Annotated in this window: 80 protein-coding genes, 1 tRNA gene, 2 pseudogenes and 1 riboswitch; of the genes and pseudogenes, 26 read left to right on the forward strand and 57 right to left on the reverse strand. The window is 57.3% G+C overall.

The genetic code is table 11. From position 1 onward, the window contains the following. Positions 1 to 180 precede the first annotated feature (180 nt). The 3 genes from TQ39_RS10975 to TQ39_RS10985 all read right to left on the reverse strand — a co-directional run bounded on the left by TQ39_RS10975 (position 181) and on the right by TQ39_RS10985 (position 2,452). Positions 181 to 1,050, reverse strand: a complete 870-nt coding sequence (locus TQ39_RS10975; RefSeq protein ID WP_050005544.1) for an aldo/keto reductase — start codon at positions 1,048 to 1,050, stop codon at positions 181 to 183. Positions 1,051 to 1,065: 15 nt separating this feature from the next. Beyond that, complete coding sequence (locus tag TQ39_RS10980; protein WP_306555361.1) at positions 1,066 to 1,761, reverse strand: carboxymuconolactone decarboxylase family protein; 696 nt, start codon at positions 1,759 to 1,761, stop codon at positions 1,066 to 1,068. Positions 1,762 to 1,834: 73 nt separating this feature from the next. Continuing rightward, positions 1,835 to 2,452 (reverse strand): flavodoxin family protein, encoded by a 618-nt coding sequence (locus TQ39_RS10985; RefSeq protein WP_050005546.1) that lies wholly within the window; start codon positions 2,450 to 2,452, stop codon positions 1,835 to 1,837. Between the two features lie 174 nt (positions 2,453 to 2,626). Between TQ39_RS10985 and TQ39_RS10990 the strand changes: the two genes are divergently transcribed. Beyond that, on the forward strand, positions 2,627 to 3,049 hold the full coding sequence (locus TQ39_RS10990) for a MerR family transcriptional regulator (RefSeq protein WP_050005603.1): 423 nt from the start codon (positions 2,627 to 2,629) through the stop codon (positions 3,047 to 3,049). Between the two features lie 676 nt (positions 3,050 to 3,725). On the opposite strand, the gene TQ39_RS10995 is transcribed toward TQ39_RS10990, so the two are convergent. Beyond that, positions 3,726 to 4,235 carry a ferritin gene (locus TQ39_RS10995; protein WP_009326114.1) on the reverse strand — a complete coding sequence of 170 codons (510 nt, stop codon included), beginning with the start codon at positions 4,233 to 4,235 and terminating at the stop codon, positions 3,726 to 3,728. Between the two features lie 192 nt (positions 4,236 to 4,427). Then, on the reverse strand, positions 4,428 to 5,078 hold the full coding sequence (locus TQ39_RS11000; RefSeq protein ID WP_050005547.1) for a TetR/AcrR family transcriptional regulator: 651 nt from the start codon (positions 5,076 to 5,078) through the stop codon (positions 4,428 to 4,430). 299 nt (positions 5,079 to 5,377) lie between these two features. Between TQ39_RS11000 and TQ39_RS11005 the strand changes: the two genes are divergently transcribed. The 7 genes from TQ39_RS11005 (at position 5,378) to TQ39_RS11035 (ending at position 11,673) form a co-directional block, all read left to right on the forward strand. Next, on the forward strand, positions 5,378 to 5,851 hold the full coding sequence (locus TQ39_RS11005) for a DUF6669 family protein (protein WP_050005548.1): 474 nt from the start codon (positions 5,378 to 5,380) through the stop codon (positions 5,849 to 5,851). Next, the gene (locus TQ39_RS11010) at positions 5,848 to 6,831 is read left to right on the forward strand and encodes a CehA/McbA family metallohydrolase (RefSeq protein WP_050005549.1); all 984 of its coding nucleotides are present in this window, start codon (positions 5,848 to 5,850) and stop codon (positions 6,829 to 6,831) included. The genes TQ39_RS11005 and TQ39_RS11010 overlap by 4 nt, the downstream gene beginning before the upstream one ends. Further along, the gene (locus TQ39_RS11015; RefSeq protein WP_009326118.1) at positions 6,828 to 7,649 is read left to right on the forward strand and encodes an ABC transporter permease; all 822 of its coding nucleotides are present in this window, start codon (positions 6,828 to 6,830) and stop codon (positions 7,647 to 7,649) included. Before TQ39_RS11010 ends, TQ39_RS11015 begins: the two co-directional genes overlap by 4 nt. Before the next feature lie 24 nt (positions 7,650 to 7,673). Next, entirely contained in the window at positions 7,674 to 8,666 is a 993-nt protein-coding gene (locus TQ39_RS11020; protein ID WP_009326119.1) for an ABC transporter ATP-binding protein, read from the forward strand. A gap of 114 nt (positions 8,667 to 8,780) precedes the next feature. Then, positions 8,781 to 9,971: an extracellular solute-binding protein gene (locus tag TQ39_RS11025; protein WP_050005550.1), complete on the forward strand. Its 1,191-nt coding sequence runs from the start codon at positions 8,781 to 8,783 to the stop codon at positions 9,969 to 9,971. Positions 9,972 to 9,981: 10 nt separating this feature from the next. Next, positions 9,982 to 10,830, forward strand: a complete 849-nt coding sequence (locus TQ39_RS11030) for an ABC transporter permease (protein WP_050005551.1) — start codon at positions 9,982 to 9,984, stop codon at positions 10,828 to 10,830. An 87-nt stretch (positions 10,831 to 10,917) separates the two neighbouring features. Next, entirely contained in the window at positions 10,918 to 11,673 is a 756-nt protein-coding gene (locus tag TQ39_RS11035; protein WP_050005552.1) for a tyrosine-protein phosphatase, read from the forward strand. 91 nt (positions 11,674 to 11,764) lie between these two features. Here the strand turns inward: TQ39_RS11035 and TQ39_RS11040 are convergent, their stop codons facing one another. The 10 genes from TQ39_RS11040 to TQ39_RS11090 all read right to left on the reverse strand — a co-directional run bounded on the left by TQ39_RS11040 (position 11,765) and on the right by TQ39_RS11090 (position 26,243). Next, a complete protein-coding gene (locus tag TQ39_RS11040) occupies positions 11,765 to 12,235 on the reverse strand; it encodes a low molecular weight protein-tyrosine-phosphatase (protein WP_050005553.1) in 471 nt (156 codons plus the stop codon). A 15-nt stretch (positions 12,236 to 12,250) separates the two neighbouring features. Continuing rightward, entirely contained in the window at positions 12,251 to 13,672 is a 1,422-nt protein-coding gene (locus TQ39_RS11045; RefSeq protein WP_050005554.1) for a serine hydrolase domain-containing protein, read from the reverse strand. Between the two features lie 73 nt (positions 13,673 to 13,745). Beyond that, positions 13,746 to 14,666: an AraC family transcriptional regulator gene (locus TQ39_RS11050; protein WP_009326128.1), complete on the reverse strand. Its 921-nt coding sequence runs from the start codon at positions 14,664 to 14,666 to the stop codon at positions 13,746 to 13,748. Between the two features lie 235 nt (positions 14,667 to 14,901). Next, the gene (locus tag TQ39_RS11055; protein WP_156146279.1) at positions 14,902 to 18,885 is read right to left on the reverse strand and encodes a DUF4855 domain-containing protein; all 3,984 of its coding nucleotides are present in this window, start codon (positions 18,883 to 18,885) and stop codon (positions 14,902 to 14,904) included. 187 nt (positions 18,886 to 19,072) lie between these two features. Beyond that, the gene (locus TQ39_RS11065) at positions 19,073 to 19,924 is read right to left on the reverse strand and encodes a carbohydrate ABC transporter permease (RefSeq protein WP_050005557.1); all 852 of its coding nucleotides are present in this window, start codon (positions 19,922 to 19,924) and stop codon (positions 19,073 to 19,075) included. 13 nt (positions 19,925 to 19,937) lie between these two features. Further along, positions 19,938 to 20,897: a carbohydrate ABC transporter permease gene (locus TQ39_RS11070; protein WP_009326134.1), complete on the reverse strand. Its 960-nt coding sequence runs from the start codon at positions 20,895 to 20,897 to the stop codon at positions 19,938 to 19,940. A gap of 142 nt (positions 20,898 to 21,039) precedes the next feature. Continuing rightward, positions 21,040 to 22,413, reverse strand: coding sequence for an extracellular solute-binding protein (locus TQ39_RS11075; protein ID WP_009326135.1), 1,374 nt, complete (start codon positions 22,411 to 22,413; stop codon positions 21,040 to 21,042). A gap of 474 nt (positions 22,414 to 22,887) precedes the next feature. After that, positions 22,888 to 23,919, reverse strand: a complete 1,032-nt coding sequence (locus TQ39_RS11080) for a Gfo/Idh/MocA family protein (protein WP_009326136.1) — start codon at positions 23,917 to 23,919, stop codon at positions 22,888 to 22,890. A 36-nt stretch (positions 23,920 to 23,955) separates the two neighbouring features. Beyond that, positions 23,956 to 25,248 carry an enolase-like domain-containing protein gene (locus tag TQ39_RS11085; protein ID WP_050005558.1) on the reverse strand — a complete coding sequence of 431 codons (1,293 nt, stop codon included), beginning with the start codon at positions 25,246 to 25,248 and terminating at the stop codon, positions 23,956 to 23,958. Positions 25,249 to 25,253: 5 nt separating this feature from the next. Next, positions 25,254 to 26,243 (reverse strand): hydroxyacid dehydrogenase, encoded by a 990-nt coding sequence (locus TQ39_RS11090; RefSeq protein WP_050005559.1) that lies wholly within the window; start codon positions 26,241 to 26,243, stop codon positions 25,254 to 25,256. A 192-nt stretch (positions 26,244 to 26,435) separates the two neighbouring features. Here TQ39_RS11090 and TQ39_RS11095 point away from each other — a divergent pair, with 192 nt between their 5' ends. From TQ39_RS11095 to TQ39_RS11140, 10 genes are all read left to right on the forward strand, one after another. After that, positions 26,436 to 27,287 (forward strand): helix-turn-helix transcriptional regulator, encoded by an 852-nt coding sequence (locus TQ39_RS11095; protein ID WP_009326139.1) that lies wholly within the window; start codon positions 26,436 to 26,438, stop codon positions 27,285 to 27,287. Between the two features lie 192 nt (positions 27,288 to 27,479). After that, positions 27,480 to 28,415 (forward strand): Gfo/Idh/MocA family oxidoreductase, encoded by a 936-nt coding sequence (locus TQ39_RS11100; protein ID WP_050005560.1) that lies wholly within the window; start codon positions 27,480 to 27,482, stop codon positions 28,413 to 28,415. Between the two features lie 180 nt (positions 28,416 to 28,595). Next, entirely contained in the window at positions 28,596 to 29,624 is a 1,029-nt protein-coding gene (locus TQ39_RS11105; RefSeq protein ID WP_009326141.1) for a Gfo/Idh/MocA family protein, read from the forward strand. Between the two features lie 84 nt (positions 29,625 to 29,708). Continuing rightward, positions 29,709 to 30,572: a sugar phosphate isomerase/epimerase family protein gene (locus TQ39_RS11110; protein ID WP_050005561.1), complete on the forward strand. Its 864-nt coding sequence runs from the start codon at positions 29,709 to 29,711 to the stop codon at positions 30,570 to 30,572. After that, positions 30,569 to 31,765, forward strand: coding sequence for an N-acetylglucosamine-6-phosphate deacetylase (gene nagA / locus TQ39_RS11115; RefSeq protein WP_050005562.1), 1,197 nt, complete (start codon positions 30,569 to 30,571; stop codon positions 31,763 to 31,765). The genes TQ39_RS11110 and nagA overlap by 4 nt, the downstream gene beginning before the upstream one ends. Beyond that, the gene (locus tag TQ39_RS11120) at positions 31,762 to 32,529 is read left to right on the forward strand and encodes a glucosamine-6-phosphate deaminase (RefSeq protein WP_050005563.1); all 768 of its coding nucleotides are present in this window, start codon (positions 31,762 to 31,764) and stop codon (positions 32,527 to 32,529) included. The genes nagA and TQ39_RS11120 overlap by 4 nt, the downstream gene beginning before the upstream one ends. A 30-nt stretch (positions 32,530 to 32,559) precedes the next feature. Next, a complete protein-coding gene (locus TQ39_RS11125; protein WP_050005564.1) occupies positions 32,560 to 34,440 on the forward strand; it encodes a beta-N-acetylhexosaminidase in 1,881 nt (626 codons plus the stop codon). Between the two features lie 220 nt (positions 34,441 to 34,660). Continuing rightward, positions 34,661 to 35,944, forward strand: coding sequence for a Gfo/Idh/MocA family protein (locus tag TQ39_RS11130; RefSeq protein ID WP_050005565.1), 1,284 nt, complete (start codon positions 34,661 to 34,663; stop codon positions 35,942 to 35,944). A gap of 119 nt (positions 35,945 to 36,063) precedes the next feature. Beyond that, positions 36,064 to 36,915 carry an acyltransferase domain-containing protein gene (locus tag TQ39_RS11135; protein WP_050005566.1) on the forward strand — a complete coding sequence of 284 codons (852 nt, stop codon included), beginning with the start codon at positions 36,064 to 36,066 and terminating at the stop codon, positions 36,913 to 36,915. A gap of 39 nt (positions 36,916 to 36,954) precedes the next feature. Beyond that, a complete protein-coding gene (locus TQ39_RS11140; RefSeq protein ID WP_050005567.1) occupies positions 36,955 to 37,746 on the forward strand; it encodes a M55 family metallopeptidase in 792 nt (263 codons plus the stop codon). Positions 37,747 to 37,861: 115 nt separating this feature from the next. Here the strand turns inward: TQ39_RS11140 and TQ39_RS11145 are convergent, their stop codons facing one another. The 8 genes and pseudogenes from TQ39_RS11145 to prmA all read right to left on the reverse strand — a co-directional run bounded on the left by TQ39_RS11145 (position 37,862) and on the right by prmA (position 45,705). Beyond that, positions 37,862 to 38,848 carry an alpha/beta hydrolase gene (locus TQ39_RS11145; RefSeq protein ID WP_009326149.1) on the reverse strand — a complete coding sequence of 329 codons (987 nt, stop codon included), beginning with the start codon at positions 38,846 to 38,848 and terminating at the stop codon, positions 37,862 to 37,864. After that, positions 38,845 to 40,359: an MFS transporter gene (locus TQ39_RS11150; RefSeq protein ID WP_050005568.1), complete on the reverse strand. Its 1,515-nt coding sequence runs from the start codon at positions 40,357 to 40,359 to the stop codon at positions 38,845 to 38,847. The genes TQ39_RS11145 and TQ39_RS11150 overlap by 4 nt, the downstream gene beginning before the upstream one ends. Before the next feature lie 227 nt (positions 40,360 to 40,586). Beyond that, entirely contained in the window at positions 40,587 to 41,462 is an 876-nt protein-coding gene (locus TQ39_RS11155) for a DegV family protein (RefSeq protein WP_050005569.1), read from the reverse strand. Positions 41,463 to 41,533: 71 nt separating this feature from the next. After that, entirely contained in the window at positions 41,534 to 42,253 is a 720-nt protein-coding gene (locus tag TQ39_RS11160; RefSeq protein WP_050005570.1) for a TVP38/TMEM64 family protein, read from the reverse strand. Between the two features lie 28 nt (positions 42,254 to 42,281). Further along, entirely contained in the window at positions 42,282 to 43,193 is a 912-nt protein-coding gene (locus tag TQ39_RS11165; protein ID WP_082670692.1) for a M15 family metallopeptidase, read from the reverse strand. Between the two features lie 52 nt (positions 43,194 to 43,245). Then, on the reverse strand, positions 43,246 to 43,965 hold the full coding sequence (locus TQ39_RS11175) for an RsmE family RNA methyltransferase (RefSeq protein ID WP_050005573.1): 720 nt from the start codon (positions 43,963 to 43,965) through the stop codon (positions 43,246 to 43,248). A gap of 264 nt (positions 43,966 to 44,229) precedes the next feature. Then, positions 44,230 to 44,751 (reverse strand): annotated as a pseudogene (locus TQ39_RS21670) (TraX family protein). A gap of 30 nt (positions 44,752 to 44,781) precedes the next feature. Continuing rightward, positions 44,782 to 45,705, reverse strand: coding sequence for a 50S ribosomal protein L11 methyltransferase (gene prmA, locus TQ39_RS11190; RefSeq protein WP_050005575.1), 924 nt, complete (start codon positions 45,703 to 45,705; stop codon positions 44,782 to 44,784). 332 nt (positions 45,706 to 46,037) lie between these two features. On the opposite strand from prmA, the gene adhE reads away from it, so the two are divergent. The 5 genes from adhE (at position 46,038) to spoVAE (ending at position 52,044) form a co-directional block, all read left to right on the forward strand. Then, positions 46,038 to 48,671, forward strand: coding sequence for a bifunctional acetaldehyde-CoA/alcohol dehydrogenase (gene adhE / locus TQ39_RS11195; RefSeq protein WP_082052219.1), 2,634 nt, complete (start codon positions 46,038 to 46,040; stop codon positions 48,669 to 48,671). Between the two features lie 252 nt (positions 48,672 to 48,923). Then, positions 48,924 to 49,925, forward strand: a complete 1,002-nt coding sequence (locus TQ39_RS11200) for a DUF2804 domain-containing protein (protein ID WP_009326159.1) — start codon at positions 48,924 to 48,926, stop codon at positions 49,923 to 49,925. 275 nt (positions 49,926 to 50,200) lie between these two features. After that, positions 50,201 to 50,653, forward strand: a complete 453-nt coding sequence (spoVAC, locus tag TQ39_RS11205) for a stage V sporulation protein AC (protein ID WP_009326160.1) — start codon at positions 50,201 to 50,203, stop codon at positions 50,651 to 50,653. 3 nt (positions 50,654 to 50,656) lie between these two features. Further along, the gene (locus TQ39_RS11210) at positions 50,657 to 51,691 is read left to right on the forward strand and encodes a stage V sporulation protein AD (protein WP_009326161.1); all 1,035 of its coding nucleotides are present in this window, start codon (positions 50,657 to 50,659) and stop codon (positions 51,689 to 51,691) included. Continuing rightward, on the forward strand, positions 51,688 to 52,044 hold the full coding sequence (spoVAE, locus tag TQ39_RS11215) for a stage V sporulation protein AE (protein ID WP_009326162.1): 357 nt from the start codon (positions 51,688 to 51,690) through the stop codon (positions 52,042 to 52,044). The genes TQ39_RS11210 and spoVAE overlap by 4 nt, the downstream gene beginning before the upstream one ends. Before the next feature lie 87 nt (positions 52,045 to 52,131). Here the strand turns inward: spoVAE and rpsT are convergent, their stop codons facing one another. Further along, positions 52,132 to 52,395, reverse strand: a complete 264-nt coding sequence (gene rpsT, locus TQ39_RS11220; protein WP_009326163.1) for a 30S ribosomal protein S20 — start codon at positions 52,393 to 52,395, stop codon at positions 52,132 to 52,134. A 124-nt stretch (positions 52,396 to 52,519) separates the two neighbouring features. On the opposite strand from rpsT, the gene gpr reads away from it, so the two are divergent. Further along, positions 52,520 to 53,320: a GPR endopeptidase gene (gpr, locus tag TQ39_RS11225; RefSeq protein ID WP_009326164.1), complete on the forward strand. Its 801-nt coding sequence runs from the start codon at positions 52,520 to 52,522 to the stop codon at positions 53,318 to 53,320. Positions 53,321 to 53,335: 15 nt separating this feature from the next. On the opposite strand, the gene TQ39_RS11230 is transcribed toward gpr, so the two are convergent. From TQ39_RS11230 to TQ39_RS11295, 14 genes are all read right to left on the reverse strand, one after another. Then, complete coding sequence (locus TQ39_RS11230; RefSeq protein ID WP_050005576.1) at positions 53,336 to 53,881, reverse strand: hypothetical protein; 546 nt, start codon at positions 53,879 to 53,881, stop codon at positions 53,336 to 53,338. A 45-nt stretch (positions 53,882 to 53,926) separates the two neighbouring features. After that, entirely contained in the window at positions 53,927 to 54,643 is a 717-nt protein-coding gene (locus TQ39_RS11235; RefSeq protein ID WP_050005577.1) for a nucleotidyltransferase domain-containing protein, read from the reverse strand. A gap of 84 nt (positions 54,644 to 54,727) precedes the next feature. Continuing rightward, on the reverse strand, positions 54,728 to 56,704 hold the full coding sequence (locus tag TQ39_RS11240) for an elongation factor G (RefSeq protein WP_050005578.1): 1,977 nt from the start codon (positions 56,702 to 56,704) through the stop codon (positions 54,728 to 54,730). A gap of 138 nt (positions 56,705 to 56,842) precedes the next feature. Further along, a complete protein-coding gene (locus tag TQ39_RS11245) occupies positions 56,843 to 58,750 on the reverse strand; it encodes an ABC transporter ATP-binding protein (RefSeq protein ID WP_050005579.1) in 1,908 nt (635 codons plus the stop codon). After that, a complete protein-coding gene (locus TQ39_RS11250) occupies positions 58,740 to 60,485 on the reverse strand; it encodes an ABC transporter ATP-binding protein (RefSeq protein WP_050005580.1) in 1,746 nt (581 codons plus the stop codon). The genes TQ39_RS11245 and TQ39_RS11250 overlap by 11 nt, the downstream gene beginning before the upstream one ends. Before the next feature lie 295 nt (positions 60,486 to 60,780). Next, complete coding sequence (locus TQ39_RS11255; RefSeq protein ID WP_050005581.1) at positions 60,781 to 62,112, reverse strand: sulfatase; 1,332 nt, start codon at positions 62,110 to 62,112, stop codon at positions 60,781 to 60,783. Continuing rightward, positions 62,109 to 63,143 carry a Gfo/Idh/MocA family protein gene (locus tag TQ39_RS11260; RefSeq protein ID WP_050005582.1) on the reverse strand — a complete coding sequence of 345 codons (1,035 nt, stop codon included), beginning with the start codon at positions 63,141 to 63,143 and terminating at the stop codon, positions 62,109 to 62,111. Before TQ39_RS11260 ends, TQ39_RS11255 begins: the two co-directional genes overlap by 4 nt. Positions 63,144 to 63,270: 127 nt before the next feature. Then, a complete protein-coding gene (locus tag TQ39_RS11265) occupies positions 63,271 to 63,990 on the reverse strand; it encodes a cupin domain-containing protein (RefSeq protein ID WP_009326214.1) in 720 nt (239 codons plus the stop codon). 97 nt (positions 63,991 to 64,087) lie between these two features. After that, on the reverse strand, positions 64,088 to 65,560 hold the full coding sequence (locus tag TQ39_RS11270; protein ID WP_050005583.1) for a PHP domain-containing protein: 1,473 nt from the start codon (positions 65,558 to 65,560) through the stop codon (positions 64,088 to 64,090). A gap of 14 nt (positions 65,561 to 65,574) precedes the next feature. Then, entirely contained in the window at positions 65,575 to 66,390 is an 816-nt protein-coding gene (locus tag TQ39_RS11275; protein WP_050005584.1) for a sugar phosphate isomerase/epimerase family protein, read from the reverse strand. A 14-nt stretch (positions 66,391 to 66,404) separates the two neighbouring features. Beyond that, the gene (locus tag TQ39_RS11280) at positions 66,405 to 67,445 is read right to left on the reverse strand and encodes a Gfo/Idh/MocA family protein (RefSeq protein ID WP_050005585.1); all 1,041 of its coding nucleotides are present in this window, start codon (positions 67,443 to 67,445) and stop codon (positions 66,405 to 66,407) included. A gap of 75 nt (positions 67,446 to 67,520) precedes the next feature. After that, the gene (locus TQ39_RS11285; RefSeq protein WP_050005586.1) at positions 67,521 to 69,158 is read right to left on the reverse strand and encodes an extracellular solute-binding protein; all 1,638 of its coding nucleotides are present in this window, start codon (positions 69,156 to 69,158) and stop codon (positions 67,521 to 67,523) included. Positions 69,159 to 69,212: 54 nt separating this feature from the next. Beyond that, a complete protein-coding gene (locus TQ39_RS11290; protein WP_050005587.1) occupies positions 69,213 to 70,115 on the reverse strand; it encodes a carbohydrate ABC transporter permease in 903 nt (300 codons plus the stop codon). A 25-nt stretch (positions 70,116 to 70,140) separates the two neighbouring features. Next, positions 70,141 to 71,127, reverse strand: coding sequence for an ABC transporter permease (locus tag TQ39_RS11295; protein ID WP_009326220.1), 987 nt, complete (start codon positions 71,125 to 71,127; stop codon positions 70,141 to 70,143). A gap of 196 nt (positions 71,128 to 71,323) precedes the next feature. Here TQ39_RS11295 and TQ39_RS11300 point away from each other — a divergent pair, with 196 nt between their 5' ends. Next, positions 71,324 to 73,573 (forward strand): helix-turn-helix domain-containing protein, encoded by a 2,250-nt coding sequence (locus tag TQ39_RS11300; RefSeq protein WP_050005588.1) that lies wholly within the window; start codon positions 71,324 to 71,326, stop codon positions 73,571 to 73,573. Positions 73,574 to 73,894: 321 nt separating this feature from the next. On the opposite strand, the gene TQ39_RS11310 is transcribed toward TQ39_RS11300, so the two are convergent. The 16 genes and pseudogenes from TQ39_RS11310 to TQ39_RS20305 form a co-directional block, all read right to left on the reverse strand. Then, positions 73,895 to 75,244 carry an MATE family efflux transporter gene (locus TQ39_RS11310; RefSeq protein ID WP_050005589.1) on the reverse strand — a complete coding sequence of 450 codons (1,350 nt, stop codon included), beginning with the start codon at positions 75,242 to 75,244 and terminating at the stop codon, positions 73,895 to 73,897. A gap of 284 nt (positions 75,245 to 75,528) precedes the next feature. After that, positions 75,529 to 76,293: an ABC transporter ATP-binding protein gene (locus tag TQ39_RS11315; protein WP_050005590.1), complete on the reverse strand. Its 765-nt coding sequence runs from the start codon at positions 76,291 to 76,293 to the stop codon at positions 75,529 to 75,531. Continuing rightward, on the reverse strand, positions 76,290 to 77,369 hold the full coding sequence (locus TQ39_RS11320) for a FecCD family ABC transporter permease (protein ID WP_082052222.1): 1,080 nt from the start codon (positions 77,367 to 77,369) through the stop codon (positions 76,290 to 76,292). Before TQ39_RS11320 ends, TQ39_RS11315 begins: the two co-directional genes overlap by 4 nt. 105 nt (positions 77,370 to 77,474) lie before the next feature. After that, positions 77,475 to 78,512: an ABC transporter substrate-binding protein gene (locus TQ39_RS11325; protein ID WP_050005591.1), complete on the reverse strand. Its 1,038-nt coding sequence runs from the start codon at positions 78,510 to 78,512 to the stop codon at positions 77,475 to 77,477. A gap of 58 nt (positions 78,513 to 78,570) precedes the next feature. Further along, positions 78,571 to 78,909: a CGGC domain-containing protein gene (locus tag TQ39_RS11330; protein WP_050005592.1), complete on the reverse strand. Its 339-nt coding sequence runs from the start codon at positions 78,907 to 78,909 to the stop codon at positions 78,571 to 78,573. Positions 78,910 to 79,038: 129 nt separating this feature from the next. Continuing rightward, a riboswitch (cobalamin riboswitch) is annotated at positions 79,039 to 79,219 on the reverse strand. A 273-nt stretch (positions 79,220 to 79,492) separates the two neighbouring features. Continuing rightward, positions 79,493 to 79,568, reverse strand: a tRNA-Asn gene (locus tag TQ39_RS11335). Positions 79,569 to 79,703: 135 nt separating this feature from the next. Next, complete coding sequence (locus tag TQ39_RS11340) at positions 79,704 to 82,403, reverse strand: sensor domain-containing diguanylate cyclase (RefSeq protein ID WP_050005593.1); 2,700 nt, start codon at positions 82,401 to 82,403, stop codon at positions 79,704 to 79,706. A 367-nt stretch (positions 82,404 to 82,770) separates the two neighbouring features. After that, entirely contained in the window at positions 82,771 to 83,484 is a 714-nt protein-coding gene (locus TQ39_RS11345; protein WP_133304446.1) for a hypothetical protein, read from the reverse strand. Between the two features lie 462 nt (positions 83,485 to 83,946). After that, positions 83,947 to 86,433 carry a winged helix-turn-helix domain-containing protein gene (locus tag TQ39_RS11350; RefSeq protein WP_055081589.1) on the reverse strand — a complete coding sequence of 829 codons (2,487 nt, stop codon included), beginning with the start codon at positions 86,431 to 86,433 and terminating at the stop codon, positions 83,947 to 83,949. Positions 86,434 to 86,926: 493 nt separating this feature from the next. Next, positions 86,927 to 87,118, reverse strand: a pseudogene (locus TQ39_RS11355) (ImpB/MucB/SamB domain protein); the annotation flags it as partial. Positions 87,119 to 87,246: 128 nt separating this feature from the next. Beyond that, positions 87,247 to 87,798 carry a hypothetical protein gene (locus TQ39_RS11360; RefSeq protein WP_050005596.1) on the reverse strand — a complete coding sequence of 184 codons (552 nt, stop codon included), beginning with the start codon at positions 87,796 to 87,798 and terminating at the stop codon, positions 87,247 to 87,249. 406 nt (positions 87,799 to 88,204) lie between these two features. Then, positions 88,205 to 88,765: a hypothetical protein gene (locus tag TQ39_RS11365; RefSeq protein WP_050005597.1), complete on the reverse strand. Its 561-nt coding sequence runs from the start codon at positions 88,763 to 88,765 to the stop codon at positions 88,205 to 88,207. A gap of 10 nt (positions 88,766 to 88,775) precedes the next feature. Further along, entirely contained in the window at positions 88,776 to 89,246 is a 471-nt protein-coding gene (locus tag TQ39_RS20880; RefSeq protein ID WP_133304213.1) for a hypothetical protein, read from the reverse strand. Continuing rightward, on the reverse strand, positions 89,243 to 89,398 hold the full coding sequence (locus TQ39_RS20885; protein ID WP_009326235.1) for a hypothetical protein: 156 nt from the start codon (positions 89,396 to 89,398) through the stop codon (positions 89,243 to 89,245). Before TQ39_RS20885 ends, TQ39_RS20880 begins: the two co-directional genes overlap by 4 nt. Before the next feature lie 526 nt (positions 89,399 to 89,924). Next, positions 89,925 to 90,563, reverse strand: coding sequence for a hypothetical protein (locus TQ39_RS11370; RefSeq protein ID WP_050005598.1), 639 nt, complete (start codon positions 90,561 to 90,563; stop codon positions 89,925 to 89,927). After that, complete coding sequence (locus TQ39_RS20305) at positions 90,560 to 91,096, reverse strand: RNA polymerase sigma factor (protein ID WP_082052224.1); 537 nt, start codon at positions 91,094 to 91,096, stop codon at positions 90,560 to 90,562. Before TQ39_RS20305 ends, TQ39_RS11370 begins: the two co-directional genes overlap by 4 nt. Before the next feature lie 165 nt (positions 91,097 to 91,261). Here TQ39_RS20305 and TQ39_RS11380 point away from each other — a divergent pair, with 165 nt between their 5' ends. Next, positions 91,262 to 91,636, forward strand: coding sequence for a hypothetical protein (locus TQ39_RS11380; RefSeq protein WP_156146283.1), 375 nt, complete (start codon positions 91,262 to 91,264; stop codon positions 91,634 to 91,636). Between the two features lie 594 nt (positions 91,637 to 92,230). On the opposite strand, the gene TQ39_RS11390 is transcribed toward TQ39_RS11380, so the two are convergent. The 3 genes from TQ39_RS11390 to TQ39_RS20890 form a co-directional block, all read right to left on the reverse strand. After that, positions 92,231 to 93,961, reverse strand: coding sequence for a recombinase family protein (locus TQ39_RS11390; protein WP_050005601.1), 1,731 nt, complete (start codon positions 93,959 to 93,961; stop codon positions 92,231 to 92,233). 260 nt (positions 93,962 to 94,221) lie between these two features. Continuing rightward, the gene (locus tag TQ39_RS11395) at positions 94,222 to 95,109 is read right to left on the reverse strand and encodes a BRO family protein (RefSeq protein ID WP_050005602.1); all 888 of its coding nucleotides are present in this window, start codon (positions 95,107 to 95,109) and stop codon (positions 94,222 to 94,224) included. A 251-nt stretch (positions 95,110 to 95,360) separates the two neighbouring features. Further along, positions 95,361 to 95,519 carry a hypothetical protein gene (locus tag TQ39_RS20890; RefSeq protein WP_156146285.1) on the reverse strand — a complete coding sequence of 53 codons (159 nt, stop codon included), beginning with the start codon at positions 95,517 to 95,519 and terminating at the stop codon, positions 95,361 to 95,363. Between the last annotated feature and the right edge of the window lie 66 nt (positions 95,520 to 95,585).

Below are 95,585 nucleotides of genomic sequence, written 5' to 3' on the forward strand. Positions count from 1 at the left end.
CAAGCGCTTTTACTTCATCATAGACGCCATTCTTTTTGACGGAGCCGCCGCCGTAGGCAAGCAGCACTGTCTTGCCTTTCTTTCGAAGCTCTGTGCGGAAAGCCTGCGCCGCGCTCCCCTCACCAAAATACACCTTCGTCGGATAAGAAAAAGTGAAACTGTTCATGCTATACTCTTCCTTCAATCGTGAATCTTTCTGTTTGTACACATACGAACGAATTCCGGGTCAAAGTGTTTCACGGCAGTACCTGTATAACCTTGATCCAAAGAACTGATCCTCTGCATTTCATCATCGGTGAGGGTAAAATCCCAGATATTGAAATTCTCCTCGATTCGTTCCGGATGGGTGGATTTGGGGATCACCACTACTCCGCGCTGGATGTTCCATCGAAGCATCACTTGCCCCACTGTCTTTCCGTGTGCCGAAGCAATCTCCAGAAGGAGCCCCTCATGGAACGCGCCATATCGGCCGCCGCCAAGAGGCGCCCATGCTTCCGGAACGATATTGTACTTTTTCATAGTAGCCAATGCGTTCTCTTGCGTGAAATAAGGGTGAAGCTCCACTTGATTCACCATGGGCTGGATCTCGACAGTTTCGCAGAAATTCGTAAGGACGTGAGGATAGAAGTTGGACACGCCGATAGCTTTCAGCTTTCCATCCCTGTACGCGTCCTCCATAGCCCGCCATGCGCTAAAGTAGTCCTTCATCGCCTGATGCAGCAAGTATAAATCCAGATATTCCAGTCCTGTTTTTTCCAGAGAGACTCCAATGGCAGCTTTTGCCATTTCGTAATTCTGCATATCCTGCACCCACATTTTAGAGGTGATAAACAGCTCCTCTCTGGTACAGATGCCTTCAGCAATGGCTTCCCGCACAGCTTCTCCCACGGCGTCCTCGTTGGTGTATGAAGCGGCAGTATCAATCAGGCGGTATCCTGTCCGGATCGCATCCAGCACAGAACGCTTACATTCCTCTTTATCACGAACTTGAAAAACCCCAAAGCCCTCCATAGGCATTTTCAATCCGTTTTGCAGTGTTGCATATTCCATAATAGCAGCTCCTCCTTATTTTTCTTTTGCGGCGATTTCGTCAATGATGCTCATAGCATTCAGGCTGCGGGGATACCCGATATATGGCATGCACTGCTCCACGACACTGTAAAGTTTTTCTTTTCCGTTGCCCACGCCGAAATTTCCTGCCGTATGCCCGCGAAGCTGGTTTTCACAGCCTCCCTGTGCAAGAAAGAAACAAAAAGTGATCATCTCGCGTTCCTGGCCGTTCAGGCCGTTGCGGGTATAATAGTCTCCAAAGCAGTTGTCCGCCAGCCAGCGGTTAATGTTTCTGCGAAGCGCCGGGCCATCCGTTTGGCGCTTCGCCATATCGGGGCCAAACAGCTCCACCTGTTTGGCAAGCCCTCGCTCAAACCGGGCTTCCTCATTTGTGGATGCTTGCGGCGCAAGTGGCAGCCTGACGCCATGCTGCTCCATAATCCCGTTCGCAGCAATGAGAAAATCACAGGTGCGGCCGATCCCAAGATAGGCCGTTGCCTGATAGATGGTCTCCTTGATCGCAACGGGGTCAACCCCTATATTCAGCGCTGCGTGGAGCATGTTCTGAAATTCGCCCATGCCCTGGCAGCCAAGCAGGGCGGCCAGGATACAAAGCATCCGTTCCTTTTCCGTGAGGATATTTGCATTCGCGGTTTCGTCCTGAGAAAAATTTGAGATGATCTCCACAAACTCAGGATCGGTCCGGCTCAAAGAAGAATTTACCCCTGCAAATAATCTTCGCGCTCTGCTCTCCGCGTTTTTGTTCATAAAAGCCATCCTTTTCTTATCTTATAAAGTTCGTCAAAACCTTTTCGTTGTCCGGGTGCGGAAGTCCATTCTCTCTTCCCAGGGCGATGCACTTTAACAGCCACGCCATGTTCTTCCCGATATTATACATGGTCATCAGCCCTTCCTTATCCTTTGCGGCCTCCTCCGGCTGTGCGCCGTATACGTGGTTCCAATAGGTGGCGGAAACTACCGGCATAGAGCAGATGGTAAAATACTTATTGATAACGTCGAAAGAAGCTGTGGTTCCCGCCCGCCGGGCAGAAAGTACTGCCGCCGCGGGTTTAAACTGAAATGCCGCTCCGCCGGAATAAAAAGCCCTGTCCATAAAAGCCAACAGCCTGCCGCTGGGATGGGCGAAATAAACCGGAGAACCAAATACAAAACCATCTGCTGATTTGGCCTTTTCTACAAACTCATTCACACTATCATGGAACACACAACGCCCGGTTTCCCGGCACTTGCGGCAGGCAACGCAATCCGGCAGAGCTTCATTTCCGATAAAGAACTGCTCGGTTCCGATTCCCGCTTCCTGCAAGGCACGTTCCACTTCACACAACGCGGCATTGGTACATCCCTTCTTACGGGAGCTGCCGTTTACAAGCAACACTTTCATTTGAATATCCCTCTTTTTCTCTTGCAATTTTGTTATTTCAATGCTACAATGCGTTTGTTTTAACCGCTTGTTAAGATCGATTATATTATACGGTAGTTACTATCGGTCAATAGCCTTTTAAAATTTTTAATGACTTTTTGTAGACACAACCGGAGGTGTAAGTCTGTGTATACAATGATGCAGGTCTGCCGGGAACTGGATATGACCTACCAGACTTTGAAATTCTACTGCAACGAGGGGTTGGTCCCAAACGTCAAGCGCGACCACAACAACCGCCGGGTTTTCGATGAGAAAGATGTAAAATGGATCAAAGATCTTACTTGCCTGAAAAAATGCGGGATGAGCATTCAGGAGATGAAAAAATATCTGGAACTGTGCCTGCAAGGGGAAGCTACCATTGTTTCCCGAAAAAAAATGCTTGCGAGAAAGCAGGAGGAGCTGCGGGCTTCTATTAAGGAATTGGAGGACAGCATTTCCTATATCGGCTGGAAGCAGAATTTTTATGACGAGGTCCTTTCCGGCAAACGTCCATATGTGAGCAACCTCATCCGGACAGCAGAAAAAAAGCCCTTGGCGAATGAACTGTTTCGGGATTAGAGGACAGTTACAGCCGGGGGCTACAAAAACAGCGTGCAATCCTTGTTAAAAGGATTGCACGCTTCAGACTGTCGAAAAAGGCAAAGAAGCAAAAGAAACGTCCGGGGAAAAGCTTGAAAAAGGAGTGGCGACTGCACCCGCAGATGCGTGTCGGAGCGGTGCGACGCCTCCCTTGCGGATAAGCGCGCAGACGCCCCTTTTTCATTTAAAATAACCCCGCGACGCCCCGCAAGACGAGTACCGAGGCGAGCAAAGCGAAGCGACCGCCGAAAGCCGTCGTTCGGGGCGAACGGGGCCAAAGGCCCTGTTCGTAGGCAACTTAGCGAAAAGGGCGTCGAAAAGCGGCTTTTTTCGAAAGACCGAAGCGCCGAAATAGATCGGCGCGTTATTTTATTTTTGTCCGCCCGTTGCACTGTAAAAAATTATCGCACTGTCCGCACGGAGCGTAACGGCTGCCGTCAAGCGGACCAAGCTGTCGGCTGTCTGCACCTCATTTGTGTGAAGCCTTATATAAACTCAATAAACTTCAGCCGTTCCTCGGCGGCCGAAGCAGCAAGAGAAACGGCGTATTTCCGGTTTTTGAAAAACAAATCGCAGTCTTTCCCGAACACCCTGTGTCCGGAGGCGCCGCTTTTCCCCTGCGTCTGGCGCAGGCCGCCATTTTGTCCCTGTCGTATTACAGCACAAGGGACGGTGCGGTATAGACGCGGGCGGCCAACTCGCTGTTGAGCATGTACAGCCCCTTCGCGTCGCTCCCAAACAGCTCCATCTTGGTGATCAGGTCAGCGGCGTTTTTCTCTTCCTCGCCCTGCTCCTTTACAAACCAGTCCAGAAACTGTACGGTGCGGTAATCCTGCGCCGCTTGTGCCGCTGTGTAAATGGCGTTGATGAGTGCGGTAACATACCGTTCATGCTCCAGCGCTGCAGCCAAAGGGGCCTCCAGCGAAGCAAATGCCCCGTCCGGCTTGCCGACGGCCTCCAGTATCACCGGCTGGCCGTTGTTGTGCAGATACTGGTAAAACAGCATCGCATGGTCCTGCTCCTCCTTTGCCTGGACCTGATACCAGTTTGCAAAGCCGTCCAGACCCTTAGACGCATAAAAATTGGCGATGTCCAGATAAAGATAGGCCGAATAAAACTCCTTGTTGATCTGCTGGTTGAGCAGTGCGGAAACAGTTGCTTCCATGACAATACCCTCCGTTCAGCGGCGGCTCCGCCGCTCCATAATTAGTTTTCGCTAACCACAGTATAGCACGGCAGCGGACGGTGTCAATCTCTTTTCGCCTTTTCGTCCAGCCTTGCTCCTATTCTTTTGGGAGCACAGAAAGCGTGCCGCATCCAGTTTGGGATGCGGCACGCTTTTTCCGTTTCAGGCCTTTCAGCGAGGCGGGGCTCCGTCTGCGCTGATGCCCCGCAGAAATGCATCAAATAAAAACCGCGCCATGGCCGGGGCCTCCATACCGTATTTCAGCGACAGAGGCGCGCGGTCTTTTCCCAGGCCGATGAGTACATACACCGCTGTATACGTGGCGCTGACGGCGGTGAGTTGCGCGTCCAATCCGGCCCGCAGGGAGCCATCGTTAAAATTCTCGCATAAAAATCGTGCAGTGTCGCCGGAGCCGAAATCTCCCGGCCGGAACATCCGCTCGTAAACAGCGCTGCCACGCCGCGCCGTTTCCGCCTGATAGGTTTTTTCAAACAGGTCGAAAAATAAAAGGAAATCCGGGTCCAGTTCAAACCGGCGGGCAAGCTCCTCAAAATACACGGAAAAGCGTTCCAGGGCCGTGAGCGGACGCGCCTCCGCCCGCGCCAGCAGTGCGTTTCCAAATGTACGCAGCGCTTGGCGGTGGATGGCCCACAGCAAAGATTCCTTATCGGGGAAATATTTGTAAAGCGTCGCGCGCGCGATACCGCAGCTGTCCGCCACTGCGCTGAAGCTTACGCGCTCGATCCCTTTTTCCACAAACAACTGCCGCGCCGCACGCAATATCTGCTCATACTGCCGCGCATTGTGCTTTTCATATTTCATCTGTGGCACGGTGTGCCGCCTCCCTCTCTTCCGTTCTTCTCCCAGTATACCGCAGACACCCCGGGCAGAAAAATCATGTATGTAAACCACACGCCCGTTCTTTGTAAAGTTCCGATAAAGCCTCTGAAAACTGTCCATTTTTGACCGGTTTTCCCACGGAATTGCGTTCTTTTTACATGGCTCTTACATGTTCTGCGGAGAAAGCATCGGGGTCTATCTTGTAGAATATGCACAGTGAAAAGAAACAAGATTCAACAAAATGACGGAACAACCCGTCTAAAAGGAAAGGATGGAAATAAGTGCCACAAACGAATGAATGGCTTTTGTACCGGGCGTCCGGGCAGCTGCCACGGGGCTTTCAGGGGCACATCTCTTACACAACGCTTCTGCCGGGGGAGCTGCGCGCCCTGCGCGTGGTGTTCACCTTTGACAAGCGCGAACCGCAGCAGGAGCCGGACACGCTGCGCGCGGGCTGTATGGCCGCTGCCGCACAGAACCTGCCCGAAGGTACGCCCGTGCCGGAGGCGTTGGCGGAACATCTTTGCACGATGCCCAAGGGCGAAATCAACGTCTCGCTGTTTTTGAACGGTGCGTGTGTGGGCAGCGCTCACCGCAACCAATTGACAAAGGAAATGCTGCTCGCACCGCAGGGCTCATCCGAGGGCTTTGTAAACTGTCGTCCCACAGGCGTACTGCGGGTGGTGCTGCACGTGCTCAACGTTCTCAACGACGAGACAAACTACACGCTGCGCCTGGAGGAGGTGGCCGGATGAAATTCATAAGAGCAGAGCTGCACAACCATTCCACAGAATCGGACGGTGCGCTTTCTGTGGAATCGCTGGCTGCATACGCCGCGGAAAAAAACTTCGGCGTGCTGGCCCTGACAGACCATAACACCACTTCCGGCCATGCGAAGGCCTATGACGCCATCCGGCGGGCGGGATACGCGCTTGCGCTTTTGCCGGGCGTGGAGATAACCACATTTTTCGGCCACATTCTGGCGCTTGGGCTTGTACAGATGCCGGACATCACCACACTGGACCCCCGTGCGCCGGAGCCTTTTTTTGCAATGCTGCGCACTGCGGGCGCGCGTGCCGTGGGCATCGCACACCCGTTTTCCGTCGGCAGCCCGCTGTTCATCGGCTGCCGTTTTGACATGGAAATGCACGACTGGAACGCAGTGGACTATATCGAGGTCTTTAACACCTCTGTTTCGGAATCCGGCATGGGTGCGCACCCCATGGCAGAGGCGTTCATCGGCAACAGCCGGGCGCTGGCGCTGTGGGAACGGCTGGTGCTGGATGGACAGCGCATCGCGGCCGTCACCGGAAAAGATCTTCACAGCATGCCCCGGGACGCGGAGGTATTCACCACCTACGCCATCGTGGACGAGGCCTGCACGCTGAACGCGGCGGATGCGGTACTGGGCGCGGTGCTGCGCCGGCAGACCATCGTCACAAAAGGTCCTCTGTTCACAGCACACAGCGAAAAGGGACGCGTAACAGTAATATTCGACAACACCTCCGGCTATCTGGACTGGGCACCGGCGCAGGCCGCTGCCCCGGTGCTGGAGCTGAGGGACAGCACCGGAGCGGTACAGCGTGCCGAAACAGACCTGCGCACGCCGCTCTCTCTGTCCCTGGCTCCGGGCGCGCGCAGCGCCGTGCTGAAGCTGTATGCCGGCGCCTGCGCGCCGGTACACCTGTTGGCCGTGGGGGCGCCGCTTTATCTTGACAAGGAGGGAAACGGATGAGACGCCTTTATTTTTCGCTGGGCAAAAACAAATTCTGGGAATATGTTCTGCTTGCGCTGTTTCTGCTGTTTTTTTACGGACCGCTGATGAATATGCTGCTGCTTTCGTTCGCCGGAGATTACGAGTATCCCGATGTCATCCCCCGGAGCTACGGATTCAAATGGTGGGATTATGTGCTCTCCAAGGCACAGCTTGTACAATCCATCGGCACATCGCTGGTGCTGGCTGTTGTTGTAACGCTGCTCTCGCTGGCCGTATGCCTGCCCGCCGCCTACGCACTGGCACGCTACCCGTTCAGGGGCCGCAGCGCCGTGCGCCTGAGCTTTCTTCTTACCAACGCATTCCCCAAAATGGGCATCTACACAGCCATGGCCGTCATCTTTTATAAGCTGAACCTTATCGGCACATTTGCAGGAGTGGTGCTGGTGCACATCGTAAACACGATGATGTTCATGGTGTGGATTCCTTCCGGCGCGTTCCGCACCGTACATATCCAGCAGGAGGAAAGCGCCCGTGACGTGGGCGCTTCGCCGCTGCGCACGTTCCTTATGGTTACGCTGCCCATGGCCAAGCCCGGCATCATCGTGGCTTCACTGTATACGTTCCTCGGTTCCATGGAAGAGGCGCAGGGTTCGCTGCTCATCGGCCTGCCCAACGTGCACACCATGCCCAGTGAGCTGTATGGCATCATCATGTCCTTCCCGGATACCGCGGGCGCGGTATTCGCGATGATCCTGCTGGTGCCGTCCATCCTGCTGCTCGTCGTCTTCCGCAAATATCTGAGCGCCGACGCCCTGTCCAACGGGCTGAAAATGTGACGCGCCCTTCGCAAAGGAGAAAACATGGAAATGAACCTTCCCGTTATCAAGCTGGAGACCCGCAATCTCACCAAAAAGTTCAGCGCTACCGAGGGTGTAGCCGACATCAGCCTCCAGGTGTATGAACACGAGCTGTTAACGCTGCTCGGACCATCCGGCTGCGGCAAAACCACCATCCTGCGCGCCATCGGCGGCTTTAACAAGATCGATTCCGGCAAGATTTTGCTGGACGGCGCCGAAGTACAGGGCCTGCCGCCCGAAAAGCGTCCCACCGGTATGGTATTCCAGAGCTACAACCTGTGGCCGCATATGACCATCTACGAGAATATGGCATTCGGCCTGAAGCTTCGCAAAACGCCCAAAAAGGAGATGGACGCGCAGATCGCGGAGATGCTGGCACTTGTAAAAATGAGCGGCAGCGAAAAGAAATACCCCACTCAGCTTTCCGGCGGCCAGCAGCAGCGTGTGGCCATTGCACGCGCACTGGTGCTCAGGCCCGCCGTACTTCTGCTGGACGAGCCGTTTTCGGCACTGGACGCCAAGATCCGCGGCCAGATGCGCGAGGAGCTCAAGCGCATCCAGCGCGAGGCCGGGCTGACTGTCATCTTCGTCACGCACGACCAAGAGGAGGCCATGGCCATCTCCGACCGCATTGCCGTCATGAACCAGGGTGCCATTGAACAGCTGGACAGCCCTACCGAAATTTACGACAACCCGCACAGCCGTTTTGTGGCGGGGTTCATCGGCGAGATGAACTTTTTGGACGAAGGCGGCGCGGTGCTCGCCGTGCGCCCGGAGGATATTGCTCTGCGTTCGGCCTCCGGCGCGGGCATGGCGCGTATTGAAAGCGTGATGCCGCTGGGCCATTACACACAGATCATCCTTGTGCGCGCAGACGGCGCACGGCTGAAGGTTTTCATTCCCAAGGAACAGGCACTGGGATATATACCCGGCCAGACAGCGGACTATTCCTTCACGCGCTTCAAGCAGTTCGGCGCGGCACAGGCCAGCGCCTGAAGTACTTCCGGGCAAAACAGCTTCGGCTGTTTTCCGCCGGAGCGGAAAGCCGCCCCGGCAATAAATAAGGATTTTATCGTAATCTCATAGGAGATATGGAAGGGAGAAACATTCATGAATCGATTCATCCAGAAGGCGCTGTGCGCCGTCGCCGCCTGCGCTCTTGCGCTGAGCCTTTCCGCCTGCGGCAGCACTTCCCCGGCCACGGGCGCCGCAAGCGCGGACGTTCCCACCGTCACCATCTGGGGTTATGGCGGCCAGGAGGTGCGCGAAGCGCTGCAGGCCGTTGCCGACGCACACAACGCAGACCCCGCCTATAATACCAAAGCCCGGGTGGAGATCCAGTTCGTCGTCTCCGGCACCAGCGAGCAGAGCCTGCCCGACCGCCTTGCCGCTGCCTATCAGGCAGGCGAGACCGACACCGATTTTGACATCATTGCCCTGGACGACAGCGGGATCTCCGCCATTCTGGCCCAGACGAGCGAAGATTTTTTCATCCCCATCGACACCTCGAAGATCCCCAACTATGAAAATGTCGTATTCAAGGACAATATCGTAGGCGATACCTTCATCCCCTACCGCGGCACAGCCGTGATGCTGGCCTACAATTCCGAAACCGTGGAAAATCCGCCTGCAACGGCGGACGAGCTGTATCAATGGATCAAGGACAATCCCGGCCGTTTCGCCTACTGCGACCCGTCCACCGGCGGCTCCGGCTATACCTTTGTAACGACCGCCATCTACAACCAGCTGCCCGACGAAGCACGCATGTCCCCGGACACCAAATGGGAGACCGAACACACCGCCGAGTGGGACAACGCCTTCGCCCTGATGGCCGAGCTGCACCCTTATCTGTACCAGACGGCGGGCAAGGTACAGTACCCGATGAAGAATGCCGGTTCGCTGGACCTGCTGGCCACAAAGCAGATCGACATGACGCCCGCGTTCGTGAACATGGTGCTCAGCCAGAAGAATATGGGTACGATGCCCGAGTCCATCAAGCTCCAGCCCATCGAGCCCGCCTTTTCCGGTGCGCTGGCCGGCTTCTGCATCCCGAAAATCGCCAAGGATCAGGAGGCCGCGCTCTCCGTCATCGACTACTACCTGAGCTATGAGGCCCAGGCCATCGGCTGGAACACCATGTATGCCTCCCCTGTCGTGGACACTGCCAAATTGGAAAATCTGGACCACGCCGACTGGCTGGAGGAGACCAATATGGACGAGCTGCGCTATTTTTCCATCGGCATGATACAGAAGGATATCGTGGTACGCTGGGCGGAAGAGATCGCGCCGCTGGCACAGTGAGGCCGCGCATATGGCAAACCAGAAAAAACACAGATGGCTGCCGTACCTGATGGTTCTGCCCGCGTTTTCCATTATGGTTCTGGTGGTGGTCTTTCCCATCGTAAACACAGTGGCCCGTTCCTTCCGAACAACGGACGGGCGGTTCACGCTGGACAACTATGTCTATTTCTTTACCAGCGCCGAGGCGCTGCAAAGCCTGCTGTTCACCCTCGCCGAGGCTCTCACCGTCATGGCACTGAGCGTAGTGCTCAGCTTTCTGCTGGCACTGTACCTCCGCTTTTCCAAAAGCCCCGTCAGCCGCGCGCTGGGCAAGCTGTATCTGCTGCCCCGCTTCATCCCGGGTATCGCCGCAGTGTACGCGGTGATGAATGTCATCAAGGACTCCGGCAGCATCAACCGCATCGCCGCAGCCTTCGGCGTCGATTACAAGCCCGGCCTGCTGTATGACCTAAAAGGCATCATTCTTTCAAACCTGTGGTTCTGCATTCCCTTTGCCGCCATGATGATGAGCGCCGCGCTGTCCAGCGTCAACGATTCCTATGTGGAAAGCGCGCGCGACGCCGGATGCTCCTGGCGGGATGTTCTGTGCCGCATCATTCTTCCGCTGACATACAAGGACGTCATCGTCAGCGCCACCTTTATCCTTATGGGCCAGGTGGGCGCGTTCACGATTCCCTACCTGACAGGCCCCAACAATCCAAAAATGCTGGGCATCCTGCTGTACCAACAAACGGGCACCTACATGAATTATGAACGTGCGGCCGCACTTTCGGTGCTGATGTTCCTCATCTGCCTGGGCGGAGCCATTGTATACATCCGTTCGAACATGAAAGAGGAAGTGTGGGAAACAGGCAAATAATTTGCCCCACGGAACATGCAAAGGGCGGCCCGGCATACCGCCGGACCGCCCTTGCCGTTCCTCATCAACAAAAAGGAGTTTTCGATCATGGAGCAGACGATTTGTGTCAACGCCCCTCTGGTACTGGCCGGTACGCGCAACACCCGCGAATTGGGCGGCTACCCCGCCGCCTGCGGCAGGAAGACGCGCAGGCACGCCTTCCTGCGTTCCGACGGGCTTTCCGGACTGACGGACAAAGACGTGCAGATGCTGCTGGATTACGGCGTATGCTGTGTGGTGGACCTGCGCAGCGAAAGCGAGACGGCCGCCGCTCCCTCCCGTCTTGCAGACGTACCCGGCGTGGATTATTATTCCATCCCCATGCTGGACGAGGCGGCGAGCCAGGGCTTTACGGGCGGAATGCCTGAGCGCATGGGCGATGTATACGTGAAGCTGCTGTCCGGCCGCGGCGACGCATTTGCACGGATAATCCGCATTTTTGCACAGCACAGCGGCGGGACGGTGCTGTTCAACTGTACCGCCGGAAAAGACCGCACGGGCGTGACGGCCATGCTGCTTTTGCTGCTTGCGGGCGTGCCCTGCGAGATTGTCGTTGCCGATTACAGTGTAAGCGAAGCCAACATGCAGGAGATCTTCAAACAGCAGAAGGCCTGGCTGGAAAAAACTTTCGGCGTCACCCCGCCGGATGCGGTATTCTCCTCTGCGCCGGAGGAGCTTGAAACGGCGCTGGCCTATCTCGCGGAGCACTACGGTACCGCGGAATCGTATCTGCTGCAGGCCGGTGCCGCGGCGCAGGATATTGCTGTCGTGCGCGGCATGCTGCTGGGCGAAGCCTGTGCCTGACGCACGAAATGTACAAAAGGCCGGGCGCCGCCCGAACGGAGTTCCGTTCAGGCGGCGCCCGGTCTTTTGTTTTCTGTTTTTTCGCGCAGAGCTATTCCGGCCGCAGCCCGCCGCGCAGCAGATGCTCCAGCAGCGCCCCGCATCCCTCGCACACATCGGCATATGTTGCGTCAAAATCTCCGGTATACCAGGGGTCGGCAATATCACGGGGGTGAGCGGAGTAATCCAGCAGACGGTACATTCTGCGTTCCGGGTCGCCGCCAAAAATGCGCCGCATGTTGGACAGGTTGTACGAATCCATGCCCAGCAGCAGGTCCCAGGCCCTGTAATCGTCCGGGCGCAGACGTACCGCGCGCTTATCCGCGCAGGAAATGCCCACAGCCCGCAGCTTTTCCCGTGTGCCCTGGTGCACAGGGTTGCCCAGCTCTTCACCACTGGTAGCGGCGGAAGCCGCGTGGAACAGAGCCCCCATGCCACGTTTTCCAGCCATCTCCCGAAACACAAATTCCGCCATGGGCGAACGGCAGATATTGCCGTGGCAGACGAACAGTATTTTGGTCATTGCTTCCACATTCCTTTACCGCTCTATTTTGCGCTGCGGGCGGCCCGCTTCCAGCAGCTTTTCTTCCCCAAAGACATCCAGTGGGGAGAAAAGCTCCATGCGCATGCCTTCCCCGCTGGAGGCAAAACGCATTTCAAAGGCATGGGGCGTATTCAGGCTGCGGCACTCCAGCACCAGCAGGTCCCCGCGCATATGCGCCGCCGCGGCGAAACGCAGCGGCGCGCGTTCCGCCCTCGGCATCTGGCGGAAGATGGCGGGACGGAAATTTTTCGCCCAGAGCGTATTCTCCCGCCACGTACCGGACGGCGCGCACACCTTCTGCACACTGCCGCCGTCGCACAGCCATACACAGGCGGCTTCTCCGTCCACGCGCACACGCAGGCCTGTGAACCCCGCCGGGTTTGGCCGGAAATCCAGCCAGCCTGTATCCCATTCTCTGCCGTCCAGCCTGCCCTGGGGTATGTACGCCTCCGGCAGCCCTCCGTCTGCGCACGCGCCGTCCCGCTTATGCAGATTTTCCAGCAGGAGCCACAGCGCGTCCAGCTCGGCACTCATATTTGTGCACTCGGCCGTAACGGCGGCCGCAATTCCGTTTTCAGGCAGAACCACACACAACTGCCCAAAGGCGCCGTCGCCGCGGAAGCCTCCACGCCGGTTCATCCAGAACTGATAGCCGTAGCCCGCACACCAGTCCGGCGTGCCGTTGCCCGCATTTACGGAGTGCGGCTGCGCAGCCATATGTACCCATTCCCGCGGCAGCACCCGGCGTCCCGCCCACTCGCCCTCGTTCAGATACAGAAGGGCCAGCTTCGCGACGTCATCGCAGGATGCCTGCAGCCCGGTGCCGCCCTGGCACCGTCCGTCTGCACAGGTCAGCCACGAAAACTCCTCCACACCCAGCGCGGGGAACACCGTGCGTGCCAGAAGCTCGGGAACCGTGCGGCCCGCGGCACGGCGCACCAGCTCTGCCGCGAGATAGGAGGCGGCGGTATTATAGGCGAAAAACGTCCCCGGCTCATGGGACAGCGGCGCTTCAAAAAAAGCGCGCACGCCATCCTGCGAAAATGCCGCCTGCGGCATCACACAGGCCGCATGCCCTGTATTCATGGAGAGTACATGCCCCACGCGCAGGCGGCTCCAACGCGCGTCGCCCGAACACAGAGATGCATATTCGGGGAACCAGTCCAGCACCCGGTCGTCCGGATGCAGCTTTCCCATTCCAAACGCAACTCCTGCAGCCGTGGAAGTAAAGCTTTTGCTCAGCGAGTACATTTCCCGTTTATCGCCGCAGCTGTAAGGCGCGACGGCCCAGCGGACCATGCACTCATTTTTTTCAAAAATCTCCAGCGCGTGCAGCTGCACTCCAACGGCGCGGGCGTTCCGCCCAAACTCCGCAAGGGCCGCATGCGAAACAGACGCATGCACAAAATTTTCCATATCCCATCTCTCCCCGGCCGCGCGCCGCGCGGTCTGTTTTTTTGCAAAGCCGCCGCGCCCGTCCGGGCGCGGTTCAGCTTTCAGAGTTCTTGATTGCCCGATAGGTGCGCGGCGAAATACCTACGATCTTTTTGAATGTGCGCGAAAAGTGCGTCGAATCGTTGAAGCCCACCTCGTATCCCACCCAGGTAATGGAATTGGCCGGGTCCTTCAAAAGCTCAATGGCCTTTTGGATGCGCAGGTTCATAATATACTCCACCAAGGTCTGCTGGGTGAGCAGCTTGAACAGATAGCAGAAATATGTTTTGGACACCATGGAGATACGGCACACATCCTCCAGCTTGAGCGGCTCGTTGTAATGCGCTTCCACATACCGGATGGCATCTTCCACCATAGGCTTGTATTTGTCGTAAACGGCCGCTGCGGTATGGCTTTGGGGCGACTGAGAATATTCCCGTGCCAGTACAAGCAGCAGCTCCATGATCTGCACGCGCAGGAATTCCTCATAATAGATATCTCCGTTTTCGTATTCCACCAGCATCGCGTTCATCAGCGTGTTCACGCGCTCTCCCGTTTCAGGCCGAAGCGAAAACTGGGAATGGATGTCATCGGCATCCTTGAGGAACAGCCAGGCAAAAGAAAGATTCAGCGCCGCTTCATGCACCTGCTGATAGGCGCTGTTCTCCTTCGGCGGAAAAAAATGGTCGAAAGAAAATTCGCAGCTGATGATCTCGGCATCTTCCAGCCGCACCACCTGATGCTCGACCTTCGGAGGAACGATGAAGATATCGCCGCGGGCCATCAGATGCTTTTGCCCCTCCACCCAATGCTCACAGCAGCCTCGGGTGATATACCAAATCTGCATATAATCGTGGGAATGGGGCAGATAGCCGGAGGGATTCTCCGATGTGACCTTATAGATCTTACAGAATCTGCTCTTGGTGAACATCGTGCTCTTTTCAAATAAAACGGCCGGCTCATTCCATACTTCCATCGCTTTGTCCCTCCTTCTGATATACCGGCGCAGCCGTGCTGCTGAAAAACGGCCGCGCGCCCGCCATGTGCGGACGCGCGGCCCCGTTGCCGTTCTGCGTGGTTCAATGTTTCCAAAGCTGCGCGCATGCGCATCGGTTTATGCCCGGCACACAGCCGCACAAGCTGCGAGCTTGAAACCATTATAGCACACCGCCGCTGGAATGCATCCGGCTTTTACCAAAATGTCACATTTTTTATGCGCGTGTCTCCCGATACTTTTTCCAAGCCAGCACAGCCAGCAGGACCACACAAGCCGCCGCGGCTACGGTGACCCAGACCAGCGGGAACGCATCCCCTGTCTGGGGCATTCCCGGCGCAGGTGCGGCCGTACCGGAAGACGCGCCCCCCGCGCCGCCGGAAGGCGTGCCGGAAGAGGAAGATGTGTCTGCAGAAGAACTGCTCGTCCCGCCCGAAGGAGCGGAAGAAGAGGAGCCGCCGCTTTCGGCGCCCGCCTTCGGCTGTGCCAATACATACAGGCTCAGATGTGTCAGCTCCGCATTCAGCAGGCCGTCTGCTGTTTTTGCCGTCAGCAGTTCTTTTTCGCCCTCAGGGCTTACGTGATACAGCTGCGTTTTGGCTGCGTCAAAGCCCTGGGGAAGCGGGAACGCCACATTCAGCACGCCGCGCGGCTGCACCGTGCCGCCATCCAGCAGCAAAGAAATATCAAATGCCGCAAGGTCAACATTTTCATTGCGGAAAGCGCGCGCCACAGAAGCATATGCCGCGTCGCCCGCATCCACCGGCTCCACCTTGAGATGCGCGCCGGCCGGCACTGTGTCCAGCCCTGCCGCAACACGGATCCCTGTTGCACTGTCCACCTCGTTGAACACGGGAGCGGGCTGTTCCGAAGTGAGCGCGCCCTCCACGGTGAATTCATCAAAAGCCACCCAGCCGAATTTGGTATTTTTGTCCGTGTTGAAGCCGCGCTCAAACTCGGCCTTCAGGTATTTCACACGCACCGGAGCACCAGTCTCCAGTACAAAGTGGTAGGCGTCCATACCCGTGGCGATGGCTTCATAGCGGCGAGCGTCCGCCTGCGCCACGGTGCCGAGCTCCGTCCAGCTCTTGCCGTCCAGCGACGCGGAATACGTCACCTTATCCGGCGCGCCGATGCCCGCGGATACCCAGGCAAGATAGTCTACCCCCAAAGCCTGCACCTCAGCGACAGTGTCAAAGGAGATCTGCAGCGTAAAAGGCTCCGTAGCCACGGTCTGCAGGACGCCGATATAATCACCGTTCAGCGTATTCTGGTTCGCCCAGCTTCCTGTTTGAAGGACGCCATTGTTCAGCAGTACAGAAGCCACATTCTGAAGGGTTGCAAAGCTTTCACTGTTCAGGACATTTCCGCTTTCCAACGTTATGGTACCCATGGAGGCGATGCCCTCGCCCGAAGCCAGCGGCGCCGTGCCGTTTACCGTGAATTCGTCCACGCCCAGCCATGTATAGGGCGCAGCCGGGTCTTTGGAGGCGTCCAGGCCGTGGCCGAACTCCGCGCGGATATAACGGGCCTTTTCGGCGGCATCCAGCTTGAGCACATACTCGACCGTCTCGAAGCCGTTGGCCGATCCCGGGCTTATCTCCGCCTGCGCATAAGTTACAGTGCCCAGCTCTTTCCATGTCTGGCCGTCCTGTGAAACACTGTATGCAACACTGTCCGGCGCGCCGATGCCCCATCCCGGATTGGAAACGGAGCCCAGCGCCACACGCTCCACCTGCCCGATACCGCCCAGATCCGCTGTCAGCGTAAACGGCCCCTGCGCGTGATTGGCATTGATCTTCACATAGCTGTCGTTCCAGGCGCCGGCCTTTTCATTGCCGTCCACCAGTTTCGGAAGCGCCTGCAGCAGCTTGTTGAATTCTTCGGTATTTTTTACATTGTCCGCTTCCAGTGTAAGCGTGCCCGCCGCCGCAAGATTCTTGACAGGCTTCTCCATCTCCGTGGGGATGCCGCTGAAGAAATCATGCATCGCGTCGTAGATATACCGCGTGCCCGAGACGTTCTGGCTCGTCTCTGCAATGCCCCATGTGCCCGTGTACCAGGCAATCAGGCTGTTGTTCTGATAGGCAAGCTTGTCGTCCGCCCCTTGCGTGAGGTAAGAGCGGAACTGGCTGATGTATTTGTCGTTGATGCCGCCGAATTCCATCTCGATGCCCAGGCCGTACTTTTTGCACAGCGCAGCGGTATCCGCAATGCGCTGTTCGGAGGCATTGGCGTCGAACGCATAGTTGGGCTGCATGATGGCGTAGTCAAAGCCGAAGGTCTTCCAGGCGCGGAACCCGGAGGACTGGTAGAAGGGGATCCAGTAAATTTGATACGCGCCGTTCTCCAGGCTGTGGACGTAATCCGTTACACCCTGCACCGTTTCCAGAACCAACGGGTCCACGTCGTAGTGCATCACTTCATCGTACCAATAGAAGCCGTCCAGACGCAGGTTCTCGTAACCCTTGGCCTTGAATTCCCGAATCACGGTGTCCAGATACCACCTGGAGGCCTCCATGCGGTCCGCCAGAGCCTGCTGCGCCGGATTGGTATCCGAGACCGCGAAATTCAGCGAATGGGTGCCGCCGGGCAGCGTGCCGAAGGCATCCTGGCACAGAATGGGCGGATAAAACGCAATCTTCACGCCCACTTTGTAATCCGCGTCGCCTGTGGCCTCTTTCACCAGGGCCACAGCCTCGTTCAGCGCGTCCAGGTTATAAGCCGTGCCTGTACCCTCGCCGTAGTGGAACAGAAAATCAAGATAGGTCTGCCAGTCCTCCGCGGTGGCACACATCTGTGCCGCATCGGGGTTGGAGGTCATCGTACTGCTCACATAGATGAGGTTATGGTAATCCGTATCGTCATCCGGCGTATCCAGATTTGGTGTATAGCCGTGGGACAGGAAGGTAACGGATTCAAAAAACTTATCCGTAATATTGCCCTCCCCGTCCACATAGCCTACCATGGGAAGAAGCTCCTCCACGGTTTTCTGGCTGGTCTGCAGCGCGCCGCCCGCGGAAGAGAACCAGTGTCCGGCATAGGCCAGCGCCTCGTGCTGGATGCCGCGTGCCTGGTCTGTCCAGGCATATTTGTTCACAACTTCATAATCCGTGCCCGGAGTATCCGGCAGCGTTTCGGCGGTGTCCGAAGGCGCCGCTGTGCCCCGTACCTCCAGCTCGTCGGCAAAGGCCCAGGTGCCTGTCAGCTCAAACGCGACCTTTACATAACGCGCATTGTAGTTCAGGCCGTCCAGCGTAAAATAGTAGCTCTGGCAATTCACCTCTTTGCCGTTTTCCACCACGGAATAATAATGGTCCGGGTCCTCGTCCTTCACGGCGTCGAAGCGGGAAACACGGCCCACGCGGTGGAACGTTACGCCGTCCTCCGACAGGAAGTAGGTGACCATCGACGGCGCAGAAATCCCCCATCCCAGGCCCTCCTGCATGTGGAAGGAAAGCGATTCAATATGGCTCAGCTGCCCCAGATCCAGCGTGATGGCGCGGTCGATCTGCCGGTATGCCTCATAATAATGGGAGCGCATGCCGCTGCCATTCCAATTGCCGTCCAATATCTCGCCGCTGCCGTAATAGCCGTCTGTCAGGCGGTTGAGGATGCTCTCCTCTTTTTCGCGGATCGTTGTATCCTTGGTGGCAGGGTCAAGGTCCGTACCGGCGCCTTCCATTTCCAGTGTGAAGGCATCATTGCCCTTTCCCTGCGCCAGGTTTACAGTATCTGCCGCCGTTGCGGCGCTGGCTGTATCCGCGGAACCGGAAGAAGATGAGACATCCGAAGACACCGTCTCGGAGGAAGACGAAGCGCCTGAAGAGGACGCCGCCCCGGAAGAGGACGAAACGTCCGGAGAGGACGCCGCCCCGGAGGAGGACGAAACGTCCGGAGAGGACTCTGTCCCGGAGGAGGACGAAACGTCTGGGGAGGACGCCGCCCCGGAGGAGGACGAAACGTCCGGAGAGGACGCCGCCCCGGAGGAGGACGAAACGTCCGGAGAGGACGCCGCCCCGGAGGAGGACGAAGCATCCGGGGAGGACTCTGTCCCGGTGGAGGATGAAACAGCGGAAGACGGCGCCGCGTCAGAGGAAGACGACACGCTTTCCGCATAGGCGGTTGTGAGCGGCATCGCCAGCATGGATATTGCAAGGACCGCCGCCAGGAAAAAACGCATGATTTTTTCTTTACGCATTCGGATAACTCCTTCTCAATGATACCAATGGGCTTGTTCTGAGTCTTCTTTCTTGTTTTCTGTTTGTTTTTGAGCGCACCAAAACAAGGGTGCCGCAAAATGGGTACTCTGTGCTCTGTCTGTTCTGTTTCACAAAAAACGCCCATGCGCCAAAACGCACGGGCGCAGGATTTCAGCTCACCGGCTTTTATTTTAAGCCGGAAGTCGTGGAAATGCCGCTTATAAACTGTTTTTGTGCAAGGAAGAAGATGATGATGAGCGGCAGGGTGAACATCACGCCTGCGGCCATCAGCAGGTCCCATTCCTGACGCGCAGTGGTCAGGAACATCTGCAGGCCGATGGACAGCGTATACTTTGCGCTGTCCTGCAAATAAAGCAGCGGGCCGTTCAAATCGTTCCAGCCGCCGATGAATACAAGCACCATGATCGTCGTCAGCACGGGCTTGCACATCGGGTAGACCACACGGTACAGAATGACGAACTCGTTCGCACCGTCGATGCGCGCGGCCTCAATGACGCTGTCGGGCAGGCCCTTTACGAACTGCCGCATAAGATAGATGTAATACGGCGTACCGAAAAATGCGGGCAACACCAGGGGTACGAAGGTATTCACCAGCCCTAGCTTCGACCATGTGATGAACAGCGGGATCTGCGTGACCTGCCAGGGAATCATCATTGTGGCGAGAATGAGCGGGAAAATATATTTCGCACCCTTCCAGGGGATCTTCGTCAGGGAATAGGCGATCATCGGCGCGGCGAAGATTTGGCCGAGGACCGGCAGAATCGCGACCACCAGCGTGTTCTTCGTATACGCGAACAGCGGCATACGCTTAAAGATCGTCGCAAAATTTTCCCACTTAATGGGGTCCGGAATCCACTTGGGCGGATTCAGAAATATCTGGTTCGTAGGCTTTACCGCGGTGGAAAGCATCCACAGGAACGGCATGAAAAAGATGCAGGCAAAAAAGATCAGCAGAATATAAGAGCAGACCTTGCCCACGGTGCGCGAGGTTTTTGCAGAGATGATCCATTTTTTCACAGCTGTTCCCCCCTTACTCTACGTCGTAGGTGACGCGTTTTTCCATCAGGTACATGGCCACGAACGAAACCACCAGCACAATCAGGAACAGCACGATGGCCATAGCCGAGGCGTAGCCCATCTTCATGTAGCTGAAGCCGTTCATATACAGATACATCGAATAGAACAAAAGCGAGTTCTGCGGCCCGCCGGTGATGCTCTGCCCCACCTGGGAAACACTGGCGAACACATACGCCTGCGTGAAATACTGAAAGGACGAAATAAGCCCCATCACCACCAGGAACTGAATGGTGGGTGAAATGTACGGCAGAGTGATCTTAAAGAAACGCTTGACAGGGCCCGCGCCGTCCAGCTCTGCCGCCTCGTAGAATGACTTTGGCACCGCCTTCAGCGCCGAAAGGAAAATGACGGTGTTCTGCCCGCAGCGCCACACGTCCATAATCATCAGCGAGATCTTGGTGAACTTCGGGTCGCTCAGCCAGCTTGGGCCTCGGATGCCGAACCAGGACAAAAAGTTGTTCAGCAGGCCGTATTCCGGGTTGAGCACCCACAAAAACAGCATGGCGCTGGCCACAATGGGCACCACTGTGGGCAGATAATAGATGGTGCGGAACGCGGGCATGCCCTTGACCTCCTTCGACAGCAGCACGGCCAGCGCCAGAGCGACCACAAGGCCGATGGGCATGCCGATGAAGGACATGACGGCGGTGTTCTTGATCGACACCGGAAAATATTTGTCGTTGAACAGCGTGACATAGTTGTCCAGCCCTGTGAACTCTGCCGGCTGGAAGATGTTAAAATCCGTAAAACTATAATACAGCGCGGAGAGGATCGGATAAAGCTGGAAGCACAAAAACCCGATGAGCCACGGCGAGACAAACAGCAGGCCAAGGAGGAAGAACCTCCGCTCTTGTTTCGATTTTCGTTTTTTGATCCCGTTTCCTTCCTTTTTGGCGGCCGATGCATTTCTCATGCCAAAACCTCGCTTTCGTAGAGATGGCCCGCGGCACGGGCTTTGGGAATACAGGCGCGATACAAAAAAGGAAAGCGCCGACCGGGCCGGGTAACCGCACAGCCGGCGCTTTCCTCTATTCTTTACTGTTTCTTTTGTCTGTTCAGCCGGCGGCCTCGTCCGCCATGGGCTGCACCGCTTCCACAACGGCCTTGGCCGCGTCTTCTACGGTCATATTGCCGGCGAGCGCCTCGGTCATGTAAGTGCTGATCTCAGTCAGATACTCGTTGACATAGGAGCTCATGGGGAACGCACGGAACTCGCCGTCGCGCAGCATCTCCGCCACCTGTTTGGCCTCTTCGGAAACGCCGTCCATCGCGATGACCGCATCCAAAGCGCTCTTGCGCGGCATGAACGCGCCATTGCCATAGTCGCCCTCAGCCATGAAGGCCATGTTCTCGGCGCTGGTCAGGCTCTTGAGCACCTTCAGCGTGGCTTCGGCGTTCGCCGTTTTGGCGTTCACTTCCCACACGCCGCAGCTCAGCATGCCCTGGCCTTCGCCGCCCTCGGCGGGAGCCGGCATCGGGGCGATGCCCATGTTGGTGCCGGTCTCCTTCGCAGCGTCCACCATGGAAGCCAGCGCAGAGTCCGCCTGCCAGCGGATGGCCAGCTTTCCGGTGAACAGCGGGTCCTCGGTTGTGGCGCGGGCGCCCAGAGAATCGATGAAGCGCTTCACGTTGTCATAGCCGTACTTGCTGTAAATGTCGGCCTGGAACTGATAAGCCTTGAGCATCTCGGGAGAATCGAAGGTGATGGTGTTGGTCTCTTCGTCGATGAACTGCGCACCGAACGCCACAGGCCACAGAACGTTGTCCAGCCAGGGATAATCGGGGATCAGGCCCATCTGCTCAATGGAACCGTCAGCGCCAACCTTCGTGCAGTCGTCAATGCACTGGATCAGCTCGTCCATCGTTTTGGGGAATTCTTCCCAGCCGGCCTCGGCCAGCATGTCCTTGTTGTAGAACAGGAACGTAGAGCTGTACGTGAAGGGGATGGAATATACCTTATCCTCGTAGGTGCACACATCCCATGCGGCGTCGATGAAATCGTCCTTGTTCCACTCGGCGTCGCCGCCGTTGACAAACTCGGTAAGGTCGTACAAAGCGCCGTTGTTCGCCCAGGTGGGCGCGTTGTTCCAGTAGTTCTGGAAGATGTCCGGCGTAGAGCCGGAAGCGATCGTCGTCATGATGACGTCCGCCGTTTTGGCGCCGGACACAACGACTTCGATGTTATCGGTGTTGGTGGCGTTGTAATTCTCGGCCCACTGCAGCAGACGCTGATGGGGCTTGGTTACTTCCTCATCCTCGGCATACATGTGCCAGACGGTGACCACCGTCTTTTCGCCGGAGGGCGCGGCGGACGCCGGGGCGGAACCAGATGTGCTGCCGGCTGCGGAAGAAGATGCTCCGCCGCCGCAGGCGGTGAGCGCCGAAACAGCCAGCGCAAGAGAAAGGATCAAAGCGAGTGCCTTTTTCATAAGTGACCTCCTGATGAAACATTATTTCCGAACGGGCCGGACGACCGGTCAGCCCGGCCCGTACATGGCATCAATTCCGGGCGTGCACACGGGTCTCTTTTAAAAGAATATCCTGGAGCCAACGGCTCCAGGCACCGGCGCTTTTGCGCAAAAGCGCACGTCGATGTGCCCCGGGTGCTTTTTTGCCCTCCTATACTATACCAAATCTGCAAAAATTCTTCTTGGCAAATCTTCCATTTTCGGCCGCCGCCTTCCGGGCGGCCTTTTTTGCACTTTTTTTGAGGCGCCGCGGGCAGTTCCGCCTAAAAACGGCTTTGCTGCGTCCTTCGCCTCGTAAAAACAATTTACACAAAATTAAATTTCAAAACGCCGCATTTGGCAGGCAAACTTGATAAATCGTTCAATCCTGACCCACCGAATTTGAAAAAACATCCAAAACAGAACCGTCGCCGAGCAGTTTTACTGGTAAAAGCGTCACAGAACTACGGGCTTCCCCTCGGCCGCGGAGCGGTAAGCGGCCAGCACCAGCGCCAGTGCCTTGCGGCCTTCGGCCTCGTCCACCAGCAGCGTCCCCTCGCCGCGCACCGCGTCGATAAAGTTGCGCAGCTGTGCCACATGCCCCGAAGGGTCAATCGCGCCCGCCTCACTGTGGGAGCGCACCTCCGGCGCGGGTTCCTGCTCATAAATATGGTAAGCGGAGTCTCCCGCCACCTCCCATTTAACGATGCGGTCTTCTTCCAAAATGATCGTTCCTGACTCGCCGTTCAGCTCGATGCGGCGCGGAAAGCCGGGGTAATCCCCCACCGACGCCTGAATGACGCCCTGCGCGCCGCAGTGCCAGGCCACCACAGCTGTGAGTGTATCCTCCACCTCAATGTCCCGCACCAGCGTGCCGCTCAGCGCATAGATGCTGTCTGCCGGCCCCATCAGATACCGCACAAGGTCCACACCGTGGATCCCCTGGTTCATCAGCGCCCCGCCGCCGTCCATCGCCTGTGTGCCCCGCCAGGTACCCGAATCATAATAGCTCTGGGGGCGGAAATATTTCATATACAAATCGCAGCGCGTGATGCGCCCCAGCGCCCCGCTCTCCAAGGCGCGCTTTACGCGCGCCACGGCCGGGCCGTAACGCAGCTGGGAGACTACCCCCACCTGAACACCGGCGGCGCGTGCTGCGGCGGCCACAGCGTCGCAGTCCTCCAACGTCAGCGCCACGGGCTTTTCAATGAGCACATGCTTGCCCGCGGCCACAGCCTGCAGTGCCAGCGGCGCATGCAGGTGGCTGGGCGTGCAGATACACACCGCGTCCACCTGCGGGTCTGCCAGAAGCGCGTCGTAATCCGGATACGCCCGGGTGCCGTAAGCCTGTGCCGCGGCACGGGCGCTTGCTTCCACAGGATCATACACGCCGCACAGCGCCGCGTCCTCGATGGATCGGATCGCGTCCAGATGGAACCGGGAGATCACGCCGCAGCCCGCCACGGCAAAATGCACTTTCAAATCCAAAGGTTCAACATTCCTTTCCGGGCGCGGCCCTCCTGTTCAAACCGGGCGCAGCGTGTCCGCATAAGCGGGCAGCGGCGCAAAAATGCCGCTTTCCCCATAAAAACCTCCGTCAAGCCGGTACACGCCGTTCTGCGGTGTGCGCCAGGCGGCTCCGGGCGCGGCGCACATAGCGTCCAGACGGCGCCAATCGGTATAATTCTGCGGGCCGTTGCTCTCCACAACACCCACGCGCAAGCCCGGTACACGCGACAGCCGCGCCGCCAGAGACATATTCCAGTCCAAAAGCGCAGGCGGCACCGTCAGGTCCGCGCAGAAGCACGCCGCGCCGCTTTTCTGCGCCGCGCGCACCATCTCCAGCGTGACGGACAGCGTTTTTGCAATGGGTTTGCAGGCGATGGCCGAATAGCCGTATTCCCGGGTCAGGCGGGCAACGTCCTGTGCGCTGTGGGCGCTTTCGTCGCCCGCTACGCGTACCGGCAGGCCATGCACGGGTTCCGGCCGGTCCCCCGCAAACGGCTCCTCCAGCAGCACGATGCGCTCCAGCGCATCCATCTTGTCCGCAGCATCCAGAAAGCGCAGCAGAAATTCCCTGTCCGGATAACGGCCGTTGGCGTCCAGATAATAGACGGGGCGGCCACACTCCGTATACGGCGTGGTAAAGCCGGCGGCTGCCGTGTGGACGGTGCGCAGGCGCCCGATGTCCCACGCAAGCATGGCCTCCGGGTCTCCGTTTTTCTCCGGGTCGGAACCGATCTTTACCTTTAATAAAAAGGCGCCGTCCTCCAGCAGGGCGTGCAGCTCGTCCTCCGGCGTATGGTAAGTGATGAGCGGGATGCTCCCCAACTCTTTTTCCCGGTTCGTCAGCTCCGGGCAGAAGGACGCGCACAGCGCGTCGAAGGTGCCGTTCCCCCGTTTTGCGTTCCAAAGCTGCCACAGCGCAAAATCCACGGGTACCAGCGCGTTGAGTACAAAGGTTTGCGGCACGTCTGCCCGTCCCAGAAGTCTGCGGGCGAACGCCAGAAGCTCCGGCACCAGGCCCGCAGTCATACCGGGCGGGTCTGTGAAAGCCTGTCCCTGCAAAAGCTCCAGCGCGCGGCGCGTGACCGCCAGCATTCTTTCGTTGCCGCCCGCTTCGTCACAGGCGCAGAAGGTGACGGGGTCGGACCAGAGCACGCTCTGTACGCCCACACCCATGCCGCTCGCTCCGCTGTCCAGCGTCAGGCGCACGGCCGTCTGCCACAGCTCGCTCAGCGTGCCTCCCTTGAAGCCGAAAGGTGCGCGCAGCGGTTCCCGTATGACGCCGAGCTCTGTGTTAACGATACGTTCCATGGCGCTTACGCGATGGTGGCCAGCATGGCCTGCGTGATCTCAGACACCAGCGTCCCGCCTGTAAGGAACCGTCCGATCTCGTCGGCCACGTGCGCGCCGATTTTCAGCTTGCCGTTGTTGGCAAGGCCCGCCAGATGCGGCGTCATGATGCAGTTGGGGATGCCTCGCAGCGGGCTGTCCGCGGCAGGCGGCTCGGGGTCCGTCACATCCAGGCAGGCATATTTCAGCTTGCCGCCGCGCAGCGCTTGCGCAAGCGCTTCCTCGTCTACCAGGGCGCCCCGGGCGGTGTTGATGAGGATGGCTCGGTCCTTCATCAAAGAAAGCGCGCGGCCGTTGATCATATGGCGGGTAGAATCCAGCGCGGGCGCGTGCAGCGAAACCACATCGCTTTCGGCCAGCAGCGTATCCAAATCTGCCTTTTTCGCGCCCATGGCGGCGATGGCGGCTTCGTCCAGCAGCGGGTCATAGGCCAGCACATTTACGCCGAACGCCTGCAGCAGCTCGATGTAGTGGGAGCCTGCAAAGCCACAGCCTACCACGCCCACGGTGATGTCGAACAGCTCGGTGATGACGCTGTAATCCTCCACCCAGCCGCCGTTGCGGATCTCCTCGTTGAAAGCAAACACGTTTTTGCAGGCGCAGATGGTAAGGCCCAGCGCCGTTTCCGACACACCGTAGCTGAGGATGCGCGCGCTGCTGACAACGCGGATGCCGCGGGCATACAGCTCGTCGCTGACGATGCCCTTCACGCTGCCCGCGGCGTGGGCCACAAAGCGCAGGTTGGGTGCGCAGTCCAAAATTTCCTTATCCAGCTGCGGCACGCCCCAGGATGTAATGGCGATATCCGCCCCGGCAATGATCTGCTTGACGGTCTCTTTTTCGGCCTTGTCCGTTTCGTTCACGGCCACCTCGCCCCATTCGGCCAGGCGGGCCATTGTTTTTTCGGAAAGCAGCGTCGCGCGCAGCGGCGCGTCCATCAGCACGGCAATTTTCATCGTTCGGTAAGCTCCTTTTCCGCCGCCCGTTGTCCGGCCGGCCCTCTTGCCCACATTATACCGTCGCCTCCCGCCGGTGTCTTTACACTTTTTTTAGGAATATTGTACTATTTTTTCGCAGGTGTTCCCTTTGCGCATGGCGTTGCTGTATACTGATATTGTAGAAAAGCAGTGAAAGGAAGGGGAACACGGATGAACGAATGCAGCATCCTCTGGTGCGGCAAGTACCACCAAAACTGGGAAAACGAGCTGCACTGCCACAACTATTTCCAAATGGTAGGCATTCTGAGCGGCAGCGGCACCGTGTATGTGGACGACCAGCCTTATGAGATTGAAAAGGAGCAGGTGTTTCTGCTGTGCCCCCAGCAGCTGCACGCCATCCACTGCGGTGAAAAAAACGCTGCGCCGCTGAAAATGCTGGATGTAAAATTCACCGTGGCGGATCCCGCGCTGTTCGAGGATCTGGTGCGCGTGGGCGATATGTTCCATTTGCAGGATTTCGGATGGTTCGTGCGCTTTTTTGATAAGATCATCGCAGAGAGCGCCCAGCAGCGCCCCTATTATTACTCCATCATCAGCGGCTATTTGCTGGAGATGCTGGTACGTATCGTGCGGGAACGGCTGGGCCAGCCCGCCGCAGCGCCCGAGGAGGAGGCGCCCCGCGTCGCCACGTTCAAGGGTGTGGACGTTGCCGCACTGATGCAGTATATCGATTTCAACTATTCCCGCATCATCAGCCTGGAGGATCTTTCCACCCTGGCGGGCGTCAACAAAACAACGCTCATCAGCATCTTCAAGGAGGTGTACGGCACCACGCCCATCCGCTACATCAACCGTATCCGCCTGCGCAAGGCCAAGGAGCTTCTGGTGAACACCGACACCAGCGTCAGCGAGATCGCAGACCTTGTGGGCTTCCAGAGCATCCACTATTTCAGCCGCTTTTTCAAAGCGAAGGAAAACTGCACGCCCATGGAATACCGCATGCGCAACGGGCAGAGCCGTTATTTCAGCTTTCAGCGGCAGGGCGGCAGCAGCCTGTGGTAAGGCTGCTGCCGCCGGCGAAAAAAAAGCAAAAAATTCTGGATAATATGCAAAGCAATCCCGGCGGTTTCGTTTTATAATGAGGCCGTTGACAAACAAAACGGCCCGGAAAGACGCGGACCTGTCAACAGCCCTATAATGCAAACAAAACAACAGCCGCCTGTGCGGCGGCCCGTAAAAGGAAGTGCTGAATTTATGATACGCATCGGCGCCGTCAACATCGACACCTCCCACCCTCTGGGATTCGGCGAGGTCATGGAAAAGGACGACCGTGCACGCTATGTGGGCGTGTACAACGACTCTTTCCGTCCGGACAGCGAGGTGGAGGGCTTCATCCGCCGCTTCGGCTTGGAAAAGCGCTGCAATACGCTGGAGGAGCTTGCCGCGATGTGCGACATCGGCTTCATCCACGGCTGCGACTGGGACGACCATCTGCGCTGCGCAATGCCTTTCATCGAGCAGGGCAAGCCTGTGTTCATCGACAAGCCTCTGGTGGGGAATCTGGCCGACTGCCGCCGCGTGGAACAGCTTGTAAAAGACGGCGCGGTGATCCTCGGCGCGTCCAGCGCGCGCTACGCTTACGAAGTGCAGCAGTTCCTGGCGCTGCCTGAAGAGGAGCGCGGCGAGGTGGTGAACGTGTTCGGCACTGCCGGCGTGGACGAATTCAACTACGGCGTACACATTGCCGAGGCCATCGGCGGCATTTTGGGACAGGGCGCACAGAGCGTGCGCTACATGGGCCGCGGCGAAGCCGGCGGCAAGTACTCCGAGAGCTATTTCGTACAGTACGAAAACGGAAAAAGCGCTGTTTTCAACACCTTCACAGGCACCTGGCAGCCCTTTGTTCTCACCATTATGACGACCAAAACCACCCACCATTTCCGCATGGACTCCAACCGCCTGTACGAGGCGCTGATGTGCGAGATCTGCAATTATATGGAGGGCAAGCCCAATCTTCTGGCGGGGCCGGACGCACTGCTGGAATCCGTCAAAGTAATGCTGGCGGCCACGGCCTCCCGCGCGCAGGGAGGCGTGCCCGTTGCGCTGGATGCCCTGACGGACGCAATGCCCGCTTACGACGGCCGTGCCTTCTGCAGGAGCTACGGCGCGGCGGCAGGCAGACTGTACTGATATTCTCCGAAAGCAGCGCCCTGCCCCGGCACGGACGCTGCTTTTTTTGTACACAGCGCCTATGTTTTGACGATTTGCCAACTTTATGGGATGATATGCAAATCTCTTTTGAGCAAAAGGGAGTACCATCAAATCAGAACTCCGTGTGACCTGCACGGCGAAAAGGAGAGATTTGAGAGTATGAATTTTGCCATCATCGGCTGCGGCGTGATTGCTTTCACCCATGCCAAAGCGCTGGAGGCCCTGCGCGGCGAGGGCTGCGTGCTGTACGGCGCGTGCGATATCATCCCGGAAAAGGCCGACGCTTATGCCGCCGAACACGGCGTGCCCCACGTCTACTATGATTATCACGACGTTCTGGCGGACCCTGCCGTGGACATCGTATGCGTCTGCGTACCCAGCGGCACCCACGGCGAGGTGTGCAAAGCCGCCGCCGAAGCCGGTAAGGCCATTGTGTGCGAAAAGCCTATGGAGATCACGCCGGAGAAGATCGCGGATGTGATCGGCGTGGTGGAGCGCACCCACGCGAAGATGCAGTGCATCTTCCAGCGGCGCATGATGCCTGTGGCCATCGCTGTGAAGCAGGCCGTGGCCGAGGGCAGGTTCGGCAGGATCTGCCTGGCCGGAGCGGACCTGAAATATTATCGTGACCAGGCCTATTACAACAGCGCGGGCTGGCGCGGCACCTGGGAGCAGGACGGCGGCGGCGCGCTGATGAACCAGGGCGTGCATGGCATCGACCTTATTTTGTGGATGCTGGGCGACGAGGTCTCCACGCTGTACGGCCGCGCCGAGACGCTGGCCCGCGACATCCCTGTGGAGGATACCGCCGCGGCCGTGCTGAATATGAAGCACGGCGGTATCTGCGTCATCCAGGGCTGCACCACGGCATATCCGGGCTTTTCGTCCACCTTCTATATTCACGGCGAAAAGGGCACCGTCGTATTCAACGACGAGGGCATACTGGAGTGGAAGTTCCTCGACGAGGCCGACGCGCCTCAGCGCCCCGATATGGGCGAACGCGTGGGCGGTGCGGGCGACCCGACGAAAATCGGCAATTACGGCCACATCTGCCTGCTGCGCGATATCGCACAGGCCGTACGCGACGGCCGTTCTCCTGCCATTCCCCCGCAGGAGGCCGCGCTGGCCGTGCGCGTCATCTGTTCTATTTACGAATCCACCCGCACGGGCAGGCCCATCGTTTTCTAAGCCCGCGCGTTTTCCCCTCATCCCTGTAAAAACGACGTGCCGCGTTCCTTTTCAAGCTATGGGACGCGGCACATGGAGGTTCTTATGAAAATCTCATTCATCACCGACGAGGTGACGCAGAGCTTTGACGAGGCCGTACGGTTCGCAAGGCAGAACGGCCTGGCAGGGCTGGAGCTACGCAGCGTGGAGGACACTGCCATCGACATGCTTCCGGCTGAAACGCTGCGCGCATGGCGCCGCAGGCTGGACGCCGAGGGTTTGACCGTTTGCGGCCTGGCCGGTTCGTTTTACAAATGCGCGCCGGAACCGGACGCTGTGGAAGCCGAGCTGGCCAAGCTGGAACGCCTGTGCGCCGCGGCGGACATTTTGGGCTGCGCGTTCATCCGCGGCTTTGCATTCTTCGCACCGGAGGAAGGGCCCCTGCCCGCCGAAACGCTGGCGCCTTATTTTGAGCGGCCCGTACGCCTGCTGGAGCAGCGCGGCAAAACGCTGCTGCTGGAGGCGGACCCCAGCGTCAACACCTCGAACCATGCGGCGCTGGCCCGGCTTGTCGAAGCCATCGGCTCGCCCCGTGTGCGCGCAATCTTCGACCCGGGCAATTGCCTGTACGACCCCTTGGGCGAAACGCCCTATCCGGACGGCTACGAGGCCATCCGTCCCTTCTTTGCCCATGTGCACATCAAGGACGCGGTGCGCGCTGTGCCGGAAAGCTACTGCGTAAAGGTGGGCACGGGGCAGGTGGGCTATCCCGCTCTGCTGCGCCGCCTTGCGGCGGACGGCTATGCGGGCTGGCTGTCCATGGAGACCCATTACCGTCTGGATTCCCACCTGACGGAGGAACAAATGCGCCTGCCCGGCGGCGCGGGCTTTTCAGCGGGCGGTGCAGCGGCCACGGCCGAGAGCGTCGCGGCGCTGAAGGACATTCTGCAAAAGGAGGGGCTGCTGTGAGCACAACACTTTTGCGCGGCGGGCGCCTGGTGCAGGATGGCTGCATCACCCGCTGCGATATTCTGCTGCGCGGCAAGGCTGTGGATGCCGTCCTGCCGCCGGACAGCGGCGCGGCGGCGGACTTCGCATATGACCTGGCCGGCCTGTACGTCAGCGCGGGCTTTATCGACATCCACGTCCACGGAGGCGGCGAACACGATTTTATGGACGGCACGCCGGAGGCATATCACGGCGCGAGCGCGCTGCACCTCCGCCACGGCACCACGGCCATGGTGCCCACTACGCTGGCCGCCTCAAAGGAAGAGCTGCTGCGCTCCTTTTCTGTATTTGAACGCTGCCGGGACGGCTTTGCGGACGGCGCGAAGCTTCTGGGCCTGCACATCGAGGGGCCTTACATCGCCAAAAGCCAGTGCGGCGCACAGGACCCGCGCTTCATCCGCGAGCCGGACCCCGCCGAATACAACGAGCTGCTTGACGCCTGCCCGCACATCCTTCGCTGGACCATCGCGCCCGAGCTGCCCGGCGCACGGGAGATGGGGCTTGCGCTGCTGGCGCGCGGCGTACTGCCCAGCATCGGCCACAGTGAGGCCGACAGCGAAGCGGTGCGTGCCGCCATTCCCTGCGGCTACCGCCATGTGACGCACCTGTATTCGGCCATGTCCACCATCGTGCGCAAGGCCGGCTTCCGCCACGCAGGCATCGTGGAAAGTGCGTATCTGTACGATGAGCTGTCCAGCGAGATCATCGCCGACGGCTGCCACCTGCCCGCTCCATTGCTGCAGCTTGCCTACAGACACATCGGCCCGCAGCGGCTGGTGCTGGTCACGGACGCCATGCGCGGCGCCGGACAGACACAGGGCGAGAGCATCCTGGGCAGCCTGGAAAACGGCCAGCGCGTCATCCTGGAGGACGGCGTCGCCAAAATGCCGGACCGCACGGCCTTCGCGGGCAGCATCTGCACAGCCGACAGGCTGGTCCGCACAATGGTGACGCTGGCCGGCGCCAGCCTGCCCGATGCAGTGCGTATGATCACCGAAACCCCCGCCCGCGTACTGGGCCTTTCCGATTTTTACGGCCGCGTGGAGGCGGGCCGCGCGGCAGACCTTGCCGTGTTCGACCATACCGTCCGCATCGCCATGGTGTTCAAGGACGGCGCCGTGTGTTTTGAAAACCGAGAGGAGGCATTCCAATGACAAAAACCATTTCCATCAACCAGTTCCGCGTAAAGATCTACGACACCCGCGCGGAAATGGGCTTCTGCGCCGCAGACGAAGCCGCCGCCGCCATCCGCGGCGTATTGGCGCAGAAGGAAGAGTGTAATATGATCTTCGCCGCCGCACCCTCGCAGAACGAGATGCTGGCCGCGCTTGCGGCGCAGCAGGGCATTGAATGGAACCGTGTGAACGCCTTTCATATGGACGAGTACATCGGCCTTGCGCCGGACGCGCCCCAGGGCTTTGCCAATTTTCTGCGGGCGGCCATCTTCACCAAGGTGCCCTTTCGATCCGTTAACTGCCTGGATGGGACCGCGGCGTCCCGGGATCCGGCAGCTGAGTGTGCCCGCTATTCCCAGCTGCTGCGCCGTTTCCCCGTGGACATCACCTGCATGGGCATAGGGGAAAACGGGCACATCGCCTTCAACGACCCCCCCGTGGCCGATTTCGACGACCCCGCCCTGGTAAAGCCCGTGGCGCTGGACGAGATATGCCGCAACCAGCAGGTGCATGACGGCTGCTTCGCCACTCTGGACGACGTGCCCACCCATGCGCTGACGCTGACAGTGCCCGCACTGATGCACGCTGCCCAGGTGTTCTGTGTGGTGCCCGCCGCCACCAAGGCGCGCGCCGTACGCGACACGCTGCTGGGCGACATCCGCACCGCCTGCCCCGCCAGCATCCTGCGGCGCCACCCCGCTGCGACACTGTATCTGGACGCGGACAGCGCCAGCCTGCTGTAAGCCTGCCGCGTGCAGGGAAAGGAGACGGCCATGAACGAAATTCTCTCCTTCTCCGGCCAGCTGCCGGAGCATTTTGACGCTGCTTTTGCGGAGATTGGCCCCGAGCTGGGCTTTGCCCGCGCCGGACAGGGAGGCCTGAGCGTAGCCCTGCGTCAGGGCGGCTGCCTGCGCGCGGAAAAGCGTGCGGACGGCGTGGTGGTCACCTGGGCCGAACCCGTACAGGTATACCGCGCACTTTCACTGCTGCGCCAGCACTGGGCGGAGGACGCTTTCTGCATTGAGGAAACGCCCTGCTTTGAAACAACGGGCATGATGTTCGACGTTTCCCGCAATGCGGTGCTGCAGCCGGACACGCTGCGGTTTTTCCTGCGCAAAATGGCCATGATGGGGCTCAACCTGGGCATGATGTACACCGAGGACACCTATGAGGTGCCCGGCCAGCCCTACTTCGGCTATCAGCGCGGGCGTTATTCCACAGACGAGCTGCGGGCGCTGGATGATTATGCCGATATGCTGGGCATCGAGCTTTGTCCCTGCATCCAGACGCTGGGCCATTTGAACCGCGCGCTGCACTGGCCCGCGCTGGCGCATCTGAAGGACAACGAGGAGGTTCTGCTGGCCGACGATGCGCAAACCTACGCATTCCTGGAGGAGCTTATCGCGGCTGCCGCCGCGCCCTACCGTTCCAAACGCATCCACATCGGCATGGACGAGGCCCACGGCATCGGTTTGGGCGCGCACCTGCGCCGCCACGGCTACGAGGACCCCCACACCATCATCCGCCGGCATCTTTCCCGCGTGCTGGAGATCACACGCCGCCACGGTCTTTCGGCCATGATGTGGAGCGATATGTATTTCCGGCCCGATTCCCCCACCGACGGCTATTATGACAGCGGTATGCCCTCGGCCGAAGCAGTGGCCGCCGTGCAGCCGGATGTGACGCTTGTGTATTGGGACTATTACCACGAAACCGAGCAGGAGTATGCCGATATGCTGCAAAAGCACGCGGCACTGCCCGCGCCCACCGTATTCGCGGGCGGGATCTGGACATGGTGCGGGCCTGCGCCGGATTACGCCAAAACGCTGGCTGCGGCCGTCCCAGCGCTGACCGCCTGCAAAAAAGCGGGCGTGCCGCTGGTGCTGGCCACGGCCTGGGGCGACAACGGCGCCGAGGCCAATCTCACGTCCGCCCTGCTGGGCATGCAGCTGTACGCCGAATTCATGTATACCGGCACATACGATGCCGGCTCTCTCGCCCGCCGTTTTGCCTGCTGCTGCGGTGCAGACGCACAGGCGTTTTTGGACCTTTCGCTGTTCAACGCCGTGCCCGGCATGCGCTCGGGCGCGCTGCGGCCTGTCAACGCGGCCAAATTCCTGCTGTATCAGGACCCCCTGGTGCAGCTCTTTGCCGCCGACACCGCCGGGCTCGCCATGAGCGCGCATTATACGGAGCTTGAGGCGCGCTATACCCGGTATGCCGATGAAAACCCGGCCTTTGAACCGCTTTTCCGTTTTTACTCCCTTTTGGCCCGCGTGCTGGCCGGCAAATGCGCCTGGCACGAGCAGGCCGCGCAGGCCGTCCGCCGAAAGGATCTTGCTCTGGCGGCACGCCTTGCCGAAGCCCTGCCCGGGACCATTGCGGCGACGGAGGCGCTTCGCACCGCATGGCGCGCGCTGTGGGAAGCCACAAACAGGCCCCAGGGCTTCGAGATCATCGACCTCCGCCTGGGCGGCGTGGCCGCAAGGCTTTCCACCGCCGCAGCGCGCATGCGCGCGTTTGCCGCGGGCGTCTGCGCGGACATCCCCGAGCTTTCCGCTCCCGCCTTGCCTTATACGCTGCGCCCGGACGGCACGCTGTTCGGCAGCTACGCGGTGGGGGAGATCGTCTCCGCCTGCAAGCTCGATATCTAAGAATCTGTATTCTTAGATAAGGAATGTCGGATATTCGAGCGGATTTTGTGCCATGCAAGGCAAATTTTCGCAGGAATAGCAGCGCTATTTCAAGGAAATTTAACGCAGCAGGGCGCAAAATCCGCCGGATAGATGGCGTTCCGTTCTGTGAATACGGGTTCTAAGCGCGCCGCATCCGGCCGCGCTGTTATCCGCAAAAAAAAAGAAAGGACGAACTACCATGGACAAACCCGTTACCTTTGCCATCTGCGGCCTGGGCATCCGCGGGCTGGAGGCGTATGCCGCCTTCCAGAAGCAGCACCCTGAAAAAATGAAGATCACCGCCGGGGCCGACCCGGACCCCGACCGCCGCGCCGCACTGCAGGCGAATTACGGCGTGCCCTCCGGAAGCTGCTTTGCCACAGGCGAAGAGCTGCTGGCCCAGCCGCGCCTTGCGGATGTGATGATCATTGCCACGCAGGACCGCCAGCATGTGGCGCAGGCGCTGGCCGCGCTGGACAAGGGCTATCACCTTGTGCTGGAAAAACCCATTTCTCCGCTGCTGGACGAATGCCTTGCACTGCAAAAAAAAGCGCATGAGGCGAACCGCGTGGTGGTGGTGTGCCATGTGCTGCGCTATACCAAATTCTACGGCACGCTGTACGAGCTGCTGCGCGGAGGCGCCATCGGCCGTATCGAATCCCTGGACGCGGTGGAGAACGTGGCTTACTGGCATTATGCCCACAGCTATGTACGCGGCAACTGGCGGCGGGCGGAGGAATCCAGCCCCATGATCCTGGCAAAAAGCTGCCACGACATGGACATCATCCGCTGGCTGATGGGCGTTCCCTGCGAAAGCGTTTCCTCCTACGGCTCTCTGGACTGGTTCCGCGCGGAAAACGCGCCGGATGGCAGTGCAGACCGCTGTCTTTCCGGCTGCGCCTGTAAGGAAGGATGCCCCTACGACGCGGAAAAGATCTACATTTTCAATGACAAAAGCGGCATCCGTTCGGGCAATGACGAGTGGCCCTGCTCGGTGCTGGTGAATAAACCCACCGAGGAAAAGCTGTATGACGCGCTGCGCACAGGGCCCTACGGCCGGTGCGTATACCGGTGCGACAACGACGTGGTGGACCACCAGGTCGTCTCCATGCGCTTTGCCGGCGGCGCGACAGCCACCTTCACCATGAGCGCCTTCACGGCAAAATGCTACCGCAGCATCAAGGTGATGGGTACGATGGGTGAGATCGAAGGCGATATGGACGCCAACGTACTGTACCTGCGCAAATTCGGACAGCCCGAGCAGGTTCTGGACCTGGGCACCATCCCCGACCGCTTTGCCGGTCACGGTGGCGGCGATGCGCTGATGATGGATTATGTGTGCGAGCTTATCGCCGCAGGCGGTGCGGAAGGCCTCACCTCGGTGGACGCCTCGGTGGAAAGCCACGTGATGGCGCTGGCGGCCGAGCACTCCCGCACACACGGTGGCTCCGCAGTGGAGCTGGCCGAGTTTACCGAAAAATAACGCGCTTTTCCGGCCGTGCTCAAGGGCGGCCAGAACCGGTGCCGCAGGCCGGCCCGGCGGAAAGCCCTTTACAACGAAGGGGCCGGGCCGGCCTTTGCACAACAAACAAGGAGGCAGCCATGGAAGCCTTTGACATCCCGGCCCTGCACGCGCTGTGCATCGAGCTTTCGATTCCCGGCCCCGCCGCCGAAGCCTGCCTTGCGCAGGCCGCTTCGGCACAGGCGGCGCCCTTGCTGCGCCATATCCCCGCCCTGCTGGATGCATCGCGGGCCGAAGCCGCCATGCGTGAACTTCAGGCGAAATGCGCGCCGCTGAGTCCCAATGGGCTGCTGGAGCTGGCCGTGCTGCTGTCCGCCGCATTGGAGGCGCGCAAACATTATGCGGCGCGGGGCGTTCCCGACGATGTCTACCTTGCCACGATGGGCTGCTTTTCCCGTTTTCTGAACGAGACGCACCGCTGGACAGGCCGCTGGCAGTTCGACCGCGGCTTCTGGGTCTGGCGGCAGCTCTGCGGGCGGCTGCTCCGCCTCGGCACACTGGAATTCGAGGCGCTTCCCCTGCCCGCTGAGCTTGCCGGGCCGTTGGGCGCGGCGGCGGGCGCGCCCGCGCTCTCGGTGCATATTCCCGGCGATGCGATGTGTATGCCCGAAACGCTCCATGCCTCCTATGCGCGGCGTGCGGACTTTTTTGCCCGCGACGGCGCTTTGCCGTTGACCTATTGCCGCACATGGCTTCTTTCGCCCCGCGTGAAGGAGCTGCTCCCGCCCGGTTCCGGCATTCGCAATTTTATGGAGGATTACACGCTGGCAGACTGGGATCCCGATGACAATTCCGGCCGTCTCTGGCTGTTCGGCGCACCGGGTATCCCGGACGCCGCGCTGCCTGAGCGCACGTCTCTGCAGCGGGGCGCAAAGGAGCTTTTGCTGCAAGGCAAACCGCTCGGCTCGGGGCTGGGGCTGCTGAAGCTGTGAACGTTTGACGCTTCAAGTGAAGGAAAAAGGAGTGCCGCCATGAAATTTTATATCGCGGTAGACTGCGAAGGCCCCGCCTGTGTGGTGGGCGAACCGGGAAAGGGCCTGGGCAGCGGAGAAAACTACCGGTTCGCCTGCCTGCAGGCCACGCGGGAGGCGAACGCAGCGGCCCGTGCTTTGTTCGACGCAGGCGCGCAGGAGGTCGTCGTCTGGGACGCGCACGGCACAGGCGTAAACCTGCAGTACGACCTGCTGGACCCACGCTGCCGCATCCTGCTGGGCAGCGGGCACAGAGGCCGCTTTGCAGGCATGGACAAAAGCTATACCGCCGTGCTGTTCATCGGCTATCATGCGCGGGAAAACACCTCCCGGGCCGTGTTGGCCCACACCTTCTGTTCCACCGCGTTCCAATATTATAAGCTGGACGGAAAAGAAGCGGGCGAGCTTGCCATCGACGCGGCATACGCGGGCGAGCTGGGCGTTCCGGTGCTGTTCTGCGCGGGCGACGACGCCTGTGTGGCCGAGGCCCGTGCGCTGTTTCCCGGCCTCGCCGCCGTTGTGACGAAGGAGGCGCTCTCCTGGACGTCTGCTTTGAGCCGGCATCCCCAGGCTGTGTGCGACGACATCTACCGCACCGTGCGGGCCGCCGTACCCGGCGCCGGGACGCTCGTCCCCTACTGCATGCCCGGCCCTCTCTCCGTAGAGATCCGGTACAAGCGTATGGAGGACGCGGCCCGCGCCGCCCTCACCGACCGGAACGGCCATCCTTTCGCTCAGCCGGACCCTTTCACACGATCCGGAGTCGTGGACGGCGTCTCCGCCCTGTTTTAAGCACCGGGATATGCTTTCCTTCTTTGTGTTCAAGCTGTATGTCACAACAAAAGCAGCGGAGAACAGGCAGATGCCGCCTGTTCTCCGCTGCTTTTTCTTTTATGTATGCGACGCCTTATACCGGCTTTTCCGCCGGGTCCGCAGCCACTGTCCGCTCCGCGCCGGGCAGCGGCATCCAGCGGCCGATGAATCCGAATACCTTTGCCCAATAGCGCGCGGGCGCCATGCGCAGGGACTCCGCATGGCCTGCATCCGGCTCCACATATTTTTCCTTGGGACACCGCGCCGCCGCATACACCTCATCCAGCATGGCAAAGGGAACGAAGGCATCCTTCCCGCCGTGGATGAACAGCATCGGCGTGCGGGAGTGCGCCACCTGTGCCGCAGCGCTGGCCTCCCGCAAAGAAAAGCCCGCCCGGCGGCGCAGCAGCGCGTCTGCCGTGTACAGCACGGGAAACGGCGGCAGGCCATAGGTTTTTTTCAGCTGATAACGGAACTCCTCCCATGCGGTGGTATAGCCGCAGTCCTCCACGATAGCCCGCACGTTGGGCGGCAGAGGCTCTCCCGCCGTCATCATTACGGTGGCGGCCCCCATGGACACGCCCATGAGCACGATATCCGGCGCGCCGTTCTCTGCGGTAACACGCTGCACCCATGCGGCAATGTCCCGCCGCTCGGGCCAGCCCATCCCGATATACCTGCCCTCGCTTTGGCCGTGGCCGCGTGCGTCCGGCAGCAGCAGGCTGAAGCCCGCGTCATAAAACCGGCGCGCGTATTCCGCCATGCCCGATGCCTGCCCGGTATAGCCGTGGCACAGCACCGCCCAGGGCGCATTCCCGCCCGCGCGCACACACAGAGCGTGCAGCTGCAGGCCGTCGCCCGAGGTCAGCCACCAATCCTCATGGGGCTGCGCGTTCAGCCATTCCCTGTCCGCCGCCAGCGTGCCCCGGGGCGCGCCGGTGGGACGGTTATGCGGCGCGTTGAACGCCGCTGTTTTGTCGATTTGCTGTGTAAGCGCAAAGCGGTAAAAGTACTCTCCGGCCACAGCTCCCGCAGCCGCGGCCGCGGCGCCCAGCGCCAGTGCCGTTTTCCAGCCTTTCATTCCGCTGTTTCTCCTTTCGCCGCGCGGCGCGCCTCAATATCCCGCACCATCGCTTCATAAGATTCTTCCGTGATCGTATATTTGACACGGTAGATGAAATAAGCAGCCAACAGAAGCGCCGCCGGGATGACCGTCATGCAGACCAGCAGCGCGGCGCTTTTGCCGCTGGGCACCGAGGCCAGCACCGCCCCGATTCGTTCTGTCTTTTCCGCTATGGTGATCAGCCCCTGGGAGGCCGCGTTCTCCAGATCGGAGATCTGGTTCGTCACGGCGCGCACTCCCACCGCCAGATAGATGACAAGCACCAGAAGCTGCACCAGCGCAGTGCCCAGCTTGGTGATGAAAGGCCGCACGGAAAAGACGATGCCCTCCTCCCGGCGGCCCGTTTTCCACTCGTTGTATTCCACGGTATTTGCAATGCAGATGATCATAATAAGGTAAACCAGCGTCTGCCCCAGAAATGCAAACAGGTTGCTCACGGTGAGCATCGTGAACTTGAGCGCCCACATCTCCCGCGGGATGAACAGGCCGGAGAGCATGATGCAGAGGTATCCCGCCGCAGCGCCGAAAGCGCCTGCCTTCATCAGCTGCGCGCGGGTGAAACGGCCGGACAGAGCCGCGAACACGAGCATCAGCACCGCGCCCGCCACATTGCCCAGAATGCTGAAGATGGACAGCAGCAGGCCGTTGTAGCCGAATTCAAAATACAGGTATGTCACCGAAAGGCCGCCGCCCATCAGTGTCTGCGCCACGGAAAAAATCAGAAAAACAACGGCGCACCAGACAAGCTGATCGTTGCGGGCAATGGTGGAAAAGGCCTTCCGGATGCCGACCTTTTCGGCGGGCGCTTCGTCCCGCGCAGACGGCTCGCGCACCACAAGCAGCGTGATGAGCTGTGTAGCCGTAAACGCAGCGCATACAATAAGGACAACGGCACGGTACGCGGTGACGGCGTTGCCGCCGATCACAAGGCTGCCCGCCGTAAACGTGGGTACAACGATGCCGCCCAGAAACTGCCCCACGCCCGCAAACAGCACCGTGCGGGAGGTAAGACGGTTGCGGTCGTCGGCGCGGCGCGCCAGCGCCGGCACCATGCCCCAGTAGGCGATGTCGTTCATTGTAAATACGACGCTGTACGCGAAGTACAACAAGCCGAAGGCCGCCACATAAGCCCAGCCCTGAAGCGTGGTGGAAAACGAGGTGATGAACACGATGACGCTCAGCACGCCGCCAATGGCGATCCATGGCTTGAATTTGCCCCAGCGCGTGCGCGTGGCCTCCACCACGTTGCCCATGATCGGGTCGTTGAAAGCGTCGAATACGCGCGCCGCCACCATGATGACGCTGATGCAGGCAAACTGCACCGACGTAAGCGTTTTGGTGAACAACACATAGGTGAGCAGATAGTTGGTAAACATGCATCCGGCCATATCCCGGCCCACGGTGCCCACGGGATACGCCCAGAGGTTGCGGCGCGAAAGCCCGCCCGCCGTTTTTTCCTGTGCGCTCATTGCTGCATTCCCCCTTTTCCGCCGCGAAAAACCGCCCGCGGCAAGCAGATGATTCCTGTTCCCATCATAGCAAAAAACGGGAACGCGCGCAATGAGGAACTCTGCCCGCCGCCTCAGGTATTTCCGTGCATATTTTGCGAATACAAACCAGCCCCCGGCCGCGGGTCTATCCTGCGCGGCCGGGGGCTTGTTTTGTTATTTTAAATCCGGTTTATACTTCAAGTATTTTATCCACGCGTGCGGCCAAGATAGAAAAGCGCCACTGTGCCGGGGCCTGAATGGCTGCCGATGACCGGGCCGATGGAATGGATGCGGATATCCTGCGTGCCGAATTTTTCCCGCACCAGGTCCGCTACATATTCCGCGTCCGCACGGCAGTCCCCGTGGCTGATGAACACCGTTTGGGAGGCCGGGTCCACTGCGTCCTTTTCCATATGCGCCACCAGCGCGTCCAGGCTGGCCTTGCGGCCGCGCACCTTTTCCATGGGGATCAGATGACCCGCGTCATCCACGTGCAGCACCGGCTTGATGTTGAGCATCGTGCCGAAAAACGCCGCCGCACCGGACACACGCCCGCCGCGCTTGAGATGATTCAGGTCGTCCACCGTGAACCAGTGGGCCAGATGCAGCTTGTTTTCCTCCAGCCACCGAGCCGTTTCTTCAATGCTGCGGCCCGCCTTCTGCCGCTGCGCCGCATGGTAGACCAGCAGGCCCTCGCCCATGGAGGCGCACAAGCTGTCCACCGCGAGGAATTTGTGCTCCGGATATTCGGCGCTCAGGTCCTCGAAGGCGATGCGCGCGGAGTTGAATGTGCCGGACAGCCCGGACGAAAAGCCCACATACAGCACGTCGAAGCCGTCCCGCGCCATTTGGCCCGCCACTTCCCGGAATGTCTCCACATTGATCTGGCTGGTGGTGGACATGGCCCCGCCGCGGAGCATATCGTAAAAGTCCCCGGAAGAAAGGTCTGTTTCCTCAGGGTCGTTCCGGTAGCTTTTTTCGCCGATGGTATAGGTCATGGGCAGTACAGTAACGCCCGTCTGCGCCACAAGCTGCGGCGAAAGGTCCGTGGTGGAATCCGTCAGGATCTTATATTCACGCATCGTTGTCGCTCCTTTATGTTTGCTGGAAAATCAGTCCCCGGCTCTCTGCCGGGAAATCCACAGGCAGTATATCACAAATCCCCGTGCTTTTCCAGACTGAATTTCCCCTTCAGCGCGGCAATGCCTGCCAGAATGCGGTCCTGAAAGATCACGCACAGCCCCGCCACAGCCCCGGTGGCAAGGAACACCACCAGGCTCACGTCCCAGCTTCCCTCGGCGAACTGGCTGCCCGCAAAGGTACTGGTGATCACCGACGGGATGCGCGCCAGTGTGGAGATGAGAAAAAACGCATGGGGCCTGACGGGCAGGAACGGGCCCAGATAGATGAGCACGTCCTTGGGCGTGCCCGGGATGAAAAACAGCAGGAACAAAAAGAACTTCACGTGCGCCTCGTCCCGCAGAAAATGGTATTTTGCCAGAACGGAAGCGTCGATGGCTCTGGCACCCGCGGCACGCACGCAGTAATAAACTGCGGCGCTGGAAAGGCCCACGCCCAAAAGGCACAAGGCCAGCCCTCCCCAGGTACCGTACAAAAGCCCTGCCATCAGCTCCACCGGTTCGCCGGGCAGCACGGCCACCACCACCTGCAGCACCTGCAGGCCCAAAAATGCCAGCAGGCCCAAAAAACCGCTGTCGTGGACAAACGCAATAAACGCATCCCGCGCATCCTGCTGCGTCAGCACGGCCCAGATCTCGTTTCGATATGTAATGCCGAACACGGCCAGCGCCAGCAGAAGCGCCGCGCCCAATACCGTGCCCGCGTATTTTTTATAAATGCCACTCGTATCCACGCCCCGTCTTCCCGGGCGCGCCGCCGCATCAGGCGGTATGCGCCCCGGTGTATTCTTCCAGGGTGCCGCCCGCCTGCATGATGGCTTTCGCGGCATCCTTACCTACATAACGATAATGCCACGGTTCATACGTCACGCCCGTGACATTTTCTTTTCCCCTGGGGTAGCGCAGGATGAAGCCGTAGTCCGCGCAGTGGGCGTACAGCCATTCAAATTCCGGCGTGTCTTCAAAATCCGCCGTCAGGTCGCTGTGCTTCGAATACCAGTCCGCCGAAACGATATCTGCGGCAAGGCCCGTGTTATGCTCCGAGGTGCCGGGGCGCGCCACCCACATGGCAGCCTGTTTTTCGGCCTCCTCCCGGCTGAAGCCCTCCGCCATGAAGGAATTTGTCTTGCGCTTGAACAGCGCCGTCTGCCGCTCCACGCTGCGGTAGCCCGACACTAAGTAGAGCTTGCAGCCCGCCGCCTCGGCGTCCGCCAGCATGGCCTCCAGGTCCGCCGCCGCGCGCTTGTCAAAAGGACGGTTTTCGTATCCCCTGATGTCCACGGTCTCCACGGTAAAACCCTCGGGCAGAGGGTTCCCGGCGTTGACAAGGCGCGTCATCCAGCCGTCGCCGTCCGCCGGGGCTGCGGCGGGTGCCGCAGCCGAGGAGGAACCGCTCATGGAGCCGGAAGAAGAAGCGCCGCCCGCGCCGCTGCCGGACATACTGCCGGAAACAGGGCCGGAGGCAGCGCCGCCGTCGCCGGGGACGCCGCTCATAGAGCCGGACATGGAACCGGACATGCTGCCGGAGCCGGATGTCACAGACGAGGAGCTGGGCGCCATGGAGGAGCTGGACGAAGGCTTGGAGGACGAACTGCCGGAGCTGCCCCAGCAGCCTGCGAACAGCGCCGCCACAAGCACCAGCGCGAGGGTAAGGACCAAAGTTTTCTTAGGCAAAATACAAACTCCCTTTCGCCTGCCCGCAGACGCCGGGCGGCGCGCGGGAAGGTCATTGTAAATTGCCGGTCAGGGTCATTACCGCAGCGAGCGCCGCCAGCGGCGCGGTCTCACAACGCAGGATGCGCGGCCCCAGGCCGATTTGTACGCATCCCGCTTCGCGGGCCGCGGCCGCTTCCTCGGGGGAAAAGCCGCCTTCGCTGCCGGTGATGAGGCCGATGGTCTCGGCGCCGCCCAGCCGGCTAAGTAATGGCTCCCCGCCCGCCTCGTAGCAAAAAAACGCCGCGTCGTTGCGCGCTGCGTCCGCGAGCATCTGTTTGTATGTTACCGGAAGTTCCACCTGCGGCACCACGCCCCGTCCGCTCTGCTTGGCGGCCTCAAAGGCGATACGGTTATAGCGCAGATTTTTCTGCTCTTCCTTTTTTGGCGCAGCCACACAGTAGCGGCTGAAAAACGGCACTATCCGCACGGCGCCAAGCTCCACAGCCTTCTGGACGATTGTCTCCAGCTTATCCTGCTTTGGGTAACCCACATATAGCGTAACCCGCACGCCCGGCTCCGATACGCTGGCAGATCTGGAAAGGATTTCCAGCTCTACCGTATCGGGGCCAAAGCCGCGCACCGCGCAGGCATAGTCCGTGCCCTTGCCGTCGCAAAGCGTAACGGTCTCGCCGGGCCGGGCACGCATCACATGGGCCAGGTGATGCGCGTCCGCCCCCGACAGCACGGCCGTGCCTCCGGAGATATCAGTTGTAAAATAACGGTGGGGCATAATAAAACTCCTTCTGTGTATTTATAGCGCAAGGGCGTGGCACTGCGGTGCGCTGTTTAAGGCGCAAGCCGCCTGCCAAGCAGCGGAATTAAGATAAACTGCGCCGGATAGATGAGGTAAAACCCCTACTTCACGCGCGCACCGGCGCCGGGCGTGCCGTCGTACAGCCGCATTGGCAAAAGCGAAAAAAACACACCGAAAAATTGCAGATACTGCGAGCCCAAATTGGGCAGCGCGCCAAGCCAAAGCGGCGCGACAATTACCTCAAATACCGCACAGCAGCAAAGCCGGGCGGCCGCGCATGTAAAAGCAGCCCCAAACAATGGCCAACGCATACCAGCCCCAATCCAAAGGAAGAAGAGCGGCGCAGACGAAAAGGGCAGCGCAAGCGGCGCACCATGCGAACAACGGCTTGATGTGCTCCCATGCCACAAGCGAAAGCAGCGCAAGAAACAGCGTAAACAACACATTGCCTCCGCCCGAAAATACCGTAAATTTCCATTCGCGCGTATACACTCAGCCGCAAAAGCTGCTGTAAAACGGCTGCGAAATCATTGCAAACATCAGCAGCCGCATCAAATAGCGGCGCACGCTTTTGGTGTGGCAATAGCCCTCCGCCAAAAGAAAGCAGAAAATAGGCAGCGCCATTTTGCCGGCGGTGCGCAGCGCAATGCATGCAGGAGAGCGGTAATACAAAAAGGCGTATGCAAAATGATCGAGCAGCATACAGGCATACGCAATCCATTTCAGCCCGGTGGCAGATAATTTAGCACCCGGCGTATGCACGGTATTTCCGCCTTTGTGCTTGGCGCGCAGTTATTCCCGCCCTGTGTGGCCGCACACCAGCGCCACCCAACCGTTCTTTTCCTTTACCTCCCGCAGTGCAAGGCCTGCGGCCTGTACCGCGGCGATCACCTCATCCTTGCGGGTGTCGATGATGCCGCTGGCCAGAAAGGTTCCATGCTTTGCCAGTAGCGCGGGCACGTCCGGCACCAGGTGGATGATGGCATTGGCCACGATGTTGGCGCAGATGACGTCGTATACACCCGTGGCCTTTTCGGAAAGGTCGCCCACCAGTACCGTAAGGTCGTTCTGCACGCCATTGAGGGCCGCGTTTTCGCCTGCCGTGCGCACGCACATCGGGTCGATGTCCACGCCTTCCGCTTTGGCCGCGCCCAATTTCAATGCCGCAATGGCAAGAATGCCGCTGCCCGTGCCGATGTCCAACACGCGCTCGCCGCCCTTCACCAGGCCATCCAGCGTTTCCAGGCACAGGGCCGTGGTCTCGTGCGTGCCGGTGCCGAAGGCCATTCCCGGGTCCAGCGTGATGACCGCGCGGTTCGTTTCGTACGCTTCCCAGCTCGGCACCACAGCCAGCCGTGTGCCGATATCCATGGCGTGGTAGTATGCCTTCCAGCCCGTCTCCCAGTCCTCCTGGCGCACACCCGTGTACTCCATCCGGTAAGGCACCTCGGCGCGCTCCAGGCGGTCCCGCATCAGCTCGCCGATCTCCGCAAAATTCTCGTCCGGCGCAATGTACAGGTGCACCGCTACCTCATCCCGGCTTTTGTCCAGCAGTTCCTGCTCGATGAGGTCAACGTGAGCAATGGCCTCCACCTGGGCCTCCAGATCCCGGTAATCCTCGATGTAGATGCCGCCGCCCGAGATGCCCGTGGCAATGGCCTCCGCTGTTTCGGCCCAAACCGCCGGCACCGTCGTCTTGATGTCTGTCCATTCCATAGCTTTTTACTCCCTGCGCTTGGCGCGCCTGCAATTTGTTTTTGCGCCGTAAGGCGCCGTTTTCTTTTCATTATACACAAATACATCCAAAAACGAAACAAGCCGGCGGTATATCCCGCATTTTGTGCCGGTTCTGCAGAAATTTTTCACAATCTTCTTTCCTCTTCTTTTGTTAGAATGCACAAAAGAGCTTTGTTAAACTTATAACATTCGTCGTGTTGTACATTGATAAACTTTTAACGATATGGTATGATAGTGTCAGTGAGAAAGCATCCTAAAATCACAAAACGAACCGTTCAAACCATATCAATGAACTTTGGGAGGACAAACTGATGGCAGAGAAAAAGACGACCGCCAAAACTGCTCCGGCCCCCGCTGTGGAGACCGTGGAGAACCCTGTGAACAAAATGATCGACGGCCTGGTGGAAAAAGCCCAGGCAGCTTTGAAGGAATTCCTGACGCTGGATCAGGAACAGATCGACCACATCGTGCACGAGATGGCGCTGGCCGGCCTTGACAAGCACCAGGAGCTGGCCCGCATGGCCGTGGAGGAAACCGGCCGCGGCGTGTACGAAGACAAGGTCATCAAGAATATGTTTGCCACCGAGTATATCTGGCACGACATCAAAAAGGAAAAGACCGTGGGCGTGCTGGACGAGAACGAGATGGAGGGCTATGTGGAAGTGGCCGAGCCTGTAGGCGTTATCGCAGGCGTCACCCCCACCACCAACCCCACCTCCACCACGCTGTTCAAAAGCCTGATCGCCGTGAAAACGCGCAACCCCATCATCTTCGGTTTCCACCCGTCCGCGCAGAAGTGCTCGGCCGAGGCTGCGCGCATCGTATATGAGGCCGCTGTGAAGGCCGGCGCGCCGGAGAACTGCATCCAGTGGATCGACACGCCGTCCATCGAAGCGACGGGGGCGCTGATGAACCACCCCGGCGTGGCCACCATCCTGGCCACGGGCGGCCCCGGCATGGTAAAGGCCGCTTACAGCTGCGGCAAACCGGCGCTGGGCGTCGGCCCGGGCAACGTGCCGTGCTATATTGAAAAATCCGCGGACCTGCACCGCGCCTGCACCGACCTGATGATGTCCAAGACCTTCGACAACGGCATGATCTGCGCTTCCGAGCAGGCCGTCATCGTGGACAAAGAGATCGCCAAAGCGTTCGAAGACTATATGAAGGCCAACAACTGCTACTTCCTCAACAAGGAAGAAACGGAAAAGCTGACGAAATTCATGTTCCCGGACCCCAGCAAGGGTGTTTACGGCCCGCTGGTGGGTAAATCTGCAAACTGGATCGCCGAGCAGGCCGGCCTGAAGGTGCCCGAAAAAACGAAGATCCTCATCGCGCCCATCTCCTCGCCGGACGAAAACCATCCGCTGGCGAAGGAAAAGCTTTCCCCGGTGCTGGCCTACTTTGTTGTAAACAGCAAGCAGCAGGGCTTTGATTACGCCAACAAGATGCTGGAGCTGGGCGGCCTGGGCCACTCCGCCGTCATCCACACCGGCGACATGAAGATCGCCGATGAATACGGCGTGGCCATGCGCGTGGGCCGAATCATTGTGAACAGCCCGTCCTCCCAGGGCGCCATCGGCGACATCTATAATACCAACACGCCTTCCCTGACGCTGGGCTGCGGCTCCTACGGCAAGAACAGCGTGTCCCAGAACGTCACGACGGTGAACCTCATCAACAAAAAGCGCATCGCCAAGAGGAGGGTGAACATGCAGTGGTTCAAGGTGCCGCCCCGCATCTATTTTGAGGAGGATTCCATCCAGTACCTGGAAAAGATGGAGGGCATCTCCCGCGCCTTCATCGTCACCGACCCGATGATGGTGAAGCTGGGCAATGTGGACAAAGTCCTGTACTACCTGCGCAAGCGCGAGGAATACTGCCACAGCGAGATCTACTCCGACGTGGAAAGCGACCCGTCCGTTGAGTGCATCATGCGCGGCGTCAAGGCCATGAACGCCTTCCAGCCGGACGTCATCATCGCCATCGGCGGCGGCTCGGCCATCGACGCGGCCAAGGGCATGTGGCTGTTCTACGAGCATCCGGACACCAGCTTCGACGGCCTGCGCCAGCGCTTCCTGGACATCCGCAAGCGTGCGTTCAAGTTCCCGAAGCTGGGCCAGAAGGCCAAACTGGTCGCCATCCCCACCACCTCCGGCACCGGCTCCGAGGTCACCAGCTTCTCCGTCATTACGGATAAGCAAAACGGCAACATCAAATATCCCCTGGCCGACTACCGCCTGACGCCGGACGTGGCCATCATCGACCCGCAGTTCACCCGCTCGATGCCCAAGAGCATCGTGGCCGACACCGGCCTGGACGTGCTGACCCACGCCATTGAGGCGTATGTATCCGTCATGGCCAGCGATTATACCGACGGCCTTGCGCTGCACGCCATCGAAATGGTGTTCACTTATCTGGAGAGATCCTACAACGGCGACCCGCTGGCCCGCGAAAAGATGCACAACGCGTCCTGCATCGCCGGCATGGCCTTCACCAACGCGTTCCTGGGCCTGAACCACTCCATGGCGCACAAACTGGGGGCCGAGTGCCACATTCCCCATGGCCGCGCCAACGCCATCCTGCTGCCGTATGTCATCAAATACAACGCTACCAAACCGACCAAGTTCGCCTCATTCCCGAAATACAAGGAATATGTGGCCGACGAGCGCTATGCGAAGATCGCCCGCCGCGTGGGCCTGTGCAGCGCGGACACGCCCATCTCCGAGGCAGTGGACTGCCTTGTGAAGGCCATCCGGGAACTGATGACCGTCACCGAGCGCCCGCTCTGCATCAAGGACTGCGGCGTCAGCGAGGCCGAGTTCATGAGCAAGGTCGACGAGCTTTCCTACAAGGCGTTCGAGGACCAGTGCACCACCGCAAACCCGGTATATCCCCTGGTGTCCGAGATCAAGGAGCTGTACAGGGAAGCTTACTACGGCGAATAAGCGCCGCCCAAAACTGAATCCCGGGCCGTTCTTTTTCCGGCCCGACCTCCTTTCATGGGGCCCGTGCAAAGCGGGCCCTTTTTTGGCATATGTACCGGCGCATGGTACCCGCGCAAAACAGCACAAATAACCGCCGACAAATTTGTTACGCCGCATGGGCGGATGTGTGCTATACTGTTTGTAAATAAGCTCTTTAAAAATACGCTTTTGCGGCGGCGCGGCAAAACGCGTCCGTCCGGGGGAGGAATACGCATGCAGGAACGCCACATCACCACGCCCGGCCCCGTGCTGGACGAACACGGCGTCATCACGCCCGGCTATTCGGAACGGTCCATTTGTACTTACCGCCGCGCAGATATCAAAGCCCCGTTCTACCGCATCAAGGAATGGGACTTCTATCAGGTGTCCGACGGCGAAAAGTGTCTCCAGTTTACATATGGCCATGCCTCTTATGCGGGCCAGGTAGCGGTGATGCTGTTCAACTTCAAAACGGGTGAAGTCATCGCCAATATCAGCAAGCTGCTCGCCCTGCCCTTCGGCAGCCTGCATCTGCCTGAAAACGCCGAGCAGGACAGCGATATATGCTACGACAAAGGCGGCGTGCACCTGCGCTTTAAAGTGGAGGGCGACACGCGTTACCTTTCGTTTTCCGCGCCGGATTTTGAAGCGAACATCACGCTGGAGCGCAAAAACCCCTATTCTCTGGTCATCCATATCCCCTTTGATGAATACAAAACAGCGTTCTATTATAACCACAAGATCAACTGCATGACGGCCCGCGGCCGGGCGGTATGCGGAGGAAAGGAATACATTTTCGGAGACGGTGCCTTCGGCCTGCTGGACTGGGGGCGCGGCGTGTGGCCGTTCCACAATGAATGGTACTGGTCCAACGGCACCGGCACAGTGGACGGCAAAATTTTCGGCTTCAACCTGGGAACCGGCTTCGGCAACACCAGCCAGGCCACCGAAAACATGCTGTTCTACAACGGGAAATACCATAAGCTGGGCCGCGTGCATTTTGACCTGGACACCGAATACATGAAGCCCTGGCGGCTGTATGACGACGAGGGCCGCCTGGACCTGACCCTGACGCCGTGCTATGACCGCACCACCCGCATGAAAGTGCTGTTCGTGGACAACTGCTGCCACCAGATGTTCGGCGGCTTTTCAGGCAGAGCCGTGCTGGACGACGGCACCGTGCTGCAGATCGACGATCTGCAGGCTTTTGCCGAACACGCAGTGAACAACTGGTAGGCTCACCTGCTCAAATCAAACCAACAGGCGCGCCGCTTCCCTTTTCAGGGAGCGGCGCGCCGCTTTTTTCCGCGAAACAGGGCGGGATATGCCGAAGCGCGTCCCGCCCTGTTTTTTCGCGTTTGCGCGCACATATTCCGCCCCGCGTCTGCAAACACTTTTACCACTGCCGTAAGATCCTATGCCTTCCCGGGCCGGAACGCATCCAACAAGGCTTTGGGGACGGTATGAAAACGGCCGCCGCAAATATGTTTCGCAGAAGGAGCGACAGAAAAATGAAACTGGACGCAAAAAAATACGACGAGATGCGCAAGGCCGCGTCGCCGCCCTCGCCGCTTTTGAAGGACTGCCTGTGGGCGTTTTTCGTGGGCGGCGCCATCTGCCTTTTGGGCGAGGGCCTGCGCATGCTGTATGCGGCCCTGGGCTTCACACTTACCGACGCTGGCACACTGACGAGCGCCACGCTCATCGGCCTGTCGGCCTTTACCACAGCAATGGGCTGGTACCAGAAGCTGGCCGCCAAGGCCGGCGCCGGTACACTGGTACCCATCACAGGCTTTGCCAACGCGGTCGTCGCCCCCGCCATCGAATTCCGCAACGAGGGGCTTGTCTCCGGCGTGGGTGCAAAAATGTTCATCATCGCAGGGCCTGTCATCGTTTACGGCATGCTGGCCAGCGTTGTGTGGGGCGTGATCTACCATTTCATCCGCCCGCTGATGGGAGGGTAACGCATGCGTAAGGGAGACACCATTCTGTTTGAAGCTCCGCCCAGCGCCGTCGCATATGCGGCCGTGGGCGGCAAAAAAGAGGCGGAAGGCCCTCTGGCAGACGCCTTTGATATGCTCATCGCCGACACCCTGTGCGGCGAAAAGACCTGGGAAAAGGCCGAGAGCGATTTTGCCCGCTACTGTCTGGAGGCCGCGCTGAAAAAAGGCCGTCTGCAGGCGGACGCGCTGGACGCCGTGTTCGCGGGCGACCTGCAGTGCCAGTGCACCGCGTCGGCCTATACGATGCGCGGGTTCGACACCCCGTACCTGGGCCTGTACGGCGCGTGCAGCACCATGGCCGAAGGCTTTGGCCTGGCCGCGTGCATGGTGGCAGGCGGCCACATGCAGTATGCCGCGGCCATGAGCAGCAGCCATTTCTGCGCGGCGGAGCGCCAGTTCCGCACGCCGCTGGACTATGGCGGCAAACGTACGCCCACGGCCCAGTGGACGGTAACAGGCGCCGGTGCCGCCATCCTGGCTCCGGCCGGCGGTCCGCCCTATGTGCGCGCCGTCACATTCGGCCGCGTGCGGGATTATAACGTCACCGACATCAACAATATGGGCGCGGCCATGGCCCCGGCCGCCTGTGAAACGATCCTGCGCTACTTCGCCGATACGGGCGAAAAACCGGAGCACTTTGACGCCATTTTCACCGGGGACCTGGGCTTTGTGGGCCGCACGCTGCTGCTGCAGTTGCTCAAGGAGGAAGGTCTGCCGCTGGAAAACCATCAGGACTGCGGCCTGCTGGTATACGACCGGGACGCGCAGAACGTTCAGGCGGGCGGGTCCGGCGCGGGCTGCAGCGCCACGGTTCTGTGCTGCCACGTGCTGCCCGCGCTGCGCGAGGGCCGCATGAAGCGCGTGCTGTTCCTCTCCACCGGCGCGCTGATGAGCCAAACTACGTTTTTACAGGGCGAGAGCATCCCGGGCGTCGCCCATCTGATCGAGCTTTCTTCCGAATTGCCGGAGGAAACGGAAAAAGGAGGCGGCGTGCGATGAATTTTGTATGGGCGTTTCTTGTGGGAGGGCTGATCTGCGTGGTAGGCCAGCTCCTCATCGACCTGACCAAGCTTACCCCCGCGCGCATTCTGGTGCTGTACGTTGTGGCGGGCGTGGTGCTCAGCGCGCTGGGCTGGTACGATCCGCTGGTTGATTTTGCAGGCGCGGGCGCCACGGTGCCGCTCATCGGCTTCGGGCACCTGCTGGCCCAGGGCGTAATGGATTCTGTGGCGCAGAGCGGCCTTGTGGGCGCGCTGACGGGCGGCTTTACGGCCGCCGCGGGCGGTGTGACAGCCTCGTTGACGGCGGGCTTTCTGGCCGCGCTGCTGGGCAAAAGCCGGGACCAGAGCTGACCCCGCTGCGCCGGGCGCAGAACCCGGCCAAGGCACGACAAAAAACCCGCTGTTCAGACGAACAGCGGGTTTATTTGAAAGCGTAGCTTACTTGCCGGCTTTGTCTGCGGCCTTGGCCAGACGGGAAACCTTGCGGGAAGCCGTGTTCTTGTGAAGCACACCTTTCGCCGCGGCCTTGTCGATCGCGACGACAGCAGCCTTCACAGCAGCGTCTTTGTCGGCGGCGCCGGCGGAAATGGCGGCGTCTGCCTTCTTGACGACTGTTTTCAGGTTGGACTTGATCGCTTTGTTGTGCAGAGCCTCTTTTTTCGCCTGCACCACACGGTCTTTCTGCGACTTAATATTAGGCATCGTACCACCTCCTTAATACCCATAACAGTGCAATTTATAATACCACTTTTTGCCCCGCAAGGCAAGCCTTTTTTTGAAAAAAGCGCCCAAACAGGCGCATTATCTCCCGAAAGGAAGGAATATCATGGCAGTATACACGGATATCGCCGCCGAACTGTATCCCGAATCCCGCGGGAGCGTCCCCCGCGGCGTCAAGACCTTCACGGCCACCGCGTCGGGCATCGGCCTGACGCGGGTGGAGATTGAGCGCAGCGGCCTGCGCCGCCCCAAAGGACGGTACATCACGCTGGATATGCCCCAGTTCGCCGCCATCGACGACCGCAACGAGGCTTATGTATGGGCCATTGCCAGCCAGCTGCGCGCGCTTCTGCCCAAGGAGGGGCTTGTCCTGGTAGCCGGAGTGGGCAACCGGGCCGTCACCGCGGATGCCCTTGGCCCCGAAACCGCGGACCGCGTTTTCGTCACACGCCATCTGTGCGAACACCCGGACGCCGGGGACGATGTAGCGCTGCGGCCCGTAGCCGCGTTTTCACCGGGGGTAGAGGGCAATACAGGCCTTGCCACAGCCGAGCTTCTGCAAAGCGTGGTGCGCAGGCTGGAGCCGGCGGCCGTTGTGTGTGTGGACAGCCTGTGTACCTCAGACGTGCGCCGGCTGGGATGCAGCGTCCAGCTTTCCACGGCAGGGCTTTCGCCCCACACTGCGCCGCCGCTCACGCAGCAGACGCTGGGCGTGCCCGTGGTAGCCGTAGGCGTGCCCACCGTTATGGAGGCCGACACGATGCTGGGCGCAAAACGCCCGCTGGTGGTGACGCCCAAGGACATCGACGCCATCATCCGCCGGGGCGCGACGCTGCTGGCGCTGGCCATCAATAAAGCGCTGCAGCCGGCGCTCTCGGTGGGAGAGCTGACGTTCCTTACCTCTTAATAGATACGTCCCCTTTTATTTGAACGAGTTTTCTATCTCCTTTATTCTGTTTTCTATCAGATATGCGCTCATATCTCTTTCTTCTGCATAACCCCTTGTTTGTCTTATCTCATCTCTACTGTTAAAACTAAAGCCAAACATTTTATCTGCCCGTTCCGGATCTGATTTGAACCGGACCTCCTCCATAAAATGCTTCATTTCTTTGTTTTTGAACGCAAGCATGATTTCTTCCCACCGAATTGCTTTACTTGGTGTATCTGGTTCAGAGGGGAATTGTGCATAGAGTCCAAGCAAAATAAACCAATCCGCATTATCTTGGGGCGTGAATCGGTTGAACCAAAGCATATTTTGATATCTCTTATTTGGGTGACGATAGGCTCTTGACATCTTGACCTGAATCGTATTGACCAGATTCACCCCACTACAGAATTTATACAGTAACAGGTCGATTCCTTTTTCCTGCGCCGATGTGGGAACAAACACTGACGCATTCTTTATGTTGTCTGATAAATACTGCGCCACAGCAAATTCGCCGTATTGTATTGTGAACTTTGCCTGCAACTTTAAGCCTCCTTATACGATACACAGCGAGAGGAATGTTTCCTCTTACCTGTTTTGTAAGCCGTTTATTCTATAATTTACCGCATCTCGCGCATCCTGCCCAACCGCTGAAGCGCGCAAAACCGCCCCGGCCCAGCGCACCAGCAGCGCATAATGCTCCGGCGCCTCCTGCGGCGTGAATGCCTTTTGCCCGCGCCCCGCCAGCACGGCCCGGCTGTCCGCGTCGGGCAGATGCCGCTCCAGCGCGGCGGCGTCCTCACAGTACACGCCCGACGCGGCAAAGGCCTGCGCCTGCAGGACAAAAAACGCGGCCTTGTACAGCGCAGGCAGATTGGCAGAGACATCCTCGAACAAAAAGCTGTGACACGCCGCGTGATATACATTCGCCGCGCCCATGTGCAGGGCGCCACGCGCGTCCCGCGGGCACAACAGCGCGCCCACCTCCGAAAGTGAACCGTACAGCGCCTCTGTGTCATGGTAAAACTGGAACAGGTCCGCCCGGGGCCAAGCCAGCAGCTCTTTCCTGCCTGAAACAAAGCCGCAGGCCTTTTCGCTGTCCGGCATGCTGCGCACCAATTCCCGGTAAGCCGACAGGTCGGCCGTGTCCAGCCTGTCCAAAATGAGCACAAAATCAATGTCGCTGCTCTCTGTGGCCGCACCCCGCCGGACACTGCCCTGCAGCCCCATAAACCATACCCGCGCACCAAAACGCGCCAGCGCCTTTTCTGCAAGCATTTTGGCCCACGCCCTGTGATCTGTCATAATTCCCTCCCTGTGACAATGGTGAATCTCTTTTTCCTCCGCCTGCCGCCCGTGGGCGAACGGCGGTTCAGGTCCCGGCTGCTTTTATTTTAACTGGATGTGCATTTGGGCCGGTGCCTCGTTCCATTTGACGGGATACCCCGCTCCGTGGCTGCAAAATACGGAATCCGGCGTGTTTTCCACATCCCTCTCCGGGTCGTAGCCGGTTTGTTCGGCCAGGTACTGCTGCTGTGCGGGCGTACAGGGATGATATGCCTCGAACGCCAGCGAAAGCTGCGTCCGTCCCTTGCCCAGCGCGGTCAGCTCCCGGGCATAGGCCTGCATCTGTGCCACAGGGCATGTACCCGTCACAGCCACCCGGCCGTTGCGGCCTGTCACAGGCGCTTCATACCGGCCGCCCATACGCGGTATGTCGGACAGGATACGCCCTGCCAGCGCCGCATCCGCCTCTGCCGTGAAAGAATACCATGGCTCCAGCAGCACGCTTTCCGCCTGCATCAGCCCCTGGCGCACCGCACGGTATACGGCCTGGCGGAAATCCCCGCCCTCGGTGTGCTTCAGATGGGCGCGCCCGGCCAGCAGCGTCACGCGCACGTCTGTCAGCGGCGCGCCGGTAAGCACGCCCCGGTGGCTCTTTTCCAGAACGTGGGTGCGGATGAGATTCTGCCAATTCTGTGCCAGCACATCGGTATGGCATTCACTGTCAAACGTTATGCCGCTTCCCGGCGCGCCCGGAGAAAGGCGCAGGTGTACCTCGGCATAGTGGCGCAGCGGCTCGAAATGGCCGCAGCCCACTACGGCGTTCGCGATGGTTTCCCTGTACAGCACGCCGCAGGGGCCGAACGATACCTCTGCGCCGTACCGCTCCCGCAGCACGGCCTGCAGTACCTCCAGCTGGACCTCTCCCATCACCTGAACGTTCACACGCTGCAGCTCTTCGCTGAATTCCACGCCCAGCAGCGGCTCCTCGTCCTCCACCTCACGCAGCAGCTCCAGCAGGCGGCGGGGCGGAAGCTCCGGCCCTGCCAATACTTGGGCGGAAAGCAGCGGCCGCAGTGCGGGCGGCATACCCGGCCGGGCATCCACCCCCACAACATCCCCGGGCATCACCCGGCCCAGACCGGCGGCGGCGCACAGCGTGCCAGGCCCCGCTTCGGCCAGCGGCGCGCTTTTTCCGCCGCTGTATGCCCGCAGCCCGTTCACCTTGTAATACGCAGTCCCGCCCTTTTCCGGGCAGGCCACATTCTCTTTGGGGCGCAGACGCCCTGCCAACACCTTCAAAAACACGATGCGGCCGCCGTTTTTCTCATGACGCACCTTGTACACACGGGCGCGGAAAAGCGCGTCTCCGGCCTCTTCCTGCGGTGCGGCGCAGAACGCCGCCAATACGTTCAGCAACGTGTCAACGCCTGTGCCGTTCAGAGCCGCGCCCACCACTGCCGGACAAACAAGCCCCGCCCGCACCAGTGCGGCGCCGCGCTCCCGGGCGGCCTGCGCGTCATAGCCGCGGACAAGATAATCCTCCATCAGCGTTTCGTCCCGCGCGGCCAGCTCCTCCGCCAAGGCCTCTCCAATGTCCGCCGCGCAGAAATCCGGCCCGCACGCCAGCACATCCGCCCCCAGGCGTGCGCGTACCGCCGCCAGCGTTCCGGCAGCATCAGCGGTGGGCAGGTCCGTCTTGTTCAGAAAAAACACCACGGGCACGTCGTTTTGCCGCAGCAGCCGCCAGACGGTCTCCGTATGGGCCTGTACGCCCTCCACACAGCTTACCACCAATACCGCGCAGTCCACGGCCCAGATGCTGCGCTCCATCTCGCCGCTGAAATCCGCGTGGCCCGGGGTGTCGATCAAGCGGAACGGAAGCCCGCAGGCCGTAAACGCCGCTTCGTCGGCAAATACCGTGATGCCGCGGCTGCGCTCGATGACGTCATGGTCCAGACAGGTGTCGCCGCTGTCCACGCGCCCGGCGCGCCGCAGCGTGCCGCCCCGGTACAAAAGCTGCTCCGAAAGCGTCGTCTTGCCCGCGTCCACATGAGCGAAAACGCCCACGACAGTTTCCATAAAACCGCCCCTTTCCGTGGTAAATACATCTTATTATAGCCGTCGGGCACCGCGCTTTGCAAGCATCGCCCGCCCTGCAAAAAAAGCAGGCGCGCTCCGCACGAAGCGGGGCGCGCCTGCCGGTGTTTTCCGCGCGCGTCAATCCAATTCCAGCGCGCCGGTATAAAGCTGGTAATAAGTCCCCTTCAGGGCCAGCAACTCGTCGTGCGTACCGCGCTCAATGATGCGTCCGTGGTCCAGCACCATGATGGCGTCGGCGTTTTTCACAGTGCTCAGCCGGTGTGCGATGACAAACACCGTGCGGCCCGTCATCAGCGCGTCCATGCCCCGTTGTACAATGGCCTCGGTGCGGGTGTCGATGGAACTGGTCGCCTCGTCCAGGATCATCACGGGCGGGTCCGCCACCGCCGCGCGGGCAATGGCCAGCAGCTGTCTCTGCCCCTGGGACAGGCTTGCGCCGTTGCCGCTCAGCGGCGTATCATAGCCCTGCGGCAGGCGTGTGATGAAATCGTGCGCACCCGCCAGCTTGGCCGCGGCGATGCACTCCTCGTCACAGGCGTCCAGGCGCCCGTAGCGAATGTTGTCCATCACCGTTCCGGTGAACAGGTTGGTATCCTGCAGCACAACGCCCAGGCTGCGGCGCAGGTCTGCCTTTTTTATTTTATTGATATTGATGCCGTCATAGCGGATCTTGCCGTCCGCGATATCGTAAAAACGGTTGATAAGATTGGTGATGGTCGTCTTGCCCGCGCCGGTGGAGCCCACAAAAGCCACCTTCTGGCCGGGCTTTGCATACAGCGTCACATCATGCAGCACCGTTTTGCCTTCTTCGTAGGCGAAATCCACGTCAAACAGACGCACATCGCCGGTCAGGCGGGTATAGGTGGTGGTGCCGTCGCCGTGCGGATGCTTCCAGGCCCATACGTTTGTGCGCGCCGCGCACTCCTCCAGCGTGCCGTCCGCCCCCTCTTTCGCGTTCACCAGCGTCACATAGCCCTCGTCGGTTTCCGGCTGCTCGTCGATGAGCGCAAAAATGCGCTGCGTGCCGGCCAGGCCCATGACGATGGAATTGATCTGATTGGACACTTGGCTGACATTGCCGGAAAACTGTTTCGTCATGTTCAGAAACGGCACCACGATGCTGATGCTGAACGCCAGACCTGAAATGCTCAGGTTGGGCGCTCCGCTCAGCAGCAGAATTCCGCCGGCCAGCGCCACCACCACATACAGCACATTGCCGATGTTGTTCAGAATGGGCATGAGCATGTTGGCGTAGCGGTTGGCTTTTTCGGCGTCGGAAAAAAGGGCGTCGTTGATGGCGTCGAAGGCGCGCTTGGCCTCCTGCTCATGGCAGAACACCTTAACGACCTTCTGACCGTTCATCATTTCCTCAATGTAGCCCTCGGTACGGCCCAGCGCCTGCTGCTGGCGTACAAAATATTTGGCGGAGCCGCCGCCGATCCTGCGCACCACAAGCACCATGCACACCACGCCCAGCACCACCACAGCGGCCAGCCAGATGCTGTAATACAGCATGATGCCGAACACCGTTATCACCGTTACGGCGGAGATCAGCAGCTGCGGGAAGCTCTGGCTGATCATCTGGCGCAGCGTGTCGATATCGTTGGTATAATAGCTCATGATATCGCCATGATTGTGGGTATCGAAATAGCGGATGGGAAGGTCCTGCATGCCGTTGAACATCTTCTCGCGCATTTTTTCCAGCGAGCCCTGCGTGATGACGGCCATGAGCTGAGTATATACAACGCCCGCTGCCAGGCTGAGGACATAAAACACCGCCAACAACGCCACAAGTCCCAAAATGCGGCCGGATACGGCGGACCAATCGCCGCTCTGCCAGCTCTGCTCCACGGCGGCAATGACGTTCTGCATGAAGATGGACGGCACCGAACTGACGACGGCGTTGAACAGGATGCACGCCACGGTAACGGGCAGCAGCACCGGATAAAAACCGAACAGCGTGCGGATGAGACGGCCCAGCACGCCCTTGGGCGCGAGACGCTTTGCGGTTCCTTTATTCGGCATCGTCGTCACCTGCCTTGTTCTGAGAGGTATACACCTCGCGGTAGATCTTATTTGTTTTCATAAGCTCCGCATGGGTACCCACGGCATTCACCGCGCCGCCGTCCATGACGACGATGCGGTCCGCGTCCTGTACGGAGGCGATGCGCTGGGCAATGATGATCTTTGTCGTTTCGGGTATATACCGGCGCAGCGCCTGGCGGATCAGTGCGTCGGTGCGCGTATCCACGGCACTGGTTGAATCGTCCAGGACCAGGATCTTGGGCTTTTTCAGCAGCGCGCGGGCAATGCACAGGCGCTGCTTCTGCCCTCCGGACACATTGGCGCCGCCCTGCTCGATATGGGTGTCGTAGCCGTCCGGGAACTGGCGGATAAACTCATCCGCCTGCGCCAGGCGGCAGGCCTCCTCCATCTCTGCATCGGTGGCGTCCTTGTTTCCCCAACGCAGATTTTCCCGGATGGAACCGCTGAACAGCACGTTTTTCTGCAGCACCACGGCTACCTGGTCGCGCAGAGCCTCCAGGTCGTAGCCGCGCACATCCACACCGCCCACGCGCACAGCGCCCTCAGTGGCGTCATACAGACGGGAGATGAGCTGGATCAGCGTGGATTTGGACGAGCCCGTGCCGCCGATAATGCCGATGGTCTCGCCGGAACGAATGTGCAGGTCAATGCCGGAAAGCGCCATGCGCTCCGCCGTCTTTGCGTACTTGAAGCTCACATTATCAAAATCGATGGAGCCGTCCTTCACCTCGCGCACAGGGTTTTCCGGGCTTTGCAGCGCGCTCTCTTCGCACAGCACCTCCACGATGCGCTGAGCCGATTCACTGGCCATGGTGATCATCACGAACACCATGGAGAGCATCATCAGGCTCATCAATATCTGGAAGCTGTACGTGAGCATGGAGGACATCTGGCCCACATCCAGCGCAAGGCCGCGGCTGGTGATGACCGTATACGAGCCGAAGGACAGCACGAACACCATCACCGCATACACACAGAACTGCATGAGCGGGTTGTTGAAAGCAAGGATGCGCTCCGCTCTCGTGAAGTCCCGCTGGACGTCTGCTGCCGCCGCGCCGAATTTCTGTTTTTCATATTCCTCGCGCACATAGGACTTCACGACGCGCATACCTTTGATGTTTTCCTGCACAGAGCTGTTCAACGCGTCGTATTTTTTGAACACGCGCTTGAACAGCGGCATCGTGCTGCGCACCACCAGCGCCAGCCCCACGCCCAACACCGGGATGACCAGCAGGAAGATCACCGCCATCTTGCCGCCCATGATAAACGCCATCGCAAACGAAAACACCAGCATCAGAGGGCAGCGGATGGCCGTGCGCACGATCATCATATACGCCATCTGCACGTTGGTCACATCGGTGGTCATGCGTGTCACAAGGCTGGACACCGAAAACTTGTCGATGTTCTCGAAAGAATAATCCTGTATTTTATAGAACATGTCCTTGCGCAGATTGCGCGCGAAGCCGCAGCTTGCGGTGGCGCAGGCGCTGCCCGCCAGCGCGCCGAAGGTGAGCGACAGCCCAGCCATCACCACCAGCACCGCGCCGTACTGCACAATGACGCCGATGGAGCACCCGGCTTTGATCTGGTTTACCAGATTCGCCGTGACAAACGGGATGATGCACTCCATCACCACCTCGCCCGAGACCAACAGCGGCGCGAGCAGCGAAGGCTTCTTGTACTCGCGGATGCTTTTGGCCAAAACGCTCAGCATAAAAAGATACCCCTTTCTCTCCGGCTCCGAGGAGCCTTTCTGTATTATTTGTTATGACGCTAACAATTCGGCTCAAAAAAATCAGCCGCAGTCTCTTCGGCCGCCCTGCGACAGGCAGTGCGGCCCGACGCGGCCATGCGGGCTGCCGCCCGCGGCTCTTGAATTTTAAGCGCCAGCTATGCCCCGTTTGTTAGGGGACGAACCATATCTTACTGCTTTTTTTAAGGTTTGTCAATAGAAAAAGGGTACAGAAAGCGTTCAGCTTTCCGCACCCTTTTGCCCCTTTGGCAGCCGGTTATTGCTCCTTGTCCGCACGCAGGCGCCGGGTCACCTCCCGGGCAACACGCAGACCGTGCTGTGCATTTTCAGCGCCCAGCCGTGCAAGCGGGTCCGGCGCGCCGTGCAGCGTGCGCTCCAGCCATTCCGCCTCCAGCGCCTGCATCCGCGCCAGCACCTCCGGATACCGGGCCTTTACATCCGCCGTTTCCCGCGGGTCCTCTTCCGTATGATACAGGGCATATTCTGCAAAATCCCACAGGCCGGGGCTGAAGGTATGCACCATCTTCCAGCCGTCCTGTAAAACCGCCCTCTGGCAGGTATACAGCCCGTGCTCACACACAAGATATTCCCGGGGCGCCGCTGTTCCGTCCAGCGTGTCCTGTAGCGCTGTACCGTGCCACATCTCCGGTGCGGCCACGCCGAAAAAGCGCGCCGCGGCAGGCGCGATGTCCAGCCCATACACAGGATGGGCGCACACCTCGCCCCTGTGGGCGCCGCCCGGCAGCTTGAGCAGCATCGGGATATGGATACAGCTGTCATGCACCGTGCCGTGCTCCAGGATCATCTGCCCCTCTCCATACTGCTCGCCGTGGTCCGCACTCAGTATCACGGCACAGTCGTCATACCAGCCTCTTTTTTTCAGGTATGCGCACATCTGCCCTACCAGATGGTCGGTATAGCGGATTTCGGCGTCATACAGGCGAAGCAGCTCCGCCAGCTCCCGTCGGCTGCGCACGCCCGTATGCCGGCCGCCTCGGTACAGCGGAGATGCGGCCAGCCGGGTGAGCTGTTCATCGGTTACGGCGGAGGTGTCCGGCTCATAGCCGCGGTCGATCCATTCCGGCGGCGGGGACAGCGGCCCGTGAGGATCCCAGTAATGCAGATGCAGGAAAAGGTCTTCCCCACAAAAGCCGTCCAGAAAATCCATTGCCGCCTCATTCACCGCGGCGCCCGGAAAGCGCTGGAAATTTTCCGCACGGCAGCGGTAGGAGGGGTCGATCACATGGGAAAATCCATTGTAAAACCATGGCGCAGGATGCCGCCCGAACGAAGAAACCGCCGCCGTGTGCACGCCCTCCCAGGACAGTACACGGGGCAGGGCCGTTTCCGGCGGCGTGGCCACGGAAAGTGCAGCCGTACCGTGGGTCTCCACGCCGTTGACCACGCCGAAGCACCCGGTAAACAGCGCTGCGCGGGCCGGCATGCAGGGCGTGTTGGAAGCATACGCCCGGGAAAAACGCACCCCGTCCGCCGCCAGCGCGTCGATGTGCGGCGTCGGCCGCCCATACCCGCAGCAGGACAAATGGTCCGGCCGCAGCGTGTCGATATCAAAATAGATGACCTTCATCGTACTTCCCTTACAAAATGCCTGCGGCCGTGCTCATACAGGGCGCAGATCATTTCCTGTGTCAAAAAGGCGTTTTCCGCGGTGACATACATGGGCGCAAGCCCCAGCAGGCTCTGATAAAAGTTACCGATCTGCTTGACATGGCTGGTGCCCCAATATTGCTTGACGTCCCCGTATTCAAACATCTGTGCTGGGTCGTTGTCCGCAAGGCAGGTGAGGCCGTTGTTCAGCTCCACCCGCGCCTTGGGCCCTTCCATAACGGCTTTGCCCCGGGTGCACGCCAGCTCCAGACGAACCGGCTCGTCTGTGCAGTAGTGGTTCATCACATAAAAGGTGCCGTACGCACCGCCTTCAAATTCCACCCGTCCCTCGGCTGTGTCCTCCACCGGAATATCCGGGTGCGTGCGGTTGGCCAGGCTGGCCTGTACGCCTGTCACCGGACGGCCGATGAACCAGCGCATCAGGTCCAGCGTATGGATGGCCTGGTCGATGATGACGCCGCCGCCCTCTTTATCCCAGGTGCCTTTCCAGTCGCTTTGGGAATAATATTCCGGTGAGCGGTCCCATGTCAGCAGCACGCGCGCCGCGCGCACCTCGCCCAAATCTCCGTTGTCCAGGCAACGGCGGATGAGCTGGGAACCCGCGTTATAGCGGTTCTGGAAAATGACGCCCAGCGTTCTGCCTGTGGCGGCCGCGGTGTCCAGCATACGGCGCGCGTCCGCCAGCGCAATGGCCATCGGCTTTTCTGTCAGCACATGGCAGCCGTGCTCCATGGCAAGGCACGCCAGCGGCGCATGCAGATAGTGCGGCGTGCAGATATGCACCACATCCGGCTTTTCCTGCTCCAGCATCACTTCAAAATCCGTATACGCCCGGCAGCCGAAGCGCTCCGCCGCAGCCCCGGCACGCTCGGGCTTCACATCGCACACCGCCGTGAGCACGGCGTGCGGGTCCCTGGAGACCGGTACGGCATGCATGGGGAATATCTTTCCGCAGCCTGCGATTACCGTTTTCAGTTTCCGTACTTCCATCACTTCGTCCCCTTTTGGCATCAGGCCGCCCCAAGGCAAGCTATTGCCTTGAAACAGCCTGATGGATGGGCGGGGCGCACCGAAGCGCATCCCGCCGTTTCTGTTGTTTTTCTGCCGCCGCAGAAATTCAGGCCTCCCGCTCTTTCACGAAGCGCTCGAACCAGATGTACGCCACTTCCTTGCCCGGCTCCGCCGTCAGGGAGTGGTCCAGCCCGGCGGGCACGAAGCTCCAGTCGCCCGCATGATGGGCCACGCTCTCGTTTTCCACCGTCAGCGTGAAATCGGCATTGTCCAGGCCGTAGTTCCACTGGTCCACAGCGGGATGGCCTTTTTCCACAGTGCCTTCGCCCACGGCTTTCACCACACCCAGCAGATTGCGGCCTACCTCGCCGGAGTACAGCACCTGCCAGCTGCGGGTGTGGGGGCCCTTGCAGTCCTGCGTATATTCGTGCGTCTCAGAGAAGGAACGGAAGATCGGCAGCGTTGTGTGGCACGCCGCATAATTTTTGTGGTCTCCCTCTGTCATATCCAGCACCAGGCACAGGAATTCCAGATCCTCGACGGCGTGAATGGTAAAATCGCCGTTGTCAAAATCCGGCACAAAAAAAGCCAGTTCGGTGATGTTTCGGGCGAACTTATCCGTGGTGACATAGCCCTTGCCGGCTGTAAAGCAGTACACTGCGGTCTTATCTGCATATTTTTCCGGCTGCACATCATGCCCGGCCTTCAAAAAGCATTTGTAGTTGTGGGCGCCGGGGAACGTTCCGGGCAGCATTTCCATGCGGGAAAATCCGTTTGCGTCATACTGAGGCGCCATTTCTTCCTTTTTTACAATCGCGATAGACATTGTGTTTACCCTCTTTCTTGTTTTTCCGTGCCGGGTACAGCGTGCGCCGTCCCAAGCGGCGGTTTTTTCCGTTTTGCGTCTGCGCCGGGCCTCTGCTTTACAGCCCGGCGTATATGGGCGAGACAAACGCCCACTGGCCGTTCTTCTGGGCAAATTCCGCATGATACACGTCCATGCCCCCGCTGCCCTCGTCCTCTGCCTCCAGCACCATTTCATAGGCGCTGTCCGGCACGGCGGCATGAATTTTTACCGCCTCGGAATGCCAGGGCTTCACGTGCCAGGTTACGCCGCCGTCCAAAAGCTGCGCGATGGACGCCGTGTGCGTACGGCCGTTTACCGTCACGTTTACCACAGTGTCCGGCCCGCCCTCTATCTCGGCAACGACGGCGTCCGTCTGGGGGTGCAGCGTGCTCTTGTTGCGCACGGTCTCGCACTGCCAGGCAAAGGCCTGCGTGTCCTGTTCCAGCACACGGTTGTCGATCTCGTTTACCTCGACAGGGCTTCCGTCGTGGTTTGTGGGCGAAAGCAGGCTGCGGCCCCGCAGGTACAGGTTCGCGCCGGCCAGCCGCCCGTCGGTTGTAATGCGCCCGGCCCAGCGCGTCAGCTCCTCGCTGTTTCCCCAGCCCATCTCCACCCGCAGCTTGTACGCACGGGCAGGCTTCGGGCGAAGCTGTTCGCCGCACAAAACCGCCAGCGGTCTGCAGTTTTTATAGATCACCAGCTTGTCGGCCCAGTATTCGCCCTTTACGGCGCAGCGCAGCTTTCTCTTTGCGCCGCGCACCGTCTCGCCCAGGCCCTGGCCGTTGACGGTAAAATCGCATTCGATCCGGTCGCCCGTCACCGCGTAGGCACGGCCCGAAAGCAGCGCCTCCCAAATGGCCTCCCGGCTTTTCTCCTTTGCCAAAACAGCCGTCAGGCCGTCGCCGTAGGAGCCGGGGAACCCGGCGTGGTGGTCGGTGGAGCCCAAAAAGCAGAACCGGCTGCCCCGCCGCAATCCGGCGTATACCGTGTTGCGGGAATCCCGCGGGCCCATGTCGTGATAATACGGATAGGGAGCCGTTTCGCTCATGGCGCAGCCGTGCTTGGAGCATACCTCCACGCAGGGCGAGATGTTCTGGTCGTACAGCTCCCAATTGATGCCCCGGTATCCCGGCGTATAGCCGATGTGGTGCGGCACCGCGATGGCGCGCACGCCGCAATCCGCCACCAGCCGCGCAGGGCTGTCCCGATAAATGAGCGGGAATGTGTCATCCGGCGAGATGATGTGGTGGTCTCCGTAAAGCGAGGAATGCATCTCATAGCTTTGGAAGGTCACCAGTTCGCCGTCATTCTGCCGCGCCATCTCGGCCCGGATCTCGTCCCAGTGCTCCAGAAGCTTTTTAAAGCCCTCCCGGTGAAAATCCACGATAAATTCCGTCTCCGGCGTACGCGCATAGATGTCCGGCCACATGGCGTGTCCCGTAATGCAGCAAAAATCCAGATGGCTGCGGGCGATCTTCAGCGCATTCTGCAGGCTTCCGAAACCATAGGTGATGCCGCAGTGGTTATGTAAATCTCCCCATAACAGCATGAGCGGCTCCTTTCTCAGCGGATCATGTATTGTTCCAGATGGCGCTTCGCCAGCACGATGTGCTTCCAGCGGTTCTCCGGCTCGGCCCACACGTCGCCGTGGGGCTCGATGATGATATAGCCGTCATAGCCCACATTCCACAGCATACCCAGCATCACGTTCCACTTCAGCTGGCCCATGCCTACGATAGGTTCGATCTCCCAGCCGTCGTCGCCATAGCGGAAAATGTCCTTGGCATGGAAGTGCGCGATGCGGTTGGCGTAACGCTTCATGATCTCATAGGGGTCGTCCTTCATGTTGCGCATAATACCCACCGGGTCCAGCTTGATGTTGAACTCAGGCACTTCCTTCAGCAGCTTGTCCAAAATCCCGCGGGAATGGACGAAGTTTCCGCCGTGGCCCAGGTAGCAGGCCAGCTTGATGCCCTTTTTGTCCGCGATGTCCTTATAGTAAAGATATTCTTTTTTGAACTCGGCGATATTCTTGTCCGGGTCCTCCGGGTCGTACTCGCCGGTGTTGAAAAACGCCATCCTGCAGCCGATGGCCTCCGCCATGTCCAGAAATTCCAGCATGGTCCTGCGCACTGCCGCGCGCTCGTCCGGGTCCGGGCTGATGGTGTTCAGCCACCAGAGGCCGCAGGCAGCGGGCTCCACGGGTGTATTTTCAAACGCAGGCTTGATTTTGTCCAGCGAGAAGTCCACGCCGCACTTTGAGTTGAACAGCAGTTCCACGCCGTCGATGCCCTGCTGCTGGGCCAGGTCCACCCAGCGGCGCAGGTCGGCTGCGTCCTTGCAGTCCTTCATCTCTACGATAAAACCGAGTTTTTTCATGTTCTATTCCTCCTTCAGATGCCCAGCACGCGCTCGATGCGGCCCGATTCAAAGGAGCGCCGGGCGGCCTCTACCACCTGGAGCGGCACAAATGCGTCGCGCGCTGTTTTGCTGTTGTTCGTGCCGTTCAGCAGATCGTCCACAAATGTCTTGTGATGAATGTACCCAAAGAACTGCGGGTCGACGGGGGCGGCCTGCCAGTGGATATCCTTGCGGGGATGGCCGTCCAGATTCCAGCCATAATATACGATATCGCTGCGGTGGGGATTGTACAGATAGATAACACCCTTCGCACCGTAGATTTCCATTTCAAAGCGGTTGGTCTGCGCCACCTGCGTCCAGAAAACCTCGTGGAACACCGTTGCGCCGCTGGCCAGCCTGTAGTTGAGGATGGCGGTATTTTCCACACCGTTCAGGTTGGCACGCTCGCCGAATTCCTCTCTGCGCTTTTCGTCCCGCGGGGACAGGTGCAGCGCGAACACCTCTTCAATGGAGGACCCCGCCACTGTGTGGATCAGGTCCATCCCGTGGCAGCCGATGTCCATCATACAGCCGCCGTAGCCGGGCGCGGAATCGAACGGATTTTTGGTGGCGTTGCGCATGCGGATGTGGCGGATCTCGCCGATCTTCCCCTCTTCCACGATCCTGCGCGCCGCGATGGAGCCGTCCATATAGCTGTGCATGAAGGACGGCGTGAGTTTGACGCCCGCCTCGTCCACAGCGCGGATGATCTTGCGGCCTTCCTCAATGTTATAGGCAAAGGGCTTTTGCGAAAAGATATGCTTGCCCGCGGCGGCCGCCTCGATGCAGAGCGTCGCGTGCATCTCGATCTTTGTGAAGATGCACACCGCGTCGATGCTGCTGTCGTTCAGGATGTCGTGATAATCCAGCGTATATTTTTCAAAGCCGAAGTCGTCCTTTGCTTTCTGCGCGCGCTCCTCGATCAGATCGCAGGCCCACACGAGCTGCGCGCCCTCCACGCGCCGCAGCGCGGGCAGATGGTATTCGTTGGCGATGCTTCCGCAGCCGATCACGCCAAATCTGATTTTTTTCATTGTTCTTCTCCTTTGGAGCGGCGTCCCCCCGCGCCTGGTTTACAGGCGCGGGGCGCCGCATAATGCATTTTCCGCTCAACCCTTCCAGCGGTCGTAAGCGTCCTGGTTGATTTTGATGTAATCCTCAACCGGCATATTGTTCAGTTCCGCCACGTAGGCGTCCCACTCGCTCAGGCTCTTTTCGCCCGTGATGAACTTCACCACATTCTCCGTGGCGTAGTTGACGATATCCTGCGCATAGGTGCCCAGCTTGATGCTCTCCTCCTCGGTAAACTTTACGCGAGGCACTGTCTCAAAGGGCACCACATAATCGCGTACCACATCGTTGGCCGCTTTGGTTTCGGGCAGCTGGGCCGCGCTCTGGTCCACTTCGTTGGTGATATACTGAGGCAGGTAGCCGCCCGGGAAGATGGCCCACTGGCCCAGAGCCTGGTCCAGCGTCAGCCCGTCGGGGTTGTTCTTGATGTTATCCAGCAGCTGGTACTTGCCGTCCACGACCTCATAGCTCTCGCCCTCGATGCCCAGGCGGCACAGCACGGTGCCTTCTTCGCTGTAAAAATAGTCCAGCCAGCGCATGGTTGCTTCGGGATATTTGTTGGCGGTGGTGATGACGGCAACGCCCGTCATCTGCACGTTGCTCTCCACGTTGATGAGCGCGCGGTCGCCGTAGGGGCCTTCCAGCACGGGGCACTGCACATAGTTCTCAGCGGCGGCGCCCATCCACTGGGTGTTCTGCGCGCGGGCCACAAAGCCCACCTGGCCGGCGTTCACCTTTGCGGCGGCCTGGGTCTGGTCCTGAGAATAGCTTTCCTTGTCTACCAGGCCCTCCGTCCACAGCTTGTTGTAAAATTCCACCATATTTTTGAATTTGTCCTCACGGCCGATGAAGCGCACGTTGCCCGCGTCGTCGATATCCAGCCAGCTGAAGGCATAGTCGGAGTCCATAACGCCGTTGATGCCGAAGCCCCAGGAGCCGAGCAGGTCGTAGAACATACGGTGGGGATAGTCCTTACCCACCACGCAGTAGGGAATCTCGTCCTTTTGGCCGTTGCCGTTGGGGTCGTTGTCGCGGAACGCCACCAGCACGTCATACAGCTCGTCAACCGTCGTAGGCGCTTCCAGGCCCAGGTTGTCCAGCCAGGTTTTGTTGATCCAGTAGTGGTGGATCAGGTTGCCCTCGGTCTTGTTGAGCTGCGGGCAGGAATAGATATGGCCGTCCGGCATGGTAATGCCCTTGCGGATGGCGTCGTCCTGCTCGATCAGCGCCGAAAGGTTGGGCGCATAATCCAGATACTCGTCCAGCGCAACGAGCTGTCCGTTGGCCGCATATTTCATCTCTTCCTGCGGGCTGATCTTCGCGCGCAGGATAATGTCCGGCAGGTCATCGGAGGCAAAGGCCAGGTTGCGCTTCTCCGTGAAGCCCGCGTCCGGCACGCATTCCCATTCGATGTGGATGCCTGTCAGCTCCTCCATGCGCTTGAGGGCCGGGTGCTCGTTCCAGTCCTTCACATTCGCGTTCAGGGCGACCATGCCCCGCAGTGTGATCGGCTCGTTCACGATGGGGAAGCCCTCGGCGTTCACGTTGGAGTCCCCCGCCGCGCTCGCGCTCTGCGCGCCGGACGCAGGCGTACTGCCGCTCTGTGTGCCGCCGCAGCCCGCCAGCACGCCGCACAGCATCACGGCTGCCAAAAACATGCTCAACCACTTTTTCATCTTTCATCCTTCTTTCTCTTTTTTATATATCCCGGAGGCCTTACGGCCTCCCGTCTACCCTTTTACCGCGCCGATCATGACGCCCTTGACGAAAAACTTCTGCAGGAACGGATACAAAACCAGCATCGGCACGCTGGAAACGATGATCACCGCGTATTTGATGCTCTCTCCCACCATAAACTTACTGATGTCCATACCCGCGGTGTCGATCATGCTGTCCGCCATGTTGTTCAGCAGTATTTCCCGCAGGAACATCTGCAGCGGATAGGCCGAGCGCTCGCTCAAATAAATCAGGCCGTTGAAATAGCTGTTCCAGAAGTTCACGCCGTAGAACAGCACCAGAACGGCAAGGATGGGCGCCGAAAGCGGAAGCACCATTTTAAAGAATACGCGGATGTCTCCGCAGCCGTCCATGGATGCGGCCTCATACAGCTCTTCCGGTATCGTGTTCTGCATGAAAGTGCGGGCAACGATAATGTTATACACCGACACCGTTCCCACCAGGATGACGGCCCACATGGTATTGTATAAGCCCAGATTTTTCACCATCAGGTAAGTGGGTATCATCCCTCCGGAAAAAAACATTGTGAACAGGAAAAACCCCATCAGCTTGCTTCGTCCGTACAGTTTTTTGCGGGACAGCGGATATGCCGCGCTGAATGTGATTATGATGGTGACAAGCGTCCCCACAACCGTATAGATCAGAGTGTTTTTATAACCGGTAAAAATGTCCCCGTTGCGGAATACCTGCTTGTATGCTTCCAGGTTGAAGCCTTTCGGCCACAGCCACACGTTCCCCTGAAATATCTCCATCGGGTCGCTGATGGATGCGACAAGCACGAAAATCAGAGGATACAAAATCACTACAACGCTGACTGCGGTGAGGCCCCCAAGCACAATATTGAACGCCCTGTCTCCTGCGCCCAGTTTTTGTTTGCGCCTTTTTACTGCCGACATAATCCATACCTCCTTCTTCCCACCATTAGAACAGGCTCGTATCGCTGATTTTTTTTGCGATCTTATTGACTGTCAGCAGCAAAACAATGTTGATAATGTTGTTGAACAGCCCGATGGCCGTGGAAAACCCGTAATCGCTGTTGATGAGGCCCGCTTCATATACAAAGGTGGATATCACCTGCGACGTTTCAGTATTCTGGGCGTTCTGCATCAGGAATACTTTTTCAAAGCCCATATTCATTACCTGGCCCACATCCAGGATGAACATGATGATGGCCGTAGGCAGGATACCCGGCAGGTTGATGTGCAGAATACGCTGGAGGCGGGACGCGCCGTCGATCTGTGCCGCCTCATGCAGCTGCGGGTCGATGGCGGCCAGCGCCGCAATATAAATGATGGAGTTCCAGCCCGCGTTCTGCCACACGCCCGACCATACATACATGGACGGGAACGCCGCCGAGCTTGTGAGAAACCCGAACTTCTCAAAACCCATTTTGTCGAGGAACACGTTGATCAGGCCGTTGCCCTGGTTGAAGAACAGGTTCAGGATGCCTACAAGGACCACCACAGAAATAAAATGCGGCGCGTAAGAAATGGTCTGCACGGCTTTTTTCAGCTTTGGGCTTTTCACCTCGTTGAATACCAGCGCCAGCAAAATCGGGAACGGGAACGCCACTATAAGGTTATACAGGCTCAACCCTACCGTATTTCGCAGCAGCCTCCAGAAATAATAGGAATCAAAGAAACGGTTCAGGTTCTCCATTCCCGTCCACGTGCTGCCCCAGATGCCCAGCCGGGGCGAGTAGTACTTGAAGGCGATCTGCACGCCGTACATCGGCAGATAACAAAAAATAATGAAATAGACGATCGCAGGGATCAAAAACAAGTAAAGGCTCTTGCTTTGGTTGAGCTTTGTGAGCACCCGCCTGCGCCGCTGCCTGCCGCGCGCCCGCTTTTCGGCGCGTGTCCGTGCCGGTGCGGCCGTCCGGCCGCCCTGCAGCATTTTAACCATTTTTTTCACCGTCCGTCCTTTGGATTTGTGTTCATAGTACAACTCAAAACACGATTTTGCCATGTGCAAAAATTGACATCCGCCGCAATATTTGCCCAGATACACCCTTAATTCTTGTTTTTATTGTTAAATATTCCTATAATATTTTTACAACAGAAGAAAAAACAGCAAAATTCTACAATTGGAGGTGATGAGTATGAAAGAAAAGCTGCCCGGGCTCTTTCGTCCGCTGATGAAATTCAATGTAACCGCTGTAATGGTCATCATTCTGATGTTCTCTGTTTTCAATGTTTTTTCCATTGTCCGCACACAGCAGCGGCAGGCCAGCCTGCAGACGATGGCCCTGAGCCAGGCCAGCCAGCAAATCGGGGATTTCATCGCCAGTGCCGAACAGTTGGGCATCGTCGTCCAGAATGATTCCCAGCTCATGGCTTATAACCTTTATAATAACAGAGACCTGCCCCACAATATCGTCTGGGAGCTGGAAATGCTGGCGCCCTCCGTCAACTCTCTCTCCTCCCTCAGCATCGTTTACGTAGATTCGCTGTACCCGCAAATCAACGGCGTCATCTATTCCAGCGCCGGGCGGTTCAGCTACGCCGATTACTGCCGCGACGAACTGAGCGGCAGCCTCACGGAAAACCAGCTTATGGAAGTGGTGTATGCCGCGGATCATGCCCATTTCGTGCCCCAACTCTCAGGCAATACCAGAAGCCTTTTGTATGTGATGCCCATCCCCTCCTCGTATGTGTTCTCTCCCGGCAGACTGCTGCTGCGGCTGGACTATACCTCCTTTACACGCGGGCTGCGCGCCACAGCGGCCGGAAACAGCGACATTTATGTATTCGACAGCGAAGAAAACCTGCTTTTGTACTTTGGCCCCACTTACGGCAACGATATCACCGCCGCCCGTGCTGCCGCAGTCGGGCCTGAAAGCCTTTCCGGCAAGGCCGTATTTCGCCACGAGCTGGAGAATTACGGTATCCAGGTGGTGCAGGCCCTGGATTTCTGGCAATATTATCAGCCTACGCTCACAGCTGTTCTCAGCCTTGTGCTGCTGGCAGCTTTCGTCACGGTGTCGGGCCTCCGCCTTTCTTATGTGCTGGCACAAAATACCGCCCGCCCGTTTTCCGTATTGGTACAGCGCGCCTCCCAGCTGGGCGGCGTGACGCCCGCGGAGGAACCGGATGAGATTGCCCGGCTCTCTCATATTTTTGAAGACCTCGTGGAGCAGCAGACTTCTCTGACAGCCGCTATGGAGAGCCACAGCCAACTGGAGGAATCCCAGTACCTGCTGTATCTGCTGGGCGTGCTTGGCGGGCGGGACTTTTCCGAAACCGTCGTACAGAAATACAGTACGCTGCTTTCCCGCTGGAGCCGCTTCGGCCTGCGCGTCCTGGTGTTCCGCTTTGACGATACCATTCATTTTGTGGAGACGTATCTCCCCAAGCAGCAATGGAGCATCAAATCCGCTTTGCGGCAGGAATTTGCCGCGATGTGCGGGGCGCAGGACGGCTTCGGCGCGGCGGTGGACCTGCAAAACGGGCAGGGGATCGCGGCGGTCGCTGCCTTCGGGCCGGACGCAGACTGCGCCTGCATTCTGGACGCCATCCGCGAAGCGCTGTGCCGCAGCTGCGGGCTGTCGCTCTCCTGCGGCATCAGCAGCGCGGTCTATGCGGCCGGAGATCTGCCCCATGCCTTCCGGGAGGCGAGCGCCAACTGCCGGTACCGCCTCTTCCACGCCAATTCCACCATTACGCCGGAATTTGTGGCCGACATCCGCAACCAGCGCACGCGTCTCTCTTATACGGGCGCGGACGATATTCTTCAAGCAGTCAAGGCGTGCAGCTACCCGGACATCTCCCGCGGAGTGGGGCGCTTCTTTGCCGATATCACCCGGGCCGCCACCCTTCCCTCCTACAAACTCGCCTATTTTGACATGCTTTCACGCCTGAACAAGCTGATTCCGGAATGCGCCGAAAACAAGCAGACCATGCTGGTAAACATGTTGGACCTGCTGTATGAAAACTGTTACGAGAGCACGGAAGTGCTCCAGCAGGACCTGTACAAATTCTGTATCCTGCTGGCCGATACCCTGTACGAGCAGCGCTCGGCGCAGCTGAGCGGCGGCCTGCTGGGCACGATTTATGACTATGTGGAGGAAAATTATGCCTCGCCCGCGCTTTCGCTTTCCTCCATTGCCGAGAGCCTGCGTTTTTCTCCCTCTTATCTCACCCGTTGTTTTAAGGAAAAGACAGGTATTTCCCTGATGCAGTACATCGACCGTAAGCGCTTTGAGGAGAGCAAGCGCCTGCTGGCTGCCACCGCTTTGCCCGTTAAGGCCATTGTGGAGCGCGTTGGCTACACCGACGAGGCGAATTTTTCCCGCAAATTCAAAAAATATGAAGGCGTTACGCCCACTCAATACCGCGCCATGCAGAAATAACGGCAAAAGCCCGGCGCTTTCCCGTTTCTGGGAAAGCGCCGGGCTCAGCTTGTCGAAAAAGCTGCGCTTTTGCGCCAAGCTACCTACGAACAGGGCCTGCGGCCCCGTTCGCCGCGCACGGCGCGGGGTTATTTTAAATGAAAAAAGGGGCTCCACCCCTTTTGGCGGCATTCGCCGCGTGGCTTGCACTTTGCTGCGCAAAGATGCATGGCTTTGCCACCGCCAGCTTTTTCCCCGGACGCTTCTTTTGCTTCTTTGCCTTTTTCGTCGGTCTGTCTGGGCCCGGGCTTTCATTTTTTCCGCTGCGGCGTTCCACGCGCCTCACAGCCTTGCAACACGCGCCAGCCCTCTGTGCCAGCGGCGCGTGAGGATATACCAAAGATAAATGGAAACGCTGACCAGCGGCCCCACCAGAACAGCCACCCCGACGCCCGGGAACCCCATCCACCGGGAGAACAGGAACGACGCCGGAACGCGGCAGCACAACTGCGCGACGACCCCCACCAAAAGGCTCGCCTCCACATTTCCCGTGCCGCGGATGAACCCGATGAGCGGGCCGACCGTGGCAAACAGCGGGTAAGACCACACCGTAACGCGCAAAAATGCTGCGGACTGCTCAATGACCGCAGGGTCGGAATCAAAACAGGCGGAAAACTCGGAGGCAAACCCAAGCACCAGGAGCGATGTCCCCAGAGCGGCTCCTGCCGAAAGGATGATTGCTTTCCACAACCCTTCCAGCGCCCGCTTCTGCCGGCCGGCTCCTATGTTCTGGGAGGCGTAAGCCGACATGGTCTGGTTCATGGCTCCGTCCGTAAAAATGGCAAGGCTGTTGATCCGCGAGCCCACTCCATAGGCGGCGCTGGAGGCCAGCCCGAAGCTGTTGGCCACGCCGCTGACGGTGAGCATGGCCAGGTTGACCATGACCTCGTTGAGCGCCGTGGGCACGCCGAACAGCAGGATATTTTTCAAATGCTTTTTATGGAAGCGCACTGCCCTTGCCGAAAGGCGCAGCGCCGCTCCGCCCCTTGCGAACTGTACGGTGCCGATGACGAATGCCGCCACCTGAGAAAGCACGGTGCCCAGCGCCGCGCCGAAGGCGCCCATGCCCAACCATACAATGAACACCGCGTCCAGCGCAATATTCGCCGCCGAGGAAATGATCACGAAAGACATGGATGCCGCCGCATTGCCCAGCCCGCGCTGCAGCGCGCCGATCAGGTTATATCCAAAGGTGAACACGGTTCCCGCAAACACCGTATACAGGTACCGCTTTGCCTCCGGCATCGCGGCGGCCGGAGTCTGCACAAGCCGCAATATCTGCGGCACAAACAAAAGCCCCAGTACGGTCATAACAGCAGCCATCAACGCATACAGCGCCACGCTGGTGTGGGCCGCATCCTGCGCCTGCTTTATATCGCCCGCACCCAGCAGGCCGCTGATGACCACCAGCACCCCCGCCGACATGCCCGACAGAGTAATGATCATCACGTTCATGATCGGCCCGCACACAGAAACCGCAGCCAGGCTTTCCGTGCCGGTAAACCGGCCGACAAACAGCATGTCCACCGCGTTGTAGGTAGACTGCACCAGATTCGAGATCATGATCGGTATGGAGAATCCCAGCAGGCTGCGCCAGATGGAACCGCTCGTCATATCGTGAGAACGCGCCAAACACAACTCCCCCTGTCAACGGTGTCCGCCCGCTCCGAGCGTCCCGCGCCGCTGCATCTTGAAGCAACGCGGCCGCTTTGCACCAGCCAGGCCGTCCATTTGTTGTATTTTACACCGCCGTCCTCAAATTTTCCATCTGCAAAAATTGATATCCGCTTCAATATTTGACGTTTTATTTTTGCTTTCTTTGCGGTGCGCGCCTTTTTTTGCCGCGCCGCGGCAAAATGCCCAGAGCACGGGAATCCCGTTTTCCGGTTTCTCCAACGGCCGGACGCGGCACACTGTCAGCCTGCGTAATAAATTATACGGGGGTTGCCGTCTTTTCCAGGAAGGATATCCGCATGTACGCCGTAGACCTCCTCGATCAGCGGCGCTGTAAGCACCTCCCATGGAGCGCCTGCGGCCCGCACCCGTCCATCCTTCAAAACGTATATCTCATCACAGTACAGCCCCGCCAGATTGAGATCGTGAAAAGCCGCCACCACCGTCAGGTCAAGTGACTTTACCGTATTCAAAAGCTGCAGCTGGTATTTGACGTCAAGATGGTTGGTCGGCTCGTCCAGGATCAAAGCCCGGGTCTGCTGCGCCAATGCCCGCGCAAGGATCACCCGCTGCTGCTCGCCGCCGGACAATTCCGCAAACGTCCTCTCCTCGAAGCCGCTCAATCCCACCCGCGCCAGTGCCTCCCGGGCGATGCGGCGGTCCTCCGCGTTGTCCTGCTCCATTGTTTTTTTGTGCGGGGACCGGCCCATCAACACGATATCCCGGACGGAAAAATCGAAATCATAGATGTTGTGCTGCGCCACAACGCCCAGGAAACGCGCCGTTTCCTTATAGCCCATTTTTGTATTTTCCTTTCCATCCAGAAAAATGCAGCCTGCGTCCTGGTGCAGCACCCGGTAGATGCATTTCAGAAGCGTGCTTTTGCCGCTTCCGTTGGGGCCGATGACGCCGACAAATTTTCCCTTTCCCGCACACAGGGAGACCTCTTGCAGGATTCTTGCCTGTCCCCATGAAAATGAAACGCCTTCGGCCGTGATAAAGCTCATGCTCTTCCTCCAAAGCTGTAATTTTTCCGAACCATAAGAAAAATAAAAAAGGGTGCGCCCACAACAGAGATCAAAATTCCGATGGGAACCTCCGTGCGCGGCAGAATCGTGCGCGCCGCCACATCCGCCCATACAAGGAACACGCTGCCTGTCAGCGCGGAAAGCGGCAGCAGCTTTTTATGGTCCACGCCGAATATCCCGCGGACCGTATGCGGGATGATCAGCCCCACAAACCCGATCACGCCCGACACGTGCACGACAAATCCCACCATCAGCGAAGCAATGACCAGATATACCCGCCGGTACGGCTGCAGGTCCGTCCCCAGCGTGACCGCCGTGTCATCCCCCATGAGCATCAGGTTCAGTATCCGCGCCTGGGAAATAAAGAAAAGCGTGCAGGGCACCACGACGCACAGAATACGAAAATTACCGCTCCACTGTGCGCCGGCCAGGCTTCCCATCAGCCAGAACTGCACCGTCATAAACCGGCTCGGGTCATCCGCGACGTACACGATCAGGTTCGAAAAAGCAGAGCAGAGCGAGCTCAGTGCAACGCCGGCCAAAATCAGCTTTACCGAAGTGATGCGCCCCCCGATGCCGGCAATGGTGATTACGGAAAATGCGGCCGCCAGCGCACCGATGAACGCCCCGAGTCCCACTCCGGCCGCACCGAAAAGTCCTGCGCCCAGCAGGAGCGTAAGTGTAGCGCCCAGCGATGCGCCGGAGGAAATACCCAGCACATACGGATCCGCCAGCGGATTTTTGACGATGGCCTGCATCACTGCCCCCACCACGGACAGACCCATTCCGACCAAAACAGCCAATACAACGCGCGGCAGGCGGATCAGCCATACAATATCGTGTACCGCTCCGCTGTCGAGCTGCTCCGGGTCTCCCCAGCGGAACAGCTCGTACAGGATCACCCGGTAAACCTCCCCCACCGATAGCTCCGCGGAGCCGACTGTGACCGCGTACAGCACGGAAAGGACCAAGCCTGCGGCCAGCAGCAGAAGCGCGCAGGCATAAGCCGGCAGCCCGTTGAACATGCCGCTCTTCAAATTCATTTTCTGTTTCATGCCTTCAATTCCTTTGTGATTCGATTCCTCCCCGGCTTTCTTAAAGCAGACGCACCCGGACGCTGGTACCGGGTGCGTCTGTTTCCGCAGCTCGGCCTGGCGCTTTCATTCCCCGATTCCGTACAGGTCTTTCAGGAACATCTTCACCGTCAGGCCCGTGCGGACACCGGGCGTATAGGCCAGGCCGTATTCCACAGGATATACACGCCCGTTCTTGACGGCATCCACGCTGGCCAGTGCGGGATTGTCCAGAAACAGGTTCACGGCCTCCTCGTCTGTCACAGAGCTCACATGCACGGAGAAGATCGCCTCCGGGTTGGCTTCAACGATCTGTTCATCTGTCCAGCCTTTTTCGCCCAAGGGCTCTGCCCCCAGCTGCGCGGCAATGTCGCCCGCACAGCTTTTTGCATGGTAGATGTCATATTCGCCCTCATACTTTTCCGCGATCAAAATCCTCTGCGGCTCGCTGCCGGCAGCCGCCTGCTTTCCTTTGGCGACATCCGCCTCTATCTCGGCAATGATCTCCTCTGCCTTTTCCTGCTTGTTGTAGATCGCTGCAATGTTGCGGATATCCGCATATTCATTTTGAAGAGACTGGTCATCCTTCAACACGCTGTTGATGCTGGTATAAGTGCCGATGCCGCGTTCGTGCCAAAAGCCAACGTCACCCATGCGATCTTCAATGTTGAACAAGGAATACCATCCGATGACCATATCCGGCTCCAAACTGAGGGCGTATTCCTTCACAAAATATCCAACATCCTGATGGTTTTTCACACGGTCCAGCTCCGCGAAAGCTTCCTCATACTCCGGCAGAACGCTGCTGCAGTCTGCCGTCATCAGAATCTTGTCTTCCAGCCCCAGCGCCAGCATGATCTCCACATTGTTTTTTCCATAGACCAGCGTCCGCTCAGGACATTGCTCAAATGTATACGGCACAAGTTCGCGCGCATTGTTGTACACCTCCAATGTCACGGGATAATAATATTCGCTGTTCGCAGACGCCGTGCTTACAGGCCGGACGGCACTGGCCGACGGCGCTGCGGAGGGAGCCGGGGCAGACGAGGACGCCCTGCTCCCCGTACAGGCAGCCAGGCTGAGTGCCAAAGTCAGGGATAGTACGATTGCCAGTATTTTTTTCATGCTTATTTCATTCCTTTCTTCTGTTCTGCACAGACGGTGGAGTCCCCCGCCGCGCTCGTCAATGTGTACCGTCCACCAGAACGACACCCTCTGCAGCAAGCCGGTCCGCTACTTTCTGAATCGTGGGACAGCGTGTGCCGTCTGCTTTGCGCCGGGTACATACGCCCATATGGGCAGCGTCAGGCCGAAGCTGTAAAAGCCGCTCGATCTTTTCCTCCATTCCTGCGTCGTCCTGTGGTGCATCGCACCCGTTGCAGCGAAAAAACGCAACCAGCTCCAGCGGCTCGGCCCCATAGCGCGCAAAGGTTTTTGTTTTGGCGTTGAAAGCCTGAAGACATGCCGCTCCTGTGCAGACGGAGTTTGCCCTCAAGCAGTTGAGCATTACGATCTTTTTCATTCCATCCCTCCTTTTTCGTATATTTCCGTTTGTTTTTCCAAACAAACAAAGGCGGCCCACGAATGTGGGCCGCCTTTTATATGAATCGTATCCGACAATACGAAACACACCAATCTTATCCCCACCGACAGATTGTTTCTGTTCATGGCAGGTCTCCTGACTTAGAGCTTCATGCCTATTCCGCGTGTCTTCCCGGTTTCCCAGTGACTTTGCCGCGTTTCGTAGCCCTTACAGTAGAGTGAGCTGTCCCGGATTTTCACCGGATTCCCTTTTCATGCACTTTCGTGCAACCATGACCAGTCTGATTCTTTTGTGTATCTAAATTCTACATGCTTTTGCTGAAATGTCAATGCCTCTTTCCTGTTTTTTCTTCTGTATCGATCATACTCTTTCCAATTTTTCCCGGCTATGTGTTTTTTGGCTTTTTTGGCAGTTTTTTGCCCGCTTTTTCTGTCAGCGAAATCTTTCGCCTTTTGCCTTACTGCCAATACCGCAGAAAAGGCGGCCGTTTGGAATGCCGATGAACATTCGCTCCGCTTTTCGAAAAAAAAAGCGCCCAACTGAATTCTCAGTTAGGCGCTTTTGGCTCCCCTTGTTGGACTCGAACCAACGACCCTGCGGTTAACAGCCGCATGCTCTACCGGCTGAGCTAAAGAGGAACGAAAACTGCTTATTTAATATACACCATCCCAGCAAAAAATGCAAGTGTTTTTTACTTTTCAGGTGAAAAAATACCGGCAAAAATTCCCGGCCGCTTATTTTTCCGCAGCCGGGCACCTTTTCTGTTTTTTAGTTCACTTTTTCTTCTGAGTTTTTACTTTTTCACAGGCCATCAGATAGGCATCCTCTCCGCCCGCCCAGGGGATTTCCATGCCCACAGCCGTTACTTCCATGTCCAGAACCTCGCTGTACAGTCTCGCGGTGACGCGGTCCGGGCCTTCGGGGGCCAGCTTTACCAGCGGGCAATGCACGCACGGCTTGTCCGCCCGGTAAAACACACGGTAACAAGGCTCGCCGGGCATTGCGCCGGGTACATCCTGCATTGTTTTTTTATTGGCGTAAAGCAGCTCATACGTTCCTTTTCGGATGACATACAGCCATGCGTCCTGCGAGTCCAAAATCGCCTGCGCGCCCTGCAGCGCATGGGTGAGCCTTGTGCGTGCCCGCGCCTTCAGCAGGTATACGCTCACGATTTCCGCTACAATGCACAGCAGGTCCGTCTGCTCCTGCGTCCAGAATCGGCTTTCCCGGCATTCATCAAAGCCGATGTAGCCCCTAGGCTTGCCGTCGTCGCGGATCACACACTGCAGCATGGACTTGATGCCTTGCGCCTCCAGAACCTGCACCTGATTCGGGGGCAGTGCATGGATGTCGCGGCAGTAAAAAATACCGTCCTCGTTAAAATTCTTATAATAATCCGCCAGTTCGCCCTCCAGCATATGCTGAAGCTGGTCTATCTGCGGCACAATGCCGTCGTTGCACCATTCAAAGGTGTTATCGCAGTATGTTCCGTCCTCGGAATCTTCAAAAATATAAACGCGGCTCACACCTACATGCCGCCCTACGATCTCCAGCACGCTGGGAATCGCTTTCTCCACATCGTCGGACTGGTAGAGAATGTGAAATACATACTCCGCCAGCGAGCTGCGCATCACGCCTGTGCCCAGCTCGGAATCAATCGTCTGTCCCACGGTGCTCTGTGTAGGCGCTCCCAGCCCTTCCAACGGCAACTGGGTATAAAACGCATAGGTATTTTTCCCCTGCATTTTGGCTCGGTACAACGCCGCGTCTGCCTTCTTATAAAGCGTGAGATAATCGGTACCATCCTGCGGCGCTTGAGCGATGCCAACACTGCAGGAAAAAACTGGCCCGCCGCCCTGTGCCGGCAGGAGCCGCGCAAAAGCGTCCAACACCTCCTGCGCCTTGCGGCCCGCTATGGCCTGCGCCCCGGAACCACGCAGCAGTACGGTGAATTCGTCCCCGCCGATGCGTCCCAGAATATCGCTTGCGCGGAACATATCCTGCAGCATACGTGCGGCCTCCGTCAACATCACGTCACCGCTCAGATGCCCGTAAAAATCATTTACCTGCTTGAAATTGTCAATGTCGATCATCAAAAGCACGGCGTTTTCCCCGGGCATCAGTGCACCCAACGCGTGGTCTGCCTTGGCTTCCATGGTCCCTTTGTTATACAGCCCCGTCAAGGTGTCGCGCTCTGCACGCTCCCGCATGCGCTGGGCCTCCCGCTTTTCCGCGTCGATGTCCAAAATCACGCCCACCGCTTTGGCCGGTTCACCCGCGCGGTCTTTCTGCAGCGTCGCACGCACACGGCACCACAAATAGCCCCCGTCCCGCTTCTGAATGCGAAGTTCCGCCTCCTGATAGGGTTCTCTTTCCAGAATATCCGACAGCTTGCGCCGCAGCAGTGGTGCATCATCAGGATGCAGATGCGGGTTGTCCAGCAGGCGCGCATGAACATTTTCCCGCACCGGCTCATAGCCAAATTTCTTTTCCCAGTTGGGCGAGAAAGTCAGTGTATCCTGTTTGACCTGCCACTCAAAAATAATGTCGTTGGTCTGATCCATAATGATTTGGTGGCGTTCCAGCGAAAGGCGCAGATCCTCCTGCGCCTTTTTTGTTTCAGTAATATCCAACAGAATGCAGTAGAATACCTCTCGCCCATCCTCCCGGCGCATGAGCTGGCCTCTGTCTTGCACCCAAATCAAACCACCATCCTTGCGGGCCATCCGGTACTCAATGAGCTTCGTATTGCCTTTTTCCAGCTGCGCATGCACAGCCTCCCATGTAGGTGCAATATCCGGCTCGTAAATCATCTCGGAGAATCGGTTATGGAAAACAGTCCTCAGCTCCTCGCGTGTATAACCCAACATTGACAGAAGTCCGTCGCTGAACTGCAGAAGGTTCAGTTCGTCCGTGGCGTCGCAGCACATGACGCCGCCGGGGATATTGTTCATCAGAGCATCGAGGTCACGGTTGCGCTCCCGCAGCTCTGCGGAGCGCTCGTCTGCAAGCCTGCGCAGTGTGGAGATGTTCTCCCCCACCAACAGCCGCGGAAAAAATTCCGCGTCATCCTGGTCGGGACTGGGCAGCGACAAATGCAGCTGCGAAAGCAGCAGACATCTCTGCTCCGCGCGCAAAATGATCGTAACGCGGACAGGAAGATCCAGCATTTCACAGGATTCATTGTTTTCGCGCACGACAAGCTCACCGCACACGGAAAACACCTCCGGTGTGAGCGTTCGGACGCTGTAATGGGCACTTAGCACCAGAAACGTATCATGAAATCCACTTTGCTCCTGCTGCAGCAGGAACCTCATCTGCGGCATGTCATAGCAGACCTCCCGCCGTCCGGTTCCCACCATCATAAATTCCGGTGCCAGAAGCTTTTCAATCCTTCCCAGAGCCCGTTCTACAAAATACGACTTTTCGAGCCATTTTACAAAATCCAGCACATTTTCTTCAGAAAACGGCATATACATGCCTCCTTGCCGGGGCCGGTTTGTGAAAAATGGCCCATCCTTTTTATCCATTGTAGTGTATCCAAGCATAAAAAACAAGCCGAGCAATCAATTCCGGGAGCATTCTGCGTAAAATCCTGACTATACGGCGTGAAAAAAGCGATATTGGCGCTTTCCGCCAGAATAGACGTGTGGTTTTGGGATACAAGAAAAACACCCCTCGGTATTTCGAGGGATGTTGATTTGTACTTTTTAGGGATCTATCGATACCCACGTATTGATTCCCTGTAAATAAGGCATGCTACAAATTACGCCCTATGGCCCAAGCAATTCATCAAAAGCCGGAGCAGCTCTTGCACAAGTGGGAATGTTCAGACGGAAATCAATAGGTAAAATCGCACACATAGGAATCACCCTGCCAGTAGATGTCCACATAGCTCACTGTCCAGGGGTTGAAGGAATCAAAGGAAGCGCTGGTATCGCCGTCTACATCCTCAACATACAGCGTCCACTCTGTCTGCGACCAGTCTCCCATTGTAGCCTGGCCCACAATAGTGGTGCTGCTGTTAGCTGGAAGAATTTGAGGCAGTACATCGATGTCATGATCGCTGCTGGCATTGATGACGCCAATATACAGCGCATAAATGTCATAAGCAGAATTATTGTATACCTCGAATACAAATTGACCGTTCGTGTCATATCCAGTTCCGGTCACAGTCTGTTGCTGTTCCTGAACGACAACTGTTTCGCCGCCTCCAGTCGCTCCACTGCTACCATTCAAGGTGCCGGACACATAGTTCTCCGTGCCGTCTGCGCCTACGACAACCACACCCGGGACACCGTTTTCATCGAAGCCGATCTGCATCTCGCAGCCGTCGACAAGGGGCACATACTTAAACTCGTATTCGTCGCCGTCTTCGTCGATGATCAGCACATCGTAGTTTTCGAAATCATACCGGGCAAGGGTAATGTCGTAAGAGCCGTTATTTTTCAAAATGCTGGTGCTTCCCAAATGGTCCTCACCCCAGTTGTTTGTACCGGTGGGCGAAACATACAGCTCTTGGAAATTGTAGCCCGAAACGTTTGCAACAGTCACCGCAAGTGTTGTAGATCGCACCGGAGCCGTTACAGCACTGCTTACAGATGTTGGTACATTGTTTCCTCTGCCTTTTGGTGCATCGTCATTGCCACCGCATGCAGAAAGTATCGTCAGCAACAGCGCGCTACAAAGTAGCCAGACGATTTTCTTTTTCATGTCTTTCCTCCATGGTCTCCAAATTTTTCGGTAAAAAATACTGTTTTCACCGTTATTTTTATTATAAACTTGATGACCAACAACGTGTAGAGCCCAATGGTATTGCGCTGGTATCGCACAGGTATTGTTTTAAAATAGCACCGACTTGCACAGCTGTCTTCCTTCATCCGATGGCGGAAACCATTCTAGCCCCACACAAAAAACGCGAGGATGTATGCCTTCTAAATAACGCTCACCATATCTTTTCCCGAATGGCAGTGCCGTCTGCAGGTTGCCGGACATCGCGCTCTTTTCTTCTGCTTTTCACCCCAGCAAGTGTTTCAAAGCACTGCGCTTGTTTCGCTTTTCCGTGATTCCCATTTTTTGAAATGCACTGCCAAGGCACGCCTTCACACGACTTTCAGAGAGGAACATTTGCGCAGCAATTTCCTTATTTGTGTGCCCTTCGGCGGCAAGACGCGCAATAGAGCGCTCCTTTTCTGTAAGCCCGAAGGAAGGCGCTTGACCAAACGCTGTGTGTTGGATTTGCAAATTGGCCGCGCGCCATTGCGCACATTGCTCCAGAATAGTGCCGATTTCTTTTTCCCACGGCCCGCTTTTCAGCTCGCACAAAAGTGCGGCAATATACTCTTGATTTTCCACAAACGGGAGGTAAAGCCTGTCCGGCATCGCAACATTTAACGCTTGAGACAAGTGAATGATTGCCGCGCGGTGTTTACCCACCCGCTCCAGCGCACCGGCAAGCTGAATATCCAAGTATATCTCGCACAGAAGCATTGGGTACACACGATAAAGCCGCCGCTCGTTCTCCTCTCGGGCGATAAGCCGGGTAAATTGTCCCTGTGCAAGAAGAAGTTGTCCGTAAACAGTGTTCAGAAAAGGCACACTGGGGAACAGAAGACGCGTATCCTCCAGCCGCCCCTCGTCCAGCCAGTCCGCCGCTGAATGCGGCTGTCCCAAAAGTGCATACAACCATGCCTCGCACATGTCTATCGAATGCAGCAACACATACTCTTGCTGTGCCAGCACCTTGTCACGCAAAGTACGAAGCGTAGGCTCTACCCCGCTGAATTCTCCCTGAAGCACCTCTGCGCGCAGCCGCAAAAAATGGGCAGCCAGCACCATGCACAGTTGACCGTCACGCTCTGCGTCATGTAGTGCGCGGTACTGGCAAATCTCCGCGTCCACAAAGCTGCCGCGCATCAAAAAGGCTTCTCCCTCCATCACATGTTCCGCACCGCTGCCTTGATTGGGATTGAGGCGATACCAAAACGGCATGGACTCCTTCATCACCGCTACTTCCCTATCCAGTGTACCCGGCAGACGGTAATAGGATATAAGCACGCTGGGCGAACCATAGCCCCATACCGCTGTGGGCGAAACCGCGGTAGTCGGGCGATCCATCAGTACACAGGCCCGACGGTGATGGGCGCTCATCGCTTTGATATTATTGAAATCAAGAAAGCTTTTGACGATCTCCACTTCGCCCAGCAGATTGTTTTTTTCAGCCTCTGACAGTGTAGTATTGGTATTTAAGCTCTGTAAAAGGCCATCGAGCGTGGCAGTGCACTCGGCGCGCATATTGAAAGTAAACAGGCGCCGCGCATATACCAGCATGGCCACCGGATATGCATTGCACACGGCGCGGGGGCATTCTCTGAACCAAGCCAGCATCTCGTTTTTGTGTTCTGCCGAAAGGTCAGCGCCTTGGCCACACTCCACTGCACGCATCAGCCCGTGAAAATCCCGTGCTTTGTAGAACAGCCGCGCTGCTGAAGCAGCATATCCGTGCTCCAGTTGCCACATACCCGCGCGGGACAGATATTTCGCCTGTTGCTCCTCCGGCAGGCGAGCAAAGGCTTGTTGTACGCTTTCCTGCATCAGATGATGCAGTTTGTAGGTACCGTCCTGCGAGATATAGGTAATGAAACCATTACTCCGCGCGAGCCGCCTCAGCAGTATTTCTGCGTCCGCGCGGCCGCTGATCCATTCAGCCTGTGAAGCACTAAACACCAACATCATTGACATTACCGTCAACAGCTCTTTTTCATCGGGCGGCAATGGCTCGAACAAAATCGTCCCCATCATGGTGTGGATATCCCCAAAGTCCGAGAATTTCCCCGTATCCGCATAGGAAACAAGATTTAGGTACAGTGCCGCCGCCCAGCCCTCACTAATATATATGAGATGAGAGATGTCCTCTGAAGAGATTGGATACCCGCATTGCGCAAAGTAATTACCGATATCCTGCGCATCAAACCGCAAATCACCCTCCTCGATCTCATTGACGCGCCCTGAGAGCAGCAATCTGTCTCTGATGCTCAAAACCGCGATACGGGATATGAGCACCACATGAATATGCTTCGGCAGATTACGGCTAATGAACAGCACAAAGCCGGTCATCATTTCGCCCTCCACAAGGTGGTAATCATCGACAAAAAGGTAGGTTTCCCTTGCGGGCGCAAGCTCGTGTATCTTGCGCAGGAATTCTCGCTGTGTCGTAGTGTCCAGTGGCGGCCCCATTTTCAACAGAGTTTCAGAAAATGAAGCTCCCGCTTCCCTGCCGATCAATTCGGCAAAATCACGCCAAAATTCATTCAGCCCTCCGCCCAACACATTCAGTCTCAGCACCATGCATTCTTTTGAAAGACCTTCGCGAAACCATCGCACAGCCGTTGTTTTCCCATATCCTGCAGGTGCTACTACTGTGGTCAGCGGATACATCGGTATTCTGTCCAGCTTTTTCTGCAGTCTGGCGGAAATATAGATATTGTCGAGTGATAACTGCATGGTTCTCTCCTCTTGCGACCGAACATTTCTATCGGTTATTCCATCTTACTGTCATCTTGATTTGTTACTGACAAAGCCTTATTGACGTACATTAGATTTTTACCTTTATTTTATCACAAAAAAGAAACGTTGTATAGACACACTTTTTCTCTTCCTGCCTCCCGTCCTGTCCATATTTCTTCAAAAGCAACAACATTTGTATGTTGCGCCAGAGTCGTGACTTTCACCTAATCCTAAGACAAGAACCGCACCCACGATAATCTTCGCGCCGCCAATACCCACACACTTTAATCGCTTGCTCTCTAACGGGTTCGGCACTGTATACACGATTCCCACGCCGAATCCGATCAAGCAGCCAAACATTGTGCCCAGCACCGCGAGATATAGGGCTGTCCATGCGCCCGAAAGGAACATCGAGAACTTTGGATTCTCCTGCAGTTCCATAGCTGACACGGAACTGTCCCTAAATCGCTGCCGCTGCGCGTTGGCCTGCCTGTTTCACCTTGAACAGCCGTGCCCGGCCCGGTATGCCGCAAGACTTCAAGGAGGGAGAGATGGCAAGGCAGATTGTCTTTTCCGTGCAGCCAGCGTCCGCTACCACAAGGTTTGTCGTCATGGGGTCAAGTCCATGTTCCAGGCATTCCACAGATGCGTAAAACGACTTTAAGTCAATGGAAAGATACATCCGTTTATCCAATCTGCTTCCTCCCTTCTGTATAGTTTTTTTATTGTACATGACCCTTCCCAGCAAAACAAAAGGCCCAATGCTGTTTCGAAAAAAGCAGCGGGCCATCTGATCTGAACTGCGGGCGGTTAAATATTTTTGGATATAAAAAAGTACCGTTCATTTTTACATGAACGGTGGCTGTGTGGTGCACCATATTCAGCTAAGGACGAACTTTTTACCTCTTGCAGAGATACCAGTTTATCCCCATCTCTGTAATTGAAATTGACAACGAATCGGTCATCAAAAATATATACCGAGTTTACAAAACAATCTATGATATTTCGCTGATATGCCGAGACACTCGGGTCGCCCTGCCGAAACCGCTCAAACCGGAACAGAATCTGCTCCCTTGTAAGAAGCGGCTTTGCAATCTGCTCCTGCAGGATGTTTGTTTCCAGCGCCTTACGCTGCTCCTCCCAATCGTCCAACCGCTGTTTGGTAGCTGGTATAATGATTCCCTGTTCGATTGCAGATACGATATTTTCGATTGGTTTATTAACATCTTTCAGCGCGGCCGGCAGTACCGGCAAACGTGTATTTTCTCTGCTTTGATAAGCTAAAAGCTTTTGCGTCAAACGTTCAATCGTGTCCTTATTGAGAGCCTTTTCTATCGCAGCCTTTACTACAAAACGTTCCAAAGGTTCCTTTCGCACTGATTTTAAATCGCATCCCGCGCGGCCATTGCGTTTACGGTTCCCACATTTATAATAATCGTGCCATGTGCCTGTATGACTTTTCCGCTTTCACCTGCCATTATAGAGCCACAGTTTCTGCAAAACAGTTTTGTTGTCAGCATATAATTGACATTCGTTCTCGTATGCGCCGGAGCTTTTTGGTTCTGTTCACAGCGTTTTTGTACTCGGTCAAAAACCTCCGGTGTAATGATAGCCGGAATCGCATCCGGAATCACTGTGTCCTTATATACCTATTTTAAAGTTATAATCAGGAGGTGCCTGCGATAAAATATTGAGCTAAAATAGTGCCGTCACTGAACGAAGTTTTACAATTTCGTGCGGCAACGGCACTTGAATGGCAACTGATTTGTTACTTAAAAGAAAACTTTTCTTCAGCGAAGGATATTCCTTTTTGATACTGTAAATCAAATATGTTAGGGTAAAAGGAGCATACGGTCAAAATCGGATCGGGAAGCCCCTTTCCTGTAACGGTCACGCCGAGCGTTGCCTCTGGCAAAGCTTCTGGCGTTTGGCTGTTTTTTATATTGAGCCATGCCTCACTTGTTTGCTCCCAAACATCCGAATTTTCAAAACCGTAATCAATAACCGCATAAATTGCCGAATATCCTTTGTACTCACAAAGCTTCAACACTATATTCGCTTCTATTTTTTCTTTTCCTCTACAGACGAACACTTCCTTTTGGGCTGCATACCTCCATAGTTTAGCTTCTTCGTAGAAGTCTTCTTCCATAAGTGCAGCATCTTCAGGAGAATAAATTGTTTCAATTGCTTGGTATGCGTCAATTCCAGGCGTTTCTGAAAGCTGCTCATATTGGTATTCTTCACCCGGTACATTTTTGAACGCCGTACATCCTACTAAAAATATCAATAAAAAATATTCCAAGCAAAAGATAATGTTTTTATTAATCATCCTTTATTCCTTAAGCGTACAGCTTATATGTCCAAATCAGGCTCATTGTATCACTGGAGTAAGTGTCTGTATATGCAGTTGAGCCGGTCAAATTAAACCCGTTAATATTTACTGAGCCGCCTCCGGAATGCGTTCTGGATTCAGTAAAATGTCCACTTCCAACAAAATCTACAGAAAGAGAAGGGAATGAAGCGTTGTAGTTATTGTACAACTGCACCCAAGAAGCGGTGGATGTTCCGGTCTGTATCCTTGTGGCACTTCCTACTACGCCTTGAATTTGAAAATAGGAGCCTTTTCCTCTAAGCCACAATGTTGCTTCGGACGTTGCACTATAAGTACTATTTTTTGAATAAGTAAAGGTTTTTGAAACCACCTGATAATGATCGACCAGATCAGCATAAGGTGCTATACCATCACTTTGGGAATTTTTACGAATTCCTTCAAAAAGCTGTACGGCTTCTTCCTCACTAATTCCATTCAATTCTGCAGTTTTTTGATAAACTCTTCGTAGGTAAGATCAATCACGGTGGTGTCACCTTCACTCCTTTGCGGAGGTTCCGCTGCAAATGCGGGCACGGCTATTGCAACTACCATAATAATACAAAATGCAAATGCGAACAGCTTTTTCTTCATAATTCTTAAACTCCTTCTTCATGGTTTGACACTTTTCTATTGTACCGACATTTCGCGCGCTGATGTCTGACTTCCCCAAGCTGTTTCATTTTAAGTTGTTCAAAACAGAGATTGCATGCGATTTACCATCCTACTACTTCTCCAGAAAACCATCCGCAATCAATGGTTACAGGATATGTATATCCACAATCTGCGCAGCGATAATATTCAATGATATATTTATATGTTCTGTTCAATGCTCCAGAATAGACATATTGTGTCTCAGTTCTTTCTAGGTAACGGTACGCATGATTGCAAAGTGTTCTCGTCTGCGTTCCCACTGTAGTATCCTGTAGGATGACGGGACTGGCCGCAATGGCACTCCCCATTACGCCCAAACACAGCACAAATACACCCATCAGAGATAATAGGCGAGCAGCTAACCGTTTCATGACAACACTTCCTTCATTTTTTAACAAAGATAACCTTTGCTCAACTATAATAACCAGCAATATGGCAAAAGGGGACAAAAATTCCAAAAATTTTTTTATTTCCATAATGAATCAGCAATTTGCAGAAGAACTTTCACTTCGAAAGAACTATCCATCATCACGGCTATTCCATTTTCTTCAAAGATTACTTTGTTCATCCTCTTGGAATCAACATTCCCTTTGTCAAAGTCAAGGTAATAATATGTGCGAATGCTTGTCGTTGTTTCGTCCATTTCCAAGGGGAAATCCTCTTTTGGGAGATACAATTGGATATCCTGTGCAGGGAATATTGCGATATCCAAAGAATTTACAGTCACCCCATATTGGGATTGACGATATGAGTATGTGTCATAGAGCGGCCCTTCACTCGAATTGAATTTTGTACGGACGGTGTCTTCTGGTAGCCAATTCGGCGTAAATTCCGGCAGCGTTGTAATTGGCTCTGTTTGTGTTTGACTTTCGAAGCGAAGTATCCAATCAGATTCTTCTTCGATTTGAAGCAGTGAAAATAGTTGAGCACGCATCGATGGAACAGCATAAACAACAGCTAAAGACAATATTGCTGCACATACGCATACCGCAAAAGCACGTAGTATGTGCCGATTTTTATGTGGTAGTTTAATTTTTTCTAAACGTTCTTCCCTCAATTGAGCCGCAGCATCACAAAGTAGATTTTCAAAAACAACATCGTTCATATTGTGTCATACCCTTTCTCTTCAAGCGCAGATTTTAGGCGCGCCCGAATGCGCTGCAGCCGTTTTTTTACGACTTGTGCATCCATGTTCAGCGCCTGTGCAATCTGCACGACTGTAAATTTGTTGTCGTATTTTAACATCAAAATATCTTGATCCTCAGCGCCTAATCGCCGTATTTCCATCAGCAACGCTGTTTGCGCATCACGCCGTTCCACAGCGACAACGGGCGTTTCATGCAGATCATCAAAATTTTCCAACTCTGTCGGCACGTCTGCCGGCACTTCACGTTTCATTCGCGAACATTCTGTAAGGGCAATGCGTTTGGTAATGATCGCAACAAAGTTTCTTGTTTGGGGGCTGTCAATTGCGGACACTTGCGAAAAATGCTCCAGAACACGCACGCAGGATGTATGCACTACATCTTCCGTTGTGACTCGATTATGTAGCACCTCAAATGCGACATGATACATCAACTTATAATAGCGCTTATATAAGTCTGTGAAACGTTGTTGAGCCGTTTTATCGAATTTCAAACGAGTGCCACCGCCTTTCCCTTACACCCATTATAACCAGCGACTACCCCATTTGGGGACAGGTTAATTCAAATATTTTTATTTTCAGTCAGAATTCATATAGAACGACCGGGAAATCTCTCTCCCGGCCGTTTTTCTGTTTACTCTATGCAGTATGATGTTTTCATGGCGGAACGGGAAAGTAACAGGCGAAAAGAAAATACGGCACGGCAGGGTGTGCCGGTGGAGGATTTGAAGCCGTTTGCAAGGTTCTTACTTCCGAAACTTCAGGTGTTTTACGAAACGGAAGAAGGACAACGGGCGTTTCAGGAATGGAAAAAAGAAACAATGATTAAAATGTTTTCCTTTAACCTGTCCGGTCTTCTTTCCGCCGGGCTGTCCCCGGCGCCTGCTCATTCCATCTGCTCACAACTGCATCTCCCCAGCTCCGCTGCTGCGTCTGGTTCTGCCGCGTCACCGATTACTCACGGCGGCGCTTCCGCAGAACTTCTGAAAGAATCGTTGACACGCCGCAGCATGATTCTTACCGCCGCCCAGTAAGAGCGCGTATCCATCCAAGACTGGATGCAGACGGTCCTCCGTATCTTCCACCTGAAAGCGGATAAGATGCGGCAGCTCTACCAGCAGCTGCGGAACAAATACCAGATGCACTGCGCCTACGCACAGGGAAACGCCAAAATGCGCGAGGCCTACAACAAATGGCGTGACCCGCGCAGAAGACAATGGTCAAATACCAGGTAGGGGAGATATCTTTCGAACAGTTTGCGGAATGCGTTCAAATTCCATAGAGAGCAAACAGGCCGCGCGGGAGATGTCTCTCCTGTGCGGCCTGTTTGCTCTACTTTAAAATTATGCCCAGACAAAAAAATAAACCCGAACTCACTCTCATACAAGAGCAAGTTCGAGTTTGCTGATAATGGTGCACTTTCAGGGACTCGAACCCTGGGCCCGCTGATTAAGAGTCAGCTGCTCTACCAACCGGAGCATTTTGCATGCACCCAGTTTATAGGCATTCCCAATAGGTCATCCCTCTTGTTGCGAGTAAAATTCTATCATGCTTGTCAACAAATGTCAACAGTTGTTATTACACACACCATAAACGTTCTACCTCAGAGCAGTGAGCAGCCTTTTGCCCTATGCCACTTCCTCGTCTGTGGCACTTATTTGTGTAATCTTCATTTTTTCGTTCGGCTCTCCCATGTTTACAAATTGCTGGTAGCTCATGTTTACATGGACAGTTACTTCGTATCCCCTTCCGACTTCCACTCTTTCAAACAGCTGGCTGAGTATAACACGCTTGCGCGCGAGGGAGGCCATTTCAAATTCTTCCGCCCACCCACAAAAGTGATTGTAGCATTCCTTTATTTTTCTCGCAATTTCCTTTTCATTGTCAACTGCCAAAACCGCCGCTGCGTATTCCTGCCGGGCAATCTTCAGTTCGTTTTCTGCCTTTGCGATCAAGCGCGCCAGCATTTCCTCTGAAAAACTGCTCCGCCCTTCCAGGCATTTCAGCACTTCGTTCTCATACCGTTCAAGCGCGTGCTCACAATCCTGCAGCTTTTTCTCAAGGGTATGTTTCTGCTTCTGCTTTTCTTTGTACTCCTGCCGAATCTTTTCCTCCATCATCCTGTCGCGCGGTGAGCGCTGAATGCTGCCAAATAATTCTCTGGCAACATTTAGTACAACGGCGTCCACCCGATCAGCCAGATAAAGTGCCTGGCCATCGCATTTTCTGAGATGCTGCGCCCTCTGAAAGCAGTTGTACTTAGGCTTAAGCGCTTCCACGACCTTTCCATTTTTCAGCTTGTATCGATCCATATGCATAAAACCCGACATTCTGGCGCCACAGTGCGCACAGTACACAATGCCCGCCAGCAGCGTATTGTTTTCTGCCTTTTGAGCTACCTTTCTGGCTTCTGCATTTGCATTGCACCGCAGGCTCACCATTTTGTTAGCTTCTTTAAATAGTTCTATATCAACGATTTGCAGTTCTGGAATGTGCTGCGAACGAACACTATGCGTAATAATGTAGCCTGTATAGCCCTCGTGCCGAATGATGCGCAGGATATGGTTAGAGGTAAATTTCGCACCGCTGTGTGTGCGTAGTCCTCGCCGATTCAACAACTCGGCCAGCATATAAGAGCTCTGCCCTTCATACGCAGTTTTTCCAAACAACTCTTGAACGATCGTAGCTTCTGCCGGTTCAATTTCGAGATCTTTCACCGGCAGGCCTTTCTTGTTCGTCCGTCCTTTGTAAACAGCCCGGTATCCGTATGGCACTGTGCCGCCGGAATAGTATCCGCTTGAATTAAGCTGCCGAATTCGCGTTGACACGCGTTCCGCTATCTTTTCCGATTCGCCCGCTGCCTGCCAAAAACGTATGTAGTTCAGCAGTTTGTCTGTATGGTTCTCAATGCGCTGCTCACCCTCGCGTGTGCTCCACACTTGGACGCCGTGCTTTACAAACCATTCCAGCACAAAGGGCGTCTCACTTTCGATACGGCCCAGCCTGTCAAAAATGTACAGCAGCAAAATATCGATTTCTCCATTTTCGGCAATCGACTTAAAATATTGGATCGCATCCCGCTTCTGCGCCGACACCTTTGAACCCGACACGCCCTTTTCTGATTTCTCAGCTACAACGCGCCAGCCATGCTGTACACAAAATTTACGGCACTCGATTTTCTGCATTGGGATATCATCATGGTCCACCTGCCCTTTGGTCGAAACACGGTAGGCGAGTCCCGCGCGTGGCGCATCGAGCGGCAGCTTAGACATCTCCCTTTCAAAAAACGCATCATCCAGCCATACTTCATCGGATACTGGTATCTTGATTACTTCTCCATATTCATTGATATAATCCACTGCTCTGTCCTCCTTGCAGATAGCGCCTGCAATTCAGATCAGCTATTCTGTTTTCAAGGTTCTTTGGGAACGGTTCTCCGTTTCCCTACTCAACATTACCTTATTATATAAGGAAAAGCTATCACCAAAACGGAGAAAAACGCCTTTAAAAGCTGTATGAACCGCAGCACTTCACCTTCGATTTTCTGACATTAAAGGCAAAGCCGGACGCTGTTTGCGCCCGGCTTTGCTGATACAATTTCTATTTCACCGTGTTTTCCCTACTTTTTGTTTTCCCCTTCTTTATCCTCCGCGTTGACAACACCTTCGATCATATCTGTTACAACTGTATTTAATTGCACCGCATTTTCGGAAGTAATAATAGACCGTCCTGTGTCCGCTTCGATGGATTTTCGCGTTTCCCCGGCATAACTACCGCCACGTTTTGCTATTTCACGGTTTTCTTCAAAGCCTTGCGGCTGGTGTACCTTTGACAGTTCTGTTGTTGTGGCCTCTGCAAGCATATTCAATACAATTTCCAGTGTCGTCATATTGTCTCGCAGATTTTCCTTTTTTAGACCTTTTAGCTTTTTGTATTGCCGCGTCGTCATACCCGACCATGCACGAGTGATCTCGTCGGTAAGTATCGCAAATTCAACCCCTTTTTGTACACCTCTGTCCTGCCACTCATCAGTGAGTTCCTTGCGCACCTGGATTGCCTGCAGACGCTGGTTAATCCACTCGCGGGAATAGCCTTTTTTCAAATATGTGTCAAGGGCACGGTCTATGGTCAGTTCGGGATCTATGGTTTCTTCTATGCGTTCCCGACCTACCTCTGCAAGCCATAACTTAAACGGTTCTGCTTTGGGCGAAGGGATAGACTGAATGATTCGTAAAAGCTGTTCTGTTGTGGCGACATCGGTTAACCGCTTTTTTCCATCGGTAGCAGTCATTTTCAACTGCTGACAATTTGTCAGCAGTTGATCCGCCCCTTCCATTTTTAGGCGCTGCTTCAGCTTCGCCCAGTAATTACTCGCCCCACGTTGTGTATTCTGATTGGTTAAGACAGCAACAACATCAACGACAGAAAAGTACCATTCTTCTCGTTCCCCGTCCCATGCTGTACGGATTTCTTTGTTTTCAAAAAGCTGCAACTGATTGTTCTCCATTGGAATTCACCCTTTCCGACTAAATCCATTTTACTACAAGAGAAATCCTTTTTCCACCGATAAACGCTATCTTTCCTGTTCCTTTGCGCTGCTTTGGAAATTGATACAAGCGCAACATTGTAAGAACTATACCGGATGCAGTAATTTGCAAAAACTACTCACAAAATACAGCATCCTACCATCTTATCTGGAATTGATTTATCTCACGGCTTCATTTCTTTATACCGTTGCTTTATGGTCTGGCATACTTCTTAGCTTTCCCTCGCTATTCTCTGCCGATAGCTCTGCATGATAGTATCCAATATCTTGTCATCTGCGTCCGGTATATTGTCCTTTGCAAAATAAATTTTAGCACGATATTGGCCATACTCCCGTTCAATCATTTCCGGTTGTTCAATTGCTTTGGGCAAAACTGTCACCTCCTATCTGCCATGGCAGTCCCAATCCTTTTTGTGCCGCTCGTTGCCACAGCGTCT

This window comes from Ruthenibacterium lactatiformans (assembly GCF_000949455.1).
Classification (GTDB): Bacteria; Bacillota; Clostridia; order Oscillospirales; family Ruminococcaceae; genus Ruthenibacterium; species Ruthenibacterium lactatiformans.

Excerpts from the sequence above, each read along its gene's own strand:
- TQ39_RS10975 (WP_050005544.1), bottom strand. The coding sequence starts at position 1,050 with ATGGAATATGCAACACTGCAAAACGGATTGAAAATGCCTATGGAGGGC.
- TQ39_RS10985 (WP_050005546.1), bottom strand. The coding sequence starts at position 2,452 with ATGAAAGTGTTGCTTGTAAACGGCAGCTCCCGTAAGAAGGGATGTACC.
- TQ39_RS10990 (WP_050005603.1), top strand. The coding sequence starts at position 2,627 with ATGATGCAGGTCTGCCGGGAACTGGATATGACCTACCAGACTTTGAAA.
- TQ39_RS10995 (WP_009326114.1), bottom strand. The coding sequence starts at position 4,235 with ATGGAAGCAACTGTTTCCGCACTGCTCAACCAGCAGATCAACAAGGAG.
- TQ39_RS11000 (WP_050005547.1), bottom strand. The coding sequence starts at position 5,078 with ATGAAATATGAAAAGCACAATGCGCGGCAGTATGAGCAGATATTGCGT.
- TQ39_RS11010 (WP_050005549.1), top strand. The coding sequence starts at position 5,848 with ATGAAATTCATAAGAGCAGAGCTGCACAACCATTCCACAGAATCGGAC.
- TQ39_RS11015 (WP_009326118.1), top strand. The coding sequence starts at position 6,828 with ATGAGACGCCTTTATTTTTCGCTGGGCAAAAACAAATTCTGGGAATAT.
- TQ39_RS11020 (WP_009326119.1), top strand. The coding sequence starts at position 7,674 with ATGGAAATGAACCTTCCCGTTATCAAGCTGGAGACCCGCAATCTCACC.
- TQ39_RS11025 (WP_050005550.1), top strand. The coding sequence starts at position 8,781 with ATGAATCGATTCATCCAGAAGGCGCTGTGCGCCGTCGCCGCCTGCGCT.
- TQ39_RS11030 (WP_050005551.1), top strand. The coding sequence starts at position 9,982 with ATGGCAAACCAGAAAAAACACAGATGGCTGCCGTACCTGATGGTTCTG.
- TQ39_RS11035 (WP_050005552.1), top strand. The coding sequence starts at position 10,918 with ATGGAGCAGACGATTTGTGTCAACGCCCCTCTGGTACTGGCCGGTACG.
- TQ39_RS11040 (WP_050005553.1), bottom strand. The coding sequence starts at position 12,235 with ATGACCAAAATACTGTTCGTCTGCCACGGCAATATCTGCCGTTCGCCC.
- TQ39_RS11045 (WP_050005554.1), bottom strand. The coding sequence starts at position 13,672 with ATGGAAAATTTTGTGCATGCGTCTGTTTCGCATGCGGCCCTTGCGGAG.
- TQ39_RS11050 (WP_009326128.1), bottom strand. The coding sequence starts at position 14,666 with ATGGAAGTATGGAATGAGCCGGCCGTTTTATTTGAAAAGAGCACGATG.
- TQ39_RS11055 (WP_156146279.1), bottom strand. The coding sequence starts at position 18,885 with ATGCGTAAAGAAAAAATCATGCGTTTTTTCCTGGCGGCGGTCCTTGCA.
- TQ39_RS11070 (WP_009326134.1), bottom strand. The coding sequence starts at position 20,897 with ATGAGAAATGCATCGGCCGCCAAAAAGGAAGGAAACGGGATCAAAAAA.
- TQ39_RS11075 (WP_009326135.1), bottom strand. The coding sequence starts at position 22,413 with ATGAAAAAGGCACTCGCTTTGATCCTTTCTCTTGCGCTGGCTGTTTCG.
- TQ39_RS11085 (WP_050005558.1), bottom strand. The coding sequence starts at position 25,248 with ATGGAACGTATCGTTAACACAGAGCTCGGCGTCATACGGGAACCGCTG.
- TQ39_RS11090 (WP_050005559.1), bottom strand. The coding sequence starts at position 26,243 with ATGAAAATTGCCGTGCTGATGGACGCGCCGCTGCGCGCGACGCTGCTT.
- TQ39_RS11095 (WP_009326139.1), top strand. The coding sequence starts at position 26,436 with ATGAACGAATGCAGCATCCTCTGGTGCGGCAAGTACCACCAAAACTGG.
- TQ39_RS11100 (WP_050005560.1), top strand. The coding sequence starts at position 27,480 with ATGATACGCATCGGCGCCGTCAACATCGACACCTCCCACCCTCTGGGA.
- TQ39_RS11105 (WP_009326141.1), top strand. The coding sequence starts at position 28,596 with ATGAATTTTGCCATCATCGGCTGCGGCGTGATTGCTTTCACCCATGCC.
- TQ39_RS11110 (WP_050005561.1), top strand. The coding sequence starts at position 29,709 with ATGAAAATCTCATTCATCACCGACGAGGTGACGCAGAGCTTTGACGAG.
- TQ39_RS11120 (WP_050005563.1), top strand. The coding sequence starts at position 31,762 with ATGACAAAAACCATTTCCATCAACCAGTTCCGCGTAAAGATCTACGAC.
- TQ39_RS11125 (WP_050005564.1), top strand. The coding sequence starts at position 32,560 with ATGAACGAAATTCTCTCCTTCTCCGGCCAGCTGCCGGAGCATTTTGAC.
- TQ39_RS11130 (WP_050005565.1), top strand. The coding sequence starts at position 34,661 with ATGGACAAACCCGTTACCTTTGCCATCTGCGGCCTGGGCATCCGCGGG.
- TQ39_RS11135 (WP_050005566.1), top strand. The coding sequence starts at position 36,064 with ATGGAAGCCTTTGACATCCCGGCCCTGCACGCGCTGTGCATCGAGCTT.
- TQ39_RS11140 (WP_050005567.1), top strand. The coding sequence starts at position 36,955 with ATGAAATTTTATATCGCGGTAGACTGCGAAGGCCCCGCCTGTGTGGTG.
- TQ39_RS11145 (WP_009326149.1), bottom strand. The coding sequence starts at position 38,848 with ATGAAAGGCTGGAAAACGGCACTGGCGCTGGGCGCCGCGGCCGCGGCT.
- TQ39_RS11150 (WP_050005568.1), bottom strand. The coding sequence starts at position 40,359 with ATGAGCGCACAGGAAAAAACGGCGGGCGGGCTTTCGCGCCGCAACCTC.
- TQ39_RS11155 (WP_050005569.1), bottom strand. The coding sequence starts at position 41,462 with ATGCGTGAATATAAGATCCTGACGGATTCCACCACGGACCTTTCGCCG.
- TQ39_RS11175 (WP_050005573.1), bottom strand. The coding sequence starts at position 43,965 with ATGCCCCACCGTTATTTTACAACTGATATCTCCGGAGGCACGGCCGTG.
- prmA (WP_050005575.1), bottom strand. The coding sequence starts at position 45,705 with ATGGAATGGACAGACATCAAGACGACGGTGCCGGCGGTTTGGGCCGAA.
- adhE (WP_082052219.1), top strand. The coding sequence starts at position 46,038 with ATGGCAGAGAAAAAGACGACCGCCAAAACTGCTCCGGCCCCCGCTGTG.
- TQ39_RS11200 (WP_009326159.1), top strand. The coding sequence starts at position 48,924 with ATGCAGGAACGCCACATCACCACGCCCGGCCCCGTGCTGGACGAACAC.
- spoVAC (WP_009326160.1), top strand. The coding sequence starts at position 50,201 with ATGAAACTGGACGCAAAAAAATACGACGAGATGCGCAAGGCCGCGTCG.
- TQ39_RS11210 (WP_009326161.1), top strand. The coding sequence starts at position 50,657 with ATGCGTAAGGGAGACACCATTCTGTTTGAAGCTCCGCCCAGCGCCGTC.
- spoVAE (WP_009326162.1), top strand. The coding sequence starts at position 51,688 with ATGAATTTTGTATGGGCGTTTCTTGTGGGAGGGCTGATCTGCGTGGTA.
- rpsT (WP_009326163.1), bottom strand. The coding sequence starts at position 52,395 with ATGCCTAATATTAAGTCGCAGAAAGACCGTGTGGTGCAGGCGAAAAAA.
- gpr (WP_009326164.1), top strand. The coding sequence starts at position 52,520 with ATGGCAGTATACACGGATATCGCCGCCGAACTGTATCCCGAATCCCGC.
- TQ39_RS11235 (WP_050005577.1), bottom strand. The coding sequence starts at position 54,643 with ATGACAGATCACAGGGCGTGGGCCAAAATGCTTGCAGAAAAGGCGCTG.
- TQ39_RS11240 (WP_050005578.1), bottom strand. The coding sequence starts at position 56,704 with ATGGAAACTGTCGTGGGCGTTTTCGCTCATGTGGACGCGGGCAAGACG.
- TQ39_RS11245 (WP_050005579.1), bottom strand. The coding sequence starts at position 58,750 with ATGCCGAATAAAGGAACCGCAAAGCGTCTCGCGCCCAAGGGCGTGCTG.
- TQ39_RS11250 (WP_050005580.1), bottom strand. The coding sequence starts at position 60,485 with ATGCTGAGCGTTTTGGCCAAAAGCATCCGCGAGTACAAGAAGCCTTCG.
- TQ39_RS11255 (WP_050005581.1), bottom strand. The coding sequence starts at position 62,112 with ATGAAGGTCATCTATTTTGATATCGACACGCTGCGGCCGGACCATTTG.
- TQ39_RS11260 (WP_050005582.1), bottom strand. The coding sequence starts at position 63,143 with ATGGAAGTACGGAAACTGAAAACGGTAATCGCAGGCTGCGGAAAGATA.
- TQ39_RS11265 (WP_009326214.1), bottom strand. The coding sequence starts at position 63,990 with ATGTCTATCGCGATTGTAAAAAAGGAAGAAATGGCGCCTCAGTATGAC.
- TQ39_RS11270 (WP_050005583.1), bottom strand. The coding sequence starts at position 65,560 with ATGCTGTTATGGGGAGATTTACATAACCACTGCGGCATCACCTATGGT.
- TQ39_RS11275 (WP_050005584.1), bottom strand. The coding sequence starts at position 66,390 with ATGAAAAAACTCGGTTTTATCGTAGAGATGAAGGACTGCAAGGACGCA.
- TQ39_RS11280 (WP_050005585.1), bottom strand. The coding sequence starts at position 67,445 with ATGAAAAAAATCAGATTTGGCGTGATCGGCTGCGGAAGCATCGCCAAC.
- TQ39_RS11285 (WP_050005586.1), bottom strand. The coding sequence starts at position 69,158 with ATGAAAAAGTGGTTGAGCATGTTTTTGGCAGCCGTGATGCTGTGCGGC.
- TQ39_RS11290 (WP_050005587.1), bottom strand. The coding sequence starts at position 70,115 with ATGTCGGCAGTAAAAAGGCGCAAACAAAAACTGGGCGCAGGAGACAGG.
- TQ39_RS11295 (WP_009326220.1), bottom strand. The coding sequence starts at position 71,127 with ATGGTTAAAATGCTGCAGGGCGGCCGGACGGCCGCACCGGCACGGACA.
- TQ39_RS11300 (WP_050005588.1), top strand. The coding sequence starts at position 71,324 with ATGAAAGAAAAGCTGCCCGGGCTCTTTCGTCCGCTGATGAAATTCAAT.
- TQ39_RS11315 (WP_050005590.1), bottom strand. The coding sequence starts at position 76,293 with ATGAGCTTTATCACGGCCGAAGGCGTTTCATTTTCATGGGGACAGGCA.
- TQ39_RS11320 (WP_082052222.1), bottom strand. The coding sequence starts at position 77,369 with ATGAAACAGAAAATGAATTTGAAGAGCGGCATGTTCAACGGGCTGCCG.
- TQ39_RS11325 (WP_050005591.1), bottom strand. The coding sequence starts at position 78,512 with ATGAAAAAAATACTGGCAATCGTACTATCCCTGACTTTGGCACTCAGC.
- TQ39_RS11330 (WP_050005592.1), bottom strand. The coding sequence starts at position 78,909 with ATGAAAAAGATCGTAATGCTCAACTGCTTGAGGGCAAACTCCGTCTGC.
- TQ39_RS11340 (WP_050005593.1), bottom strand. The coding sequence starts at position 82,403 with ATGCCGTTTTCTGAAGAAAATGTGCTGGATTTTGTAAAATGGCTCGAA.
- TQ39_RS11350 (WP_055081589.1), bottom strand. The coding sequence starts at position 86,433 with ATGCAGTTATCACTCGACAATATCTATATTTCCGCCAGACTGCAGAAA.
- TQ39_RS11365 (WP_050005597.1), bottom strand. The coding sequence starts at position 88,765 with ATGATTAATAAAAACATTATCTTTTGCTTGGAATATTTTTTATTGATA.
- TQ39_RS20885 (WP_009326235.1), bottom strand. The coding sequence starts at position 89,398 with ATGAAGAAAAAGCTGTTCGCATTTGCATTTTGTATTATTATGGTAGTT.
- TQ39_RS11370 (WP_050005598.1), bottom strand. The coding sequence starts at position 90,563 with ATGAACGATGTTGTTTTTGAAAATCTACTTTGTGATGCTGCGGCTCAA.
- TQ39_RS11380 (WP_156146283.1), top strand. The coding sequence starts at position 91,262 with ATGGCGGAACGGGAAAGTAACAGGCGAAAAGAAAATACGGCACGGCAG.
- TQ39_RS11395 (WP_050005602.1), bottom strand. The coding sequence starts at position 95,109 with ATGGAGAACAATCAGTTGCAGCTTTTTGAAAACAAAGAAATCCGTACA.